At 43.0% G+C, this 115,343-nt stretch carries 108 protein-coding genes and 1 tRNA gene (2 of these 109 running past the window's edge); 65 read left to right on the forward strand and 44 right to left on the reverse strand.

Annotation, left to right across the window (positions count from 1 at the left end; translation table 11 throughout):
- From CRO15_RS15400 to CRO15_RS15410, 3 genes are all read right to left on the reverse strand, one after another.
- Positions 1-207: the 5' portion of a M56 family metallopeptidase gene (locus CRO15_RS15400; RefSeq protein ID WP_097046752.1), read on the reverse strand. The gene continues 1,722 nt to the left of window position 1, outside the view; only the first 207 of its 1,929 coding nucleotides appear in the window; the start codon lies at positions 205-207; its stop codon lies beyond the left edge, outside the window.
- A gap of 2 nt (positions 208-209) precedes the next feature.
- Positions 210-575: a BlaI/MecI/CopY family transcriptional regulator gene (locus CRO15_RS15405; protein ID WP_097046753.1), complete on the reverse strand. Its 366-nt coding sequence runs from the start codon at positions 573-575 to the stop codon at positions 210-212.
- Between the two features lie 93 nt (positions 576-668).
- Positions 669-2,057: a dipeptidase gene (locus CRO15_RS15410; RefSeq protein WP_097046754.1), complete on the reverse strand. Its 1,389-nt coding sequence runs from the start codon at positions 2,055-2,057 to the stop codon at positions 669-671.
- 98 nt (positions 2,058-2,155) lie between these two features.
- On the opposite strand from CRO15_RS15410, the gene CRO15_RS15415 reads away from it, so the two are divergent.
- From CRO15_RS15415 to CRO15_RS15430, 4 genes are all read left to right on the forward strand, one after another.
- Positions 2,156-2,237 (forward strand) — tRNA-Leu (locus CRO15_RS15415).
- 270 nt (positions 2,238-2,507) lie between these two features.
- Positions 2,508-2,777: a helix-turn-helix domain-containing protein gene (locus CRO15_RS15420; RefSeq protein ID WP_097046755.1), complete on the forward strand. Its 270-nt coding sequence runs from the start codon at positions 2,508-2,510 to the stop codon at positions 2,775-2,777.
- A gap of 3 nt (positions 2,778-2,780) precedes the next feature.
- Positions 2,781-3,059 carry a hypothetical protein gene (locus CRO15_RS15425; RefSeq protein ID WP_097046756.1) on the forward strand — a complete coding sequence of 93 codons (279 nt, stop codon included), beginning with the start codon at positions 2,781-2,783 and terminating at the stop codon, positions 3,057-3,059.
- 299 nt (positions 3,060-3,358) lie between these two features.
- On the forward strand, positions 3,359-3,847 hold the full coding sequence (locus CRO15_RS15430; RefSeq protein WP_097046757.1) for a hypothetical protein: 489 nt from the start codon (positions 3,359-3,361) through the stop codon (positions 3,845-3,847).
- A gap of 44 nt (positions 3,848-3,891) precedes the next feature.
- On the opposite strand, the gene CRO15_RS15435 is transcribed toward CRO15_RS15430, so the two are convergent.
- The 12 genes from CRO15_RS15435 to CRO15_RS15490 form a co-directional block, all read right to left on the reverse strand.
- Positions 3,892-6,930, reverse strand: a complete 3,039-nt coding sequence (locus CRO15_RS15435; protein WP_097046758.1) for a TraQ conjugal transfer family protein — start codon at positions 6,928-6,930, stop codon at positions 3,892-3,894.
- 12 nt (positions 6,931-6,942) lie between these two features.
- The gene (locus tag CRO15_RS15440; protein WP_097046759.1) at positions 6,943-7,491 is read right to left on the reverse strand and encodes a conjugal transfer protein TraO; all 549 of its coding nucleotides are present in this window, start codon (positions 7,489-7,491) and stop codon (positions 6,943-6,945) included.
- 2 nt (positions 7,492-7,493) lie between these two features.
- Positions 7,494-8,471, reverse strand: coding sequence for a DUF4138 domain-containing protein (locus CRO15_RS15445; protein ID WP_097046760.1), 978 nt, complete (start codon positions 8,469-8,471; stop codon positions 7,494-7,496).
- A 6-nt stretch (positions 8,472-8,477) separates the two neighbouring features.
- Positions 8,478-9,371, reverse strand: a complete 894-nt coding sequence (gene traM / locus CRO15_RS15450) for a conjugative transposon protein TraM (protein ID WP_165769971.1) — start codon at positions 9,369-9,371, stop codon at positions 8,478-8,480.
- A 125-nt stretch (positions 9,372-9,496) separates the two neighbouring features.
- A complete protein-coding gene (locus tag CRO15_RS15455; RefSeq protein WP_097046762.1) occupies positions 9,497-10,114 on the reverse strand; it encodes a hypothetical protein in 618 nt (205 codons plus the stop codon).
- Between the two features lie 47 nt (positions 10,115-10,161).
- The gene (locus CRO15_RS15460; RefSeq protein WP_097046763.1) at positions 10,162-11,073 is read right to left on the reverse strand and encodes a TraJ family protein; all 912 of its coding nucleotides are present in this window, start codon (positions 11,071-11,073) and stop codon (positions 10,162-10,164) included.
- 11 nt (positions 11,074-11,084) lie between these two features.
- On the reverse strand, positions 11,085-11,702 hold the full coding sequence (locus CRO15_RS15465) for a hypothetical protein (RefSeq protein WP_097046764.1): 618 nt from the start codon (positions 11,700-11,702) through the stop codon (positions 11,085-11,087).
- Positions 11,699-14,260 carry a TraG family conjugative transposon ATPase gene (locus tag CRO15_RS15470; protein ID WP_097046765.1) on the reverse strand — a complete coding sequence of 854 codons (2,562 nt, stop codon included), beginning with the start codon at positions 14,258-14,260 and terminating at the stop codon, positions 11,699-11,701. The genes CRO15_RS15465 and CRO15_RS15470 overlap by 4 nt, the downstream gene beginning before the upstream one ends.
- Positions 14,245-14,568 carry a DUF4133 domain-containing protein gene (locus CRO15_RS15475; RefSeq protein WP_097046766.1) on the reverse strand — a complete coding sequence of 108 codons (324 nt, stop codon included), beginning with the start codon at positions 14,566-14,568 and terminating at the stop codon, positions 14,245-14,247. The genes CRO15_RS15470 and CRO15_RS15475 overlap by 16 nt, the downstream gene beginning before the upstream one ends.
- 11 nt (positions 14,569-14,579) lie before the next feature.
- Positions 14,580-14,909, reverse strand: a complete 330-nt coding sequence (locus CRO15_RS15480; RefSeq protein ID WP_165769972.1) for a hypothetical protein — start codon at positions 14,907-14,909, stop codon at positions 14,580-14,582.
- A complete protein-coding gene (locus tag CRO15_RS15485) occupies positions 14,869-15,102 on the reverse strand; it encodes a hypothetical protein (RefSeq protein ID WP_133067258.1) in 234 nt (77 codons plus the stop codon). Before CRO15_RS15485 ends, CRO15_RS15480 begins: the two co-directional genes overlap by 41 nt.
- Positions 15,103-15,316: 214 nt before the next feature.
- A complete protein-coding gene (locus tag CRO15_RS15490; protein WP_097046769.1) occupies positions 15,317-16,057 on the reverse strand; it encodes a hypothetical protein in 741 nt (246 codons plus the stop codon).
- A 206-nt stretch (positions 16,058-16,263) separates the two neighbouring features.
- On the opposite strand from CRO15_RS15490, the gene mobC reads away from it, so the two are divergent.
- Both mobC and CRO15_RS15500 read left to right on the forward strand, forming a co-directional pair.
- The gene (gene mobC / locus CRO15_RS15495) at positions 16,264-16,650 is read left to right on the forward strand and encodes a plasmid mobilization relaxosome protein MobC (RefSeq protein ID WP_165769973.1); all 387 of its coding nucleotides are present in this window, start codon (positions 16,264-16,266) and stop codon (positions 16,648-16,650) included.
- Entirely contained in the window at positions 16,651-18,945 is a 2,295-nt protein-coding gene (locus tag CRO15_RS15500; protein WP_097046771.1) for a relaxase/mobilization nuclease domain-containing protein, read from the forward strand. It begins immediately after the preceding gene.
- 509 nt (positions 18,946-19,454) lie between these two features.
- On the opposite strand, the gene CRO15_RS15505 is transcribed toward CRO15_RS15500, so the two are convergent.
- From CRO15_RS15505 to CRO15_RS15600, 22 genes are all read right to left on the reverse strand, one after another.
- The gene (locus tag CRO15_RS15505; protein WP_097046772.1) at positions 19,455-20,228 is read right to left on the reverse strand and encodes a M90 family metallopeptidase; all 774 of its coding nucleotides are present in this window, start codon (positions 20,226-20,228) and stop codon (positions 19,455-19,457) included.
- 29 nt (positions 20,229-20,257) lie between these two features.
- The gene (locus CRO15_RS15510; RefSeq protein WP_097046773.1) at positions 20,258-20,476 is read right to left on the reverse strand and encodes a heavy-metal-associated domain-containing protein; all 219 of its coding nucleotides are present in this window, start codon (positions 20,474-20,476) and stop codon (positions 20,258-20,260) included.
- Positions 20,477-20,492: 16 nt separating this feature from the next.
- Complete coding sequence (locus CRO15_RS15515) at positions 20,493-20,834, reverse strand: hypothetical protein (protein WP_133067259.1); 342 nt, start codon at positions 20,832-20,834, stop codon at positions 20,493-20,495.
- A gap of 9 nt (positions 20,835-20,843) precedes the next feature.
- Positions 20,844-23,105, reverse strand: a complete 2,262-nt coding sequence (locus CRO15_RS15520) for a heavy metal translocating P-type ATPase (protein WP_097046775.1) — start codon at positions 23,103-23,105, stop codon at positions 20,844-20,846.
- 355 nt (positions 23,106-23,460) lie between these two features.
- Complete coding sequence (locus CRO15_RS15525; protein ID WP_097046776.1) at positions 23,461-24,027, reverse strand: helix-turn-helix domain-containing protein; 567 nt, start codon at positions 24,025-24,027, stop codon at positions 23,461-23,463.
- 9 nt (positions 24,028-24,036) lie between these two features.
- Complete coding sequence (locus tag CRO15_RS19660) at positions 24,037-24,231, reverse strand: hypothetical protein (protein ID WP_133067260.1); 195 nt, start codon at positions 24,229-24,231, stop codon at positions 24,037-24,039.
- Between the two features lie 362 nt (positions 24,232-24,593).
- A complete protein-coding gene (locus CRO15_RS15530; protein ID WP_417935221.1) occupies positions 24,594-25,307 on the reverse strand; it encodes a PepSY domain-containing protein in 714 nt (237 codons plus the stop codon).
- Positions 25,307-25,678 (reverse strand): nuclear transport factor 2 family protein, encoded by a 372-nt coding sequence (locus CRO15_RS15535; RefSeq protein ID WP_243396989.1) that lies wholly within the window; start codon positions 25,676-25,678, stop codon positions 25,307-25,309. The genes CRO15_RS15530 and CRO15_RS15535 overlap by 1 nt, the downstream gene beginning before the upstream one ends.
- Before the next feature lie 229 nt (positions 25,679-25,907).
- Positions 25,908-26,570, reverse strand: coding sequence for a class I SAM-dependent methyltransferase (locus tag CRO15_RS15540; protein ID WP_097046778.1), 663 nt, complete (start codon positions 26,568-26,570; stop codon positions 25,908-25,910).
- A 492-nt stretch (positions 26,571-27,062) separates the two neighbouring features.
- Entirely contained in the window at positions 27,063-27,581 is a 519-nt protein-coding gene (locus CRO15_RS15545) for a DUF3347 domain-containing protein (RefSeq protein WP_097046779.1), read from the reverse strand.
- A 24-nt stretch (positions 27,582-27,605) separates the two neighbouring features.
- A complete protein-coding gene (locus CRO15_RS15550; RefSeq protein WP_097046780.1) occupies positions 27,606-28,058 on the reverse strand; it encodes a heme-binding domain-containing protein in 453 nt (150 codons plus the stop codon).
- On the reverse strand, positions 28,059-28,694 hold the full coding sequence (locus CRO15_RS15555) for a DUF3347 domain-containing protein (protein ID WP_097046781.1): 636 nt from the start codon (positions 28,692-28,694) through the stop codon (positions 28,059-28,061).
- Between the two features lie 63 nt (positions 28,695-28,757).
- A complete protein-coding gene (locus tag CRO15_RS15560) occupies positions 28,758-29,144 on the reverse strand; it encodes a DUF302 domain-containing protein (RefSeq protein ID WP_097046782.1) in 387 nt (128 codons plus the stop codon).
- 32 nt (positions 29,145-29,176) lie between these two features.
- Positions 29,177-29,344: a hypothetical protein gene (locus tag CRO15_RS19790; RefSeq protein WP_165769975.1), complete on the reverse strand. Its 168-nt coding sequence runs from the start codon at positions 29,342-29,344 to the stop codon at positions 29,177-29,179.
- Complete coding sequence (locus CRO15_RS15565; RefSeq protein ID WP_097046783.1) at positions 29,341-29,538, reverse strand: hypothetical protein; 198 nt, start codon at positions 29,536-29,538, stop codon at positions 29,341-29,343. Before CRO15_RS15565 ends, CRO15_RS19790 begins: the two co-directional genes overlap by 4 nt.
- Positions 29,539-29,543: 5 nt before the next feature.
- Complete coding sequence (locus tag CRO15_RS15570; RefSeq protein ID WP_133067261.1) at positions 29,544-29,975, reverse strand: hypothetical protein; 432 nt, start codon at positions 29,973-29,975, stop codon at positions 29,544-29,546.
- A gap of 3 nt (positions 29,976-29,978) precedes the next feature.
- The gene (locus tag CRO15_RS15575; protein WP_097046785.1) at positions 29,979-30,326 is read right to left on the reverse strand and encodes a P-II family nitrogen regulator; all 348 of its coding nucleotides are present in this window, start codon (positions 30,324-30,326) and stop codon (positions 29,979-29,981) included.
- Positions 30,327-30,375: 49 nt separating this feature from the next.
- Positions 30,376-32,253 carry an efflux RND transporter periplasmic adaptor subunit gene (locus CRO15_RS15580; RefSeq protein WP_097046786.1) on the reverse strand — a complete coding sequence of 626 codons (1,878 nt, stop codon included), beginning with the start codon at positions 32,251-32,253 and terminating at the stop codon, positions 30,376-30,378.
- 17 nt (positions 32,254-32,270) lie between these two features.
- Positions 32,271-33,536, reverse strand: a complete 1,266-nt coding sequence (locus CRO15_RS15585; RefSeq protein ID WP_097046787.1) for a TolC family protein — start codon at positions 33,534-33,536, stop codon at positions 32,271-32,273.
- Complete coding sequence (locus tag CRO15_RS15590; protein ID WP_097046909.1) at positions 33,529-37,368, reverse strand: efflux RND transporter permease subunit; 3,840 nt, start codon at positions 37,366-37,368, stop codon at positions 33,529-33,531. The genes CRO15_RS15585 and CRO15_RS15590 overlap by 8 nt, the downstream gene beginning before the upstream one ends.
- Positions 37,369-37,525: 157 nt before the next feature.
- Positions 37,526-37,942, reverse strand: a complete 417-nt coding sequence (locus CRO15_RS15595; RefSeq protein ID WP_097046788.1) for an HYC_CC_PP family protein — start codon at positions 37,940-37,942, stop codon at positions 37,526-37,528.
- Positions 37,943-38,017: 75 nt separating this feature from the next.
- On the reverse strand, positions 38,018-38,461 hold the full coding sequence (locus CRO15_RS15600; RefSeq protein ID WP_097046789.1) for a hypothetical protein: 444 nt from the start codon (positions 38,459-38,461) through the stop codon (positions 38,018-38,020).
- Between the two features lie 191 nt (positions 38,462-38,652).
- Here CRO15_RS15600 and CRO15_RS15605 point away from each other — a divergent pair, with 191 nt between their 5' ends.
- Positions 38,653-40,887, forward strand: coding sequence for a TonB-dependent receptor family protein (locus CRO15_RS15605; RefSeq protein ID WP_097046790.1), 2,235 nt, complete (start codon positions 38,653-38,655; stop codon positions 40,885-40,887).
- 55 nt (positions 40,888-40,942) lie between these two features.
- On the opposite strand, the gene CRO15_RS15610 is transcribed toward CRO15_RS15605, so the two are convergent.
- Complete coding sequence (locus tag CRO15_RS15610; RefSeq protein ID WP_097046791.1) at positions 40,943-41,527, reverse strand: RNA polymerase sigma factor; 585 nt, start codon at positions 41,525-41,527, stop codon at positions 40,943-40,945.
- A gap of 113 nt (positions 41,528-41,640) precedes the next feature.
- Here CRO15_RS15610 and CRO15_RS15615 point away from each other — a divergent pair, with 113 nt between their 5' ends.
- From CRO15_RS15615 to CRO15_RS15630, 4 genes are all read left to right on the forward strand, one after another.
- Positions 41,641-42,795 carry a FecR family protein gene (locus tag CRO15_RS15615; RefSeq protein ID WP_097046792.1) on the forward strand — a complete coding sequence of 385 codons (1,155 nt, stop codon included), beginning with the start codon at positions 41,641-41,643 and terminating at the stop codon, positions 42,793-42,795.
- A gap of 108 nt (positions 42,796-42,903) precedes the next feature.
- Positions 42,904-46,170: a SusC/RagA family TonB-linked outer membrane protein gene (locus CRO15_RS15620; protein WP_097046793.1), complete on the forward strand. Its 3,267-nt coding sequence runs from the start codon at positions 42,904-42,906 to the stop codon at positions 46,168-46,170.
- 20 nt (positions 46,171-46,190) lie between these two features.
- Complete coding sequence (locus CRO15_RS15625; protein WP_097046794.1) at positions 46,191-47,528, forward strand: RagB/SusD family nutrient uptake outer membrane protein; 1,338 nt, start codon at positions 46,191-46,193, stop codon at positions 47,526-47,528.
- Positions 47,529-47,624: 96 nt separating this feature from the next.
- Complete coding sequence (locus CRO15_RS15630) at positions 47,625-50,156, forward strand: fused MFS/spermidine synthase (RefSeq protein WP_097046795.1); 2,532 nt, start codon at positions 47,625-47,627, stop codon at positions 50,154-50,156.
- A 50-nt stretch (positions 50,157-50,206) separates the two neighbouring features.
- Here the strand turns inward: CRO15_RS15630 and CRO15_RS15635 are convergent, their stop codons facing one another.
- The gene (locus CRO15_RS15635; RefSeq protein ID WP_165769976.1) at positions 50,207-50,752 is read right to left on the reverse strand and encodes an RNA polymerase sigma factor; all 546 of its coding nucleotides are present in this window, start codon (positions 50,750-50,752) and stop codon (positions 50,207-50,209) included.
- Positions 50,753-50,870: 118 nt separating this feature from the next.
- Between CRO15_RS15635 and CRO15_RS15640 the strand changes: the two genes are divergently transcribed.
- The 10 genes from CRO15_RS15640 to CRO15_RS15685 all read left to right on the forward strand — a co-directional run bounded on the left by CRO15_RS15640 (position 50,871) and on the right by CRO15_RS15685 (position 67,290).
- Positions 50,871-52,040: a FecR family protein gene (locus tag CRO15_RS15640; RefSeq protein WP_097046797.1), complete on the forward strand. Its 1,170-nt coding sequence runs from the start codon at positions 50,871-50,873 to the stop codon at positions 52,038-52,040.
- A gap of 159 nt (positions 52,041-52,199) precedes the next feature.
- Positions 52,200-55,709: a SusC/RagA family TonB-linked outer membrane protein gene (locus CRO15_RS15645; RefSeq protein ID WP_097046798.1), complete on the forward strand. Its 3,510-nt coding sequence runs from the start codon at positions 52,200-52,202 to the stop codon at positions 55,707-55,709.
- Between the two features lie 26 nt (positions 55,710-55,735).
- The gene (locus tag CRO15_RS15650) at positions 55,736-57,139 is read left to right on the forward strand and encodes a SusD/RagB family nutrient-binding outer membrane lipoprotein (RefSeq protein WP_097046799.1); all 1,404 of its coding nucleotides are present in this window, start codon (positions 55,736-55,738) and stop codon (positions 57,137-57,139) included.
- 29 nt (positions 57,140-57,168) lie between these two features.
- Positions 57,169-57,810 carry a heavy-metal-associated domain-containing protein gene (locus CRO15_RS19885; protein ID WP_207763923.1) on the forward strand — a complete coding sequence of 214 codons (642 nt, stop codon included), beginning with the start codon at positions 57,169-57,171 and terminating at the stop codon, positions 57,808-57,810.
- Between the two features lie 148 nt (positions 57,811-57,958).
- Positions 57,959-59,440, forward strand: coding sequence for an aminotransferase class V-fold PLP-dependent enzyme (locus tag CRO15_RS15660; RefSeq protein WP_097046800.1), 1,482 nt, complete (start codon positions 57,959-57,961; stop codon positions 59,438-59,440).
- Positions 59,376-62,501, forward strand: coding sequence for an amidohydrolase family protein (locus CRO15_RS15665; protein WP_165769977.1), 3,126 nt, complete (start codon positions 59,376-59,378; stop codon positions 62,499-62,501). The genes CRO15_RS15660 and CRO15_RS15665 overlap by 65 nt, the downstream gene beginning before the upstream one ends.
- 10 nt (positions 62,502-62,511) lie before the next feature.
- Complete coding sequence (locus tag CRO15_RS15670; protein WP_097046802.1) at positions 62,512-63,834, forward strand: amidohydrolase family protein; 1,323 nt, start codon at positions 62,512-62,514, stop codon at positions 63,832-63,834.
- Entirely contained in the window at positions 63,824-65,209 is a 1,386-nt protein-coding gene (locus CRO15_RS15675) for an alanine/glycine:cation symporter family protein (RefSeq protein WP_207763925.1), read from the forward strand. Before CRO15_RS15670 ends, CRO15_RS15675 begins: the two co-directional genes overlap by 11 nt.
- 10 nt (positions 65,210-65,219) lie before the next feature.
- Complete coding sequence (locus tag CRO15_RS15680; protein ID WP_097046803.1) at positions 65,220-66,488, forward strand: M14 family metallopeptidase; 1,269 nt, start codon at positions 65,220-65,222, stop codon at positions 66,486-66,488.
- A 4-nt stretch (positions 66,489-66,492) separates the two neighbouring features.
- Entirely contained in the window at positions 66,493-67,290 is a 798-nt protein-coding gene (locus tag CRO15_RS15685) for a DUF6503 family protein (protein ID WP_097046804.1), read from the forward strand.
- Between the two features lie 69 nt (positions 67,291-67,359).
- On the opposite strand, the gene CRO15_RS15690 is transcribed toward CRO15_RS15685, so the two are convergent.
- From CRO15_RS15690 to CRO15_RS15715, 5 genes are all read right to left on the reverse strand, one after another.
- Positions 67,360-67,857, reverse strand: coding sequence for a QcrA and Rieske domain-containing protein (locus tag CRO15_RS15690; protein WP_243396990.1), 498 nt, complete (start codon positions 67,855-67,857; stop codon positions 67,360-67,362).
- 241 nt (positions 67,858-68,098) lie between these two features.
- Entirely contained in the window at positions 68,099-68,740 is a 642-nt protein-coding gene (locus tag CRO15_RS15695) for a hypothetical protein (RefSeq protein ID WP_097046805.1), read from the reverse strand.
- Between the two features lie 123 nt (positions 68,741-68,863).
- Positions 68,864-69,838: an alpha/beta hydrolase family protein gene (locus CRO15_RS15700; RefSeq protein WP_097046806.1), complete on the reverse strand. Its 975-nt coding sequence runs from the start codon at positions 69,836-69,838 to the stop codon at positions 68,864-68,866.
- Positions 69,839-70,218: 380 nt separating this feature from the next.
- On the reverse strand, positions 70,219-70,971 hold the full coding sequence (locus CRO15_RS15705; RefSeq protein WP_097046807.1) for a type 1 glutamine amidotransferase domain-containing protein: 753 nt from the start codon (positions 70,969-70,971) through the stop codon (positions 70,219-70,221).
- A 1,023-nt stretch (positions 70,972-71,994) separates the two neighbouring features.
- Positions 71,995-72,642 carry a DinB family protein gene (locus CRO15_RS15715; protein WP_097046809.1) on the reverse strand — a complete coding sequence of 216 codons (648 nt, stop codon included), beginning with the start codon at positions 72,640-72,642 and terminating at the stop codon, positions 71,995-71,997.
- Positions 72,643-73,356: 714 nt separating this feature from the next.
- On the opposite strand from CRO15_RS15715, the gene CRO15_RS15720 reads away from it, so the two are divergent.
- The 44 genes from CRO15_RS15720 to CRO15_RS15935 form a co-directional block, all read left to right on the forward strand.
- Positions 73,357-73,776: an HYC_CC_PP family protein gene (locus CRO15_RS15720; protein WP_097046810.1), complete on the forward strand. Its 420-nt coding sequence runs from the start codon at positions 73,357-73,359 to the stop codon at positions 73,774-73,776.
- 175 nt (positions 73,777-73,951) lie between these two features.
- Positions 73,952-74,533, forward strand: a complete 582-nt coding sequence (locus CRO15_RS15725; protein WP_097046811.1) for a helix-turn-helix domain-containing protein — start codon at positions 73,952-73,954, stop codon at positions 74,531-74,533.
- Positions 74,534-74,609: 76 nt separating this feature from the next.
- On the forward strand, positions 74,610-75,017 hold the full coding sequence (locus CRO15_RS15730) for a c-type cytochrome (protein ID WP_097046812.1): 408 nt from the start codon (positions 74,610-74,612) through the stop codon (positions 75,015-75,017).
- Positions 75,014-76,174: a hypothetical protein gene (locus CRO15_RS15735; protein WP_097046813.1), complete on the forward strand. Its 1,161-nt coding sequence runs from the start codon at positions 75,014-75,016 to the stop codon at positions 76,172-76,174. The genes CRO15_RS15730 and CRO15_RS15735 overlap by 4 nt, the downstream gene beginning before the upstream one ends.
- Positions 76,175-76,197: 23 nt before the next feature.
- Positions 76,198-76,518, forward strand: a complete 321-nt coding sequence (locus tag CRO15_RS15740; protein WP_097046814.1) for a hypothetical protein — start codon at positions 76,198-76,200, stop codon at positions 76,516-76,518.
- A gap of 124 nt (positions 76,519-76,642) precedes the next feature.
- Positions 76,643-77,113 carry a hypothetical protein gene (locus CRO15_RS15745; protein WP_097046815.1) on the forward strand — a complete coding sequence of 157 codons (471 nt, stop codon included), beginning with the start codon at positions 76,643-76,645 and terminating at the stop codon, positions 77,111-77,113.
- Positions 77,114-77,147: 34 nt separating this feature from the next.
- Entirely contained in the window at positions 77,148-77,402 is a 255-nt protein-coding gene (locus CRO15_RS15750; protein WP_243396991.1) for a hypothetical protein, read from the forward strand.
- A 13-nt stretch (positions 77,403-77,415) separates the two neighbouring features.
- Positions 77,416-77,631, forward strand: coding sequence for a heavy-metal-associated domain-containing protein (locus CRO15_RS15755; protein ID WP_097046817.1), 216 nt, complete (start codon positions 77,416-77,418; stop codon positions 77,629-77,631).
- Between the two features lie 23 nt (positions 77,632-77,654).
- Positions 77,655-77,876, forward strand: coding sequence for an SHOCT domain-containing protein (locus CRO15_RS15760; protein ID WP_097046818.1), 222 nt, complete (start codon positions 77,655-77,657; stop codon positions 77,874-77,876).
- Between the two features lie 40 nt (positions 77,877-77,916).
- Entirely contained in the window at positions 77,917-78,129 is a 213-nt protein-coding gene (locus tag CRO15_RS15765; RefSeq protein ID WP_097046819.1) for an SHOCT domain-containing protein, read from the forward strand.
- A gap of 42 nt (positions 78,130-78,171) precedes the next feature.
- Positions 78,172-78,618 (forward strand): hypothetical protein, encoded by a 447-nt coding sequence (locus tag CRO15_RS15770; RefSeq protein WP_097046820.1) that lies wholly within the window; start codon positions 78,172-78,174, stop codon positions 78,616-78,618.
- Positions 78,619-78,694: 76 nt separating this feature from the next.
- Positions 78,695-78,967: a DUF5676 family membrane protein gene (locus tag CRO15_RS15775; RefSeq protein WP_097046821.1), complete on the forward strand. Its 273-nt coding sequence runs from the start codon at positions 78,695-78,697 to the stop codon at positions 78,965-78,967.
- Between the two features lie 14 nt (positions 78,968-78,981).
- The gene (locus CRO15_RS15780) at positions 78,982-80,265 is read left to right on the forward strand and encodes a multicopper oxidase family protein (protein WP_097046822.1); all 1,284 of its coding nucleotides are present in this window, start codon (positions 78,982-78,984) and stop codon (positions 80,263-80,265) included.
- A gap of 28 nt (positions 80,266-80,293) precedes the next feature.
- A complete protein-coding gene (locus tag CRO15_RS15785; RefSeq protein WP_097046823.1) occupies positions 80,294-81,448 on the forward strand; it encodes a hypothetical protein in 1,155 nt (384 codons plus the stop codon).
- Positions 81,449-81,472: 24 nt separating this feature from the next.
- The gene (locus CRO15_RS15790) at positions 81,473-82,261 is read left to right on the forward strand and encodes an AlbA family DNA-binding domain-containing protein (RefSeq protein ID WP_097046824.1); all 789 of its coding nucleotides are present in this window, start codon (positions 81,473-81,475) and stop codon (positions 82,259-82,261) included.
- Between the two features lie 2 nt (positions 82,262-82,263).
- Entirely contained in the window at positions 82,264-82,968 is a 705-nt protein-coding gene (locus tag CRO15_RS15795) for a lycopene cyclase domain-containing protein (RefSeq protein WP_097046825.1), read from the forward strand.
- 45 nt (positions 82,969-83,013) lie between these two features.
- Positions 83,014-83,469 carry a universal stress protein gene (locus CRO15_RS15800; protein WP_097046826.1) on the forward strand — a complete coding sequence of 152 codons (456 nt, stop codon included), beginning with the start codon at positions 83,014-83,016 and terminating at the stop codon, positions 83,467-83,469.
- A gap of 74 nt (positions 83,470-83,543) precedes the next feature.
- Positions 83,544-84,944 carry an NAD(P)/FAD-dependent oxidoreductase gene (locus tag CRO15_RS15805; RefSeq protein ID WP_097046912.1) on the forward strand — a complete coding sequence of 467 codons (1,401 nt, stop codon included), beginning with the start codon at positions 83,544-83,546 and terminating at the stop codon, positions 84,942-84,944.
- Entirely contained in the window at positions 84,937-86,277 is a 1,341-nt protein-coding gene (nhaA, locus tag CRO15_RS15810; protein ID WP_207763927.1) for a Na+/H+ antiporter NhaA, read from the forward strand. The genes CRO15_RS15805 and nhaA overlap by 8 nt, the downstream gene beginning before the upstream one ends.
- Positions 86,274-87,287, forward strand: a complete 1,014-nt coding sequence (locus tag CRO15_RS15815) for a type II glyceraldehyde-3-phosphate dehydrogenase (RefSeq protein ID WP_097046827.1) — start codon at positions 86,274-86,276, stop codon at positions 87,285-87,287. Before nhaA ends, CRO15_RS15815 begins: the two co-directional genes overlap by 4 nt.
- A 10-nt stretch (positions 87,288-87,297) precedes the next feature.
- Positions 87,298-88,359, forward strand: a complete 1,062-nt coding sequence (locus CRO15_RS15820) for a class I fructose-bisphosphate aldolase (RefSeq protein WP_097046828.1) — start codon at positions 87,298-87,300, stop codon at positions 88,357-88,359.
- 13 nt (positions 88,360-88,372) lie between these two features.
- Positions 88,373-89,737: a dicarboxylate/amino acid:cation symporter gene (locus CRO15_RS15825; protein WP_097046829.1), complete on the forward strand. Its 1,365-nt coding sequence runs from the start codon at positions 88,373-88,375 to the stop codon at positions 89,735-89,737.
- 4 nt (positions 89,738-89,741) lie between these two features.
- Positions 89,742-91,430: an alpha-amylase family glycosyl hydrolase gene (locus CRO15_RS15830; RefSeq protein WP_097046914.1), complete on the forward strand. Its 1,689-nt coding sequence runs from the start codon at positions 89,742-89,744 to the stop codon at positions 91,428-91,430.
- 69 nt (positions 91,431-91,499) lie between these two features.
- Positions 91,500-92,420 (forward strand): alpha/beta fold hydrolase, encoded by a 921-nt coding sequence (locus CRO15_RS15835; protein WP_097046830.1) that lies wholly within the window; start codon positions 91,500-91,502, stop codon positions 92,418-92,420.
- Between the two features lie 5 nt (positions 92,421-92,425).
- Positions 92,426-94,966, forward strand: a complete 2,541-nt coding sequence (gene glgP, locus CRO15_RS15840) for an alpha-glucan family phosphorylase (RefSeq protein ID WP_097046831.1) — start codon at positions 92,426-92,428, stop codon at positions 94,964-94,966.
- A gap of 28 nt (positions 94,967-94,994) precedes the next feature.
- Positions 94,995-95,213 (forward strand): hypothetical protein, encoded by a 219-nt coding sequence (locus tag CRO15_RS15845; RefSeq protein WP_133067263.1) that lies wholly within the window; start codon positions 94,995-94,997, stop codon positions 95,211-95,213.
- 16 nt (positions 95,214-95,229) lie between these two features.
- Positions 95,230-96,522 carry an acetate/propionate family kinase gene (locus CRO15_RS15850; RefSeq protein WP_097046833.1) on the forward strand — a complete coding sequence of 431 codons (1,293 nt, stop codon included), beginning with the start codon at positions 95,230-95,232 and terminating at the stop codon, positions 96,520-96,522.
- 129 nt (positions 96,523-96,651) lie between these two features.
- Positions 96,652-97,626 carry an ATP-dependent 6-phosphofructokinase gene (locus tag CRO15_RS15855; protein WP_097046834.1) on the forward strand — a complete coding sequence of 325 codons (975 nt, stop codon included), beginning with the start codon at positions 96,652-96,654 and terminating at the stop codon, positions 97,624-97,626.
- A gap of 1 nt (position 97,627) precedes the next feature.
- Positions 97,628-99,985 carry a hypothetical protein gene (locus CRO15_RS15860; protein ID WP_097046835.1) on the forward strand — a complete coding sequence of 786 codons (2,358 nt, stop codon included), beginning with the start codon at positions 97,628-97,630 and terminating at the stop codon, positions 99,983-99,985.
- Complete coding sequence (locus CRO15_RS15865) at positions 99,982-101,094, forward strand: site-2 protease family protein (protein ID WP_097046836.1); 1,113 nt, start codon at positions 99,982-99,984, stop codon at positions 101,092-101,094. Before CRO15_RS15860 ends, CRO15_RS15865 begins: the two co-directional genes overlap by 4 nt.
- A gap of 60 nt (positions 101,095-101,154) precedes the next feature.
- On the forward strand, positions 101,155-102,435 hold the full coding sequence (locus CRO15_RS15870; RefSeq protein ID WP_097046837.1) for an MgtC/SapB family protein: 1,281 nt from the start codon (positions 101,155-101,157) through the stop codon (positions 102,433-102,435).
- 20 nt (positions 102,436-102,455) lie between these two features.
- Positions 102,456-103,451 (forward strand): 2-hydroxyacid dehydrogenase, encoded by a 996-nt coding sequence (locus CRO15_RS15875; protein WP_097046838.1) that lies wholly within the window; start codon positions 102,456-102,458, stop codon positions 103,449-103,451.
- Positions 103,452-103,480: 29 nt separating this feature from the next.
- Positions 103,481-104,311, forward strand: a complete 831-nt coding sequence (locus CRO15_RS15880) for a universal stress protein (RefSeq protein WP_097046839.1) — start codon at positions 103,481-103,483, stop codon at positions 104,309-104,311.
- A gap of 15 nt (positions 104,312-104,326) precedes the next feature.
- A complete protein-coding gene (locus CRO15_RS15885) occupies positions 104,327-104,881 on the forward strand; it encodes an ion channel (protein WP_097046840.1) in 555 nt (184 codons plus the stop codon).
- On the forward strand, positions 104,874-105,713 hold the full coding sequence (locus CRO15_RS15890; RefSeq protein WP_097046841.1) for an ATP cone domain-containing protein: 840 nt from the start codon (positions 104,874-104,876) through the stop codon (positions 105,711-105,713). The genes CRO15_RS15885 and CRO15_RS15890 overlap by 8 nt, the downstream gene beginning before the upstream one ends.
- A gap of 17 nt (positions 105,714-105,730) precedes the next feature.
- On the forward strand, positions 105,731-107,110 hold the full coding sequence (locus CRO15_RS15895) for an MBL fold metallo-hydrolase RNA specificity domain-containing protein (RefSeq protein WP_097046842.1): 1,380 nt from the start codon (positions 105,731-105,733) through the stop codon (positions 107,108-107,110).
- Positions 107,111-107,119: 9 nt separating this feature from the next.
- On the forward strand, positions 107,120-107,572 hold the full coding sequence (locus CRO15_RS15900) for a hypothetical protein (protein WP_097046843.1): 453 nt from the start codon (positions 107,120-107,122) through the stop codon (positions 107,570-107,572).
- Between the two features lie 2 nt (positions 107,573-107,574).
- Positions 107,575-109,077, forward strand: coding sequence for a thymidine phosphorylase family protein (locus tag CRO15_RS15905; protein WP_097046844.1), 1,503 nt, complete (start codon positions 107,575-107,577; stop codon positions 109,075-109,077).
- A gap of 3 nt (positions 109,078-109,080) precedes the next feature.
- On the forward strand, positions 109,081-110,220 hold the full coding sequence (locus CRO15_RS15910; protein WP_097046845.1) for a saccharopine dehydrogenase family protein: 1,140 nt from the start codon (positions 109,081-109,083) through the stop codon (positions 110,218-110,220).
- Entirely contained in the window at positions 110,162-111,052 is an 891-nt protein-coding gene (locus CRO15_RS15915) for a ribose-phosphate pyrophosphokinase (RefSeq protein WP_097046846.1), read from the forward strand. Before CRO15_RS15910 ends, CRO15_RS15915 begins: the two co-directional genes overlap by 59 nt.
- A gap of 5 nt (positions 111,053-111,057) precedes the next feature.
- Positions 111,058-111,705, forward strand: coding sequence for a hypothetical protein (locus tag CRO15_RS15920; RefSeq protein WP_097046915.1), 648 nt, complete (start codon positions 111,058-111,060; stop codon positions 111,703-111,705).
- A gap of 8 nt (positions 111,706-111,713) precedes the next feature.
- Positions 111,714-112,007 carry a phosphoribosylpyrophosphate synthetase gene (locus CRO15_RS15925; RefSeq protein ID WP_097046916.1) on the forward strand — a complete coding sequence of 98 codons (294 nt, stop codon included), beginning with the start codon at positions 111,714-111,716 and terminating at the stop codon, positions 112,005-112,007.
- Positions 112,008-112,029: 22 nt separating this feature from the next.
- A complete protein-coding gene (locus CRO15_RS15930) occupies positions 112,030-114,147 on the forward strand; it encodes a copper-translocating P-type ATPase (RefSeq protein ID WP_097046847.1) in 2,118 nt (705 codons plus the stop codon).
- Positions 114,147-115,343: the 5' portion of an MFS transporter gene (locus CRO15_RS15935; RefSeq protein ID WP_097046848.1), read on the forward strand. Its footprint extends 30 nt past the window's final position; the window shows 1,197 of its 1,227 coding nt (coding positions 1-1,197); the start codon lies at positions 114,147-114,149; its stop codon lies off the right edge, out of view. The genes CRO15_RS15930 and CRO15_RS15935 overlap by 1 nt, the downstream gene beginning before the upstream one ends.

Below are 115,343 nucleotides of genomic sequence, written 5' to 3' on the forward strand. Positions count from 1 at the left end.
TAATGCATTTTGAGTATTTACTTCCTGCTGAAAGGTTACCGTTATAGATTCAACAAAAACCAATAATGGAATTATTAGTGATACGATGAGAGAACCGATCAAATAGAATCTTTTAAACCGGTGCATTCGCTCTCTTTCTAAAAACACCTTGTAAAACAGCAATAGAATGGCCAAGCAGGCGGCGGATTTTAAAATATAGGTTAACATGACTACTTTCTTTTTATTTGGTCATCTATAAGTGTTCTTAAGGACTCAAGTTCTTCCTTACTCAGATTGGTTTCCTTGGTGAAAAAGGAAGCAAACTGGCTTGGGCTGTCCTCAAAAAAATTCTTGATAAGACCTTTTACATGTTTGGAAAAATAATCTTGTTTTTTAACCAATGGGTAATACTCCCTGGATCTACCAAAACTTTTGTAGGCCACATAACCTTTATCAATCATCCTTTTTAAAAGGGTTGCGACCGTTGTGGTGGCTGGTTTGGGCTCTGGATATGCATCAAGAAGATCCTTCATGAAAGCTTTTCGCTGTTTCCAGATGATATTCATGAGCTCTTCTTCGGATTTTGACAAGGACATGTTCTATAGAGTTAGAATTAACTCTACAAACATAGAATAATAATTTAAATTCTACAAGTGTAGAGTTTAAATTATTTGGAAAAATCTCAGGATTTAACTAGTCATTTCGGTGTAATACTTATAGAAATAAGGGATGGTCTCAATACCTTTTAGGTAGTTCCAAACCCCAAAATGTTCGTTGGGAGAGTGGATGGCATCACTATCCAGTCCAAAGCCCATTAAAATTGTTTTACTTTCCAAAACCTGTTCAAAAAGGGCAACTATTGGGATGCTTCCTCCTGTGCGTTCCGGTATGGGAGTTTTTCCGAAGGTGGCTTGGTAAGCCTTTGCCGCAGCTTTGTACCCAACACTATCTGTTTTGGTTACGTAAGGCAATCCACCATGGTGCGGGGTTACTTTTATCTTGACGCTTTTTGGAGCTATGGATTCGAAATGCTTTGTGAATAACTCAGTGATTTCCTCAGGATCTTGATCAGGAACTAAACGCATAGATATTTTTGCATAAGCTTTACTGGCAATTACGGTTTTTGCACCTTCTCCCGTATATCCTCCCCAAATACCATTAACATCCAAAGTTGGGCGAATGGAATACCGTTCAGCAGTAGTGTATCCTTTTTCGCCCTGTACATCGGCAATGTCTAACGCCTTTTTATAGGCATCCAGACTAAAAGGAGCTTTTGCCATTTCTGCTCTTTCCTCATCTGATACCTTTTCCACTTTATCATAAAAACCAGGAATGGTGATATGGTTGTTCTCATCATGCAACGAGGCAATCATTTTATTTAAAACATTGATGGGGTTGGGCACTGCACCTCCATAGATTCCCGAATGAAGGTCACGATTTGGTCCGGTCACTTCTACTTCTACATAACTTAACCCTCTTAACCCAGTTGTTATGGATGGGACATCATTTGCCATCATACCGGTATCGGAAATCAAAATAATGTCATTGGATAGTTTTTCTTTGTGATCTTCTAGAAAATCCGCCAAACTATCACTACCTACCTCTTCTTCGCCTTCAATCATGAATTTGACATTGCAGGGCAACTGGTCATTTTTGATCATGAACTCCACTGCTTTCACATGCATGAACATCTGACCTTTGTCGTCACAGGCCCCACGGGCAAAGATCGCCCCATCCGGATGCAACTCCGTTTTTTTGATAACAGGTTCAAAAGGAGGCGATTCCCAAAGTTCCATAGGGTCTGGTGGTTGTACATCGTAATGGCCATATACCAGTATAGTGGGAAGATCGGGGTCTATTATTTTATCTCCATAAACTACAGGATATCCTTTGGTTTCACAAATTTCGGTGTTTTCACAGCCGGCATCAATAAGTGATTTTTCAACGGCTTTGGCTGTTTCCAAGACATCTTGGGAAAAAGCAGTATCCGCACTTATGGATGGTATTTTTAGAAGTTCTACCAATTCGGAAAGGAATCGGTCTTTGTGAGTGGCAATGTAGTCTTTTATTTGTTCCATGTAATTAGTTAAAAACGACACTAAAAGTACAAAAAACAAGTTTTTAAATGTAAGGTATTTATGAATCGGAAAATTGATTTATATTTGCACACCTTTTTGCGGGTGTGGTGGAATTGGTAGACACGCTAGACTTAGGATCTAGTGCCGAAAGGTGTGAGAGTTCGAGTCTCTCCGCCCGCACAACAAGGGAAGAGCTGACTTTTAGGAGTCGGCTTTTTTATTTTGGTCAAACAATGGTCAAACATTTGCTTATTATCTTAAATCCATTGAAAATGTAGCGAAATAGAGCATCTGGGGCATTTTTAGTCACTAAAAATATCCTGTGTAGTTCAAAACAATTTTTTGCAAATTCCTATTTACATGTTAAGCTTAGGTTTTGATTTTCCATTTATAGTATTTGAATTTCCTTGCAACCAATTTTTCACGATATTTGAAATGTAATTAGTTATTATGGAAGTCGTTTGTTTACAGGAGGAAGCTTTTTATGCGTTATTTGATAAGGTTATTGAGTATGTAGATGCAAAAAGATTGGATATGCCTGACAAATGGATTGATGGGGAAGAGGCCAAACGAATTCTTAGAATTAAATCTGCAAGTACTCTTCAGAAACTAAGGGATGAAGGAAAAATTAGATTTACTCAACCACAGAAAAAAATTGTTTTATATGACAGGGATTCAATTGATGAATTTCTTGAAAAAAACGCCCATGAAACTTTTTAATTTATGGATGATTCAGATAAAGTTAGTGTAGATTTTAAGAAAGGATTTAACTTGGGTTATGAACTAGCTAAAGAGTTAGATTTAAAAGTACCTATGTTCAAAAACCAAAATAACCAAAGGGCTTCATCTAATGCCATACAAGCTGGAATGATACAGTATATTGGTGAACTTGATCTAACGCTAAATAAAAACATTGATAGGTCGGCAAAGCAAAGAAAAATATCTATGGATAAGAAGAATAGGGGCAAAGGCAAAAATACCGGTAAGGGATTAGTGCCATGAACCAAAGACTTAACATTTAATAAAGTAATAAGGATTGCGCATTATTTTTAATCCAACTTTTTTAGTGATTATTTCAATTCAACTATTAGCGATTTTTTTTTGCATTAAACCATTTTTCCTGCGGAAGTTAAAAACCCTACAGTTCCAAGCCTTCCCTTTATCTTGCCATCGCGCAATTTATTTCACATATTGTTGTTTTTAATTATAGTTGCCCTAATTTGGAAAACCGCTTTAGTAATGTTTCTCAAAAGCAATAGTGATTTTAATATTATTTATTGAAAATTTTGAAACTGTTCACAATGAAAATCAACCACCTATTCTTTTTAATTATCCCAACGCTGTTATTCCTTTCGTGTAAAAGCGATGATGATTCCGTTCCAAAGTCTAGTAGAGATCAAGCCTTACTGGGACAATGGGACTATGAAGCTATAGTGTCGGATAGGGCGGTAGATTTGAACGGGGATAATATTTCCAATATTGACTTATTGGGCACTCAGGAAATTCGCCAATGCGAAAAGGATAATATTACTACATTTACCGATAGCGGACCGTCGAACAAGCCAGAATACAATGTTACCGAAAGCAATTTGGCCTGTGATGACAACGGTCCCTTTTCGTTTGTAGAAGAAGATTTTTGGTCCCTAACTAGTAATAACACAGTTATTGGTTTTGAAAACCGATCTCCTTTTAGAATAATCGAATTATCGAAGAATAAACTGATTGTTGAAACTGACGACGAATTTGAAGGTTTGGAGTACGTGATTACTATAACGTATAAAAAAAGGTAACTAAGCCAAAAGGCATGGGAGCAAATTTGCTCCCATGCTTATATTCAGACTCTTTGAATCGTTCCCCTTTCTGTTTGGCTCCATTGACCGTTACTATCCTGAACCCTGACCTCGTACCTTTGGTCTAGGTATCTTAATCTACTTTCCCTAGGTTCTTCTTCCAATTTGAAATACCGATCTACACCGCTGCCCAGTGCATCGTTGTAATTGAATAAGTATGTATCAAATTTTCTGTCATGTCTGTTCCAAATCCGTATCTCGACCTGTTGCAGGGAAGCACCATTATAAGCTTCCGAACAACTCACATCCCAACACGTATAGATCAAGACCTCATAATCACACCCGTTTAAACCACCACAGTTGATATTGCGTTTTTCACCTTTCACAGATGCGACTGGTTTTTTCAACATGGTGACTGATTCACTAACGCTCCTCGAAATTCCAGTGGAATTCTCCACCCTGAAATTAATAGTGAAATTTTCATCCGTTTGCGGGTAGAATTGCATGGGGGTCGAGCCATAATCCAGTGGAATGGTTTCACCTTCCCTATAGATTATACCTTTATAAATAATATAGCCTGCTGTGGCACCCGTAAAATTAAAGGTCATTTCATAGGTCACATCCGGCTCATGTCTAGAAGTTGCGTTAGTTACAACGGTCATGGAAAATGGTTGGTCCTCATACTTGTCCTGGGAGGATTGGCTTACATTGAAGTCAAAGAATTCCTCGTACTTTGCGTAGTTGATATTTATACTGGCATTTTTCTCTACCTCCGAAGAGGACCTTACGGTAAATTGCACACTGTGATTGGACTCGGAAAGGCCAGTATAAATTCCTTGGAAGGGATCCACGGGGATACTAAAACTCTCACCTGCAGCATACGTATTCCCGTTATATTCAAAGCTTCCATTACTACTTCCCGTAGAGTAATACATGGTATAGGTATCACCTCCAATACCAATTTCGCTAATGTTGAAATTAATGGTTACAGGGTCTCCGGTAAAAGCATTGGATGCCGTACTATTTGCGGTAAAAGTATAGTCTTTGGCCTCAACATTAATGGATATTGTAACCGTCTTTTCAAGGCCTGTATCGTTTTGAGCATAAAAGGTCATACTAATCGAACCTGCAGTAGTTCCCTCCAGGCTCCAATTAAAGTTTCCTTTTGGAACATCATAAATGTTTCCTGGACTAACATCGACTCCATTAGTATCCTTGATCAGGGCATTACCGTTGATGGAATACCTCATTGTAAAATCGGAAGTACCAACAGTTTCCGTAATATTAAAATTGAGCGAGGTAAGCTCTCCTACACTTATATCCGACTTCTGGCTTCCGCCCGTAAAAGAGAAATCCACTTCGTTATAGTTGATCGAGGTGCTGGCCGTATGGGTTACATTTACGCTAGATTCAACACTTAATGCGATATCGTGTTGTCCGGGTTCGGTTCCAGTGTATACCACATTATTGATATCAGCCGATAAGGGGAATTTTTCACCAGGGCCATATTCCACACCATTGGTCCGAATGGAACCATTCCTTCCCGATGAATAAAATGCCTCATAACCATCGTTCGTCCCATCAGGGATTTCATCAATATTTATGATAACATTTACGGGAATATTGGCGAACTCACTTGTCTTCGAAGGCGTTATGGAAACATTGAAATCATTTTGTTTGGTTTCCAAATCTATCAATACGGGACCTACTTCTTGACCGTAGTTATCGGTGACGGTGAATGCAATTTGATGGGAACCAACGGTCTCGGGGATATAGAACAATGAAAAGTTGCCCAGATCAACAGGGTAATCCGTAGAGTTCTGCAATGTATTGCCGTTAATGCCTCGAACCATTCCATTTCCCTCCAAAATCTCATACGCTATATTGTATTCGATATTGTCCGTATTCCCGTTGGACTTGATATTAAAATTCAACTGAGTAGTCTCGTTTATAAAAACGGAATTACTTTCTGCATTTCCAGAAAATGTGAAAGGAATATTGGCCACCTCTATCTCGACACTATCACGTTTTATCTGGCCGTTCGAATCCCTAACGTCAAAATAGATTTTCCGTTTACCCAATTCCGTACTGGTAAAAGTATAGTTGTATGAGTTTGGTAATATGCCCCGATATTGTCCTGGGTCCATCACACCACCATTCTGATCCCTAACTGTTCCTGCACCTTCGCTTTCAGTGGCGAAAGAATGCGTAATTTCATAGGTGACATCAGATTCCTCATCTAGTGTCTTCAAATCCATATTTATGGCCAAATTGGTATCAAGCTCAACTTGGGTAGAGGATGCCGTTGAATTTATGGTAAAATCAAGATTGAGTACAATCAATATCAGTTCTTGCGCAATGGTCGCACCATCTGGAGCGGTAGCGCTTACAATTAGCTTGTGTTCACCTAAGGTGTCGGGAAGATATCCCAGTTCTGTTACTCCTTTTGGAAGCGAATATGGCTCGCCCTGTTCGAATTCGGTATCACCATCATAGAGTTCACCTGTACCATCTTCAATCTGATATGTGATTTGAAATGCATTGTTTCCCTCTGCAGTGTTTGTTTCCTTATCCCTCAATAAGGTTACGTTGACCGGGTTCTTGGAGTTAACAATAAATTCGTTGACCCCCTTGTTGAGTTGAAAACTGAAACTGGAGAATTCAGTATCGTACAATAGCTCCAGTTCTTTTTGATTGGCATTACTATCCCATGCCATAACATTTACCTTATGGAGACCTGTGTCCAAAGCCATATAATTATAGATCCAATTTGGTCTGGAGACCTCCAAGGTGTCGTTTGAACTTATTGTATCCCCTTCCATTCCAAGAAAAAACCCATTCCCTTTCGAGATATTATATTTCATAAAATATTTGGTAGTGGTAATTTCTTTTTCGGGTATTAAAGAAAAAGTAGTCCGTGTGGTTTCAAAAACAAAACCTGCCCTAGCATGTTCTTCGCTAAAACTGAAATCGAAATTATCGAGGATAACATCTTCAAAGTCTTTGGTACATGCTATAATTATGAATGATAACAACATTAAAAACCCGAATAGGATGCTGAAAGGAGTGTAGTTCTTTTTCATTTTCGTTCTTTTTTAAAAGAGGAAATACCGTAACCCTATCCCAGCATAAGGATAAAAATGACCGATATCACTGTTGATATGATAGTATTCATTTGCCTTTATCAGTATTGAAAAATTGTTTCCCAAAATTATTTCGCCCTCAACTCCCACATATACACCAAACAAGAACTGACTCTTTGCATCGATGATCGCTCCAGTTTCCAGGGTATTGTTCCCATTATTTATTACCTCATAACCGATTACTCCACCACCTCCGATATTGAGGGCATATTTTTTAAAGTTCCGCTGTTCCCAAACCTTTATGAAGTATCCAGGCTGAACGGTAAAAATGTTATAGGGTATATCGAAAGTGCCCCTGTCCTCTGCAATTGCTGCAAAAATGCTCAATTGGGCATATGAGTCCCGGTTCAAATGATAGTTATATGTGGCCATGACGCCAAAGCCATCTTCAACATAACCACCGCTTATCCCAACCGAGGATGCATAATTGCCTCCACTTTGGCCCACGGCCATGAAAGTTTGCATAACCATAAAAATTGTAACTCCGATCAATCTCTTCATAATTAAAATCGCTTGGGATTATTTATAGTTTCATGTCCTACGCGCAAGGTCAAATTGCGATTTCCAGACTCTTCGTCCATTTCGAACAACAACTCTTTCTTATCATCAAGGGTGAACTTCTTGAATACGACCACAAAATGATTTTCGGTATTGCCCTTAACTGTTTTTGGCACCTTATATTCATATAGCAACCCACTGTTTTTCGTTATGGGGATTTTTTGTTTGGTTGTGTTTTTATAGGAACTGGCGATAAAATATTTAAGGAAGTTTATGTCCAGGTCGAGGCCTTCCTTGTTCTCGATTCTTAGCTGAACATATATTTCATTTTCGTTGTAGTACACCCCTTTGAGCCATAGGAAAACATTATCTTTCCTGGCGAAGTAACGAGGTATCTTTGCTTTGTCAAACTGCATATAGTAACACCGTAACCGGTAGTATTCCTCGGGGTCTTTTTCATAAAGATCACGGGTGGCAATCTGTGCCACGGAATCTCTTGGTGGTTCTCTTAACTCTTTATGTTCTTTCTTGTTCGAAGTTGCCGAAAGGCCATTGATGGATGGTTTATTATCGGAACTTTGAACTGTTTGCGGAAAAGTTATTTTTCCACTATCTATATTCGTTATGGCCATCTGTGGTTTGACATACCAGGTCAACTTTTTTGGGCGGTCCACCAAGCGTAAAATGAAGTCGTACACGTTCCCCGATTGCGTTATTACCGTATGGTTGGTAATATCCATAGTGTTTTTTGCCAAATCGTCATAGTAAAGCTTTAGTATCCGTCCATTGAATTTGCTTCCATTGGTTTTGGGCAGATCGACAGTGAAACCCATCTCGTTGCCAATAACACTTTCCGCAATATCATCTGGGAAGATCACAATGGTTTTGAACCTCTTGGAGACTTCGACGGTATCCCTTATCGCTTGGCTACATAGGATATTGGTGATTGAAAGAAAAAGTATGTGTACAAATGTTTTCTTCATCTAATTTTATTTTGACACTAGGTACACCTTGTGGCCGTTGATCAATAATATTTTATCCCTTTGCTTGTATTTTTTCTTTTTGAAGAAATTCCCAAAGGCCCTTATGGCATTTTTTGCAAGAGGTATATCCGTGTTGTTGGACAACTCCCCAGAAATATCGTCTACACCTCCAGTTTGGATATCCGAAGAGAACTCCATCCATAATTCCCCTGCTCTCTTATTGTGCATTCCGATTCCGCCGTCCTCTTCGTCCCGTGCGGTCAAGTCAATTTTTACATGATCGATATTATCGATATCCAGTAGTATTCTGGATTGCTGGATGTTGGCAGTGGCATACACGAAAGTGTTTTTTGGAAACTTTGTCCCTTTCAAAACAACATCTTCCCTTAATATTAGGGTTACCCGATCGCCGGGCAATACAAATTGATCTCGGTATACCGCAGCGTTTATATTTATTTCCAAAATTGGGACCTTGGAGTTTGAATTGGTAGAGGCGGGCGCTGAGTAATCCTGACTTTGTGCCCTTCGTTCCTTCCGGGCTTTCAATAGCATATTACGATATTCCAGTTGCTGTTGTGCCTCGGACTTTTGATCCACGTACTTGGAACGCTCTTTTTTTGGAGATAATACCGTTGCATTGCCGCTATCTTCAGAATCGGAACTATTCCCATCCAACGAAAAGTTGTTGAGTTCTTCTAAAATCCGTTCCAGGGAATCATTTTCTTTTTTAGCACCGACAATGTTGTTAATGTGTCCTTTGCTTCGCAATCGGTCCAAGGAATCCCTTTGCGATTTTTTATAGTATACATTTGGTTCCTGTACCTTCAATTCATTTTCCTGATCAGGAAGGAAATTGTTATACCCATCTTCATTCACAGAGGTATTACCCCTTGCATTCATGGAACTTATAGTCGTTGCAATAAAGAATATAAGCAGTAGGACGACTATGGGGACCGACAGCGCAAATAATTTATGCCGTCTTACCCACAAATTGAATTTTTCAACATTTCCTTTCATACATATTCCTATAAATCATTGTTGTCCAAAACATTGAACCTAATAATCTTAAGCCCGTTCAGATTGTTCGGAGTCGACTTGGTCTCGACCAAATTACCCGTCGTGATCAGGCTCCTATATTCAGCATTTCCATCCTTAATGATTTTCTGCTTGCCCATAAATCGAAATCGAAATGGGTAAGAAGAATAATCTATACGTATGGAATCTTGTTCCACTTCAATTGAATAGCCACTTTTAGCCACATCCTCATAGTAGTTCTGGTCCACTAATCGGTTGTAAAGGCGTTGCACCGAATGGTCGCCCATATAAAGGGCCTTTCCCTCGATGTTCCTTTTGATCAACTCTAAATCAGGTTCCAACGCAAAGAACAATTCATGAAAATTGCCCAAGTGACCCTCACAAATAATGTCAATGGCCCTTTTGTGATCCTTGATACGGACCGCGGCCAATTTTTGCCCATTGTCCAAAAGATAAAAATTCTGCTTTGCATTTTCATTAACCCTATAGGCAAAGTAGATATTGAACAACGAACAAAAGAACGTAAGAATTAAAGATACATACAGCACCCTATTTCCATGGGTATGAATCTTGCTTAAATCGTTGAAAACCTTATATTTGCCGTCCATTTGTTTTTTTGAATTCGGTCAAGTGCCAAATACACCGACCATCTGTATTATTGTATTAGAGTTCTTACCCCTTTTGTAACCCCGCCACTTTTTACGTCCATCGCCGTTTGGGCGGTTTTCTTTGCGTAATGCTTTGTTTTGTCCTTCAATTGACTTGCACTTACGTTCATCCCCTGTACTATAAAATTGGAAAGAACCGGAGCCTTCAAATAGACAAAGACATTCATGATCATTAACAAAGCACTTGTAAGAACCAGCCCCAAATCGGCCTCTCCCTCATAAAGCAAGGTTTCTATGAGCTTACTCATTATATGGAGCATAAAATTATCTATGAGGTACAGCATGGGAATCCAAAGGCACACACTCATAAACTTTTGCAACCATGCCTTCCACATGCCAGAGAGTGCGGGAATAAAGGACAATCCGATATTCAATGGACCAAGTATGATTAGTACAAATAAATACACCACCGACATGGCTTTGATGCCTATAAAGACCACAACCGAAATTACGGACGCAATAGCCGTGAGTCCAGAGGTCATGCCGCTCATCGCAAGGGATTCCAAAGCCGCTGCATCCAATGATAATAGACTCCATGAACTGCCTACGGCCTCCATTGCCTGTATTTGAGCTGCAAAGATTTTAATCTGCAATATATCCCACGAAATATCATTGGCTTTTAAGGAAGACCCTATGACCTGGTAGAAATTGAAAATCGACAAGGTAAATACCTTGTAGTTCAGAAGTATCATTGCCAAAGGAACCCAGCGCAAGTATTCGAATATATCCGCTCTTTTTTGTTCATTGATAAATACGCGTAATGCAATTATTGCAATGCCTATATAGGCAAACTGTTGTCCAATTTCTATAATGGGATCGACCGCTTCAAAGGCATCCAATATGTATTGGTCAAAAAGTTCATTGACCGTTTCCCGTATTCCTTTATCCGTAATTGCCATACAAGCTTGTTTTAATCCTTATTCATATTGATCAATGTCCTTCTTGCCTTTCTAAATGCGTTCAATTTGGAAAGTCTATCGTTGTAGGCAATCAAATCATCTAAAATCTCGTTCAATTTTATATTAATGCCATCCACTTTCTTTAAGCGCTCTTCGGGCAAGATGATGGATTTGGTCTTCAGGATATCGTTACACTGTTTAAATAATTTATTTGTCTCCAAAATGGCCTGCGACGCATAGCCGACGAATTCTTGGGTCTCGCCCCGCTCCAGATACTCCAGTTCCTGAACTGTATTACTTGAGGTTCGGTATGCCTTTAGAATTTTGTCCTTTAAGCTTATGGTCATGTTCACATCCGTTGATTTGATTACATAGTCAGGAGCCTTCTTTTTGGCATCCAACTCTTCCTTTAAAATCTCTTTGGATTTTCGATTGTTGTTGTTGTTTTTCTCCATGAGGTTTATCAATCTTGACAGGTTCTTGTTCACGGCTTTTAACTGTAAATTGATGCTGGTCAATTGACTGTTCACCATGCCAACACTTGCATTTGTGGCCGCATCGGTTACCGGTATCTGTGCTGTCACCAGGATAGGGGAGAGCAGTACGAGAATTAGTAGTCTTGTTTTCATGATTTCTTGTTTTTAAGAGAGCTTTCGTAAGCATATCCCTTGGCCGTCAGTTCCCAGTTGTTTTGATTCTTTTTATATAGTTTTTGTATTCTTGAACTCTCCGTTGGATTGGTCTCATAGATACATTTTTCAGCCAAGGACGTTTCAACCCCATATACCTTGATTTTATCCATCCAGCAAAAGGCAACTTCCCTAAATTTTCTGTTCTCCGGAAGGTCTTTGTTGATGGAAAGGATGAGTTGTTTCTGCTTTTCTCCCAGTCCCATTATCTCCTGTATCTTGTCAAAAGATTTAGCGAAGTCCCGCATATCCAGAAAAACCTTTATGTGTGAGTTGACCACTATGGCATTTTTGATGATTTCGGATGCTATGAAGTCATCTACTTTTTGAGAAATAAATATGGGTTGCCCGCCAAGTTTACGTGCCATCCTGGACTGACTGTTGAAGTACCCGGCCAATTCCGGTCTGTCCAACGCCTTCCATGCTTCATCAACAGCCAGTATCTTATTAATTGTCAATTTCGATGGGTCGTGTATTTTCTTGTTGAAGATCTCCATGATCATCAATGCCGTTATCGGAAACAACAATTCATTGTCGATCAGTTTCCCCAATTTGAAATACACTATCTTCTCTTCGCTCAATCGTGTAATCCGCTTGTCTTCCTTGTTCAGAAGGTTGCCCCTTGGCCCTTCGGAATGATATTTCTCCAATAGAAACAAGAAAACATTCGAATCGAATACATCCCTCATTATTTTATGCTTTTCCATTAAGGCATTGAGATGGGTCTTGCAGAATTCAAAAAAGGTATCGAACTTGAAATCTTGATTTTCATGGCCCCACATTTGCTCATAGTAGCCGGTCACCAGAATCTCGAACAAAGTCTTTTCGACCTCATGTGCATTCGATTTGGGGGATGTATTATCTTGATCCCCCGTAATGAGTTTGAGCAAAGTGACCAGATACAACAACTTGCTTTCCGATAATGACTTTTCCCCGAGTTCGGTCTTAATGATATCATAGGTATCCAATAGGAAGGGATTGAAGGTAAATGGATGTTCATTGTCATGCTGAAGGATTACCCCACCGAATACCTCTGTAATTTTGTCATAGGAGTTGCCATCTTCCATGATAACGGCCTCGCCGCCTTGCCGGAGTTCAGAGGCTATGTAGTGGTTCGTCAAATAGGACTTGCCTCCGCCCGAACCAGAGGCCACTAGCATCCCCCGGTTAAATATCCAGTTTTTTTCTTCCGGTTCCCTATATACACTGACCGATAGCGGTTTCCCTGAAATTCTATCTACCAAGCGCAATCCCTCTACCGATTTGGTAGCATCTTTATAGGCACCCTCAAAATATAAGAGGGACGCGGCCATATCGCTCGACATGGGCATGTACATATCCGAGGAAATCCCAATGGCATTTCCAGGAACCCCTCCGAAGAAAAGATTCTTTCGGTCGATGGTGTTCTCTTTTACATTGATCTTTAATTTCTTGAATGCCGAGGATATGTTATTGCATAAATGCCTATGCTCTACAGAACGGTCGGCAAACCCAAGCACGTTCAAATGGTAGAAAACAGATTCCTTATGGTTTTCCAATATATCCCTGTTGTATTCATAAATCTGATCGGCATATATAGCATTGCTATCATCTTTTTTCCCGCTACTGAACTGAACAAACCGTTTTGCTTTTTTACGTAATTGTTTCAATGCTTTTTCTTGATCGGGGATATAGATATATTGATTGACTATATGTTCATAGGGAATCTTGAACCCGAGGGAAAACAAATTCCCTATTGGAAAAAGGTTATATCTGGTAGTAAACTTTCCGTAAAATTCATTTGGTGCAACATGGTCCTTTGTAAACTGTTCCAGGTTTTCCAGAGTGAAAAACTGGGCTTGCTTATCACCGGCCCAAATAGAGTTGTTGTCAAAATCAACATCGGGCAGTCCGGGATTCGCATGGGAGAGCGAAAAGTATTTAGAGTATAGACCGTTTTGGGAAAACAGATTTTTATAATCCATAATTTTGGATTGTATCAATCCCGAACTATTGATCAGACTGTTGACACTTTCTACCTTGCTTTCAAAATCCATCAAAAGATCACTGTTCACAAATTCTTTGGGAACGGTATGGTTGAGATAAAAATCACGGCTCTTGCTCAAAAATGAATTTGCCCGACGAGAGCTGTATTTGATATAGTCTTTTGGGACGATACTGATATAGAGATAGTGAAAGCCGTTGAGAATGGCACGCCCCTCAAAATGTTGTTCATTGGAACGCTCTAAAAAATCTCCCTCTAACCGTTCCCTTAATAGAGCATAGTTTTCCTGGAGGAAAAAATCCTGTTTATGGAGCAGTGTATTCGGCCCCAGAATATTGATCACGTTGAAGAAAAGTTCCTGTAACGCTTCATATTCAACTGTCTCCAATGTAAAAACTTCTGGAAGTTGCAGTTCCAAGGGAATGGTAAGGAATCCTTTTTCCTTTGAAATCAATGACCTCCTTTCATATCCGTAAATAGGGAACGCATCCCAAAGTGCTATCTGTTTTTCCATAACAATAGATTTTCATATGAATTGGAAATTTTGATAGCTTTGGGCTTATGGCTATCCGCCAGTTTTTTGACAAAACCATTGGCGCCATAGGTTCTGGAATAGAACAATAAGATCAAGAATATTATGGCAATAAGAACGGTGGTGCATATTAGGGCCAAGACCATAGGTACCAGTGTAGATAGCACCAGACCCATAATGATAGCGGCAAAACCAAAATATAGGCTGTAATTGATGTATTTGGCCTTTAGGCCCTTATACAATACATCTTTCTGTAATCCCTTTCGGATTAGACTAAATGAACCTTCCATAATGAACGGGTTTATAAAGATGCTATCCCTTCACCTACGGCAATGAGCGCAAAGAAAATTGCGATTCCGATAATCGCCTTGCCCAGTTTGTTTGTAAGGTCACTTTGTTGATCCCTAAAGTATAGGTAGGTGAGTCCACTGATAGCAATGGCCACTCCGGCAATGATTTTGATAATGCCTATAATTTCAGTGGAGAGCGTTTCGGAATCATTTTTGAACTCTTGCGTTTCCCGAATGAGTTCTTCTATCTGGCCAAAAGACCATAATGGAACCAAAATAAAAAAGAGAAGAAAGGTTGTTTTAAGAATCGGCGTCGGTCTCGTTTTTATCGACCGCACCATCGTCGCGAATGATTTTGAGTTTTTCATGCTTTTTGTGAGTTAAGGAATTAGAATCATCTTCATTCGATGAACCCTTTTTAAAAGCATCCAAGAGTTTCGAGTTGTTTTCCGCCTCGTCTACCTGGTTGAGTATTGCCTCCAAATCAGTTTGTTCATTAAACGAATTATTTGCTAAATTAGTATTTATTTGCAAATTATCAAGTTTTTCTGATTCTTTTTTTGTTTCCTTACTTTTTTTGGATAGCAGGACCCAAAAAACATACCCATAATAGAGTACGACCAAACCAATCAATATTTTCCAGTAAATATTCAAACTTATATTCCTTAACTATAGTTTGCATGCATAATGCATATACAACGTATTATTGTTGAGTTTCTTATTTGTTACAGCTCTTGAATGAATCGTTTTATTTCTTCCTTTCTTTCTTTTGTAACCTAAGGAGAAGAATATTTTGCAATACATATACAAATTCTTTCAAACGCTTTTTTCTTGTGTACAGTTTGTCGAAATACATTCTTCTGAACATATAAATCCATATGAAACTAAAAGCCCCATAAAAAAGTACCATGCCTATGGCCATCCTAACAACAAGTTTGAGCCCTTTATCGGTAAATTCTTTGTTCAGATTAAAAACCAAAAGTGCGATGAATATCCCGATCAGGGTTTTTCCAAAATATTCCATGAACTTTTCCAAGGAAACAAATGGATTTTTTATTGGGGCGTTGATCAGGTCTTTGCCAATCTCAATATTAGTTTTAAGTACTGCCATTGAGTAAACTTTATACTCGGTGTACGCAAACTTGGTTTTAATGTCCCGCAATTCCTCCGACTCCCATTTCAACCAATTTTTCGGTCTTGGATATCCATTTCGTTTTAGCTCTTTTCTGGCCCTGATGTTTTGGAAAATGAAAATATAGATGAGTAAAGGAAGAGTAGAAACACACATAATATACAATCCTGCATCATTCCATATTTTGAGAATATAGAGCAAATCGCCCAACATGAAAAGTAGCATGGTAATAACGAATAGGATTAAAGTAAACCTGGTCCGCTTATCTGAAAAGGTCTCCGGAAAAAAAATAATCGTATCGGAAAATGTCCTACGGAATTCGTTGAAAAAATCATTAAAAGTCTTTTTGTTCTTCATGTCTATATTTTTTTTGTCAATATAACAATGAATGGTTAAACCGCTGGATCAAACCATATAACACTGAACCAATCTTTCCATTTCGATTCTTTTTCGATTTGTTATATTTGTATTCGGAGAATACAGCAAGTTATGTTTTAAGACCCTTAAAACTTTCTACTTCTTCGAAGTGCTTGATGTACACCATCATAAATTCTGATGTTATCATGAAAAAAAATAAGGGAGGAAGGAAGCCGTTAGGAGAGGATAAAAGGATTCATGGGTTCAAACTTTGGTTCAGTTCCTCGGAATTGGAGCAGGTGAAAACCATTATTGAATCGTACAATTTGGACTTTAAAAAGCGAGGTGTGGTAGGGCCATTTTTGAGACGTTTGATTTTAAATAAGGAAACCGTTCAAGAAGATAAATTGCCCGATTCATTTTCCAATCTCATATACCAAATCCATAAAATAGGAGTCAATATCAACCAGCTTACCAAAGTTGCCAACTATAAAAATATGAGGAGTCCTTCTTCCAATCTTGAACAGGAAATAAAAAGATCAAACGAGCTAATGTCAAAAATTTTGGAGGCTCTTGATATGGAAAATATTTAGATGATAGCTAGAATCCTTTATCGCGAAAGTGTCCATGGCATACTCAATTATGTCCTGCATAAAGAGGGTGCGAAAATACTTGGATTCTCGAATACATCCCCTGAAATGGAAAGTCATCCAGAACTGCTCAAGCATGCCTTGCATTTTATGGGCAACCGGCACGGGACCAAAAAGAGGTACACGCACATTACGATCAACCTCCCGCACGGGGAATTTCTAAGCGATGGAAACTTCCATAAATTGGCCACCGAATATATGGACCATATGGGTTATGGCGAACAACCCTTTGTTGTGGTCAGACATGATGATACCAAACATGAACATGTTCATATTGTAACGACTACCGTCAAGGATGATAATACCTTGGTCAATCTTTCACATGATTATAACCGGAACATCGCGACCCAAAAACACCTGGAAAAGGAGTACGGTCTCCAACCTTCTCCCGAAACCATGGAGCAAAGGGAACTAGCGGTCCATAGACTGCCCGAGATACAGCCCTTGCCCGATGATTCGAACGGGGTCAAATTCTACATCCAGGATATCCTGAATACGGTTTTACAACGATACAAGGTTCGTAGTTTTGAAGAGCTTTCCCAATTGGTAAAACCGTATCATATCCTGATCAGCCATAAAACAAATGAGAATGGGCGGGTAGGGGTATCCTATGGTATTGAAGTTGATAATGGCTATAGATCCAGATTTATCAATGGCTATGTTGTACACCCTAAATTTAGTGGTCCAAAAATGGACTCCCTCTTTAAGAGGAACTCAAAATCCAAGTTGGTGCCAATGCACAAAAAACGTTTGGAAAAACAATTGCTGACCACCAAAAAGCTCTTTAAAAATATTTCCCCCGAAGATATGCCATCGGTGCTAAGGGAATATCAAAAAATGGATTTTCAAATACTGTACAACAAAAAAGAGGGTATAGAAGGTTTTATGATCCATGATAAATCAGGTTATGTATTTCAAGGTTCGGAAATAAGTCCGGATACGGAATCCGAACTTGTTCTTGCCAAAAATTCCAATGGCCCTACCAAAATCGATTTGGACAGTGATCAGTTCACCTTGGAGATAAGGAAAATGATCAAGGAGGCCCTCTATAAACAATATTTGAATTCGTACAAAAAGAATGTTCTTCTTTCTGAATATGTTCTGAAGAAGAACGGTACTGAAGTTTGGCCTGAAATCCAGAGCACAGAGGGTTTTACTTTTCTTTCCAACTATATGCCCGAAAACTCCAATGCCATATTATCCAGAGCTGTACAAAGAGAATTTGAATTCACACGAAATGCAATACATGCCACAGAAACCAAAAAAGAACTCAATGTATTGGAGGACAAAGTGGAATTGATAAAAAAAGTGCTTGATACTTCGGTTTTCGATCTAACGGAAAGGGATGGTATTCTTTTTGAGCTGGTTCAAAGTGTTGGTGCAAAATATGCCAACCAGAATTTATCCTATATCAACTCAAACTTGTATGCTGTTCCTTTGGCACTTGATCGGATGCGGTTACCCAATGAAACTACCCCTTATATTTCCACAGGCTTTATCAACGAAAACGAAAAGATGCTGAAGTGTTTGTTGGATGTCGAAGAGGATGGTGAGAAAACCATAAGGGCGAATGCGCTATTTCTTCCTTTGATCTTTCCGAAATTGTATGAGGCTATGATTCCCCGATACAGACAAAAATTCGAAGAATTGTCCCTGGGTGCGTATTTGAAAACAGCACAAAGGTTCCATGTCCCTTTCGAAAAATCCGCATTGGATTATATCAAACTCTTCAATGCCAAAGGTTTTTATTTTGAAAGTAGGGAAGGGGAAATACACCTATTTTCTATATATGACAAGTTTAATAAAGGACTTTTGCTTTCAAAAAACACCCAAGCTTACCTAAAGTCCATAAAGAACTTAACAGATGTGTTTCAAAACCAATACGAAAAAATCAACGCTCTAAAACAACAGGGTCGGGACAGACTCCAAAATCTTTGGGTCTCATATTTAATAGAGAAACAACTGTATGACAAGGCCGCTTTTATGATAGTTTATGATGGTATCCGACCATACCTTTCTTTGGATGTAATGGAGTACCATATGAATAACGGATTGAAAAGCAAGATTCTAGACCTTTCCAAGCGAAAGATTAACGCCCAACACCTCTCTCTTTTGAGAAAAAGTGTTTATGCATTTAGTGCACTAATGGGTAAAAGTTCTGTCAAGGACGAAGAGGTCTTCAATGGATTTAAGGATGAGCTAACCGATTATTCGAGATATAAGAATGTGTTTATCTAAACTTTAATAGTTCTATTTTCCCTTTTTTTGTTATTAGATAGACCCTGATGTTTAGGATAATCAGCCATATAAAAAAATGGACACCCGCCATATTTTACTCATCAAACAGGTTTTGTCAATTAGCGCAGAGAGCATAAAACTCAAAAGTTAAATTTTGAATTTTAGGGTGATAGGTTTTCTATAAAAAATAACCTTCCCTTTTTTATTGCCTTACACGAGGTTATAGGGTTAAATAACTTATTCATTTCGGAACACCTTTAAAGGGTTTCAGTGTCGCAGCATTAAAGCTTTCCCAACCAATTGTTCCGAGAGTAATTACTGTAATAACTATAGCCCCAACAGCGAATTGCCACGAATATATCTTTATGCGATAAGCACTTCCTTGTAGCCATTAAATAACACCCTTGTATTGTAGACATCTTTCTTCAAAACAGCTTTAAAGAAGTATTGCAATTATTCCAAATCGTCCTCAAGGCAGAAATAGTTGGTAGTCCTAAAACATACCTATTTCATATACCCGGTTCCTGTTTGAAACATTGTGCCAACATTTTATAGAGTTCAGGATGTTTTTTCTCGAGTAGATCGGGGCGTTCAAAAAAATATTCCGAAGCCACGGCAAAGAATTCCGCCTCGTTTATCCCCCCGTATTTACGGATATCGGAACGGTTTTTGTTTATTGCCTCCATTTCCCTATGGATCAATTTCAGCCAGGGAATCGTATATTGTTGTTGCAGGAGCCTTTCGGGGATACCGTCCGTAAAATCGTCGATCTTGTCGATAAGGTGCACGAATTCATGAATGGCGGTATTGCTTTTATCACTGGAATTCATAAAGCCGTGGTACAGTGCTTTCCGCGATAGGATCATTTGTTTTTCAAATCTCCCAGTCCCCACTAAACCGGCAATGTTCCGTGATTTTCCTTTCTTGTCAAATTCCAGGTCCCCATTGAAATGGTCGGGGTATAGCAAAACCCCACTTAAATTGGTATAATACCATTCCTCGAATCCGAAGACAGGTATAACCGCGCTGGCCGCGATCAATATTTTATCAAGTTCCCTCAGCTCCAATTGTACTCCATCAATATAGACCTCGCTTAAAAATTGCATCATTCTCTTTTGAAAAACCTCCTGTCTCTCCTTGGAAAGGTTCCGGTAGAAGAGCACTCTTTCCAATAGTAAAGGATGCCATTGCTGGGGGAAGGGCGCTACCTTTTTCTTTCCTATTCTTGATATGGAATAAAAGATAAGAAGAAGAATCAGCCCAAAAATTACGAGATAGAGCATATTTATTCAAGAAGGTTGATGAATGTCCTTTAGTATGAATTTACATGTTCCCCTTTAAATCCAATTTTTTGCAAAGTAGTTTTAACATCCTCTTCGGAGGCACCATTGCTTTTTATGGTAAGGATCTTGTCAGGATCGTTCGTGTCCACTTCCCAGGTATCGATTCCTTCAAGTTTGTCGAGAAATGGAGTTACTTTGGAGATGCACCCACCACAGTTGATATTCGTCTTTAATTTGATTGTTTCCATTCTATTTTGATTTATATTAATGTGCCGTTCCCAGTATCCTGTGAACATTTGTATGAATTTCATTAAGTTGCTTGAACAACTGTTGATATAAAGGCTCTTTTCTTTCCGTACAGCAAGAAACATAGAGTTTTCCTATTTGGCTTCCACATTCCTCAATTTCAACGATACAGTTTGAAATGGATTCTTTATTGGCCGTTCGCAATTGACTCCCCAGATTGTTCAGACTGTCAAAGGTGTCCTCCATTTTTTTACTTCTGACCGGCAAACAACAAGTGGCGGATAATTTTTCCAGTGTTGTTTCACATGTTGCGATCCTTTCCAAGGACATATTTATATAGTTGTTCTGGTTTGCGTCCATTTTTTTCACTTAGTTAATTGAATAATTCCTTAATCTTAAACTATTGGCCACGACGGATACACTGCTGAATGCCATTGCTGCACCCGCGATCATTGGATCCAATAAAAATCCGTTGATCGGATATAGTACTCCTGCCGCTATTGGAATTCCGATAATATTGTAGATAAAGGCCCAAAACAGGTTTTGACGAATTCCCAATACCGTTCTCTTTGAAAGTTTCAAGGCTTTTGGTATTGATTGCAGATCTGAGGTTATAAGGGTAATTTTTGCTACATCCATGGCTATATCGGAACCTTTGCCCATGGCAATGCTAACATCGGCTTGTGCCAGGGCATGTGAATCGTTTATGCCATCCCCCACCATGGCCACTATTTTCCCTTGGGATTGTAGTTCTTCAACAAATGCCGCCTTATCGGATGGCAGTACTTCGCCCTTATAGGTTGTTATGCCAACTTGTTCGGCCACTGCAGCTGCCGTTTTATTGTTGTCGCCGGTTAACATAAAAACCTCGATATTCTTTTCACCAAGGGCCTGTATGGCCTTCTTGGAGGTTGCCTTAATTTTATCGGCAATTGCCATGACCAATAGCACTTGCCTGCTATCGGCAAAGAAAATCACCGTCTTTGCCTTCCTTTCCAGACGCTCTGCCTCTCGGTTCAAGGAAGGGTCAATTAGAATCCCATTATCGGACAAGAGCTTATGGTTTCCCACAAAGAACCTTAACCCCTTTGAAGTTTCTCCTCGGACGCCCTTGCCGGTGATACTCTGAAAGTTTGAAACCTCCATGGGGGTGTTGTTCCCCAACTTTAAATACGATACTACGGCTTCTGCCAAGGGATGTTCCGATTGGGCCTCAAGAGCAAGTAGTATTTGTTTGTAATGGTCCTTTTCGACCACATGGTAGCTCCATAGGATGTCTGTTACCATTGGCTTGCCCTCGGTTATGGTCCCTGTTTTATCCAGGATTACCGCGTTTACCCTATGGCCCAGCTCCAGGCTTTCCGCATCCTTGATAAGAATGTTGTTTTCCGCACCCTTGCCGATACCAACCATAATTGCGGTGGGTGTGGCCAAACCTAGGGCACAGGGACAGGCAATGACCAATACGGCAACAGAGGTCAACAATGCCTGGGAAAAGCCGTTATCACCACCTATGGACAGCCAAACAATAAAGGTTAGGATAGAAATCATCATGACCACCGGAACAAATATGCCGGCTATTTTGTCGACCAATTTTTGTACAGGTGCTTTGCTCCCCTGAGCTTCCTGGACCATTTTTATGATTTGGGAAAGCAGGGTTTCCCCACCTACTTTTTCGGCAACAAACCGGAAACTCCCTTTTTGGTTCACGGTTCCCGAAAAAACCTTTTCTCCTTTTATTTTTTCCACGGGAACGGGTTCCCCGGAGATCATACTTTCGTCCACATACGAGTTCCCCTTGGATACCTCGCCGTCCACGGGAATCTTTTCCCCTGGACGGACCAAAATGGTTTGACCGATGCGGACGGTCGAAATTGGAATCTCCCTTTCGATTCCATTTTCAATCACCCTTAGCGTTTTGGGTTGTAGCCCCATTAGTTTTTTAATCGCTGAAGATGTGTTTGATTTGGCTTTTTCCTCCAACAATTTCCCCAAGGAAATAAACGTAATTATTACGGTGGCTGCCTCATAATAGACATGTGGGGTAATTCCCCGGTTCAACCAGAACTCGGGAAAAAAGGTATTGAAAACACTGAACAGAAAGGCGATCCCGGTACTGAGGGCCACCAAAGTGTCCATGTTGGCCTTGCCATACTTGGCCTGTTTGAATGCATTGATAAAAAAACTCCTTCCAAGCCAGAACAGAATAGGGATGGAAAGTACCAGGGAAATCCATTTTCCCGGGATCCAATCCATAAAGAACATGCCAAGGACAAAGACGGGCAGCGTAAGTATGGCCGACCAAATGGTGCGCGTCCTTATATCTTCATAATGTTTGATCTGAAGCTCTTGCTGGACTTCTGAAGCATTTTCGGCATTTACAATGAGGTCATAACCGACCGCCCGTAGGGCGTTTTGAAGGTCGTTGGGGCTTAATGCTTTATCATATTCCACCTGGACGGTACTACTGGCAAAATTGACACTGGCACCATGGACCCCGTCCGTATGGGTGAGAATGGATTCCACGCTGGAGGCACAGGCCGCACAGGTCATACCCGTGACCGGAAAGGATTTTTTTATTCCCTCGCTACTTGCATTGGATTTGGTTTCAAGTATATTTGTTTGCACCATTATCTATCTCAATTTTGTTACACAAAGTTCGGAATAGGATATGGGCAGGTTGTTACGATATTCGCTGAAAGTGTTATAGAATTCACCTTTATAACAGACTCTTATTTGATTTAGTGCATTGATAAGCCCTTGGTTTTGATTTCCAGAATATTGTTGTATTTCTGTTTTGAGAACATAGTATGCGCGGCTTCAGTATAGAAATGATGCTCATTCAGAAATTTAATATTGATATTTAGCCACTCTTCATCAGTAAATATTATTCCTGAAAATTTTGACTATTCTTCACGCAAAAACTTATTTGGGTTAAAAGGGTCTTTTCTCCTAGATGGCTTAAATCTGCATCACAAATAATTTATTAAACATCGTCCAAGGACTTCCTGTTTTTGACCACGCTCTTCCTAAACTGTGTTGGTGTCATCCCGGTTACTTTTTTAAATTGACTGCTCAAATAGGCAACACTACTATAATTGAGTTGATACGCTATTTCAGTTAATGTCAACTCATCATAAACAAGCAGTTCTTTACTTCGTTCAATTTTTTGGTTTATGACATATTGCTCAAAAGTGATGCTTTCAACCGAGGAAAAAAGTGAACTTAAATATTTGAAATCCAGTTTTAGTTCATTGCTTATGAGGTCTGCCCAAACTATATCTTTTCCTTCGTTGGAATGATGGACGTTGGCAATGACCAGGTTTTTCATCTGCTCTATGAGTTGACCCTTGCGGTCGTTGATAATTGTAAATCCAAACTTTTCAAGCCTGTCGTTTAAATCTTCCCTTATTTCGCCCATAAGCTCCTCTTTTAGGACTATTTCACCCAGGTTGACGGTTGTGTACGAAATCCCCATTTTATCCAAAATTCCTTGGACAGCCATAATACACCTTGGGCAAACCATGTTTTTTATGTATAACACTGATTTCATAACATTAAATTAGGTTCCATATGTAGCTCTGAATTCCCACCATGCTTTTAGGAAAATGGCAACTACCGCTATAACAAAAAACAACACTAGCGCTAAAATGCCATATATTTTTATCCTTTTATCCTTCTTTTCTTTCTCTAGATTCGATTCAAATTTCATTGAACCCCTTTCTTCCATTCTTCTTCTCCTGCGATTCTCGCTCATCATTAAACATTTTTAGCAACTATATCTGATCTATACCACTTACATTGGATCTGAATTGGAGCAATGCATTTTTCAGCCCATATCGATTCAAGCGTTTCTACGGCTCCAATAGGGCATACAGAAGAAGCGTAATCAAAATGTGTATTCCGAACAGTATTAATATTGAAATTAAAATGTATAGGCCTTCCTTTTGCCAAGAAACGCTCTCCGAATTTTGCAATTTCCTTTCTTTTTCTTCAATACCTTCATCCATAATCAATACATTTTGTCAATTTTGATTAGGCCAAACATTATCGTACCGTTCCTTTTTAAGGGCCTAAAACTCCTTTTTGCAACCACCTTTTTCAGGGTATTTACTTTGTCTATAGTTTGGTTCTTTTTTTTAATTTTATCATTGTCGGCGAACTGATGAACCACAATAAGAAGCCACTTAGCACAGTTATCAGGCCTAATAAGGAAAAGGCCCTTAGCACTACCGTGTTGAAGTTGTCCCTCCCTTCATAATCCATGGTATGGGTCATCCATAGAAAGTCGAACCATCGCCAATTACGGTGCCTTACAGTTTGGAAGGCACCGTTCCCAACGGCCACATAGGCTTTCAGGTCCTGGGGGGTCTCATAAGAAATCTCATATACTGGCAACGGCCTACCACGGTACTCGTGGTGGTCGCCCACTTCCTCGATAAGCTCGATCCCGGTGACCTTCAATTCCGGAAGCATATATCTGCTGGCCACTTGTCGGGCCTCTTCCCTGGTAATTTTGTCCTTCTTGTTTCCGGTTCGGGCATTGTACAGCAGCGTTCCATTGATCCAATAATAGGGGTGTCCGGCGATTTCCAGTAATTCCAGGGAACTGATGGGTTCTTTTGTTTCCAAACCGGAGGTGCCCAGTAAATCTGAAAAACGGGTTTGTTCCGGCCTTTCTTTTTTGAAATGGTCACCATGGATATCATCGATATCCGTCCAACTGAAATACATGCCGCTGATCGTCCACATCAAAAACTGGATACCCAAAAAGATGCCCAGGTAACGATGTACCTTTCTTATTTTTAATGAGGTCTGGCGTTTTACGATCATTACTTTTTGTTTCTGGAGGAGGAATGGGTCTTAATGATTTTCCAGTCCCCATCGGTCTTCCTTAGGATGGAGGTCGCGACCCCTTTTTTACGTATGGTTCTGGATTCCCCTTTTTCGTCCGGTCGAAGGACTATCGTATAGATGTATGTTTCAGTGGTGAAAGCGTAGGGCAGGTCAACCACAACATCTATCTTGTATTCAGAGAAATCAAAACTCTTGAAATGGCCCAGTTCCGGACCCAGATGGTGTTCAATATAATGTGCATAGCTACCTTCCACGCCGCCTTGTTCAAACACTTGCGAATCTTCCGAAAAAAGCGCGAACGTACCCGCTGTGGTCTTGTTTTCCAGAGCGTCCTTATAAGACTTCATTGTTTGGGCCACCATCCCCTTGTCCGAAGACGGTCCGTCTTGTTGTGCGTGGCCGGTGACGAACGTCAAAATTATCAGGACCGCAGGTATTAATCGTTTTAATGTTTTCATATGCTGTTTTTAAAGTTTCTTATTTATTTCTTTTCAAAGGCCGGTTCTCTTTGTATTATGAATACCGGGGACGGCTAAAATCATGCCCCGGGGCACGGTGAACACTTGGTTTTCCGATCTAGTTTGGCCTATTCGCCAAATAATAGCAATAACTTCCTATTTTGGTGTTTACAGAACCAGGTTCCTTTACGTTCTTGAAACCGGCCTTGATCATATAATCCGGGATAAGACCGTTTACATTGTCCGCTGTGGTTTGAAAACCATCGAGAATTTGGACGACATAAAATTGAACCCTCATCAATTTGGATTTCGGTTTCCCCCAGTCCCCGATGATCAATGTCCCATTTGGTTTTAACACCCTGTAAATTTCATTCAAACACGAAATTTTGGTTTCCCTGTCCAGCTGGTGGAACACCAACGAACTAAAGACCTTGTCGAAGGTCTTGGCCTCGTAGGGAAATAGGCTTCCATCATAGAGATCAAGTCTTATGGCGATATCATGTTTTCGGAACTTCTTTGCCGCGATATGCTTGACCTTTGGGTCGATATCCAGGCCGATGAAGTCCGTATGGGAATTTCTCTCCTTGGCCAGAACCAGATTCTGTCCCGTACCAAATCCAAATTCAAGAATTCGTTCATCGTCCTTGGGATTTAGGTGGTCCAACAACGTATTTCTAAATTTCGTCTCGGGCATCGTGATTTTGATGGCCAGGTCATAAAGGCCTGTGAGCCAGTTATAGCCTAGTGCCGGAATAAAATTTTTAGTGCTTTGTTCAACCATCTAGTACTGATTTTGTAATGGTATTTTTATCATGACCGTTCAATTCCCGCTCATCTGTAGGACTACGGTCCAGAGAACTATCGCCCCGAGGATAGCATAAAGGATGTACCTAAACCATTTTGTATGGTTTGGCCTACCGCCATTGCCCCCTTGTCCCGATTTACAACAATCTTTCATCATTTTGACTTTTGTAGTGCCTGTTAAGGGAAGAGCATCAACCACCGACCATTCTCTCTACCGCTCTTCCCATAACAGGGCTTTGCTACAATATTGGTACCTGGGCCTGGTAGGGGAATACAACTACCAACTAAATAAATAACACTAAACACCCGGCCCTGTCCCAGGATTTATCCTTACCGTAGTTAACTTTCGACCGCCTACGGACTTGTACGGCCACCGATCGACCAAAAAGCCATCGGTTACCCGAAAAGGGAAGGAATCAACCAAGCAACCAACCGATCGAAACAACCTTCCCCCTTACAGGATCTGTGATTACTGTATTACTTCTTTTACCTTTCCACAACTGAGCATTTGGGCGCCATAGTAGGGATTGCGTATGGCTTCGATGGAGGATAGCCAATAGGCGCCCCCGTTGAGGGCCATCGGGCAAAAGGCCTTATATATTTTACCAGATTTCAATTTTCCCTTCACTATTTTTTCCATGGCATTGCTCAACTCGGAAAATGCTTTTCGCTGTGCCTTTAAGTTATCGGTAGCGGCAATACTACTTGATGCCTCCAATGCAACCTCCGATCCTTCAATCTTTTTCAGGGCCTCGTTCAACATCAGCGCGCCCTTTTGGGCATCCTCGGAATTGGATCCCACCAAGTCGTTTTTGATGTGCTGGTAATGTTCGTAGGCGCTGGCCACATTGTCATCGCCGAACTCTATGGCAACCTGCTTCATTTCCATTTTGCTGTGGTCGTGGTTCAATTTTATTTTTTCCTGACCGTAGGTCATGGAGATGCCCAAAATGAAAAGGGCCATTATTCCTTTATTAATTTTTTCCATTGTTATGATTTTTTAGTTATTCGACTATAGGCCGTCTTTTAATTTCGATACCCAATCCAGCAAAGTTTTCTTTTCAGCTTCTGAAAGTTTCGCATCCCTATGGATTAGCGTATAGCTGGAAAGGGGCATGGCATCATCCTCGACCTGATTGATGATGGATTTTAACTTGCTGTTTTTTCTCCGCGACGAATATTCGCCCCATTGATTGAAGTTCAGTTCCTCTTTACCGTCTTCTATATGGTTTTCTAAAATCCACGCCATTGGTTGGATGGAATTGTACCAGGGATATTCCGTATTGTTGCTATGGCAATCGTAACAGGAGGTTTTCAATATCCCCTTTACGTTTTGCGGCACCTCATTGACCTTCATAAAATCCGTTTTGGGAACCAGATCGCTATGATTTCCAGTTGGACGGATAAACTGAATGCCCACAAGCAGCGCCAATACGGCCCATATCGTGATTTTTAGAACTTTCATTTAGTTGATCTGCTTCTCTAGCGAACCACAGCTGAGCATCTTGCTACCATAGTAGGGGTTTTTGATTTCCTTGTTTTCGCTTAACCATTGTGCGCCCTTATTGTTGTTGTACATGGGGCAAAAGTCCTGATACAAGGTCTTGTCGGTACCTGTTATCGCAATCAAATCGATTACATCCTTGCTCAATACGTCAAAGTGCTCGCGTTGATGGCCGAGAGGGCTTTTGGCAATATGCTCGGCATGTTCGGAGGCATCTTCGATAATATCCCTTAATTCCTTTTGTTGTTCCCCGGTAAATTTGCCTTGGTCGAAGTCGTTAAGCGCGCTCAGCAAATTCTCACCTTCTTCTGCGGCCCCTTCCTTGCTGTCGGCGACCAGCGCATTTTTTAATTTTATATAATGGCCTATGATCGGAGATGAGACCATAGCCTTTTCCTTGTCCATTGAGTCCATATCACCATGGTCCATTCCGGAATGGCCTTCATTCTCGCCCTCCATATGTCCGCTTTCCTCCATCTGTTGGGAATGGTGCCCGTCAGTGTTGTCGTGTTCCTTTTTGTTGTCCTTGCACGAGGTGGCCGTAAAAGTTATCATTGCGATTGCCAAAATTCCTGTTGTTGCTCTTACTTTTTTCATTTTGTTCGATTTATTGAGTTAAGTTTAATTATTGTTTTTTTTTATATGTGGAGGGTGGTCCGCTCAAAGTTTTTCAACTACGTTTTCCAGTTTTGCCGTTATTTCCTCGGCCAGTTCCTTTAATAATGGATTTTCAACGGCTTGCATGGAGGCCATAGGATTGATGGCGGCAACCTCGATGGTACCAGGCTCAATTTCCTGTACTATAACATTACAGGGAAGCATGGTGCCTATCTTGTCCTCCGCCTGTAAGGCCCTATGTGCATAAGGGGGGTTGCAGGCCCCCAAAATGCGGTACTTCTTAAAATCTATATCCAATTTGTTTTTTAAGGTTTCCCTGACGTCGATTTCCGTAAGGATCCCAAAGCCCTCATCCTTTAGGCCTAGGCCGACTTTTTCGATTACCTGATCAAAACTTCCTTCAAGGGTCTTATTAAAATAATATTTCATCGCTTCAGTTTTTTGTGATTCATCATTTGTTCTCAAGGTACCTGTTCATCATCCACTATTTCATCTTTGGCAGGCTTATCGCCCTTGCGCGATCCGGTGGGGTTTTCGGATCTTTTCGAAAGCCCCATCCTTTTCCCAACGAAATAGGAAATGCCAAGCATCAATATGGCCAATCCCAATGCATACAGATATGTTGTCATCGCCTAGTTTTTAGGTTTTGGTTCACACAAACAGTCTCGCACTTGGCCAAATACCCGGCATGGGTATTTGATGGGGTCATTGGACCTTTTAAAAAAGGATACTCGATGGCCATATGCTTGTTATCGATGATATTGAACGGGTCCAGGTCAAGGACGCGGTGGCCCAAAAAGGGTAGCACCCTGTCCTTTTCCATATTACCTATCGCTGTTTTTTGAAATTCATATAACTTTCCTTCGACTCAAAGTATGCCACTTGACCTTCTTCGTTCATAAGGACAATGTAGGCCTCGGTTTTATCTACCGGTCGCTTACTGTATAAATCGATACCTTCCCGTGCCTGTAAATGGGTATTTAAGGTTTTTACGCACATTTGGCAGCACCCATAATATGTTTTGCCGTTTACGGGCACGGGAATTTGTGCCTTGCCCATGTAGGCATCATTTACCATACATACCAAATCCTTTGGCACCTGGCTTCCAACCCTGTATTCTTGGGGGTCCATCGATGCCTTTTGATCGGCGACCGCTGTCAGGGGCCCATCGATTTCGGTTTCTATTTTCTTACTGTCGGTCTTACAGCCCATTAAACTAAAAAGGGCAAGACATCCTATAATCACTTGTTTTATCATCATATTTTATGCTTTTTGGGAAGGTGCACCGTTGCGCTCTCCCGTCTTTATTTTTATACAATGGTCCACGTGGCCAACATAGATTAGGCCATCACCACTTTCTCCCGTGCGGGCATATTTTCCAATGGTATCCGTTATCTTATCAACATCTTCTGCGGAACAGACAATTTCAACCTTGATGATCCTGGTATGCAAAAAGGGGAATTTTAAAGTGGGGAATTCTTTGACCGGATCGGTATAGTCCCCTACGCCCTCTCCCTCAAAGACCGTAAAGCAGCAGTAATGCTTTTCTTTAAGGGCCTTGGCCACAGCATTGAGTTTTTCTTTTCGTATAAATGCCTTGATTTCTTTCATTTGCCTTCTTTTTTATACTTGTCGTTCTATAGTTCCAAAAGGGCAATCGCTATTCTATGATCGTGGATTCCGTGGTCCCACAGGTTAACATTTTACCGCCCATATATGGGTTTTTTATAGTATCGTTCAAACTCAGCCAATAGGCCCCGTTATTGCCATCCGCCATTGGGCAGAATTGTTCGTATACTTTTTGGTTGACCCCGAAAAGCTTTATGGCCTTTGATAAATGAGCGGACAGATGTTTAAAATGTCCTCTTTGTTTTTCAATGTCCGCAGTTTCACTAATGGATTTTGATGCACTTTTCATTTCCTTTGAGATTGTCATCCAATGGTTATGCGCCTCATGATCGGTCAACAATTTCATATCTACCTTGGCCATAGCGTTTACAAGTTCGCCGGCCGGGTTTTTGGCCGCATCGGCGTTATCACCGACGAGCTTGTCCTTTAAGGTGATATAGTGTGAAAACACTTTTGCCAATTGGCTTTTGAAATCATCGGGAACGGTCATGCGCTTTTGCATTTTGGAGTGGTCCGAGTCATTTTGCATATTGGTATGGTCGGTTTCCCCTTCCATTTTTGAATGGTCCATGGAGTCATCTTTCATCGTGTCGTTTGCATCACCTCCCATGTCCATACCGCCATGGTTGTGGCCGGTCATGACCACTCCGCCTTCAGGGTTCATCATGCTTTTTTGTCCTACCAGCTGGGCGGACGCATCTATTCTGAAGACACCGTTGGTGGCAACGACCTCATTGGCCTCCAGACCTTCCTCGACAATGTAGAATTCGCCCATGTCCGCACCCAGCTTAATTTCCCTATAGACAAAGGAGATGGTTTTGTCATGAGGGACCTTGACGTATACCACGGCGCGTTTACCTGTCCAGAGCACGGATGATTTTGGTATGATTATAGCGTCCTCGACGTCTGACATCTCCGCTTGGATAAGGCCATTGGCATACATTTCCGGCAACAACTTGTTGTTTGGATTGTTGAGCTCGACCCTGACCTTGGCCACCCTGGTACTGGAGGACACAAATGGATCTACGTAGGTAACCTTGCCGGTAAAATCTTTCCCGGGCAGGGCCTGTATCGTAAAGCTGACCTTGTCATTGATTTTGATCCATGAAATGTCGGATTCATAGGCTTCGAACATCACCCAGACCGCACTTAGATTGGCTATTTCAAATAGCGGCTGTCCCTCCATGATGTAATTTCCCAACTCAACATTCCTCTTCATCACATAACCGGAATGATCGGATAGAATGTCTATCTGCTCCTGGACATTTCCGGACTTTTCAATGGCATCGATCTGGGCATCCGAAAGCTTCCATAACTTTAGTTTATTCCTTGATGCAACATATAACTGGGGGTATACGTCCTTGGACTTGATGGTCTCAAAGAGTTCCTTCTGTGCAGAAATCAATTCCGGGGAATAAATGCGGACGATTTTTTGTCCCCGATATACTTTTTCCCCCGTAAAGTTCACGTACAAGCGCTCTATCCTTCCTGGAATATGGGATACTTGGGAAAATAAACGTCTCTCGTCCGGTTTTACCCGGCCCAACAGGCGGATCTCTTTGGCCGCATTGGCCTCCCTGACCACGGTGGTCTGGATGTTGGCCAATTGTACGGCTTCCTCGGTCATCACAATTTCATTGGAAGCGATACTTTCTGTCGTGCTCCCCGATTCCTCCAAGGGAATCAATTCCATGCCACAGATGGGACAAGTTCCCGGTTCTTCCAGCTTTATTTGTGGGTGCATGGAGCAGGTCCACAACTGGGTCTTCGGATCTTGGACATATTCATGTTCGCCGTCCTTATGGACGGTTTCGGGACTTCCACCTGAAAATAGGGTCCCTAATAGTATACCAACGATCAAGATGCCGCCAGCGATCAAATAATTTTTATATTTCTGAATGTATTTCATGTCTTGGCTTTTTACGTTTAATTTCCTAATAAGTAATATATGAACGCCACCGCGGCATTTTTGTCCGTCAATGCTTTTTGATGGGCCAGTTCATAGCGCAACAATTGTCTTTCTATTCTCAGGACTTCCTCAAAATCCTTGGAATCCGTGGAATAGGAGGTAATGAGTATGTCCAATACCTTTTTGGCGATTTCCGACTGGCGTTTGTTCAGGGCAATCCTTCTGTCGCCGTCGTTGAAGTCTTTCGAGGTATTCTCATAGATGGTGTTAAGACTGTTTTTCTTGTCTTCCTTTCTTAAGGTCTCACCTTCCTGCAAGTATTCCGCCTCCTTGACCATGGCCTTATATTTTTTACGGTACAGGGGTATGGAAATCCCGACCGAAGGAAACAAAAAGGCATCTTCCCCGTTGTCCGTGGCCGTTGATAAGGGGTTTTCACCGACAACAGTGTAACTTAATCCAATATTGAATTTGGGCAGGCCTTCCTTTTTCGCCACTACCTCCTGGTTTACAAAGGCGTTCAACCTATGTTCAATGGCTTTCAATTGGTGGTTGGAAGCATAAATCTCTTCCATGACATCCAACTGGCCCTGGGGCAGCTCGTCCTGCCATAAGGTATCCGGCACGACTATCGGGGCCTGGCCATCGGTATTCAACAAGTTGTTGAATTTTACCTGCAAGGCATACCTTGTATCCCGAAACAATTCCAATTGGTTTTCAAGATCGTTCAATTCCAGCTCTACCCTTAGTTCATCCACGACCGAGGCGTTTCCGGCCTCTATCTTCACCAGGGACAACCGTTTGAAGATGTTGAGGATCTCCATGTTCTCCTGGGTGATCTTAATGGCCTTTTCAATGAAATAGTAGTTGTAATAGGCCGTTTTGACCTCAAAGAAGAGATTCGATTTTGTGTTTTCGAAATCCTCATATTTTGCGCTTGCCAATTCAGTGGCGACATCCTCCTTGGCGCCCAATAGGCCGAACCACGGAAAACTTTGCGCTAGGTTAAAACGCCATTCCTGGGGGCCGACCCTAGTTTCTACGGGTTGTATAAAATACCCGAACGCGACCGTGGGGTCTGGCAAGGCACCTACCTGGGGAACCTTTTCCATTGCCGCCATATAGTCGTTGAACTTTCCCTTGAGTCCGGGATTGTTCTCGGCCGCAAACGTTAGATACCCTTCAAGGTCGGTTTGACCAAAAAGCGAGGTCCCTATCGTTAATGCGAAAAGCATGAAAACAATGGCGTCCTTTTTTGAAAATATCTTTGTTGATCTAAGCATCGCTTTCTTTTAATTGTTTTTTGAAATTTTTCTCTTTCCACATGCTGTATAGAACCGGTACAACGAACATGGTCATTACCTGTAGCAACATTCCGCCGAAGGTTGGAATGGCCATGGGAATAACGACATCGGAACCCTTACCGGTAGCAGTAAGTACCGGGATCAAGGCGATAATGGCCGTGGCCGCCGTCATCATTGCAGGACGGACCCTTTTGGAACCTGCATGCAGTACGGAGGTTCTTATTTCATCTATCGTTTTGGGTTTCTCCTTTTCAAATGTCTGCATAAGATAGGTGCCCATAATAACACCATCATCGGTAGCGATACCAAAAAGTGCTATAAAACCGACCCAAACGGCCACACTCAGATTTATCGTATGAAGCTGAAACAGGTCTCGCATATCCACTCCCGCAAGGTTAAAGTTCAAGAACCAATCCTGACCGTAGAGCCAAATCATAATAAAACCACCTGCAAAAGCCACGAATATTCCCGAGAATACCATTAAAGCCGGGGTCATTGATTTAAACTGGAAATACAATATCAATAGGATGACGATCAATGAAATGGGCACTACGATCATCAGCCGTTTTGAGGCCCTGATCTGGTTTTCATAATTACCGGTAAAACGATAGGTTACCCCAGCAGGTAATTGGAACTCGCCACTTTCCAATTTTGCTTCGATCAGGGCTTGGGCATCCTCCACAACATTGGTTTCCGCATAGCCATCCTTCATATCGAATATGACATAACCGGTTAAAAAGGTGTCTTCACTTTTAATGACCTGTGGTCCACGGACGTATTCTATATCTGCCAATTCCCCCAATTCTACTTGAGGGCCCGCTGGTGTGGGAATCAATATCTTCTTCAGATCATCGGGATTGTCCCTGTACTCCCGTGCATAGCGGACCCGTACGGGGAACCGTTCCCTACCCTCTACGGTGGTGGTCAATTGTCTACCGCCTACTGCCACGGATAGCTGCATTTGCATATCCTTGATGGTCAATCCATATCTGGACATGGCCCGTCTATTCAAACGTATTTCCAGATAAGGTTTTCCAACAACCCTATCGGCAAAAACCGTAGGGGGGTTTACACTAGGGACCTCTTTTAAGATAGTCTCCAGTTCAAACCCTACCTTTTCGATTACCTCTAACGTAGGTCCAAAAACCTTTATGCCCATTGGGGCCCGCATACCCGTTGCCAGCATAATCAATCGAGTCTGGATCGGTTGCAGTTTTGGTGCCGACGTAAGCCCGGGGAATTTCGAATGCTTAACGATCTCGTTCCAGATATCGTCGGGCTTTTTTATCTTTTCCCGCCATTGCCTGAAGTTTTCGCCATCCTCATCCTCAGTGAGCTGTTCAACACCAATTCTTCTAAACTCGTCTTCACCATATTTATAGGTGGATCCGTCTTTCAACAGAAAGGCTTCATCATCGTTTACTTTAAAGCGCATACGATGGCCATCTCCATCCAAAATATATTCGGGCAGATAGTTGATGGTATTTTCGTACATAGAGGTAGGTGCCGGGTCCAATGCAGAATTTACCCGGCCCCATTTTCCTACGGCGGATGCGATTTCCGGTATGGAGTTTAAATGCTTGTCGACTGTTGCAATGACCTCCATATTTTCAGTAATACTGGAGTGTGGCATCGTGGTCGGCATCAATAGGAAAGAACCCTCGTCCAGTGCCGGCATGAACTCTTTGCCCAGTCCGGGGAACGTTTCGTCCAATTTATTCCACACCACATTGTTTTTGGCAAATTCAGGCATAAAACCAAGGACTTGTCCAAACCCCAGCCAAATATTCATCCCTAGGAAAACAACAAAAATGGGGATGAATAAAAACTTCCATTTATTATTCAAACACCAGAGTAAGATTCTTTTATAGAAATGCACTATGCCCATTAATGCCCCCAGAACCAGCCCTATGACGAATATCACGAAAATGAAGTTGACAAATGTCGAATTTGAGACTCCCAAAGGCATCCATTCGATGGTCAGGAAGTAGACCAAAATTATAATTGCGATGGCTATATTTATATAATTGGCCATTTTTTCAGAATAGGGCAATCTTATTCTTCCGTTAAAACCATTCCAGTCCGGGACCTGGGTAAGTAAATTGTTTATACCAATGGCAATCAGGGAGATTGAAATAACACTTCCGTACCCTATGAGGAAGACCAAACCGAAACCGATCAAGATGGCATTAAATATTCGGCTCGTTCTCTTTGTATCTATTTTAATGGAAAACATAACTCTTGCCATGGCAGGAATAAACATAATACCAATGAACAGTGCCGAAATCAAGGCGAATGTTTTGGTCCATGCCAAGGGCCTGAACAATTTTCCCTCGGCGGCCTGCATGGCAAATACAGGCAAAAAACTTACGACCGTGGTCGCAAGGGCAGTAATTACAGCCGAGGCCACCTCCACTGTGGCCACATATATGACCTGCACCAATTTTTTGCCCCTGGCACCATGGTTTTCGGGCATTTCCAAATGCCTGACTATATTTTCGGTAAAAACAATCCCTACATCGATCATTACACCGATGGCAATGGCTATACCAGATAGGGCCACAATGTTGGCGTCCACATTGAAATATTTCATGAGTATGAACGTCATCAATACCCCGACGGGCAATATGCTTGAGATCAATACCGAGGCCCTGAGATTCAGTACCAATACGATCACGACTAAAATGCTTATCAATATTTCATGGGATAGTGCCAACTCCAGAGTCCCCAAGGTTTCTTGGATAAGACCGGACCGATCATAAAATGGAACTATGGTTATTTTTGAAACGGTTCCGTCGGCCAGGGTTTTGGATGGTAAGCCTGGGGCGACTTCCTCGATTTTATCCTTCAGGTTATGGATTACCTCCTGGGGGTTTGCACCATATCTGGCCACAACCACCCCTCCAACGGCCTCGATGCCGCTTTTATCGAGTCCGCCCCTACGTCCTGCAGGACCAAATTGTATTTTGGCAACATCTTTTAGACGTATGGGTACGTTGTCCCTGACCGTAACCACGCTTTCTTCAAGATCGGATAAGTTTTTAAGGTACCCCAGGCCCCTGACCAAGTATTCGGCCCTATTGAACTCCAAGGTCCTTGCACCTATATCGAGGTTACTGTTCTTGACGGCATTCATTATCAGCCCTACATCGACATTATTGGCCTTCATGGCATCGGGATCGATTTCCACTTGATACTCCTTTAAAAAACCACCGATGGAGGCGACCTCGGAAACCCCGCTGGCCGCGGTGAGATAATAGCGTACATAGAAGTCCTGGATGGTCCGAAGTTCCTGTGGGTCCCAACCACCGGTGGGTTTTCCGGTTTTGGGATCTCTGCCCTCCAGTGTATACCAGTAAACCTGGCCCAGAGCGGTAGCGTCAGGGCCAAGGGCCGGGGTAACTTCATTTGGGACGGTGCCCGGTGGCAGGGAATTCAGTTTTTCCAAAATCCGTGTTCGGCTCCAGTAAAAATCAACATCGTCATTAAAGATGATATAAATACTGGATAGCCCGAAAATGGAATTACTTCGAATTGTCTTTACCCCTGGAATACCCAAGAGTGCGGTGGTCAATGGATAGGTAATCTGGTCCTCGATGTCCTGAGGTGACTGCCCCATCCATTCGGTAAAAACGATTTGTTGGTTTTCACCGATATCGGGAATGGCATCCACGGGGACAGGACTTCTGTCCATCCACGAAAGTTCCCAATTGAATGGAGCGGTTACAATGCCCCCCGCGATGAACGCAAAGAGCAACATGAATGTTATCAACTTGTTCTCAAGAAAATAACGGATGGTTTTATCTAACATTTTAATTTGTTTTGATTTTTGGCTTATGCTTGGATCCAAGCGGACGGAAAGAGCGGTCCTACTTTTGGCCAGGAGCAATGAAACGTTGATTAATCTTAGGGATTAGTACGTTTAAAGTGACCGTATGCATAGGAGCTACACGATCTGCATGCAAAAATCAAATAAGGAAGGTCTGGTCCAGGATAAGAATATCCTTGACCAAAAGAGGTGGTGGGTAGCCCCTGAAGGGAACTACATTTTCCTGTAGCCCGTCAAAGCTGTTTAAAGCGGTCAGAATATAGGCCGCAATAAACTGTTGCTGTTCAAAAGAGAGCTTTTCAAATGAAATTTTCAGGTCGTCTTGACCATCGAAAAGGATGGTCTCGTCACTACAACACTTCTTTTTTGCCAAACCGCAGTCAAGGGAACTGGATTCTTTTTGAACTTCCATCCCACAGGAATCGGCTGCTCCAAAAAAGGAGGAATCGACCAAAACATCCCCACAATAATGGTTGTCAAGCGTAAAAGAAAACGTTGACAGTAGCACAATCAGTGCCATTGAGAAAGATGTTATTTTATGAAAAAAGGTTTTCATTCGTTTGTAAAACTACAAAAATTTTAACACGAATACTGTGTTTAACATAATTTTAGAAGCAGAAGGAAGGTCATATCACTGCTTTTTTTGTGCAGGTCCACTGATGTTCAATATATATTCCACAAGATCCCTGATTTCCTCCGGAGGGTTTCCATGGTCAAATCCGGACGATTCATAGGCCCGCTTTTTTATGGAGATTTTCAGTTTTGCATGGGCGGCGGCATCAGCCAATCTTTTATCTGATGGAGCCTTTAAATAGGGTAGCCCTTTAAAAGATAAACCCTCCAGTAATTTAACCAGTCTTGCCCTTTGTTCATCCTTGATCTCCAAACTGTCTGTGGTCTTGCTGTTTCGTGTGCTGTGATAGATGAATATTTTTTCCTTGACCACTATCCTTTCGGACATCCCTCTGGTAATGGTCCGGTATTCTATGATATAATCATCAAGTCCCTCCTGTGAGGACAGGGGGAAATTTAAAAAGAACATCAGAAAAAGGGCTGCGCCAATTTTGGGAATCATTATGTGTTTTTGATTTTCAAAGGTAACTATACGGGAACCACGGGAATTATGACTTTGGTCATAGTGGGAAGGTATCGGAATAGGGAAAGATAATCCGAAATATTATTTAGAATCCTTCTTAATTATTTTGCCGCTTAGGAAAACATGTCTAGGTTTGCACTCTGTTTTTATCAAATCTAAATAAATATTACATGAGAAATTTCTTGTTCTCGACCTTTGCGGCATTGCTGGTAACTTATACCGGCCTTTCCCAAGAGAATGAAATGGAAAAGGATTCGGCAACGGCAAAAATTGAAGTGCTCAATGAGGTGGTGGTCAGTGGGAGCGTAATCTTGGGGAGTGAGTTCGAGGCAAGGAACAGGACCGGATCGGCGCAATTTATTTCGGAAAAGGAGCTGAAAAGATTTGGTTACACCGATATCAATCGAACGTTGAAAAGAGTTCCCGGGGTCAACATATATGAGGAGGATGGCTTCGGTCTACGGCCCAATATCAGCCTAAGGGGCACTTCCCCGGAAAGGAGCGCAAAAATTAACCTTATGGAAGATGGGGTCCTGATCGCCCCTGCGCCGTATAGCGCCCCTGCGGCCTACTACTTTCCTACTTTGGGGAGAATGCAGGCCGTGGAAATTTTAAAGGGAAGCAGCCAGATCCAATACGGCCCGAATACAACGGGTGGAGCGATCAATATGATCTCTGCACGGATTCCCGATCAATTTGGGGGCAAGGTCTCCCTATCGGCCGGTAATTATAATTCAAGGAACGCCCAGGTTATTGTCGGCAATGATTTCGGAAATTTTGGATTCGTAAGCGAGTACTACAATTATAATTCCGATGGTTTCAAAAATCTGGATGGGGGAGGCAATACAGGTTTTGATAAATCCGACTATTTGGCGAAATTCAGAATAAATACGGATGAAGATGCCAAAATCTACCAAGCGCTTCTATTTAAAATTCAATTTTCAGAGGAAAAGGCCAATGAAACGTATTTGGGTCTGACGGACACCGATTTTAACGAGGACCCATATCGAAGATATAGGGCCTCGTCAGAGGACGTTATGGATACGGAGCACCGGCAGTACCAGTTGACCCATTTTCTTAAATTTTCGCCCGCACTCAGTATCAGCACCACTGGATACCTGAACAAGTTTAAACGTAATTGGTACAAACTGGACGATGTCAACCTAGGGGAGCGCGTTGGAATAAATAAGGTACTCTCGGACCCTGGCACATATGACATGGAATACAGTGCATTGCTGGGAAATACGGATACGGCAGAGGACGTGTTTGGAATAAAGGCCAATAACAGAACATACAGTTCCAAGGGCATTCAGTCCATTGCCCGGCTGCGCTGGGGCACGGATTGGCTACAAAGCCTGGAGTTGGGGGCTAGGTACCACACCGACGAGGAAGATAGGTTCCAATGGGTGGACAGATATGCCTTCTCCAATAACGAACTCATACGTACGACAGTGGGGGTCAAGGGAGCCAACGCGAATCGAATCAGTAATGCCAAAGCATTTTCGGCCCATACGTTGTACAAACTGAATATTGGGAGGTTCACCTTAACCCCTGGGCTTCGGTACGAGAACATAGCCATGGGGAGAATGGATTATGGAACAAATGATACCACGAGATCGGGCACGGAGCTTTCCGAGCGATCCAACAGGGTGGATGTTTGGATTCCGGGAGTGGGGGCAAACTATACCTTTACCAACAACCTATCGGTTTTCGGAGGGGTACACAAAGGGTTTTCTCCCCCCGGGAACATCGATGGCCAGGATGCCGAAAAAAGCATAAATTACGAATTGGGAACTCGTTTTAACCATAAGGGAATTCGCGGCGAGGTCGTTCTGTATTACAATGATTACCAAAACCTATTGGGCAGCGACCTTGCCGCTAGTGGGGGCACGGGCAGTCTGGATCAGTTTAACGCCGGAGCTGTAAGGGTCAGTGGAGCGGAACTGCTATTGAGTTACGATCCCCTGAAGAATACTTCTGAAAAATTCGGCCTACCCATATCCTTTACCTATACCTTGACGGATACCGAATTTCTAAGCTCATTTGAAAGTGATAATGACATCTTTGGAGCGGTCACGGCAGGGGATGAAATACCCTATATAGCCAAAAACCAATTCAATTTGAACCTGGGGCTGGAACATGAGAAGTTTGCCCTTGATGTAGGGGCACGTTACACAGATGCTTTCAGGACGCTGGCCGGAACAGGTGCGATCGCGCCAAACCTAAAGGTGGAATCGAATTTTGTCATCGATATGTCGGCACGATATTTTTACAACGAACACTTTGTATTTTCCGCTAATGTCATAAACCTATTGGATGAAGTTTATGCGGTGTCAAGAGTTCCTGCAGGCTTAAGGCCGGGGCATCCCTTTGGGGTCAATTTTTCAATGGCCTACGGGTTTTGAAATATGGGAAGTCCTTGGGCGGGATAATAAGGGCGAGCCCATAGTTTACTTTGTCTTAGCACAGGCGTCCGAGGGCCAAAAACAGAACTTGGATTTTTTCCTTTAATTTATCCCTTAATATTCTTAGGGCTTTGGTAAGGTGGCCCTCTACCGTTTTTACGGAGATACCCAAGTGTCTGGCAATTTCTACATTGGTCAAGCCTTCTTTCTTGCTCAAGCTAAATACTTGGTTGCACCTGGAGGGCAGTAGATCGATCTCTTTTTCTACAATCCTTATTTTTCGCTGTATTTCTTCCTGATGGACTTTTGAAACAACATCGTCCAAAGTATCAGCAAAGGCTGTTTCCAGTAAATGGGTTTCTTTTTTATACTTTTTTATATGGTCCAAGAACTTGTTGCGAACTGTTTTGTACAACCACCCTTTAATTAATACACCTTCCTTTAGTTTTTTCCTTTTTTTCCAAAATTTAAAGAATGCTTCTTGGGTCAGGTCTTTTGCCAAAGCTTCGTTACGGCATAAACTTCGGGCGTAGCCAAAAACCTCATTATAATAGCATTTTATGATAATTTCAAAACCTTTATCGTCTATGGCAGAAGCTGTTACTGCTTTGAAATTCGCTTTTTGAAACACAATATCCATAAGCAATTTTAACAAAAAAAAATGTCATTTACGTTTTTTAGGATAAAAAACGAGGGTTTTATAGTATTCGGTCGTTTAAAGGGTATGTATTGGATTTTCTGTAAAATACTCATATGAAAAAAAGGGAAATGAAGATTATCATCCATAAGTTTTTGAACCATACGGCAACGGAGGAGGAGATAGGATTATTGACCGATTGGGCCAAAGAAAACAGATCGGCCTTTCGTAAAGAAGTAGAACTCCACCACTTCATAACGGGGGCTACCGAAAAGGAAAGGGCGGAACATTTGAAAAAAGAACTGTTAGCGAATTTCGATCAAGTGAACATGGTCAAAAGACGGCGTGGGAAGAACGGATTATTGAAATACGCGGCCGTCTTTGTCGGTCTCATAACGTTTGGTGTATATTCCTATTTTATATTGATCGATTCAAAAACGGCAATCCCAACACAAGAAGTAACGATTACTTTGGAGGATGGTTCCACAAGGGAAACCTTGAATGAGGAAACTTCCGGTATAGTTTCTAAATCAAGCACTTACATCGTAGAACAAGAAGGTACTAGAATTTCCTATAAAAAAGTGGCATCCGATCAAAACAGCGGGGGGCCATTAATATACAATACCTTGGAGGTGCCATACGGGAAAAAGTTTCAGTTGGAACTGTCCGATGGAACGGAGGTCTATCTGAATTCCGGATCATCCTTGACTTACCCTGTGGTCTTTAATGAAAGAGGACCCAGAAATGTAGTATTGCGGGGAGAAGCATATTTTACCGTTACCTCCGATTCGTTAAGACCATTTTCGGTAAGTACCGGATTTCTGGATGCCAACGTTTTGGGAACCGAATTTAACGTTTCAAATTATGCTGATGACAACCATGTAAAAATAGTTTTGGTCGAAGGAAGCCTTTCTGTCGATCAAAATAACGTTACAGATGGCCAAGCCCTGTTATTGAAACCAAATCAATTGGCTTCATATTCCGATTCCGATAAGAAACTGGTCGTCGAGAATATCGATGTTAGCAGTTATATTGCATGGAAAGAAGGCGTGCTATTGTTCAAAAACGAAGATTTCCACAACATCACAAAGAAACTTGAAAGACATTTTGATATCGAGATTGAAATCAATGATTTGGGAGTGGGCAAGGAAAGATATACCGGGAGGTTCAAAACTGAAACTATCGAGGAAGTTTTACGGGCATTTCAACGGATAAAGGACTTTGACTATACTGTCAATGAAAAGAAGATAACAATAAACCCTAAAAAATGAACATATGAAATGAATGAATCAAAAAAGAATCAGGGATTGCGCTAACAATCCCATGATTCCAAACAAAGTTAAAAACTGATTGACCAATTTTTAAACTATCTCAAAAGTATGAAAAACACACTATGTAAAAACTATTTTACGCTTAAAATAGACCTGAAAATGAAGATTACCGCGCTGTTTTTATTTGTTGCACTGTTCCAATTACATGCAAACAACGCGTATTCGCAAAAATCTAAAATTTCAATGAATATGGAGGATGCCACGATTGCATCCATATTTGATGAAATAGAAAAAAATACGGATTATAATATCCTGTACAAAAATTCTGTTTTGGACTTTGATAAAAGGATTACGGTAAATGTCGACAAGGTAAAAATCGATACGCTTATGGACCTAATCCTAAAGGATACCAAGGTGTCCTTTGAGGTTAGGCGCAAACTGATCGTATTAGTTGAAATCAACGAGAAACCTGTTTTTGAACCATCGCCACGCTTACTTTCAAATAGCCCAAGACCTTCACAACAAACTATTACCGTGACCGGCTTGGTTACCGACCAGGGAAATGTTCCGTTGGGCGGCGTAAGCGTTGTTGTCAAGGGTACCACCAAAGGTGTTTCCACCAACTTTGACGGGGAGTACGAGATTCAAGCCTCAGAGGGGGATATACTAGTGTTCTCCTATATCGGTTTTGCCAAACATGAAGTGGAAGTAACCCAAAAAACGGCCATCAACGTGACCATGAAGCCCGATTTGATGGATTTGAACGAGGTGGTGGTCACGGCGACCGGTATACGTCGTAAGGTGGAAATGGGAAACTCAATTGCCAATCTCAATGTCAGCGATGATGTGAAGCAACGACCGATCAGTAATGTTTCCGATTTGCTCCAAGGTCAGGCCGCAGGTGTCCAAATTTCAAGTAGTGGCGGTTCGACCGGTTTTGGCTCTCGTATCAGGATCAGAGGTTCCAATAGTGCATCGTTATCCAATGAGCCCGTAATTTATGTTGATGGCGTATTGATCAATAACGAGGCCAATTCCATCTCCTTCGAAACCGGAGGGCAATCTCCCTCTCGTTTGAACGATATCAACCCTGAAGATATTGAGTCCATTGAAATCATCAAGGGGCCATCGGCTGCAACATTGTACGGATCGATCGCGGCTAACGGGGTTATCAGGATCACAACAAAAAAAGGAAAGCAAGGGGAGCCACGATGGTCGGCATTTCTTGAGAGCGGGATAGTCGAAGACGTAACTACATATCCGAAAAACTACCAAGCCTTGGACGCCCAAGGCAATCCTGGCTTCAATTTTGAGGCGGCTGAAGGGACCTTTGTACCAAGTACGGTCAATTCATTTCAGCCCCTGAACGACTCGCGAACCTCTCCTTTTCGCACAGGACAGTCATACGGTGCCGGATTGAGCGTATCGGGAGGATCCGAGGTGCTTACCTATTTTCTTTCCGGTAGTCTCACGGATGGCAAAGGTGTCTTGCCGGTCAATAACATACAAAGAATGAATTTCAGGGGAAATTTCGGCGCGCAGGTTACAGATCGCCTAAAGGTGAACTTTACCACGGGTTATACCAATAGCGATTTAGAACTTCCCTTAAACGATAATTTTGCATTGGCACTCATGAGCCAAGGCTTAAATGGCACATCATCAATTGATATCAACAACGGTTGGGGCGAATTTACGCCCGATGAACTGTTCACCATTGATACACGCCAAAGAATCAATCGTTTTACAAGCGGTCTGGAAGTGCTATGGCAACCCTCGCAGAAATTGAATATTAGGGTTGCCGGCGGGCTTGACCTTACATCGCGTTGGGACAGTCAGTTCTTCCCTACGGGCGAAGCACCCGATTTTCTCAATTACGACGAGGGCGCTCGGTTCTCCAACAGGTTCAATGATTTTGTCTATACCTTGGATGCAGTTGGCTCTTACAAGACCGATATCACCGAGAACATAAACTCCCGCACTTCGCTTGGGTTCCAATTTTTACAGAATTTGTCCGAAGGTACCTTTGCAACTGGTCTGCAGTTGGTGGCCGGAAGCAACTCCATTGCAGGAGCCGCAGTGACACAGAGCAACGAGGAAACCATCGAAACACGAACTGTTGGTGTGTTTTTGGAAGAACAGATCGGATTTAAGGATAAATTGTTCGTGACCGGTGCCGTTCGGGCCGACCGGGGCAGTTCTTTTGGGGCATCGTTCAATTCGGTGTTTTACCCAAAAGTCAGTGCTTCATGGTTAATTTCGGAAGAAGATTTTTTCAACAAGGAAACGAAGTACGGCTTGAGCTCATTGCGCCTAAGAGGCGCATGGGGAGCATCAGGTGTGCAGCCGGGCACCAACGATGCATTACGGTTTTTCAACCCTATCGCCGCGACCCTGGATGGGCAGAGTGTAACGGGGGTCTCAATTGGAAGCGTGGGTAACGCTGATTTGAGCCCAGAGCAGTCAACAGAGCTTGAATTTGGCTTCGATGCCAAGCTGCTGTCCGATAAGATCGGCCTTGAAATGACCTATTTTAACAAACGTACCGAAGATGCCCTTATTTTCAGACAATTGCCGTTGTCCCTTGGGGTCGGTGAAGGACGATTTGAAAATTTGGGCTCCGTAAAGAACTCCGGTATCGAAATAGGGCTGAATACCAGGATCGTCGAGACCGATAAGTTTTTCTTTGGACTGGACATCGTTGGTTCGTTCATCGATAACGAGCTGATAGAACTGGGCGAAGGCATACAACCGGTCATATTCGAACAGCAACGCCATGTCGAAGGTTACCCGCTCGGCGGTTACTGGGACGAAACATATACGTTTAACGACGCCAATGGTGATGGGTTTATAGGGCAAAATGAGGTACAGATTGGCGAAATATCATATTTGGGCACCCCTTTTGCAACGACCGACATCTCCTTTACCCCCATATTGAGCTTTTTTGAAAATCAATTCGTACTGAAAGGGCTTTTGAACTTTCGGGGTGGTCAAAAGCTATACAACAATACTGGCGCATGGAGAAACGGAAACAGTAATAACCGCGAGTTGAACGATCCAAATGCCTCTCTGTCCGATCAGGCAAGGGCGGTGGCATCCAAGTTCCTGGGAACAAATGCCGGGTATATCGAAGATGCTTCGTTTTGGAGACTTCGCGAAATTTCATTGACCTACAATGCCCCTGGTAGCTTTTCGGACAAATTGGGTTTTGACCGGATCAGCCTAACACTTTCCGGTCAGAATCTAGGGGTTTGGACAGATTATACGGGACTAGATCCTGAAATTAGTTCTGAGGGCCAGGCTAATTTCACGACCGAGGAATTTCTTAGTCAACCCCCAGTTCGCTCTTGGAAAGCGAGACTTAATCTAACATTTTAAGAAAATCTAAAACAAGTATTATGAAAAAGCTGTTTAAAATAAAGGCAAAACATGTAAGATGGGTGTTGGGTACTTTTATCTTAATTATATATACTTCAATGAACGTTTCGTGCGATTCGGTCGTAGAAGTGACCGATCCGGATATAGTAACGCCGGAATCGCTGAACAACGAAGCGGGATTACAGACCCTACGCGCAGGTTCCTTGGGCGATTTAGCTGTTGCCATGAGCGGATCGGCGGCGGGGCATGGCGCCACTACGGGGCTTATTGTAATGAGCGGACTTATGGCCGATGAATATGATTATTCTGGCACCTTCCCCACAAGACGTGAAGCCGATACACGAAATCTTCAAAATATCAACACTGATATGAACACGATTTACGGAAACCTCCATTTGGCGAGGGCAGGAGCTGAAACCACTATAGACCTTCTTGCAAATTACGGCGAGGACCCTGAGATTGAAAGTGAGATGCAAAGTATCATTGGCTTTTCGTATGTAATGTTCGCAGAAACATTCTGTGGCGGAGTTTCTTTCAGTAAAGCACCGGCCAATGGTGGCGATTTAATCTTTGGCGAACCCCTTACTACCGAACAAATGTTCACTGCCGCGGTCAGTTGGTTCGATCAAGCACAGACCAGTGCAGGCAGCAGCGAAAAACTGATCAACTTGGCCCGTTTGGGCAAAGCCCGCTCTCTTTTGGGTTTGGGCCAAATAGAAGCATCGGCTGCTGAAGTAGCAAGCGTTCCCACGGGTTTCACATACAATATCGAACAATCCGATAACAGCCGAAGACAAGAGAACGGAATTTACATTATGACTACCGTACGGCGCCAATTTTCCATTGCTGATGGTAAGGGCGACAACGGTTTGATGTACCGTTCCGCGATGGATCCAAGAGTGCCTTGGGACGGTGGAACGGAATTTGGCCAGGATGACATTACCCTCTATTACAACCAACTCAAATTCAACTCGGCCAGTACATCCGTTGCCCTGGCCTCGGGAATAGAGGCAAGGTTGATCGAGGCGGAGGCGGCCGCCAATGCCGATGACGCCGGTACCGTACAGGATATTCACAACGAACTTAGGGCTACAATGGGTCTATCAGATTTGGATCTTACAGGAATTAGCGGCGATGACCTATTGTTGGCCCACTTTGCCGAACGTGCCTTTTGGTTGTTCAGTACCGGACACCGACAAGGGGATCTCAGAAGACTTGTCGATGTTTACGGTATGCCCCCGTCAGAAGTTTTTCCATGGGGAGACTATTTCAAGGGAGGGCAATACAGTCCAAACCTTAAATTTCCCGTGCCACAGTCCGAATCGAACAATCCCAACTATGTCGGTTGTTTAGATTAGGGACATTTTTTGGCAATACCTATAAAGAGGCTTTTTTAAAAGCCTCTTTTTAATTTAATTTTATGACCACCTAAACCGAATCACGCACGTATTTTTATGAGGAAAGAAATTCGTTCTGAAGCTGCTTTGCACAATGGAAATTTTGTTCTGTTATGCATCTTGTTTTTTCTGTCTGGTACCGCTGGCCTTATTTTCCAAGTAATTTGGATGTACCGGCTGGGACTTGTGTTCGGGAATGCGGCGTATGCCACCGCTGCAACCTTGTCCGCTTTTTTTCTTGGGCTGGCACTTGGTGGCCGGTTTTTGGGTAATGCCTCCGCCCGGTTTAGACGGCCCCTTAGGGTGTACGGACTTATGGAACTGGGTGTTGCGCTGACGGCTTTGTTGTTAGTTCCGGGTCTGGAGTTCTATGAAATGCACTATGCGGAGTGCATTTCTTTTTTAGGGAATTCAAAGGGAATTCTTTTGACAATGAAATTTGTTTTCGCGGCCTTGTTGCTTATACTTCCATCTTTTCTTATGGGAGGTACTTTTCCGGTTCTGGCACAGTACATTGGTAAAAATCGTACCGATCTCTCAAGACGGGGAACCGTTTTATATGCCGTAAATACAGTAGGGGCGGCCCTAGGCGCCTTATTAACGGGATTTTACCTTATTTTGGAATATGGGGTAGGACTCACTTACTACTTTGCCGTGGCCTTGGCCTTCTCCGTAGGCGTTCTTGCCATTGTTCTTGATAGCTTGTCAACACCTACCACCATTGTGCAGAAAACAGCAAGGACCGCCATAGGTCGGGAAAAATCTGCACAAGGTCCGTCCAAACTCGGCAACCTTCAGTTTATCATAGTGGCATTTTCTTCAGGAGCGCTCGCATTATCGGTAGAAACGCTATGGACCAAAATGTTCGCCCAAGTTTTACAGAATTCGGTATATTCTTTCGCCGTAATCCTGGTAGTTTTTCTTCTGGCGTTGGGGCTGGGAGGCGTTTTATCGCATCTACTTGTAAGATCAAGAATGGGGTCAAACCGAGTTGTAGTGCTCCTTTTGAGCATAGCAGCGGTTTTGATCGGAATTTCCCCAACTATATTCAGCGCCGCTACGGATGGACTTGAGTATGTGGCAATGGGGGCCTCTTGGCACACTTATGTGTGGACCGTTTTTAAATTGGCTCTTTTGGTCGTTCTGCCACCTACGGTTGTTTTGGGCGCAGTATTTCCGTTCTTGTTGAAAGCGGCTCCGATCACCAATAGGTCGGCAGGCGACATTGTGGGCAGGCTAGTATTTTTTAATTCACTGGGTAGCTTTGTCGGTCCTGTAATTGCAGGTTTTATCTTGCTCGATATCCTGGGGCTATGGAACAGTGTAAAAGTTATTGCCGTTTTCTACGGGGTTCTGGCCGTTTGGGTGTTTTTTTCTTTTTATGGTGAAAAGAAAATTGTTCGGTTGCTACTGCCCATTTTGGTCATTCCGGGAATACTATTCTTGAAAAATCCCCCATTGGTGCGCTTGGAGAACGATGAAAAACTACTGGATTCTTGGCAATCGAGCGATGGGGTCGTGTCCATTGTACGGGAATCCAAAAATATTCAGATGCGCTTGGACAACTTTTATGTACTGGGAGATTCGGAGTCGTTTTTGGTCGAACAAATGCAGGCCCATATTCCGCTCATGATACATCCCGCACCGAAAAGAGTGGCTTTCTTGGGCATGGGCACGGGTATTACCGCCGGGGCAGCACTTTACCATGATGTGGAAAAGGTCGTTGCCGTAGAATTGGTATCCAATGTCATTCCCGCGGCACAACGTTATTTTTCGCCTTGGGCCAACGGGCTTTTCCAAGATGAGCGGGCAAGCTTAGTGGCCGACGATGCCAGAAACTTTCTTTTGGGCACCAATGAGCAGTTCGATGTTATTGTGGGCGACCTTTTTACCCCTTGGCATGCCGGCACGGGAAGCCTTTATACCCTTGAGCATTTCAAGCAAGCAAAAAAGCGGTTGGGCCCTGGCGGGGTTTTTGCACAATGGTTGCCCTTATATCAGCTTACCCCTGAAAACTTCTATACCATTGCCGCCACCTTTGCGGCCGTTTTTCCACGGGTAACACTCTGGAGAGCGGATTTTTCCCCTACCCGGGCCAGTATTGTGCTAATGGGCCAAGAAGCTGGGGCACAGTTGGACGAGAATACGCTGCGCCGCAATATTGTTCATGTAATAGGGGGGCAGGGCGATCCGGGCAAAAATCATATGGGGGGGTTATTTTATTTGGGCAACCTGAACAACATTCGAGATCGCTTATCGAATGTTGAACTGAACACCGATGATAGAAGATCCATTGAATTTAAAGCCCCCATATTAGCACAGCAAGCCAATGCTGGGCGCGCTACTTACATTGTGGGCAAGGAGTTGGAAAACCTGTTTGATGAGATGTCAGATAACTTTTCCCGTGATGACCCATATCTTTCGGGCCTGCCGTCCGACGAAATTAAATTTGTGGAAGTAGGGGCGCTATACTATCGCTATCTTCAACATGTCGGTGAGGGGAAAGACGAGAAGGCAAAAAAAATACGTGACCAAATACGGTCATTGGCACCCGGTTTTTTAAAGGAAGAGAACAAAAACAGTGAATAAACAGGCGCCAAGAAACTTGACAAAACAAAACTAACGCTTAAAAAAACAGTTCAGGGTTTTTTCAAATGTTCCTTTAGCGTTTTAAAGGCATTGGAGATATGCCCTTCTACTGTCTTTACCGAAATCTTCAAATATTGTGAGATTTCTTGGTTGGTCAAGCCCTCTTTTTTGCTCAAAATAAAAACCTCTTTACACTTTTTCGGAAGAATTTCTATTTCCTTTTTCATTTTTTCAATAGCTGATTCCAATTGCGTGGTATCTTCTTGAAAAAAGGCATCTAAAGTATTTGTGGAAAGGGTGTCCAAATAATTCATTTCCTTCGCCTTTATCCTATGCTGATTGATAAATTCATGATAAATGGATTTGTATAAAAAGCTTTTTAATGAGGTATTTATATTAAGAATGCCTTTTCTGGCCCATAAGTTAAGGAACACTTCTTGCAATATATCTTCAGAAACAGATTTTTCCCTGGTAAGATTAAGCGCATATAGGTATAGAATATTATAATATTTATCGACCAAAACTTCAAAGGCCCGCCGATCCCCCTTATTAAGGCCAAAAATCAAGTCATAATCGTCTCCATACTTTAAATTCATATACTCAATTAACAGAGTTTTTACAATATCATAAATATTTATTAAAAAAAACAAGGGTACAAAACTATTTACCCGTCTTAGCATTAGATCTTATCTTTTAAGCATTAAAATCTGGAAAATGATCAATAAAAAAATCGAATCATTGATTTTTAAATATTTGAACGACACGGCCGACAAGGACGAACTTCGAATACTTAGCGACTGGGCCAAGGAAAACGAAGACGAGTTTGCCGAATATGTTCGTATGAACACTTTGATAAGAGGCTCTTTTGAGTTGGGTGACGTGAAAAAGGGGAAAGATGCCCTAATTGCCGCAGTCAAAAGAAAGAGTACTGAATCCTATAGGAAACGAACAACGTTCTTCTTGCGGTATGCGGCATTGTTCATAGCCATTTTTGGTCTGTTGTTTTTATATAAAAACTCTGTTTCAGAAATAGGCCCATCCGTCCGGACGATCTCAAACAGTACCGACGATAGCATCACACTAAAGTTGGGCAATGGAGAGGTAAAGGTCATTTCAGCTCAATCAAATGGGGAGATCCTCACGCAAAGCGGAAAAGTTATCGGAATGCAAAATGGCAATAAGCTTCTTTATGAAGATACCCAGGCGCCAAAAAAACTTGATTATAACGAATTGACGGTGCCCTACGGAAAAATGTTCGAATTGGTTCTCTCCGACAAAACCAAGGTCTACCTGAATGCAGGAAGTACATTTCGGTATCCGGTCACATTCATGGAACAGGGCCCTAGAGAGGTATTTTTAACCGGAGAGGCCTATTTTTCGGTCACCAAAGACGAAAAAAAGCCTTTTGTCGTAAATGCGGGCCAAATAGACATAGAGGTATTGGGTACGGAATTTAATGTATCAATTTACCCAGAGGATACGGCCATCAATACGGTTTTGGTCGAGGGTGCCGTAAAGGTATCGCGATCTGGTGATACGGGCCCATCACATCTACTTAACCCGAATCAGATGGCCGCCTATAACAAGGAAAAGCACATCATGAATGTGAGTGAGGTCGATACCGATATTTATACGGCCTGGAAGGACGGCATTCTACTTTTCAGGGGTACCCCATTCTCCAATATCAAAAAGAAGTTAGAGCGTCATTTCAATGTTTCCATAATAAATAATTATGATTTTTTGGACACTCAAGTGTACACGGCCTCTTTTTATCGGGAAGAGAACATAGAACAAATTTTAAAAGTCTTTCAGGAGGACACGCCGTTTGAATATCAGATCGATAACAATATGATAGTCATCAGTAAACCTCTTTTTGTTAATTAAAATAATGGTAGAACCTAAAACATAAAGGCCAATGAAATGAAGCATTCTTATTAAGTATTTCGAATCGTCGCATAAAAAAATCGGAAAATGCGCGAACATTTCCCGATTGTAAGATGATTCAAATAAAATTATTGAACCATAAATAAACTAATCAAAATTATGAAAAAATTAGTGCTAGGTGCGCTTTTTGCACTAAAAAGAGCGCATAAATTTGACTTGAAAATGAAGATTACAACTTTTCTATTGGTAATATCATTGTTTGAAATTCATGCGAACACATACTCCCAGAACACAAAAATAAGCTTAAAACAAGAAAACGTATCACTTGAAAAGGTACTTGATGAAATCGAATCCCTATCGGAGTTCAAATTTACTTATAACCACAGAAAAGTCGATGTCAACAGAAAAGTATCCATAAATGTCGATAACCAAACCATTTCCGATATTTTAAAAAAGGTATTCTCGGGAACCGATGTTGATTATGTGGTCAGAAGAAAATATATCATCTTAAAAATTAAGAAGGACGTAGAAGTCCAGCCGCGAAAAAAGTCAATTGAACAGCAAATAAAACAGTTATCGGGTACGGTTACCGACAAACAGGGGGTTCCCCTGGCTGGGGTAAATATTGTCATCAAAGGCACGACCAAGGGCGTATCCACCAACTTTGACGGGAAATACAAAATATCGGCATCCACAGGCGATGTCCTGATGTTCTCCTACATTGGTTTTCAGACCACTGAGGTGACCGTTGGTCAGGACGATGTCATCGACCTTTTGATGATGCCGAGCGCCAATCAATTGAACGAGGTAATCCTAACGGCCATCGGGACGAGGCAGCTCAAGGATGAGACCGGGTCCACCAGTTCCTCGGTTCAACCCGAACAAATAGTAAAAGCGGGGGAAGCCGGAGTGATCAATGCCCTTTCGGGAAAGGTTTCCGGGCTTCGTATTGCCAGGCAAAATGGTGACCCGGGCGCAGGCTCAAATATCCAGATCAGGGGAATTAATTCCATTGAGGGGGATAGCAATCCCCTTATTATTATAGATGGTATCCCGGTGAGCAACGATTCTTTTGATGATGACGGTGTCGGGGGAAGTACGTCCGTCACGCAGCAATCAAGATTAAATGACATTAATCAAAACAACATTAAGAACGTACAAGTGCTTAAGGGTGCCTCGGCGGCAGCCCTTTGGGGCTCACGGGCTGCCAATGGGGTGATATTGATCACCACCAAAGGGGGGTCGTTCAATAGGGCACCCACCTTTACCTATAGCTCCACCTATTCGATTGACGATATATCGGTAAGGGTTCCCTTACAGGATAAATTTGGACAGGGACGAGGGGGCGTAAGGGCCATCAATAGAACCGAATCCTGGGGGGACCGGATTGCGGATAGACCGGGGGGTGCCGATGAACTGGATACTGCCGGAGAGTATTTTGTCACTGACTCGGGAAATTTATACTATCCGATCGTCAGCAAGAATTCAAGGGAAACCTTTATTGACAAGAATTTCGATGCGGTTTTCAGAACAGGGACATTTCTACAGCACGATTTTTCCGTGGGTGGGGGCGGGCAAAAAGCCTCTTATTTTTTTAGCTATGGGATACTGGAACAAGACGGTATTGTGAAAAATGCGGATTATAACCGCCAGAACATTAGGTTGAACACCAAGGTAAATTTGACCGACTGGCTCGACGTAAGGAACAATGTGGCCTATACCTTTTCAAAATCCAATAGGATACGCGGGGGCGGAAGCATCACGGGACTATATATTGGCTTGTTGCGAAACCCTGCCGACTTTGATATTGGCGACCATATAGGCACCTATGTGGATGGGGATGGGGACGTTTTTCAGAACAGACAGCGGTCATATCGCAACCAGATCGGGGCATCGAGCAATGCAGGCTATAACAATCCGCTATGGACCATTTATGAGCAACGTAACGAAAGTAGGGTCAATCGATTATTGATGACCCCTGAGATAAATATCAGGGCACTGAACTGGCTTGACTTTACCCTACGGGGGGGCTTGGACTATTACTCGGATGAAAGGTTACAGTTTCTCCCCATAAATACCTCGGGAGGCGCAAGATTCGGGGATTTGAGGTCGACGGTCGCCGTAAGCAAGGAATATAATTTTGACCTGCTTATGAAAACAAAGCACAACCTTACGACCGACATTAAGGTGAACACCACCCTGGGATTTAACTTCAATAATAGAAAAAGAGCCACGACAACCACAAGGTTGACCCCTTTTGTTGTCGATTCAAGACAACCGATCGACGATTTGAACCCGGACGACGCGGCCACAAGCTGGAATAGGTTTTTGAGACAAATACGGACCAACAGGGGCTATGCGCTCGTTAATTTTGGACTGTTCGACCAATTGTTCATCAATGCTTCCGCCTCTCTCGAGGCGTCTTCCACCATAGAGGGGTCCTTCTTTTATCCATCGGTGGATTTGGCATGGCAGTTTACCGACCTTTTTGAAAATGATGAACAGTTTTTTGGAAAATTTCGCGCATCATGGGGAAAGGTAGGGATACAACCGGGGCCTTACCGATTCGAGACACTGGCAACGACCAACTTCGCCGATTTCGGTGGTGTCTTTGAAGTTTCCGATGTTCGCGGAAACCGCAACCTAAGGCCAGAGATCAAAACGGAATATGAAATTGGAGCCGATCTACGGTTTTTTAAAAACAGGTTGAACCTCGGGGTGACCTACTATGAGAACGAAATAGACGATATCCTGTTCGAGGTCAAGACCAATCCGAGTTCGGGCTTCAACAATAGCTACCGGAACGCGGGAATTATTGAGAACAAAGGCTGGGAAATCGACCTTACCGCAAAACTCATCGAAAAAGAGGACTTTTCACTTTCCTTTAATGCAAATTTTAACAACAACGAAAATTTGGTGGTCGATATATTCGGGGCGGAGACCGTGGATATTGGAGGAACCTCCAAGGCGGTCAAAGGGTTCCCGATGAGTTCATTTTGGCTTCCCGGTTCTGTTCTCAATGAGGAGGGTACCCGTGCCCTTGACGAAAACGGGTTTCCTGAAGTTGACACCGAAAGGCGTGTCATTGGGGATCCAAACCCTGATTGGAGGGGTGGCGCAGGCATGCAGCTGAACTTCAGGGGATTCGATTTTAGTTTCCTGTTTGAACATTCACAAGGCGGGGATTTTATCAATCGCGGAAGGATTGTCATGTACGGCTTCGGTACCCATGCCGATGTGGGCAATGAAATTACGCTAAGCGAAGATTTGGTGAATGTCAATGGCGATGTTTTCACCACTGGAACCACGGTTAGGGGGAATGTCACTGATTTTGGAGCGGGCAATGTCCTGCTCGATGAATCATATTACCGGACCAGGGGAGGCGGACTTGGTTTCAACAAATTGAACGACCTCTATATAGAGGACGCCACTTGGACGAAACTTAGGAACGTAACCTTGGGTTATACCTTCGATAGAAATAGATATAAAAACCTGCCTTTAAAAAGTTTAAGAGTGGCCATAACAGGAAGGGACCTTATTTTATGGACGGATATCATCGGTTCAGACCCGGAAACCAGTTATTATGGTATCAGCAATGCCTCCGGTCTCGACTATTTCACCAATCCATCGACCCGATCTGTGCTATTCAATTTGACAGCTACATTTTAAACTACGAACACTAAAATATTATAGAAATGAAAACAGTATATAAAACCCATATTATCCCCCTACTATTGTTCAGCTTCCTTTTTATTGGATGCGATGAACTGGTAGACGGTATTAATGAAAATCCCAATAATTTCACCTTGGAAGAGTTGGACCCTGGCCTATTTTTGAACGGTGCCGAATTGAACCTTATCGATATCCTATTGGATGACTACAATAGAATGGCGGGGTACTGGTCGGGACAGCTTATCGGTTTTGACCAAACGGAATTGGAACGCTATAGTTACAATGTAACGTTCACGGACTTTGATTGGGACGGGTACCAAGAAGTTTTGACCCCGGTAAGGGAGATCAGGGAGCGGACACCGGACAATAATCGCTATCAGGGCATTACAAGGGTGCTTGAAGCACAACTAGTTGGAAATTATGCCTCCATGTACGGGAACATTCCCTACTCAAACGCGTTATTGGAAATTTCCAACCCGGAATTCGATGGCCAGGCCGATGTTTTCGAATCCTTGCAGGCCCTCTTGGACGTTGCCGTGAGCAGCCTGTCCAATGTTACCCCACAGGATGTGGTGTTGGAGGATTTCCTTTTCAATGGCGATGCCAACAAGTGGCTGCAATCCGCATGGACCTTAAAAGCCAGATTTTATATGCTTACCCGGCAATATGACCTGGCCTACGCAGCGGCACAAAACGGGATATCCTCGCAGGAAAATAGCATGACATTCATCCCCTTGGACCTGGAAGATGTAACGAGCACTAAAAATAAATTTTGGATTTTGCTCAATAACACGCCCAGCGTAGGAACGGGAAACAGCTACCTGATCCAATTATTGGATCCCAGTAGTGGCATTTCCAGGAATAATAGCAAGACGGAGGAAACCGCCAGATTGCAGTACTATACGATCAATGAGGCGGACCCGGACGGTAATCTGGGCATTGCCAATGAACTGGAGCCCCAACCGCTGATCACCTATCAAGAGAACCTTTTGATTCTTGCCGAGGCCGGTGCCCGTAGCCAAGGCTTCAACGTTGGTCTGGACCATTTAAATACCTGGCGGGCCCAATTGGCCACAGGCGATTTTTTCAATGCCAGTGTGGAGGGCCAACCTATCCTATATGATGCCTATACGACCACGGATTTTGGCCCTGGTGGCATCGAGAACGCTGATAATATCGATTCGGATACTGCACTATTGCGTGAAATTGTAGAGGAGCGGTATATCACGGGCTTTACGACTTTTATGCCGTTCGACGATGCGCGGCGGCTAAGGACGGAGGGCGAAATTGGCATTCCTTTTCCAAACAATACATCTACGGTACCGGGAAGGGTAGAACGGTTTCTATATCCCGAGGACGAGGTATTGGCCAACACAAGCGTTCCCGAGGAACCGGGTCTTTTCGTTCCAAATCCCATTAATCAATAATTAATATCAATTTTTTAAAATTTAAATCGATGAAAAAGCAAATGAGAAATTTTATGCTATTAGTGCTGGCCTTTGGTGCCGTAACCTTTGTGAACGCCCAAGAGAAATCCTCGGAGTTCGAAGTATTGGGCAATTGCAACGGCTGCAAAAAACGGATCGAAAAAGCGGCCAATGCGGTTGCGGGCGTTTCCAAGGCAACCTGGAACAAGGATACAAAAATCATTGACGTAGCCTATAATTCGGATGAAACCTCGCTGGAAGACATATCCAAGGCCATAAACAAAGTGGGCCATGATACCAAGTTCGGCAAAGCTAGCGACAGCGCCTATGATGCCCTGCCCGGGTGTTGTCAATACGATCGGGAAGCACCTGACAATAGTGAGGCTTCCAAAGAAGATACCGTGGCCTCCTTTAGCTTTTTGGTTTCGGGAAATTGTGGCATGTGTAAAAAAAGAATCGAGAAAGCGGCCAAAACTGTCCCGGGCGTTGTCAATGCCATATGGGACAAGGAGAGCAAAATCATCAGTGTCGATGTCTCGGATAAGGCCGTTGCGAAAAATGTAGTTTCCAAGGCCATTGCCGGAGTCGGTCACGATACGGAGTTCGATAAAGCGGAGGCATCGGTTTATGGCGATTTACCGGGCTGCTGCCAATACGATAGAGTACAATAAATCTTCGGACCTTGGACTGTCCGCTTAATTGAAGATCCCATATCATGGGTTTAAGAGCAAGAACTTTCATTGGTTTTGATTATTTGAGTTAGTCTGTTAGTCAACGTTGGAGTTCAATTAAGTAAGGACAGTCCTTCTTTTAGCAAAAATGATAACTAAACAAAAAGAAACACTGGAATCCTATTTTAAGGATTTTAGAAGGAATACCATTGGGGTAGATACCCGGATAGATACTCCGTTGGGAAGAAAACCTTTGGTCTATGCCGACTGGATAGCCAGTGGCAGATTATATGGGCCTATAGAAGATATCATGCGCGGGAGAATAGGGCCGATGGTCGGGAACACCCATTCGGAGACCAGCTATACCGGTAAATTGATGACAGGTCTATACGAAACGGCCAAAACCGAGATCAAGAAACATGTGAACGCCTCCGAGGAAGATGCCATCATTACCACGGATACGGGGATGACGGGCGTCCTGTGCAAATTTCAGCGTATTCTTGGATTAAAGGTTCCGGAAAGGCTGGAAAAAGCATTTGAAATCCCGGAAAGCGAACGGCCGGTCATTTTTTTGACCCATATGGAGCACCACTCCAATCAGACCACTTGGCTGGAGACCATTGCCGATGTTGTCGTTTTAGAACCTTCGGAAAACCTTTTCGTGGATGCCAATGTACTCAAGGAAGAGTTAAAAAAATATAAGGACAGAAAGCTAAAAATAGGTTCTTTCACGGCATGTTCGAACGTAACGGGAGTGAGTGCACCCTACTATGAACTGGCCGAAATCATGCATGAACACGGCGGTTTTTGTTTTGTGGATTTTGCGGCTTCTGCACCTTATGTGGAAATCGATATGCATCCCGAAAAAGAATCACGACGATTGGATGCCATCTTCTTTTCGCCCCATAAATTCTTGGGCGGGCCTGGAAGCTCGGGGGTATTGGTATTCAATAAAAAACTGTACAAAAACCGTATTCCCGATAATCCGGGCGGCGGCACGGTCACTTGGACGGACCCTTGGGGCGGCCATAATTTCTTTGAGAGCGTAGAGGCCCGTGAAGATGGGGGTACCCCAGGATTTTTACAGACGATCAGAACCGCATTGGCGATTCGGCTAAAGGAGAAGATGGACGTCGAAAAAATACGGCGACGTGAAAACGAATTGGTACGCAGGTGCTTTGAAGAACTGCCCAAGATCAAAGGGCTACGGGTATTGGCCAAAGAGGTGCGGTACCGTCTCGGTGTTTTTTCTTTTTACGTAGAGCATCTTCACTACAATTTGGTGGTAAAATTGTTGAACGACCATTTTGGCATACAGGTACGGGGCGGCTGTTCGTGTGCCGGAACTTACGGTCATCTGCTGTTGGAAGTTTCCAAGGAGCAGTCCCGAAATATTACAAACCGAATAGATCAGGGCGACCTTACCGAAAAACCGGGGTGGGTACGTCTCTCGCTTCACCCTACCATGACAGATTCGGAACTTGACTATATACTGGGCGCCATTAAAGAAGTTGCGGACAATGGAAAAGAAATGAGCACGCAATATGTGTACAAAACAGAGAACAATGCCTTTTATCACCATTCCGAAAAACTGGACAAAGAGGAACTTGGCCATTGGTTCAATATCTAAAACCTATCATATTTCAAAAATCTACATCCATATGAACCCATTAAAAAAAATAAAGTTTACGATCTGTTTCTTTGCCATTTTTCCGCTTTACACGGTTTGTGCGCAGGAAACTTTTCCAAAAAACGATGTTGCGGACGAAAGAGTAAACGCGGTGGCCCTGACCCATGCCACCATAACCATAGACCCGTTCACTATACTTGAGGATGCCACATTATTGCTGCACGATGGCAGGGTCGAGTCCGTTTCAAAGAACTCTGATGTTCCGAAGGGCTATAGGGAAATGGACCTGGCAGGGCATTATATCTATCCTTCATTTATTGAGATGTTCAGTAATTATGGACAACCGAAGGTGACAAAACCGCCAAGGGGCAATCCATATGTGAAGAGGGAGCAGGTACAATCGAAAACCAAAGGGGCCTATAACCCCAATGAGGCGATCAAGTCATTTTACAATAGTGCGGACTATTTTTTTATCGATGACAAGGAAGCTGCTAAAATGAGAGGCCAGGGATTTGGAACGGCTTCCATCTTTAGGCCCGACGGTATTGCCAGGGGCACGGCCGCCTTGGTCACATTGGGCAAGGGTACCGAAAACAATATGGTCATAAGTCCGGTGGTGGCGTCCCATTATTCCTTTGACAAAGGCAGTTCCACTCAAGATTATCCGATATCCCCCATGGGTTCCATAGCGCTATTACGGCAAACATTTTATGATAGCCAGTGGTACGCCCTTCAAACCAAAAGACCCTTTACAGACCTATCCTTGAACGCTTTGATTGCCAATAGGGAATTGCCCCAAATATTTGAGGCCGACGGATGGTTGACCGCCCTTAGAGCGGATAGGATGGGCAAAGAAATTGGGCTGGATTTCATTATCAAGGGCGGAGGGGATGAATATCAGCGAATCCAAGAAATCAAACAAATGAATGCCCCATTGATCGTACCGCTGAATTTCCCTCTCCCGTTTGACGTTTCAGATCCCTTTATCACGCAAAAAATTGCGCTGGATGACCTAAAACACTGGGAATTGGCACCCACCAACCCAGCCCAACTGGAACAAAATGGCATCACATTCGCGATCACCTCCCATCCGGCGGATAATCTTGGTGGGTTTCTTGCTAATTTAAGAAAGTCCGTAACCTACGGTCTGAGCAAGGAACAGGCCCTATCCAGTCTAACATCGGTACCGGCCAAGTTATTAGGGATAGATGACATCGTGGGGACTTTGAAAAAGGGGCAGCTGGCAAATTTCCTTGTTGCCGACGGTGATATATTCCATGAGAATACCATACTGTTGGAAAATTGGGTCAAGGGCGAGCGGCATATCGTCAACAAACCTCCCGCTACGGCAATTTTAGGGGCATATCACCTGGAAGTTGGAAATATAACCGCCGAGCTGGAAATCAAAATCAAAAATTCCAAGCAAGTAGCTTCCGTCCTATTGCCCAATGGAAACGAACATAAAGTCTCCGTTAAATTGAACGGAGATATGATATTTCTTGAATTTGAGACGGACAATGAAAACAAGTATACTTTGGCGGGGTGGACCGATCCCAGTGCAGCTGATTTTACCATTAAAGGTGAGGGGACCATCGATTTTAAAGATAGCGTGTTTTGGAAGGCGGTTCGGGAAAAAGAGAGCGATTCCAAGGGCAGCGCGGTCAAAAAAAGACCTTCCGGTAAGTTGACGGCCACTTTAGGGGAAACAATATTTCCTTTTATGGCCTACGGAACCACGGACAAGATACGTCCACAATCCGTACTGATCACAAATGCGACGGTTTGGACCAACGAAGAAGAGGGCATTCTTGAAAACACCGATGTGTTGATACAGGACGGGAAGATCGTTCGTATTGGAAAGAACATAGAGGCCGGAAACGCGAGGATAATCGAAGGTGCTGGAAAGCATCTTACGCCCGGAATTATTGATGAGCATTCCCATATCGCGATTAGCGCAGTCAATGAGATCGCCGCCAATTCCAGTATGGTAAGAATGGGGGATGTCATCAATTCCGAAGACATAAGCATATATAGGGCCTTGGCCGGAGGCGTTGTTGCCGCGCATATTTTACACGGCTCTTCCGACCCTATAGGGGGACAGTCCGCGCTGATCAAACTCAAATGGGGAGAAGACCCGGAAACACTTAAGATCGAAGGGGCCGCACCTTTTATAAAATTTGCGCTGGGCGAAAATCCAAAACGTTCAAAAAGTGCACCTTCGATACGTTTTCCAAGGAGCCTTATGGGCCTTGAGCAATTTTACACCAATGCATTCTCTGAGGCCCTGGACTACAAGAAAGGCTGGGACGGCTACAATCAGCTGGACAAGAGGAAAAGAAAGAGCACTCCAATGCCGAGGACGGATCTGGTCAAACAGGCCATGCTGGAGATTGTTGAGGGCAGGCGCTATATTTCCTGCCATTCCTACCAGGAAAAGGAAATGTTGATGTTAATGGACGTTGCCAAGCGTTTTGGTTTTACCATAAATACATTTACGCATGCCCTGGAAGGGTATCGCATAGCGGACAAGCTGGTCGAACATGGGATTGGAGGAAGTACTTTTTCCGATAAATGGAACTTTAAATGGGAAACTCGAAATGCCATTCCCTACAATGCGACCATAATGAACAATGAAGGGGTTGTCACTGCGATCAATTCGGACAGTAGGGAAACTATCAGGCACCTGAACCATGAGGCGGCAAAATCCATTAAGTATGGGAATATGGCCCCTGAGGAAGCTCTCAAGCTCATTACACTGAACCCGGCCAAACTATTACGGTTGGACGAAACCATGGGGAGTATCAAAGTTGGCAAATCCGCTGATGTGGTATTATGGTCAGCTCCCCCTATGTCGATTTATGCAAAACCGGAAAAAACCATTATTGAAGGGGCCATTTATTTTGATCTGGAACGGGACAAAATTCTTAGGGAAGAAAATGTCAGGGAAAGAGCCCGAATTATCCAATTGATGCAAGGTGACAAAACCAGGAAAACAGCGGAACGTAAAATATCACCCATAAAACCCGAATTCCATTGCGAATCTTTGGGTATGGAGCAATAAAATATCTACTATGAGAAAAGTCAATACTATAAGTCTTAGCCTTTGTGCAATTTTTTTGTTCTATGTTCCCGGCGTACTATGGGGCCAGCTATCACCTAAACCGGCCGGTTTGCAATCAGAACCTATTCTGTTGTCCGGCGGGACCATTCATACCGGCACGGGCGAGGTAATCACGAAAGGTTTGTTGGGTTTTAAGGAAGGTAGGATCACCTATCTAGGGAATATGGAAGCAAAGGGGTCGGACTTTGATGAATATCGGATTATCGATATCACCGGCCAACATATTTATCCCGGCCTTATTTTACCGAACTCATTGATTGGGATCGAGGAAATCAGTGCAGTGCCACATTCCAATGACAAACTGGAGCAGGGAGATATCAATCCTAGTATAAAAACGGTCTTTGCCTTCGACACAGGTTCTTCACATATCCCCACATTGAGGTTCAATGGGATTCTAATGGTAGAGTCCATACGCTCTGGCGGAACTATCTCAGGGACGTCCACGGTGATGGAGTTGGACGGATGGAACTGGATGGAAGCGGTCCATAAAAATGAAGCTGCGATCCATTTACGTTGGCCCTCCGCATTTTCAAGCTCCTACGATACGGCCACCAAGACCTCACGAATAAAGAAAAGCACATCCTATGATTCCAAAACACGGGAGTTGGAAGACCTTTTTGTGGCAGCCCGTACCTATAACATAGGGTATAAACAACCGACAAACTTGAAACTGGCGTCCCTGCAGGGACTTTTTGATGGAAGTAAAACCTTGGTGGTCCATGCGAGCGAACCCAAGGAAATAATAGAAAGCATTTTATTCGCGCAAACCCATAAGGTTGATCGGATAGCACTTGTTACTTCCTATTCAGCTTTTATGGTGAGGGATTTTATAAGGGAGAATAATATTCCGGTAATCCTACCGCCTACCTATGCCTACCCCAGAAGGGCGGACATGGCGTACGATGCCCATTACAAGTTACCTTTTTTGCTCACCAAAGAGGGCATTACAGTAGCCTTGAGCCATACCGGCATGTTATCTACTTCCAGAAATTTGCCATTCTATGCGGGTATGGCGGCCGCTTTCGGTCTGGAAAAAGAGGAGGCCCTTAAATTGGTAACGCTGAATCCTGCGAAAATTCTTGGTATCGATGCACGGGTCGGTTCCCTTATGGTTGGCAAGGACGCGACTTTGTTCGTATCAAGGGGCGATGCATTGGATGTACAGACCAATTCCCTCTCCCTGGCATTCATACGGGGAAAAAACATCATATTGGACGGACCACATCAGGAGAACTTCAAACGCTATTCGGAAAAGTTCGGACATGGTGAATGACCCGTTTCAGAGAATTGAGCAGGCGATCATTGATTTTAGTAACTGGATATGGGACCTGCCTTTATTGATCTTATTGGTAGGGGGTGGCTTGTACTTTTTGATATACTCCAGATTATTGCCGTTCAAACATTTCTTGCACGCCGTTTCGGTTGTCCGGGGGAAATACGACAATAAGTCGAATATCGGTCAAATCAGCGCTTTTAGGGCACTATCCACAGCATTGTCCTCTACCCTGGGGATGGGCAATATATCCGGGGTGGCCATCGCAATTTCCATGGGAGGGCCAGGTGCGCTGTTTTGGATGTGGATGAGCGCGTTGATCGGCATGGCGACCAAATATTATACATGTTCTTTGTCCATAATGTATCGGGGCAGTGATGATTCCGGTATTGCGCAGGGAGGTCCGATGTATGTAATCATGGAGGGCTTGGGAAAAAGGTGGAAACCCCTCGCGGTCTTTTTTTCCATTGCCGGTCTTTTCGGTTCGTTGCCCATTTTTACAGCTAATCAGCTTACCCAAGTCCTGAACGATGTTCTATTGCCAAGTTTGAGCTACCGGGCATCCACAAAATCTTCGGTAATAATCGGAGCGGTAATTAGTGTCCTTGTTTCAATCGTTGTGTTCGGAGGCATCCGGCGAATAGCAAACTACGCCAGTAAACTGGTTCCTTTTATGGTGTGTTTATATTTTTTGGCGGTATCTTATATTTTGGTGGTACACCACGTCAATATCATTCCGGCATTTGAACAGGTCATATCGGATGCAATGACCGGCAATGCCGTTTTAGGAGGAAGTCTGGGAGCGATTATCATTGTTGGTGTGCGAAGAGCGGCATTTTCCAATGAGGCGGGCATTGGTACGGCTCCCATGGCCCATGGCGCATCTAGAAACATGGAACCGGTCAGGGAAGGGCTTGTGGCAATGCTAGGCCCTTTTATCGATACTATTGTAGTTTGTACCTTGACGGCAATTGCAATTTTGGTGACCAATAGTTGGCAAGATCCGAATATTGGTGGGGTAACGGTCACCTTAAATGCATTTGTCAAGACCATGCCTGGATACGGAGCATTCTTGTTGGTGTTCATCGTGGCCATTTTTGCATTGACCTCCCTGTTTACTTACTCATATTACGGGACCAAGTGCATAGGCTTTCTTTTCGGTACGCGATACAAGAAAATCTATAATTACATTTATATCATAAGTATAATCATAGCGGCAATTTCCTCCATGTCCGGAATTGTTGGCCTTATCGATATAAGCTTTGCCTTAATGTCAATACCTACCATGGTATCCGCCATTATCCTATCTCCAAAGGTGAACAGGGCTACGCACGACTATTTCAATAAACTATCAATAAAAACCACTGCTGTTTAAAACGATTACCATGAAAAAGACCATACTTCTTTTGTATCTAATGACCCTCGCTCCCATTACCGCCCAAAATGAAAAATTTCAGGGACAGCCACCCATTGAAATTGTGCCCACAACCTCAAAACCCGTACAGAAACAATGGAAGGGGAGCTTTACGTACGATAGTGCCAACATTACTTTTTCCAATAATTTCGAAGGAGCTAGACTTAACGGTATTATAAAGAACAACGACAGTACCTATACCGCCTTGATAACTTCTGAAAATACACCGATAAATACCAGTCCCTGGTATGCCTTTAAGATATGGGCCAAAGAAAAAAGAACGATCAACGTCATATTGACCTATCAAGCATCGGCGAAACACCGGTATTATCCCAAATTAAGTTTCGATGGCCTAAGGTGGTCGCCACTTGACTCCATCCAATATACGGAGTTTGAAAAAGGGGACAAAAACTTTGGGCCAGGTTCACTCCCTGTAAAAATAAGCATGAAATTAGAGGTGGGCAGGGACACGTTATGGATTGCCGGACAGGAACTGCACACTTCAAGCCATGTTGGTCGTTGGATGGATAGCCTATCACAAAAGCCCTTTGTTTCAAGAAAAAGCATGGGCAAAAGTCGGGAAGGCAGGCTTCTGGATTTACTCACCATAGGAAATCCAAAATCAAAAAATATGCTCATGGTCATTTCTAGGCAACATCCTCCAGAGGTTACAGGCTACCTTGCCATGAAATCATTTATCGAAACAATGGCATCGGATGCTAAATTGGCTCGTAGGTTTAGAAAAAAGTTTACTACTTATGTGGTGCCCTTAATGAATCCGGACGGGGTTGATAACGGACATTGGAGACATAATGCCGGGGGAGTGGATTTAAACAGGGACTGGGCAAATTTTAACCACCCGGAAACTCGGGCGGTAAAAAAATTCATGGAGGAAAAGGTGGTGCGGACCAATGGAAAATTTTATTTTGGTATCGACTTTCATTCCACATGGGACGATATCTATTATACCGTTGATCCTAAATTAAAAGGAAATATGCCAGATCTGGTGCCCACATGGCTCGATGCCATCAAGGAAGAAGTCGATGGCTACGACCCCAATGTTAGGCCCAGTGATAGGATGCATCCTACCACGGTTTCACGCAATTACTTTTTCGTGGAACATGGGGCCGAGGCCCTGGTTTTTGAAATCGGGGACAACACCCCAAGAGAGTTTCTTAGGGAAAAAGGGCGGATAAGTGCCAATGTATTGATGGAATTAATGCTTGAACGTTTAAAGTAACCCTATGGAAAAATCTCTTCAAAATTCAAACACCACCTTATCTATACAATTACCCAGGTATAGGACATTCTTTCAGATTGGTATCCTTCTGGTATCGTTTTTTTCGTCAAACACGGTAGTGGCACAACAAGAAATTGTAGCTAAGGCCATCGAAGTTTCCGGGACCGCGAAATTAAAAAATGCAGAAGCCTCCTTTTCCTTTCGTGACCACAATTACAAATACAGAAAAAACAACGGACGGTTTGAATACACGAGAACCGGCAAGAAGTTGGACGGCACCGAGATAAGGGATATCTATACCAATGCAGGCTTGAACCGTTATGTGGCGGATACCTTGGTGAACCTAACGGAAAAGAGAAAAAACGCCTATACCAATTCGGTCAATTCGGTAATTTATTTTGCGTTTCTACCACTATGGCTCAATGACCCAGCGGTCATCATTGAGAATATGGGAAGATCGAGTATCAAGAACAAAGAATACCATAAGATTCGGGTTACTTTCAGGCAAGAAGGGGGCGGGGACGATTTTGAGGACGTTTTCCTGTACTGGTTCGATGTCTCAGATTACAGCATGGACTACCTCGCCTATAAGTACTTTACGGGCAAGGGGGGAATGCGGTTCCGCGAAGCCTATAACCAACGCATGATCAATGGGGTCCTCATTCAGGACTATCGAAATCTAAAACCTAGAATCAAGGGAAGCTTTCCCTTCGAGGAAATTGAGAAAGCATATGAAAAAGATGAACTCGAAAAACTTTCCACTATTGAACTAAAAAACGTGAAAATAGAATTTATACCCTAAAATAAATTGCCGTCCAAGTTGGGCTGGGTCATTGACCGGAATGTATTTCTTACTAAAAAACAACGGGTTCTACTCAAAGACACGAAGTAGGTCCCCAGTCAATTCGGTCTGGAATATTTTCAAGGGATTACTTGTAATGCTGTTCAATGGTTTACCGCTTTGGTCAAAACGTGCTCCGTGTGTGGAACAATTATAGATTCCCCCATCTTGTGCCACAAAACGGACTTCCTCGGTCTGTTGGTGACTGCACACCTGACTGGCGGCCACAAAGTTTCCTTCCAAATTTTTCACCACGACCACATATTCCTTAAGAATAAAATCGCCATTGTTTTCCAAACCGGTACCTTCAGCCGAACTTAGGTCTATTGTAAAATCCACTCCGGTAGGTATGGGCCTCATGTCCTCTGGAGCTACATCTCCGTTGCCATCTTTTGAACAACCATGAACGCATGGGAAGACGATAGCGAATGCTGCCCCTGCCCCTAAACTCCTCAAAAATTCTTTTCTTTTCACAACAAAGATATCTGCATACTTCCAACGGATTTTTCTTGAAAATCGTATACGCATAATAAATATTGGCGTTCGCCCAACGAAATGGCATAGCAGTAAATGGTAAATTAAAACATACAATTTTAGTCAATCTATTGGCCCGAAACTTTGCCCTACAAAGCGTTCTTTTTATGGGACATATTACTATCGATCGACTTGTTTAGAATTAACATTATATAAATTTGGCAGACTTCGTTTAAATGGAAAGCTAAAGATTTAGCTCTAATTCCGTATTGTTTTTATACTTTGTTGGCTAGTGTCATTTGTTATCTTTAAAATTAAGTTGATATGAATAATTCTCTTTCCAACTTTTAATATTTTCAAAGCTCTCCAGTTCCCACATATTGGAATAAGATAGTTTTATTTCTTTGTCATAATCTGCGTCCAAAGTATTGCTCGAACAGTTAAACATAGATAAATTTCCAATTAATTCATTGTTGCTTAACTTTCCAGAAAATGAAAAAACATAAGTATCAGATTGTTGCCAATCTTTATATGCTTTGCTTCCTTTTGTCCAAATCTCAATATTCAAGATGTCATTAGATCGTTTCCCGTTAACTATGGCACCACTTCTAGTTGGCTCCGCACCTCCTTCATAAAGGTTGAAAAACCCCAGTATTTGTCCGTTTAATTCCCAGAGACTTAATGTATAACCATAAGTGCTATCTCCTGTATTATTAAGGTTTTCATAGAGGCCGATCAATTCTACACGAGATTTATTAGAACTATTACTACCTAGTGTTTCTAAAGAAAACTTACAGGTTGTATTTTCAGATTTAGTCGTTTTTTGTTCTTTTTGAACAAAGCTTTTCTTAGTTTCTTTGTTGTCAGTATTTGATTTGCACTGATTTGATGTCAGTAATGAAATTATAGATAAGAGAAATAATAATATATTTTTCATAGTTTTTAGTGATAGCTAACTGTCTTGGTCAAAATTTCCTTGTGGAATCATCCGTTAATAAATGCTTTTATCTTGGTGTGACACTAAATAACAACGAATTATAGCCATAGTTGGGTAGCGTTTTTATTTCTTTTTTATTCCTTTAATCGTATCTGTAATAAATTCATCTGGCAAATAATGTCCAGATTCATAAAATTTCAATGTCTTGTCTTTTATAGTTATTTTATCAAAAAAATCTTGAGCTTCTCCTTTAGTATACCAACCATCTTTTGTTCCCATAAGTAGGGTAATAGGTGCTTTTTGTAGCATCGCATAATTTTTTGGTGATAGTAACTCCAAGCTTTTTGCACTATCTTCATTCATTCCTATCCTTTTGGATCCTTTTTGAGTATCCAAAGGTGCAACACAGACAACTACACGATTCAATCTTTCATCAACCGAATTCAAGAGAATAGCCATCTGTCCGCCCATACTATACCCTATGACATCAAAAATTTGTGGTTTTGAGGTTGATTTGCTTTCTATATAGTCAATTATGATTCGAATATCTTTGACAGATGATGTATATAAATTATATACTTTTTGAAGATCTTGTAATGAAAAAAATGTTAGAGGCGAAGCAAAATTTCCTTGATAGCTTCTTTCTCCGTGGTATTTAGCATCCGGGATTATTACTGAATATCCTAATGTTAATAGTGAATCTTTGAGTTTTACATATTTTTCGGACAGACTGGTTGTAGGATTAACCCAATTGTCTTTGTTCCCAGTTATACCGTGAAGAAGTATAACATATTTACCCTCCTTTTGTTCTTTTGGTTTTATGTTGTAAAATGGAATTTTGGAATCGAATCCATCTATTACTATTTTTTCGAAAGTATTACCATTATCATCGGTATTACTTCCAACAATTTTGTCATTGAATTCTAGGTTTGGGAAATAACCTAAATCAGCGGTTATTTCTTGGGCTGAAATAATAGTACTGATGAGAATTAGCGCAAATGCTATTATTAATGGTCTAAATTTTCTCATTTTTATGCCAAAAAAACCGACTCCTCCTAAAACCAGTATCATTACTAGAATCTTTTTTCTTGTTTTCATTTTATTTATTTTTAGTCGTTTTTTTATTTTTTGCTAATGGACTTTGTGTATGGCGAGTGGGGCATCGCCCCACGGGAGCCATCATATCGCCCCATTCGTTATGGACTTGGTCGGTGGCTGTACTTTTGCTGCCATGACTTTGTTAAAGATAGAAAAACCTGAGATAGCGCTGCGATGATGTTGCATATCCCTTGGTGCGTGAATCGAAGTACGAGGTGTAGCAACTAGGGTCGCCATAGGCGAATGCAACATCATCGTATTTGTATAAGATTAGTTGCGTGCTTAAGGACCTAATTTAACAAATACAAACCGAATAAAAAATCCGCGAGAATTTTCGTAAATAGGCTTGTACTAACAATTAATTTTATAAGTTGTTGGCATTAGTTTTCTATTAAATTAATCATCTCTTTAGCCACTAAAGCTGAGGATGGTAAAAACATTGTTGACACTATTCTGTTGTCTATTATCACATCATGTTTATCATTCAAATCATTTTTATTTTGATAAATAGCACCATTTTCTCTTAATTGGGTTTCCAAAAAGAATGGTAATAAAGTTCCCTCTTTTGCCCAAGTTTTAGTTATCTCGGTTGAATTTGGAAAACCTGTTACTTTTTTCCCATTAACCATATATTTATCATTACTTAATTTAACATTGGCGAAAGCACCCGGCCCATGTCCACAACCGCCTACTATGCCATCATTTTCATATATTTTTGCTATAATCGATAGTAGTTCTTTGTTTTCGGCCACGTCAAATAATGGGCCATAACCACCTCCAATAAAAACAGCCTTATACTTTTTAAAATCGACTTGCTCAGGAGTAAGTGAATTTTCGGCTTTCTCCATGAAATTTTCATATTTTATTGTGTAACTACTTATTCCAAGTGGATCCATTGAGAAAGGAACTTTTTCGCCAGTTGGTGATACAAAATCTACTTCATAGCCGTGAGAAATAAAAATATGATATGGCGGAGCAACTTCCCAAAGATTGTTACCAGCAAAGTGTTTTTCGGGATCATTCATATCCTCAGTATTTGAGACAATAATTAATATTCTTCCCTTTCCAATTGTTTCATTTTTACAGGAAATAAAAATTACTAATGTCAGTAATGTTAAAAGTGTGTTTTTCATTTTTTGATTAATTGAATTTTTTATAAGACAATAATTAGTGAAGAATGTTACAGTCATCCAATTAATGCCAATGGGCTTTGTTTATGGCGTGTGAGAGGTGCCTCACGTGAGCCATCATTACGCCCCATCCGTTATAAGTGTAGTCGATTGCTGTGCCTTTTGCCACAGGTCTTATAAAAATGGAAAAACTACAGTAGGATATGAGGTGTGATGTACAAAGCCCATCGATGGGTCTTATATATGGCTCCTAGCGTGCAAAATAGCAATTACTTTTCGGTTGAGTACGAGCCGAATTTTATAATTTTCTTATTACCTTTTTTATCAATAAGCCAAATTGAAAAATTTGGCGGGCTTGCAAATATGCCTTAACTGCGATTAAGCAACTAATTAGCTATGAGTTACATACGTTGTTGTAAAACGCTTTTCTTTCACTTTATTATTTAAATTTCGTATTTTGAGTTAATTCCGATTTGGAACATTTTTGCTTTATTTCAAGTCTTCAATTGCAAACATTCCATCAGCAGGCGCGTTTTCCCCTTGATAAAAAAAACTTACTTTTAACGAATCACCTTTTTTTGTCCACGTTCCAGTATAGGTTTTTTTCCGCAAGAGAGTAGTCGAAAATTGACATATATTTTTTTCAAGAAACAACCATTCACTATCGTAAACTTTGTGATTCTGCTTTTTATAATAAATTGTGTCTAAAGTTCGTATTTCCGATTTCGATAAATTTAGATTCAACATTCTTGAGCAAGAGCTCAATACAGTTAATATTATTGAAATCAGAAGTATTTTTATTATAGAATTCACTTTTCTCAAATGTTTTACAATGACGCAGCCGCCTGCACGTTCGAGTCCATGTGGAGCGTAACGGAACATTGACTCGAACGGTCTTGTGTATGATTTCGTTGCGTGTTTCAGCAACTGATTGAGCAAATACAAACCGAATAGAAAATCCGCGAGGATTTTCGTAAGTAGGCTAGTACTAGCAATGAATTATACACGGCTTAGACACTTTTGTTTTCAGGATGGCAATCTTTTTGCAATAAACTTCATTTGCCCTCGATGATTAGACTCATGCTCGCAGACATGAAACCATTTACAGTAATTATTGGTGGGACCCCATGGCCAATCCTGATCAATTTCCATAAGCCACTTATCTCCTCTTTTGGCAAATTCCTTTTTTGTATACTCTCTTACTTCTTTAAGTTTTTCTAGGTAGTAGCCAACTTCATTTCCAATTATTTGTTCTCTTCCAAGCTTCCCAAGTCCTGAGGGAATATCCCATTCAGCCTTAATGTCCTCACTCCATGTTCCCCATTCAAGACCATCAAAAGTATGTAGTTGATAATACTTCTCTGTTGCAGCTAAATGTAATAACATTGCTCCAATAGAATTTGATTGTTCATCGATTTGAAAGTCAAGTTGCTCAACTGTTAAATTTTTCACACTGTTTATAACCCAAGCTCTCATCATGTTCATAGTGGAAAGTAGGGTTCCAACTTGTGGGTCATACCCGTCCATTGGCCCAATAATATATAGACTATCTTCGGTTTGACTGGGTAATTCATTGGCAATTCCAGCGAATGGAATAGAAACTAATCCGCAAGTTAAAAGTGCAGAGCTTTTCAAGAAATTTCTTCTGTTATTGTTTTCTGATTGATTCTTCATATTAGTATTTAGTTTAGGTTGTATTAATTGTGTCTAATGGGCTTTGTATATGGCGTCGTGTGGCGTGCCTCACGGGGCGGCCATGATCACGCCTCATGTGCTATATACTGAGTTGATGGCTGTGCCTTTTGCTCGTTGCGAGGTATAAATATAGGGAAAATGTAATTTTGGGTGAGGCTTGATCTACAAAGCCCATTGACGGGGATGAGCAAAAGGGGAGCGCAAGGATTGCGTGGTTTTGCGGGCCCAAGGGGACATTGCCGTCAACTACTTGGATATATGGAAGATTCCATATAACCTTATTGATTTCCTATAAAAATAATACTTTTTGAGTATAAATTAATATATACACGGTATTATGTCAGTTCCTGATTTTGTGAGAATATTAGAGGTTAAAAGGTATAGTTAAAATACTATTGATGGTTATGCGTCTATTATCAAATTGGCTAGACTTTTTTTCAAAAATCCCTGAACAACATAGATGAAACAGAACTTAAAAAGTATTTTCTACATGTCGCATACCAAAAACGTATCATAATTCTTACATTAAAAGTAAATATGACAATTGTCATGCTTTTGTTTGATCATTTGTTTTACTTTTGGACCGTTGGCCAGTTCTATGGTTTATAAACCACTGTAATTAAAGCATTTACAGGGTTTAAAAAATTAACGGCCGAGTGTCAGACTTAAACAATTTTTTGCTAACTTTTAGGGATGAAGGTTTTTTTTCACAAAATAGTGTCCTATATTTTGACTTTTGCGGTTCTTTTCGCCACTTCTTCTTTTAGTGCGGATATGCACTTCTGTTGCGATAAATTGGTGGATATGGCAGTCTTCGGAAAGGCAAAACCATGTGATGAAAAAGTTAAAAAGACCGAAAGGCCCTCAAAGGAATGTTCCCTTGGGCAAAAGGACTGTTGCAACAATGTAAAGTTCTCAAAAACCGGAGTGGACGATATCAAGAAAGTGACCTCCGAGCTGACCTCAGAGAATTACATTTTCCTACATACCTTCTTTTATACCTATATCAATGGCTTTGAAGGGCTTGAAAAGAATGTCGTTCCCTTTTTGCACTACGATCCTCCTTTGATATCGAAGGATATACAGGTACTTCACGAGACATTTTTGATTTGAATTCCTCTTCTGCAGGATATATCCTTTATCCTGTACCCATTTTGGCCAATAACCCAACATTGGCTAAAAATTGTCGTGCTCCTTTCTAAGCACTGCTCAGTTACATGATCTATAAAATTGTGGGTCATGCATGATCAACGGGTTTAAGTAACTCCAACATAAATTTCATAGCTATATGAAACCACAGAAAGTATTCTGGATAAAGAATATGGTCTGCAAGCGCTGTTTGAAAGTCATCAAGCAGGAGCTTGAGGAAATCCATGTCGATATCCTTTCCCTGGAACTGGGAAAGTTAACGGTACATTTTGACACCGATTCAGGTAAGGAAATCGATAAGAAAATAACGGAAATTCTGCACACCAACGGATTCGAGATCACCAAGAGTGAGGACGAAATGCTGGTGGAAAGAATAAAACTCATTTTGATAGAGCTCATAATGGAGCTGCCAATGGATATAAGGATAAATACATCCGATCATTTGGCGGCCCTTCTACATCGAGATTATAAGTATTTGAGCAGGGTTTTCTCCAAGAATGAGGATACGACCATAGAAAAGTACTTTATCAAATTAAAGGTGGAAAAAGCCAAGGAGCTGATACAGTTACAGCAGCACACTTTTTCGGATATCGCCTACTTATTGGATTATAGCAGTGTGAACCATTTGTCAAGACAGTTTAAGAACATAACGGGTCTTAGTATGACTGATTATAAAAACAGTCAGATATGGGAAAGGAATTTCCTTGACGAAATTATATAGATAACAAAGAAAATTGTGCAGATAGGAGCAAAATGGAACAAATACTTTTAACATAAACACCTAATTCATCAATAAAATGAAAATAAATAGAAAATTATCGGGAATCAAACTATTAGGGCTGATATGCTTTCTAATGGTCGGCTTCAATGGCCACGCTCAGGAGAAATGGAAAGCTCCCGCAAGTGCGGATAAAATCATGAACCCATTAAAAAGCGATGCGAACGCCGCTGCCAAGGGAAAAAGGACCTACAAAATGCTATGTGTGATTTGCCATGGCGCCAAGGGCAAAGGCGATGGCATGGGTGGTTCCGGGTTGACCCCGAAACCTACCGATTTGACCAATTCGGATATTCAGGCACAGACCGATGGAGCCCTTTTCTGGAAATTAACAGAGGGACGCGCCCCAATGGCTTCCTATAAGACCGCATTGCCAGAAAATAAAAGATGGGAACTTATTAATTACATCAGAACTCTAAAAAAATGAAAAAACTACTAGTATTTACGACCTTATTAGTGTTAGGTAGTTCCATTTATGGCCAGACCTATAACACATTTGAACCGAGCAAGACCCAATTTATGCTCCGGGGTTACGGACATACGGGGTTTGAGTATATGGACTCGGGAGACGAAACAGAATCTACATTCTTAGGTTCCGCCTTTGCCCCAATCTTTCTGTACAAACATTCGGATAGACTCATGTTCGAAGCTGAACTGGAATTTGTACTGGAGAGCAATGAACTGGAAATAGGCCTCGAATATGCCGATGTCATGTACGTGCTCAATAAGAATATGACCGTTAGGGCAGGAAAATTTCTTTTGCCCTTTGGCACTTTTATGGAAAGGCTGCATCCCGCATGGATCAACCGTTTGCCGAACGCCCCTTTAGGCTACGGACATGACGGGATCGCACCTTCTTCCGGAATTGGAGTGGAATTGAGGGGAGCCTTTGATTTGGGCGGGCCCAAGCTTAACTATTCAGTGTATTCTACCAATGGGCCACGTATCAAAGACGGTAGCGAAGAACCCGAGGAAGCGGGCATTTTGCAGTTTGCGAACTACGAGGATACCAATTTGGCCAAGGCCTACGGAGGTCGGATCGGGTTGTTGCCCTTTTCCGATTCCTCTACGGAAATAGGATTTTCCGCTTACTCTACCAGCGGCACGGGAGAAGAGGATTCAGAATTCGAGGATATCGGTGCATTCTTATACGCCCTGGATTTTTCTTTGGTGAAACAAATACCGGGATTGAGCGGCATAGTGGATGTAAAGGCGCAATACAACAGTTCCAACGTGGATACCGCCACATTTATCGAGATGCACGAAGATGGTGATGAAGAAGAATACTCTTTTGACAATCAAAGCAATTCGTTTTACGCTCAATTGAGCTATAGACCGACCATGGCCAACAGTGACTTTGTGAAAAAATTGGAGTTTGTTGGAAGGTATTCGGATTTCAATGCACCTGAAGGAGCTGAGTGGGAAGAGAAATCAACCCAATATGCCTTTGGTCTTAACTACTGGCTGAGCTGGCGCTCGGTGGTCAAGCTCAGTTATCAGACCACGGAAACCGAAGGGGGTCACGATGGTGACGGAATTACAAATACCGATGGACTATTTCTGCATTGGGCCATAGGATTTTAGTTAAATCATAAAATACTTGAGATATGAAAACAGTATACAAATTAATAATCGCCTTGGTCATATTGGCCACGACAGGTTTAACGGTAGTGGCTTGTTCTTCTACCAAAGGAACCTATTCGGATGTACCGGCAACTGCGGATGCGGTGGCCGAGGAGGAGTTTAAAATGGAAAAATCAGGAGCTCAGCTTTGGGGAGAGACCTGTAACCGTTGTCATATAGCCCCTTCGCCGGCGGATTATAACGACACCGATTGGGAGACCATTAGCCTTCACATGAGGGTCAGGGCAAACCTGACCGAAAAAGAAAGCATGAAAATCGAAGAGTTTCTCAAATCGGCAAACTAGGACATTCAGAAACGGCCCCCATGGCTGTTCGTCGAATTTGCTAATGGGGGCAAGAGTGAATGGACCGGGCAATACTATAATGTATGATGAAATTTCCTATTAAACGAACATTTAAAATAATACCATGAAAACAACACTATTGGTTTTTTCGATTATTGCGGTTACGGTTTTGGGCGCTTGTGCCCAAAACACCGATACCAAAGCACTGCTTGAAAATCCCGAATCCAGAAATGAAATCATGTCGACTATCGCCGGCAACCATCATTACATGACACAGTTTATGGTTGCCATGCAGCAAAGCGACCATGCCATGCAGATGATGCAGGGTAACGAAAAGATTAGAGGGCATATGATGAAAGATGGTGGCATGCAAATGATAATGAAGGATAGTACGATGATGATGAATATGATGCAGGGCATGATGAAAGATGGAAAAATGATGGGCAACATGATGAAAATGATGCATGAAAAGGGAATGATGAGCGAAGATTGCGTGGAATCTTGCAAGAAAATGATAGAAGAAAATGAATTAAAAACGATCGAACAAGGCGAACTCGAATTGAGCAAAAGCCAAAGCCACGGAGATCATCATTAGGGACTAAAACATTTAACGCTAAAAACTAGAAATAATGAAAGGACATTGGATTTGGATGGTCATCGGTTGTGGTCTCCCCTTACTACTGATATTTTTTGCTCCAGCCTTGGGCATCACGGGATATAATGGGCTTTTTGCCTTTATAATCGTAATGTTCCTAGTTCATCTGTTCATACCGCACGGCGGGCATGGCCATAGCGGGCATGGTAAATCCGGTAAACATGAACATGGCAATGAAGAACGAGCCGACAAGAACCAAGAAGAGCATAAAGGCCACCGGCACCATTAATATCAGTACGAAGATGAAACGTAGATATCAAATAAACGGCATTAGTTGCGGTGGTTGTGTTGCCAGGGTAAAAAAAACCTTGGAAGGGCACCCCGACATTGAGAAGACCGAAATTTTCTTGGCCCCAAAAGGTGCCACGATCATCACTATGAAAGAGAAACTTTCGATAGAGAATATTCAAAAGCAACTCAATGAACTTGAGGGCTATACAATAACGGAAATTATTTAGAATAATAATTAAAGAGTAACACTATGTTTTTAAGAGATGGAATTTTTTGGGGCATGCACCTTATCTGGTGGGCAATTTGGCTGGTGGCCTTAGGCTGGATCTTCTTCGCCCCGTCGAACTGGCCGTTACGAGAAGAGGAAGAAGAAAATGATGCGCTTACTGTTCTTAAGATACGGTTTGCCAAGGGTGAAATCACAAAGGAGGAATACAGGAACCAAAAAAAAGTTTTGGAACTGGACGCGTAATGAATAAACAACAAATTAATAATCCTTAAAACTACAGACTATGCATTTTTTCGATGGACATTGGGGCGGTATGCACTTTATCTGGTGGATCGTATGGTTCATTCTATTAATCTGGATTTTTTTTGTTCCCTACGATATCCCATATCAAAGAGCAAAAAAAGATGATCCCTTCAGAATTCTAAAAAAGCGGTTCGCCAATGGCGAAATCTCTAAGGAGGAATATGAGGAATCAAAGAAGATCTTGAAATCGTAATAACGGTTTTAGGTCAAATATTAATCATTAAAAAAAGTCAAAATGAAGATAACAGCTTACAAGATAGCCGCGATGGTATTTGCTGCTTTGCTGATTTCGGCCTGCTCACAAAAGCAGGGTAGTTCAGTAAAAGATATGCTCAAGGACCACTCCCAGCAAGAAGCGGTATTGACCACACTTGCCGAGAATCATGAGCTGGGCAAAAAATATATTCAAAAAATGATGGATAACGACCATGCAACGGGCATGATGGTCGATGAACTGGTCAGAGCGGCATCAAAAGATACCATACTTGCCAATAAAATAAGTGGCATGATCACTAAATATCCGGATTTGATGTTGCTTACAACGCACCATTTTATGCCTGTCATTGCTTCGGACAGCCTCATGAGCGATACCTTTTGCGATCACACCTTAGAGCATGAGGAACTAGCCAAGGCCATGCACAATAAGATGGAGTATAAAAAGAGCCTTGAACGAAACCATTGATACAAAATTTGGTTTTAACGTGAAGCATTTACAAAACGAATGAATTATAACAACTATTAACATTAAAACAAGAATCATGAATCGTATGAACGTCAAAAAATTCGGATTTGCCATTGGATTTACCGGTGCACTGGTGTATGCCGGGTGTATGATAGTACTTGCCACGGTGAGCAAGGAAGCAGGTATTTCCTTCTTCAACAGCCTCTTGCACGGTCTCGACACTACAAGCATTATTAGAATGGATGTTCCCCTGTTGGAAGCATTCTTTGGAATTGTGCAAACGTTCATTTTAGGATGGCTTATAGGCGCTTGTATCGCCGCATTCTACAATGTTCAAATCAGAAAATAACGAAAATAACAGCTATGGACAGAAGAGATTTTTTGGGTACCGGTGCCGCGTCAACGGCCGGAATGTTGTTTTTCCCGGGCAATTTGTTGTCGAAAGACGCCAAGGATGAAAACATCGACCGTTTGGTCAAACCGCTGCCCTATAAGATGGATGGTGAGTGGAAAGAATTCGAACTTTACATCGATATCCATACACATGAACCGGCACCCGGTTTTAAGTACCATACCCTTGCCTTCAACAATATGGTTCCAGGACCTGAAATAAGGGTGGACGCCGGCGATAAGGTAAGGGTGAAGTTCACCAACAGGACGGACCTGAACCATACGATCCACTGGCACGGACTGTATGTGCCCTGGCGCATGGACGGTGTTCCCTTTGTAACCCAACTTCCGGTTATGCCAAAAAATGAATTCATCTATGAATTTGTGGCGGAACCTGAGGGGACGCATTTCTACCACTGTCACTGGGGAACCCTCATGCACATGCAGGCTGGGATGTTCGGTAGCGTAATCGTTGTGAATCCTGACGATCCCATTAAAAGAAAATTTCCGTACGAAAGGGAGTATACCCTGGTGTATTCCGCACATGACACCAACTACATCCGGGAAGAGATGAACGGAATGTTGGAACGGATGAAGCAGCGAAGTTTTCTCATGAAGGAGGGAAGGTTTACCAGCGATCAATGGGCGGTTTTTGATAGTAAGGAGGAGTTGTTGGACAGCATGGAGAACGGTTACCAACCACCCTATCTTAACAATAGAAGGTCAATTTCGGAATTGCCCCAGGCACAATGGTTCACGGTAAACGGAAAGTCATACCCCTCTACCCCTTATCTATTTATCAAGTCAGGGGAGAATATACGAATTCGTTTGATCAATGCGGGAGCGGAAACACATCATCTGCACCTGCATGGCCATGATTTTTGGATGGTGGCCGACGACGGCGTGCCCATTGCGAACCCATGGAAAAGAAATACGGTGCCGTTGACCCCAGGAAAGACCTTTGATATCATAGTAGAGGGTAAGAACCGGGGCATTTGGACCTTTCACGACCATGACACCCGCAAGGTCACCAACAATGGCCTATACCCCGGAGGAAATTTATTGGCACTTGTCTATGAGGATCTACCGGAGGATGAATTGATCATTTCCAAATATTCGGGAAATCCAATGTACAATCCCAATGCAGGTAGGACCGACATGAAAGAAATGCCGGATATGAAAAAGGAAAATATGAACGGAATGAACAAGATGATGTTCGGACAGGATAAACTGCCGAAAATTGCCTTGGACGAATAACTTAACAATAACAAAGCGAACACTAAAAATGAATAAACTCATATTGATTGCCTTATTCTTTACCGGACTGGCATGCGCGCAGATTACACCGGAATTTGAAATTGGGGCGAAGGGGGTTTTCTCCGGGAACCTAAATCTCAATTCGGATGAATCCAGTGCCGTATCCGATTTTTCAGACACGCAGTTGCTGATGGGCCTTCGCCAAAAGCTTTACAACGATTGGAGGGCCCAATTTGTGCTGGGCCTACAATTCCCCGATGCAAACTCGAATCTAGGAGAGGTTTTTTACAATAATATTTTTATCCAATTGGAGGACAGGACCAATATCGTAAAGGTGGGTCGAACCTTGGCCCAGACCAACTTGAATGAGTTCCCCACCCTTAGGGATGACGATGCACAGCGCTTTACCTATGCCTTGAACCCCTTTTCGGACGGGGTCAATACGGAACGGGACCAATATGCAAATGTGCTGGAATATACTCGGATTTTCAAACAGCGCTTCTTTGTTTCGGTGCACGGGGAAAATTTTTACGACAGTATAGAACCTGATGACTTTCGGTTGAATTCTATGGGGCTGACCCTTATGTACCGTGTTCCCGAAAGCCAACAATGGAACAGGAACGTGGTGCAGGAAGTAGGGCTCAGTTACAATAATTATTTCACGGATAGGCCTGGATATACCGATGATTTCGATGCCTCCGTAAAGAATCTGTTGTTCAGTACCACGATCAACCTGAAACCTGATCCTATAAACTTTATCGACTTTCGGTTCCAGGCCATCCAAAATTTTGGATGGGATGAAGTGTCCGTCCTGAACGACTATTTCGATTATACCCGCACGGAATCGACCGCACTGTTCGGAACATTCCGTTATTTAAGACAAAAATTGGAGCGGCCCCATTTTCAGTTGGCCTTTGGTGGTGGCTACAAAGCGCTGCCCAATTTGGCGATCGATTCGGATCAGCTGTTGTTCATAGCCAATGGGTTTTATCGACTTGGAGAAAACTTTGATGTTGGGTTGCAGTACAGGTATGCCGATAACAAAGGTTTTACGGAGGACCTTTTTGGAAAAAGTGAACACAGGGTGCAATTGGCCATTGTATACTCTTTCAGCAGAATATTCAACAAACAGTTTGGGGACAGGGAAGACCTGTTGAACCTGGAACACAATTATATCAGATAACTTAAATCCACCAATTGATCGAGAATGGCAAAAAGGCTTAAAATCATATCTACCCATGTACTGGTCGGCATATCTGTCTTCTATTTTATAGTGCATCCGATTACCATGGTCGTGTATTGGTTTGAATTTAGCGGGACACCCTTTACATGGGGCCTATTTCAGCAAGTCCTTAAAGAACGCCTGTTAAATTCCTTTAGCTTCGACATGGTTGGAATGATGAGCGTTTTTACGGTTCTGGGAGCTGTCCTAGGGGTCTTATCGGGCTTTTTTTGGATTTCTTTCAACCGAAAAAACAACTTGTTGGAAAAGCATGATCACCTTTTAAAACGGGACGTTAGCCAGATCATAGCCGATGGGGAGACCGAAAGGGTAGAGTTCAAGTCATCGCTACGCTATGATTACCTAAATAAAAACACCAATCGGAATCTAGAAGTTGTCATTGCAAAGACGATAGCGGGATTCATGAATTCGAAAGGGGGGAAATTATTGATCGGACTTGACGATGAGGGAGGCCTGCTTGGACTTCAGAATGATTTTGCCACCCTTAAGCACAAAAACCGGGATGGCTTCGAACGTGAGGTTTTTAGAATTATTAAACAGTATCTCGGGCGCGAAGCCTGTTACAAGAACAGGGTGTTCTTCTACCAATTGGAAAGCAAGGACATATGCCTTGTAGATGTGGAAATTTCATCCATCCCGATTTACGTCGACAGTACCAAAGGCACAACCTTTTATGTTAGAACGGGCAATGCAACCTATCCGCTTTCGGTAAAGGAGACCGTGGAATATCTAAAAATTCAAAAACAACAATAGAGATGCAATATGTATGGTTCATATGGTCCCTTATAATTCTAGCCCTCTGGGGCGTGGTCTATCTATTGAAGAAAGATTCTCGAAGAGAAATGCTGAAGATGAGCTGGATAACCATGCCCTTTGGGCTTACCGAGCCCTTGTTCGTTCCCGAATATTGGCATCCGCCATCGCTTTTTGATTTGGCGATAAAAACGGGCTTTGATATTGAAAGTATCATCTTTTCCTTTGCCATCGGGGGCATAGGCACCGTATTATATAACCTGTTGTTCAAACGAAGGTACGTTGAAATGCCCCATACTGAGCGTAAACACGCTAGGCACGGACTTCATATATACATTCTTTTTGTCCCGGTTCTTGTGTTTTTGGGGCTGAGCCTGTTCACGCCGCTGAACCATATTTATTGCGGAATTGTGGCCATGTTTCTTGGCGGAATGGCCACGCTGTATTGTCGTCCGGATCTAAAAACCAAAATCTGGATCGGTGGATTTCTGTTCACGGCCCTGTACTTTGTGTATTTCGGCAGTATCCTCCCTTTCTATCCCAACTATGTGGAACTGTTCTGGAATCTGGAAAACCTAAGTGATGTTCTCGTGGCCGGAGTCCCGATCGAAGAGCTTTTGTTTGCCTTCACTTTTGGGATGTACTGGTCCGGGCTGTACGAGCATTTGTATTGGCGGAAATTAATGAAACCCATACCAATAAATTGACCTTGTTACGAACAAAAAAGCAATGTATCACCTAAAAATTAACTTATGAAAATAGTTTTAGCAATTGACGGTTCGGATTTCAGCAAAGTGGCCATTGACCAACTTGCCGGGATGCCTTTGCCGCCCAATACGGAAATACACATTATAAATATTTTGGAGAACCCCATGCTGGCAACACCGGGGATGGTCCCATTAGGGGGCTCTCTCGGGAGCCATTATGAGGAAGCACTGTCCGGCGCACGAAGATCGGCTGAGGGTTTTGTCGCGGATGCGGCCAGAGCATTAAAGGAGACCAATGGAAAATTATCGCTTACGACAGCTGTGGTCAACGGTCTTCCCAAAAGTACGATCCTTGAAGAGGCCGAAACCTTTGGTGCCGATCTAATTGTAATCGGATCACAGGGCCATGGGGCATTTTCTCGCTTTCTTCTAGGTTCTGTCTCCCAGTCCGTGGCAATACATGCCACCTGCTCGGTCTTGATTGCAAGGAAAAAAGAGTAAATAAAATGTTCCATCATGACGGTGAGCCCACGTTGGGGCCTGCCGACCTGAAGAACCATAAAACCCGTTTTTACATGAATACTGATCACATATCCGACAAAACCATGGAAGCCAACTGTAAGGTCAATGATGAAATCTGTTTGCCAGATTCGTTTTCCCCCCGAGTTGTTATCATTGGTGGCGGTTTTGCGGGATTGGCCCTGGTCGAAGGATTGAAAATGAAAGATGTTCAAGTAGTCCTTATCGACCGCAATAATTTTCACCAGTTCCAGCCCTTGTTCTATCAAGTTGCGACCAGTGGTCTGGAACCTGACAGTATTGTTTTTCCATTCAGAAAACAGATCAAGGGATACAAAAATGTAAGTTTTAGACTGGCGGAAGTCGAAGAAATTAAATGTGCGTCCAATATCGTTATCACGGATAAGGGAAGTTTAAGTTATGATTATCTCGTTCTGGCCACGGGAACAAAGACCAACTTTTTTGGAATGGAACATGTGGAAAGGAATGGCCTGGGCATGAAAAGCATCCGGGACTCGCTCAACATCAGGCACATGATGTTGCAGAACCTAGAGCAAGCGACCATTACATGTGATGATGAGGAAAGGGATGCATTGACCAATTTTGTTATCGTGGGCGGTGGCCCTGCAGGGGTTGAAATGGCGGGAGCACTGGCGGAGTTTTGCAAATATATACTTCCCAAGGACTATCCTGAATATCCCCACACCATTATGAACATCTATCTGGTCGAGGCCTCTGGAGAGTTGCTGGCCACCATGTCCGACAAGGCTTCTGCAAAAACCCTAAAATATTTGAAAGACCTCAATGTACAGGTTTTAATGAAGGAATCTGTCAGCGATTATAATGGTTCTGTGGTAAGGACCAATACCGGAAGGACCATTCTGGCTAAAAACTTGATATGGACGGCTGGGGTAACGGGACAATTGCCAAAAGGGATAAATAAGGAGAGTATTATAAGGGGGAATCGACTTACGACGGATCAGTATCTTAAGGTAAAGGGATACAACAATGTCTATGCTATCGGGGACATAGCCGGAATAATTGCGAAAGATTCACCGCAAGGGCACCCTCAGGTGGCGCAGGTGGCCATACAGCAGGGAAGCCATCTGTCGAAAATCCTCCTGAACACCATGGCAGGGAAACCCTCAAAGCATTTTGAATATAAGGATAAAGGGGCGTTGGCCACCGTAGGTAAGAGAAGGGCAGTGGCGGATCTGGGCAAACTGAAATTCGCCGGGTATTTTGCTTGGTTGCTATGGTCCATCGTACACCTGATGTCGATCAGTGGTTTCCGCAACAAAATTTTGGTGGGCCTCAACTGGGCCGTAAGCTACTTTTCCTATGAAAAAAGCAATCGGGTAATCATTAGGAATTTTAAACCAGGACGTTTTGCCAACATGCCGAGCAAGAGTACCGATATAAAAGAAACAAGTTCTAAACCAAAGATCAATGCCTAAAACCATGCCCAATACTACCATCAAAAGTTTCCTAGGTACCGCTGCCGATGGGTTGAGCAATAGCGGTATCGTTCTATTTATTGCCGTGGTCATTGCTATGGTCTGGGCAAATTCTCCTTGGCAGGAACTTTATCAAGGCTTGTTGCAGACCGAAATTGCTTTTACGATAGGGAGCTATGAATTGGCCGAACCCTTATTGCTATGGATCAATGATGGTTTGATGGCACTCTTCTTTCTGCAGATCGGGCTGGAATTGAAAAGGGAGATTTTGGGGGGCAAGCTTTCTTCCCCTGCCAATGCGGTGCTACCCATAGGGGCGGCTATCGGAGGAATGGTTTTTCCCGCGTTGATCTATTTATTCTTTAACGCATCGGGCGGAGCTTCCCAAGGATGGGGAATCCCTATGGCAACGGACATCGCCTTTTCCCTGGGGGTTCTTGCCTTGGTAGGAAAAACATTGCCTGTGGGCCTTAGGGTATTTCTTGTAACCCTGGCGGTTGTCGATGATCTGGGAGGGGTACTGGTCATAGCACTGTTTTATACCTCGGGCATATCAACTATGAACCTATTGCACGCCTTTCTTTTTTTTGGCCTTCTGATCATTGGAAATTATTCAGGTGTGCGAAGTACGTGGTTTTATGCAATTATTGGAATAGCAGGGGTATGGTTGGCCTTTTTCTTCTCAGGGGTACACCCGACCATAGCGGGAATTCTTACCGCGATTGCAATTCCCGGAAGGGTAAAAATAAAGGAAAGTACATTTTTAGAGCGTTTGGAAAACCTCCAAATAAGATTCCTAAAAACCAAACCGGTAAAGAGCACCCTTATTTCCAATGAGCAGCTGGACATTTTGGAGAACATTAAAACCATCAGTTCAGAGGCCGAAACGCCACTCCAAAAATTGGAACGGGGGCTACATCCCTTGGTAAGCTTCCTTGTCCTGCCACTATTTGCCCTTGCCAACGCCGGGATACATCTTCATGGAGATTTATTGAAAGTGTTGTTGAATCCTGTAAGTCTGGGCATAGGACTGGGGCTTGTCGTTGGAAAATTTATAGGTATAGTGGGCATTTCAAAACTATTGGTGGCCTTAAAGGTCGCTAAACTCCCCGATAGGGTCAATTGGCAGCAAATATATGGTGTGGCCTTCCTTGGAGGAATCGGGTTTACCATGTCGCTTTTCATTAACGAACTGGCCTTTTCGGATGCCGCCTTTATTTATACGTCGAAAGTCAGTATTCTTTTTTCCTCGTTGCTGGCCGGTATCCTCGGTTCGATACTGTTGATCATGAATAACAAAAAAACAATAACGTTAAAAAACAATAACAAATGAAAAATATTGCACTAGTAGGATATGGGGTCATCGGTAAAAGGGTCGCCGATGCCATTAACAGACAAGATGATATGATACTCTCCGGCGTCTGCGACATCATTAGCGATTGGCGGATTCAAAATGCCGCGCAAAAAGACTATGGTATATATGCGGCGACACCGAATGCCGAGAAGGAGATGGTAGCCAACGGTATTGCCGTAAAAGGCTCCCTAAAGGAGCTTTTGGAAAAAGCGGACCTGGTAGTGGACTGTACCCCTAAAAACATTGCCGCAAGGAATATTGAGATCTACAAAAAACAGGGAATTAAGTTTATTGTACAGGGAGGGGAAAAGCACGGGACAACCGGCCATTCCTTTAGTGCAGAAACAAATTATGCAACGGCGCTGAACTTAAATGCGACCCGAGTGGTCTCCTGTAATACCACATCGATTTTGAGAACACTTGGGGCCTTGAAAAGAGCAGGCCTGTTGGATTATGCCAGGGGGACATTGTTAAGGAGGGCCACTGACCCTTGGGAAAGCCATCTGGGGGGTATTATGAACACCATGGTCCCGGAAAAAGACATTCCCAGTCATCAAGGACCGGACGCCCAAAGTGTGGATCCGGACCTTGATGTAATCACTTCAGCGGTAAAAGTGCCAGAAACGCTGAGCCACATGCACTATTGGAACGTAAAGCTAAGCAAAGCTGCCACCAAAGAAGAGGTCTTGGATGCGTTGAAAACCTCTAACCGAATCCATTTGATCCGATATGAGCAAGGATTGGTTTCCAACAATACCATTAAGGAAATGTATCTGGATATGGGTCGTCCGTGGGGCGATATGTACGAAGTTGCCCTTTGGGAAGATATGCTGAAAGTGGTTGGGGACGAACTTTTTTATGCCTATGTGGTGGACAACCAAGCCATAGTGATCCCCGAGACCATTGATGCGATCAGGGCACTTACGGGCCTAGAGGCCGACGGGCAAAAATCCATTGATAAGACCAATAAGAGTTTGGGAATAAACTAAAAAAAATGCTATGAGATCATTTGAACATATTGTGGAGCAGTTAGGGGATAAGGCGCCCTACTATTTGGACCACATCAGTGAGAAAATAACCAAGGATGAACTTCAAGCACCGGGATCGGATACCCTGGATAAGGTATTTGTGCACAGCAATCGGAATTCCCAGGTGATAAGAAGCCTTTCCCAATTGTACAATCACGGTAATCTTGCCGGAACGGGATACGTCAGCATACTGCCCGTTGATCAAGGAATCGAACACAGTGCCGCGTTTTCATTTTATAAGAACCCTGATTACTTCGACCCGGAAAACATTATTAAACTTGCCCTTGAGGCGGGATGTAACGGGGTCGCTTCCACTTTTGGGGGCTTGGGGCTTTATGCCAGAAAGTATGCCCATAAATTGCCGTTTATAGTTAAAATAAACCACAATGAGCTACTTACATATCCCGCTGCATTTGACCAAACGCTCTACGGAAGGGTTAGGGACGCCTGGAATATGGGAGCAGTGGCCATTGGTGCGACCGTTTACTTCGGTTCCCCTGAAAGCAAAAGACAACTGAGCGAAATAGCGGAAGCCTTTGCAGAGGCCCACAGCCTTGGTATGGCAACGATTCTGTGGTGCTATACCCGTAACAAGGCCTTTGCCCCACAAGGATGGGACTACCATGCCGCTGCCGATTTGACCGGGCAGGCCAACCATCTTGGGGTAACCATTCAAGCAGACATTATTAAACAGAAACTACCTACCACCAATTTTGGTTTTAAAAATTTGGAACATGGCAAATACGACGAAGCCATGTATTCCACCCTTGCCACAGAGCACCCCATTGATCTGTGCAGGTTACAGGTGGCCAACTGCTATATGGGCAAAATAGGACTGATCAATTCCGGAGGCGGTTCCAAAGGGGAATCCGATTTAAAGGACGCAATTACCACTGCGGTAATCAATAAGCGTGCGGGAGGTTCGGGACTGATCCTGGGGAGAAAGGCCTTTCAAAGGTCTTTTGGCGACGGTATAAAACTGTTGAATGCCGTACAGCGAGTATATCTGGAAAAGAAAATAACAATAGCATAAAGCATTACAAAAAATGTTCGATACGGAAATAAAATCCCTTAAATCCCTAAACCATTACTTGTTGAAGCTAGTGGAGAGCAGGTTATGGCTCAAAGTCATTATTGCCCTGTTCCTAGGTGTTGGCTTCGGGCTTTTGCTAAGTCCCCAAAACGGTTGGATAAGCAAAAGTACCGCTGATGTTCTTGGCAATTGGTTGGCCTTGCCGGGGATGCTATTTCTGAAATTGGTACAGATGATCATGATTCCCTTGATCGTGGCTTCCATTATTACGGGAATTGCCAGTAATGACAAGGAAAGTTTAAGAAAACTAGGTGGTGGCGTACTACTGTACTTTGTATGCACTACCATTATTTCGGTAACCATTGGCACCTTGTTGTCCATCATCTTTAAACCCGGAAATTATTTACATGGTCAGGCGCTAGCTGAACATGAACAAGTACTGGCCAATGCAGAGCAAGGAACGGATTTGTCATTCGGCATTAATGACATCCCAAATGCCATAACCGACCTTTTACCAGAAAATCCATTGGCTTCTATGGTCAGTGGGGAAATGCTCAGTATTGTCATTTTCACAATAATCATCGGTGTTGCCGTATTGTCGCTAACCGACGATTTGCTCAAACCGGTAAAATTGCTGTTGGGCGCCATTCAGGAAATCTGTATGACGGTAGTCAAATGGGCCATGTTGTTGGTGCCTGTAGCTGTATTTGGTCTAATGGCACAACTTACTTCCAGCGTCGGTCTAAACTCCCTTTCAGGTTTAGGCTTTTATGTGCTCGTTGTACTGATAGGATTGCTCATGTTGGTCGGCGTTTACCTTTTGATGGTAAGCGTACTTGGACGTACCAATCCCTTTAAATTTTTACGCAGGATAACAGATGTCCAGCTATTGGCCTTCTCTACAACGAGCTCTGCCGCAGTAATGCCCTTGTCCCTGAAAACAGCAGAGGAAGAACTAAAGGTGGACAGTGCCATCAGTAATTTCATTATACCCATTGGGGCAACGGTAAATATGGACGGGACAGCACTGTACCAAACCATTACCACTTTATTCATAGCGCAGGCATACGGATTGGAAATGAGCCTTTTAAATATTATTGTGGTCATCGTTACCATTGTGGCCGCTTCCATTGGGACACCTGCCATACCCGGTGGTGGAGTCGTGATATTGGCTTCGGTACTTTCCAGTGCCGGAATACCCACGGAAGGAATCATCATTATTATAGGGGTCGAAAGACTGTTGGGTATGTTCCGAACGGCAGTAAATGTTACGGGCGACCTTACCGCTTGTATGGTGTTTGATCGGTTTTACGGCGATAGAACTGTCCCGGTCGGTGATAATTTATCAATAAAGACAGTGCAAAATTCAAATGGATAAGAAAATGACATCAATTGACCACATAGATTTTTCGCCAAAACCCGGTAAAGAGTATTGGGTAAATTGCCATCGCGAATGGCGGGAAGAGTTCATTTACTTTCTTCTTGTCGATAGATTTCACGACAGTACAAAAAGAAATTCCTTAAATTTTAAAAATAGGCATCCGGGCTTTGGGGACAAAGAGCAGCTGGAACGAACTTTTGGTGGCACAATCATGGGGGTCATCGATAATTTGGATTATATCAAAAACCTGGGCTGCACGGCAATTTGGCTCAGCCCCGTATTTGAAAACAATCCGGAATCCTATCACGGGTATTCCATTCAAAACTATCTGGATGTGGACAGCCGGTGGGGCACCAAAGATGAACTTGAAGATTTGGTGGACCGCGCCCATAAACTTGATATGCGGGTTTTCTTGGATGTTGTTTTGCACCATTCCGGAGATAATTGGTCATACCCCTACGATTATGACTACTATTATTTTAACGGACTGCAGTTTCCGTTCGGGGAATGGAGAGAGAAGGACAAACCACTTCCCATAGAATTGAAAGATCCCGATGTCTATAACCGAAAAGGTCAGATCGTCAATTTTGATGTGTATCCCGAAACTAGGGAAGGTGATTTTTTCACCTTGAAAACATTCAGGAACGATGGATCACCGGCGAGCAAAAGAATACAGGAAATATTGGTCGCCATTCATTGCTATTGGATTCGTGAATTGGATGTTGACGGGTTTCGCCTTGATGCCGTAAAGCACATGCACGGCCCTGCCATAAGCAAATTTTGTTCGCTAATAAGAGAGTACGCCCATTCATTGGGAAAGCGAAACTTCTTTCTGTTCGGGGAAATCATTGGTAACGATGAAATGGGCAACCCGTACATAGGCCCTAAAATACTACGGTCATCGTACGACCAGAACGTATACTACGGCCTTGATTCGGTCTTGGACCACCCTTTACACAGTGTTCTGGCAGATGTCATGAAGGGCACTTCCTCGCCCAGCAAATTGATCGAGCGTTACGATGCCCTGCAAAGAAATGCACTTAACCGGGGCGAATACGGTGACTTTTTAGTGACCTATATCGACGACCATGACCAAGTGGGTATGGATTATAAACAGCGCTTTGGTCACCAAACCGCACCCGAACAGATCGTGGCAGGTATGGGATTTCTTCTTTGTGCCCTTGGCACACCGTGCATGTACTATGGAACCGAGCAGGGCTTTACCGGAAATGGTCCCGATGATAGATACATCAGGGAAGGGATGTTCGATCCTGGTGATAAATCATCCAACGTTCTCAACCAAGAATCGTGGATCTATTCACAAATCTCGGTTTTGGCGCATCTACGCCAAAAAGAAAGGGCCCTGAAATTTGGCCGAATGTATTTCAGGCAAACCTCTACCAATGGCATTGATTTTCATTATCCCGATTGTGCGGAATGTCTATTGGCTTTTTCGCGAATACTTTTTAAAGATGAACTAACCGTGGTATACAACTCATCCCCAACCAATACCAAAGAAGAATACGTGCTGATCGACAACATGATCAACGCAAAAGGGAAGTACATGAAATATCTGTTCGGGCGAAAAGGAAGAGTAAAAATACGGGGACATGCGCCCTCTAATGATGGGCCATTGTTTTTTAAGGTGACCCTAAAACCTATGGAGTTCTTGATTTTGAAGAATTACTGAGAAAACCACTGTTTTAGAACTAGTGGCAAAATGAAAGATAACTAATAAAAAAAATAGAAGAGAGGTCAAGTGAAAAGAGCCATAAAAAAAAATATCAAAATAATATCCATTGCGGTACTATCCGTATTGGGACTACTTTTCTTGGTCGCAGGCTATGAGTACGCAAAAGTGGTCTTGGCCCCGACGTACGACCCCGAAACGATGCCCTTGAACTATGAGGTAATCGGTTCCGGGAAAAAAAATATCCTTCTGATCCATGGCTTGGCCGGTTCAAAAAATTATTGGAAAATGGGGTTGAAAGAAGTCAAGGCAACACACAGACTTCTGTTGGTGGATCTATTGGGCTTTGGCGATTCACCAAAACCCCAAAGCGATTATTCCCTAAAAACCCAGTTGGAAGCACTTGAACAGGTTATTATAAAGGAAGGAATGGATAATGGCAGCACCATTGTTGTAGGGCACTCAATGGGCGCTACCATATCCCTGGCCCTTTTTGCAGAACACCCCAATTGGTTTGACGGGGCGACCGTAATCGGCCTTCCCATTTTTAAGAGCAGAGACCAATTTGTAAGTAATATGTCAAAAGCTTCTGTTTTTGACCGTATTGCCATAGGCTCCTCTGGAAAGGTATTCTGTTTGCTTCATCCGATTTATCTTTCAAAATGGTTCAAACCGAAAAATCTGACCGACGATGTGTTCTCCGATTCAAGAAAGCATACATGGCAGAGCTATCACCATTCGTTGAACGAAATAATCTTGGGCAACAATCTATACAGTACCACAAAAAACATACGGGCTAAAGAGATACTCTTCATTCATGGTGCCGAAGACAGGGCTGCACCCCTTAGCAATGTAAAGGAATTTGCAAAAACATTTACAAACTCAAAATTAAAAACAATGGAAGAAGGCGATCACCATCTTTTCCTTAAGATGCCGAAAAAGGTATGGAAAATAACAATGGCGTTCTTTGACAACGACACTAAAATATAAGCGAAATGAATCTACAATTAGCAAACACAGATGAATTATACGGTCTGATCCCAAAAGATATCGAGGGTATGGATTCCCTTGTTGAACTGGCCTTCAATATCCGCTGGTCATGGAACCATGCCTCGGACAAATTATGGCAACAGCTAGACCCGGAACTCTGGAAACTTACCCAAAACCCATGGGTGATCTTGCAGACCGTTTCACGGGACCGGCTACAGCGGCATTTGGAAGACCCGGAATTCCGGTCGACGATCAAAACTCTTTTGGACGACAACAAAAAAGCACTCTCGTCCCCAAACTGGTTTCAACAAAACCATCCCAAGACCCAACTTAAGGGTGTTGCCTATTTCAGTATGGAGTATATGTTGAGCGAGGCACTGCCCATCTACGCGGGAGGGCTTGGCAACGTGGCCGGAGACCAGTTGAAATCGGCAAGCGACCTGGGGGTTCCCGTCACCGCAGTGGGCCTGCTTTACGCACAAGGATATTTTCGACAGGAAATTGACAAGAACGGCATTCAAAATGCACTGTTTCCCTACAATGATCCAGGACAACTGCCCATCAGGCCGCTACGCCTTCCCAACGGGGAATGGCTTCGAATAAAGGTTCCGTTTCCGGGCCATCCGCTATGGCTGCGTGCTTGGCAGGTTCAGGTAGGAAGATTGAAATTATATCTCTTGGACAGCAATGATGCCAGCAACCTCCCAGAATTCCGCGGCATAACCGACGAATTGTACGGCGGTGGCCCAGAACAACGCATAAAGCAGGAAATTGCACTGGGTATCGGGGGCTATAAGTTGCTTCGGGCCTTGGACCTTAAACCGGAGGTATGCCATATGAACGAGGGGCATGCTGCTTTTCTCGTCTTGGAAAGGGCCAATGATTTTATGAAACAAACCGGAAGATCGTTCAAAGAGGCATTGGCCGTCACCCGGGCAGGAAACCTATTTACCACCCATACCGCCGTCCCGGCCGGGTTCGACCATTTCAGCTACGCTCTGATGGAAAAGTTTTTTCAAGCGTACGCGGAAGAGGAGCTCGATATCGATTTTACCGAGCTCATGGAAATGGGTCAAGAAGAAGGCAAGAATCCATTTTCCCATTTTAACATGGCCTACCTCGCTACCCGTGGCAGTGGCGCGGTGAACGGAGTAAGTCAGTTGCACGGCAAGGTTAGCAGAAACCTGTTCAGAAACCTGTTTCCCCGCTGGCCCGTAAACGAAATTCCCATTGGCCATGTAACCAACGGGGTGCACATGCCGTCTTGGGATTCTGAACATGCAGATGCACTATGGACCGAGGCCTGTGGCAAAGACCGTTGGCGTGGCGAGTTGGACGACCACGCGGCACATATTTCCAATTTAGGCGATGAAAAGCTTTGGAAATTCAGGAACCTTTCCAGGGAAAGGCTCGTGGGCTTTATACAGGAAAGGTTTGAAAGACAGTCGCTGGTTTCAGGGCTATCGCCCGATATTGTTCGAACGGCCCTTCAGATTTTTGACCCTAACACCCTTACTTTGGGCTTCGCGAGACGTTTTGTGACCTACAAACGGCCCGATCTTCTTTTGCACGACCCCCAAAGGTTCATCCGTATTCTTAAAAATCCTGAACGACCGGTACAACTGGTCATGGCCGGAAAAGCCCCACCTACGGACGAGTCTGGAAAGGCCCTAATTCGAAAATGGATAGAATTTATACAAAAACATGAGTTGTACGAACATGTAGCGTTTTTAAGCGACTATGACATGATGCTGACCGAACATTTGGTGCGAGGGGTCGATGTTTGGCTCAACACCCCAAGACGACCTTGGGAGGCCAGTGGTACCAGCGGGATGAAGGTATTGGTCAATGGAGGTATTAATTTATCGGTACTGGACGGTTGGTGGGCCGAGGCCTATACACCTGAGGTGGGCTGGGCCTTGGGCGACGGCCATGAACATGGAAATGGACCGGCCCACGATGCCCAAGAGGCAGAAGCATTGTACCGTTTGCTGGAAAATGAGGTGGTCCCTGAATTTTATGATCGTAATAAAAAAAAGGTGCCAGAGCGGTGGGTAGAACGGATACGAAAAAGCATGGCAGACCTTACCTCTCACTTTTCGGCCAATAGGACCGTTCGGGAATATACCGAACACTATTACCTGCCAGCAGCCAAGAGCTATAAAAAAAGAGCGGCAAGGAAAGGGCTCATAGGAAAAAGGATCGTAGAGGCCAATAATGGTCTAAACACAAAATGGCACGGTGTCAAATTCGGCAAAGCAACGATTAAAAGTAATCGCAATACCCATGAATTTGAAGTGCCTATATGGCTGAACGGTATGGATCCCGAACATATTTTGGTAGAACTTTTTGCGGAAGGCCTTGATGGTGAACCGGCCGAGCGGATAAAAATGAAAATGGATTGGATGAAAGAACAGGGCGAGCATAACTATCATGCAAAAATAGTTACCTCAAGGCCCACGGATCATTACACCGTTCGCATCTTACCAAAATATGCCGGGGTAACCGTGCCTTTAGAGGACAATCTGATCCTATGGCAACATTAAAATGGATTTTAAACTGAAAAAATTAAAAATGGAAATATTGGAATATCACGAAAAAATATTAAAAAAAGTCAGTTTCAACGAGGAACTGTTGAAGCTTGAACTGAAAAAGGCGGTCCGTAGTACCACCTGTTCCGAACAACCGGCTTTATTGGAATGGTGCGGTGAGCACCTTGGCGAGGAATACAGAAAATTAGCCGCCAGTTATATGGAAAACAAGAGCTGTGCTTTTGACGAAATAGATAATTAAAAAATCCCAAGGGAAAATGTATCCACAAAATTCAAACATTCTAACGATCAATGCTGGTTCATCGAGCATTAAGTTCGCTATGTACGAAGTGGCGGAAAACCCCACGGCAAAATTCTATGGGTACATTGACCGTATCGGTTCCGGCAATGAGGCTTTTACGGTAACCTATGTTGAAGGCAATGAAAAGAATAAATCAACGATATATGCCCCCGGCTTTTACCAAGCCACTATTTTTTTGATCGAATGGCTCAAAAACAAGCCCGATTTTAATCGTATCAAGTGTATTGGGCACAGGATCACAAATGGATTGAACCATCTCGGGCCAAAGGTAATCGATACCGCCCTATTGGCCGAACTGAAAGAGAGTACGGACTATATCCCCGAACGTGTTCCAACGGAGATCGAAATCGTAGAAACGTTCAAAATAAGGTATCCGAGCTTAAAGCAGGTGGCATGTTTCGATACCAGCTTTCATGTAAACCTTCCCCGTATTGCGAAGATACTTCCTATTCCAAGACGTTTTGAGCGGGCCGGCATCCATCGGTATGGCTTTCACGGCCTGTCGTTTTCCCATCTCATGATGGAACTCAAAAAAAGGATAGGTGTTAAAAAAGCCAATGGAAAGGTCATTCTTGCACATCTTGGAGATGGGGCGTGTTTAGCCGCTGTCAAAGAAGGGAAGAGCATTGATACCAGCATGGGATTTACGCCAACGGGCGGATTGGTCATGGGGTCAAGAAGCGGCGATTTGGATCCAGGGGTTGTCTGCTATTTGCTGAACAAAGAAAGGATGGGGGCAAAACAGATGGACCATTTGACCAATTATGAAAGTGGTTTGCTCGGTATCTCAGAGACAAGTGCGGATATGCATGATTTACTATTGAAAGAAGATATGGACGTAAGGGCCGCGGAGGCTGTGGCCTTGTTCTGTTATCAAGTAAGAAAATGGATCGGAGCGTTTACGACCGCCCTGGGCGGGCTCGATGTGCTGGTTTTCTCGGGCGGTATTGGCGAAAATGCACCGATCATACGGTCAAGAATCTGCCAGAAACTTGATTTTTTGGGTATTGAGCTGGATGAAGACCAAAACAGGAAAAATTCATCGCAAATTTCTGCAGTGAACAATACCGTGCTGGTCAAGGTAATTCACACCGACGAGGGGTCCATTATAGCAAAGAGTGTGGCCCAAGAGTATTTTAAGGATGACAAACCCGATCAAACGGTCCCATACAAAAAGAGAGAACGGCAAAAAGTAACAAGAGCTTCCGTCCGAAGAAATTTAGATAAATCCAACGTATGGGACGGGTGAACGGAACATTATGGTTTCATTCGGATACGGGCACAAAATATCCGCTCGTTGAAACGAAGTATTACAAATCTAAGCTGGTTGAGCTTCAAGGAAGATTGCCGGCAAAAAGATTATAAAAAAATAAGATGTATGAAGAATATTGAACACATAGCTGTATTTACATCAGGGGGCGATTCCCCGGGGATGAACGCCGCTTTGCACGGGGTAGCCAAAACGGCCGAGATAAACAACATAAGACTGAGTGGCTTTAGAAAGGGCTACGAAGGCCTCATTGACGGCGATATGGTGCAATTGGATTCCAATGAACTAAAAAAGTGGGTGCACAGGGGGGGTACATTGTTGAAAACCGCCCGTAGCAAAGGTTTTTTAACGCTGGAAGGAAGACAACAAGCTTTGGCAAACCTTCAAAAAAACAAGGTCGATGCCCTTGTTGCCATAGGCGGCGATGGCACCTTCAAAGGGCTATTGGCCTTTTCGGAAATCTGTGACCTACCGTTTATAGGTGTTCCCGGTACCATAGACAATGATCTGGCCGGTACCGATTTTACGCTCGGTTTCGATTCTGCCGTAAATACCGCAATTGAAAATATAGATAAGATCAGGGATACGGCGGAGTCGCATAACAGGATATTTTTGATCGAGGTCATGGGCAGGGACTGTGGGTATATCGCCATCCATTCGGGATTGGGTACAGGTGCAGATGCCATTTTGATTCCAGAGAGTGCCCAAGATTTTCTCCAATTGCTTGAAAACGCGGAGAGTTACGACCGTGAAGATGCCTTTATTGCAATCGTTTCAGAAGGAGATGAACTGGGGGCCGAGTTAGCGGCTTCAAAAATCAAGGAAATAAATCCTGATGTAGACTTGCGCATTACCAAACTGGGCCATGTGCAACGCGGCGGAAACCCTTCTGCTTTTGATAGAATGTTGGGCATACGCCTGGGTGTAACCGCTGTAGAGGCCCTTTTGCTCGGAAGACGGAACGCCATGGCCGGAATCTTGAACAACGAATTGTGCCTGACCCCATTTGACCAAGTGGTAAAAGAGCATCAAGTGAACGATGAACTACAGAATCTTTTAAAAATTTTCGGTAGCAAAAATTAAAATGAAACGATCGGCGACCAACATAACGCTTATTTTCCTGCTGACCGCGGCGACCATTATCTTTGAGATAAGCCTTTCAAGGCTCTTCTCCTACTTGCTTAGTTTTCATTTCGTGCTTATTATCATCGCCTTTTCCATATTGGGGCTGGGCATTGGCCAGATGGCATACGCCAAGTATGCCGCGAAGATCGACAATGCCTTGCTTGCATATCTGGCACTGCCGCCCGGCTCAATGTTTCTAAGTTCGGTCCTTTTGATCGGTCTTTCAAAATTGGGGATTGCATCATCCGTTGATTTTGGGCTGCCCGCTTTTATTGTCTTGTCGATTGTTCCGTTCGTCGCCATTGGAATTGCCTATGCTTGTATTTTTGAGGCGGATAAACGGCACGTATCTACCTTATACGCCATGGACCTGATAGGTGCGGCCGCTGGTGCGCTCGCCTCCGTTTTTCTGCTCAACACATTTGATTTGGTACAAGTAATGGCAATAGCAATAGGGCTACTGCTACTAGTTCCGGTAGTGCATTTGATAGCGAGCAAGAACCGCCACCCGAAAATACTTCTTCCCCTGTCGCTGGTCCTTATTCTTTTATTGGGATTTGCGGCGACCGTGCCCTACTTTGAAATACCCGTTGCCAAAGACCTCTCAAAAGACATGTACCGCCTGATGTCAAACCCTGCCATACAAAGTGAAAAACTGGAAAGCCGTTGGAGCGCTTTTGGCAAGACCGATTTGGTAGAGTTCACCTATCCCGACGGCACAATATCAAAGGTGATGTTCATCGATGGTGCGGCAGGAACCGATGTCGTCGATATCGACGATCTGGCGAATGACACCATAAAGTTGAGAAAAGTGTTGTCCGGTTTTCCGGCGGTATTCGCCTTGAATTTTTTAAAGGAAAAAGAAAAAGATTCCGCCCTGATAATAGGGCCGGGAGGAGGAATAGACATTGCCACTGCGTATTTCATGGGCTACAAGCATGTCGACGCGGTAGAAGTCAACCCTTCTTTTGTAGGGTTAATGCAAAAGTACAACCCTTCTACCTTTCTTGACAGAGAACATGTAGAGGTGCACGTGAACGAGGGCAGGAACTTCATGATAAAAAAGAAAGGGAAATACGATGCCATTATGTTGACCATTCCCGTAACCAAAAGCTCCAGAGGTGCCGATTTCTATGGGCTTACAGAGAACTATCTGTTCACCATGGAGGCACTTGCAGATTACCTAAACGGCTTGACCGAGGATGGGGCCGTCTATTTTACCATGCACGCAAGGCAAGAAGTGTACAAGATGTTGGCCAACTTTTTAGAACTTCAAAAACAGATGGGGATAGGCCAAATCGAGGCATTGAAAAAGGTTTATATATTCTCTAACGGGATGAACCCTGTCCTGGTCATTAAAAACCGACCTTTTGAACAGAAAATAATAGAAGAAGTGCACCTTGAGGCACATTATGCCGAACTGGACAGGGAGTTGTTCTATTTTCCGTATATCAGGCAAGAAAGTCTTGACACGATCGTACAAAACGTCAACTACAAGTGGTACATGTTCGATGACCTACTGTATGATGTCGCAACCGGCTCCTATAACTATGACGAGCTTTGGAAAGCGGCATCCATAAATTTAAAGCCCGTAACCGACGATTCACCCTATTTCTTTAACTACGACAATGGCATACCGGATGCGATGACCGCCCCGTTATGGCTCGGCCTGTTCATCATCGGGTGGTTCATATACCAACATATCACCGGATGGAAGTCTGTTTCCTTTTCAGGGAACACTTCCATGTACTTTCGCAAAAAGTTTAGGGTCTGGGCATTTATATCCTTTTTGCTGGGGTTCTCGTATATCCTTATCCAAGGATACCTTTTTCAGATACTCAACTTAAAGCTCTCCAATCCTTCACAGTCTTTTTCACTATTGCTCTTTACATTTTTGCTGGGCAATGGCATGGGCAGTTTTATGACGGGAACATTCAAAAAAAATCTCTCCCGCAAACTCATCGCATACACGTCTTTGGTCGTATTGGTCAGTATGTTTACCGTCTATGTTCTATTGCCCATTTGGTATGACCGACTATCGGAATTCTGGATAGCGGTTTTTTTATTGCTTCCTTCTTTCTTTATAGGGATTCCTTTTCCGGTATTGCTAAAAATGGCCGCCCCCCTTAAGGAAAGGAAAAGCCTATCCTATTTGTTGGGCATATCAAGTGTGGCCGGTGTGGCCGCCTCGGTTTTCGCCATTGTCATATCCATTCTGTACGGATACAGGTTTGTGTTCCTGATCGGCTTGTTCGGATACGGTTTGGTAATAGTGCTGTCGTACAGATTAAAAACCCTTAAAATCACGCAAACATGAAAAAATGGTCACTGTTCATTGGAAGTTATTCGGGCATCAAGGTATTTGTCCACTGGACCTTTTGGATCATCGTTGGATGGATATTCATGATGCACTTTCAGATGGGGCATGGATGGAAGGAAGCAATGATAGGCGCCCTATTCATCATCATTTTGTTCGGCTGTGTCGTGCTACATGAGTTCGGCCATGCATTGACGGCAAAAAAATACAACATACCGACCCGCGATATCACACTTTACCCGATCGGGGGTGTCGCCAGCTTGGAAAGAATGCCCGAAAAGCCGGCCCAAGAGTTGGCCGTAGCTTTGGCCGGCCCGGCGGTAAACCTGGTTATCGCGGGAATCCTTTATATTTTTCTCTATGCCAACAATCAACTATTGTCCATCTCGGAAATAGATCATATGGGAGGAAAGAATTTCTTGTTCAACCTTATGGCCGCCAATTTAATCTTGGCGGTATTTAATTTGATACCGGCCTTTCCCATGGATGGTGGTAGGGTATTGCGGGCATCGTTGGCATTTAGGATGGATAAATTGAAGGCCACCAACATCGCTACAAGAGTGGGGCAAGTTCTTGCAATCGTCTTTGTGTTTCTAGGCTTCTTCAGCAACTTTTGGCTTGTACTCATCGGTATCTTTATCTTTTGGGGGGCAGGTGCGGAAGCTGCAGTGGAAAATGCCAAGTCCGTACTTGTCGGACATAGAGTTCGCGACATTATGATAAATCAATATAGCAGTCTTCCGCCCGAAGAAAAACTAGAAAATGCAGTAGGCCTATTGCAGAATACCCAGGAACAGGGGATTGTTGTGGAGGAAAACAACAAGGTATTGGGTATACTGACACGAAAAGAACTGGTCAAGGGACTGTCAGAATACGGAGCGCACTACCCCATATCCAAAATAATGCGTGAAAACTATCCTAGACTTTCTCCCGAAACGCCCTTGACCGAAGTCTATCAATATTTTGCGGTCGGTAAGCTCACGCTTGCCCCTGTGTTGGAAAATGAACAAGTTATCGGTATTGTGGATATACAAGGCATAAATGAATTGATTTCAATAGAAAATTCACGGCCTAAAAGGCTCATAAAAAGTATGGAGCGTAAAAACTAGTCACAAACTAGTCACGTGGGAAAATTTGAAAGGTGGTTATTTAAAAGAACTATTATAAAAATGCAAGCACATCAAAACATAAGTGAACTATTGAGTCCCTACATTCTAGGAGTACTTTTAAGTACAGGGATAGGCCTTATCCTTGGATTGGAAAGGGAATATGATAAGATAAAGGATGAGCAGGGGTTTGCTGGTATTCGAACCTTTCCGATTGTCGCCATAATCGGTTTTATGTTGGGGAGCTTGTACGAAACTTATACCCCATGGTTGGTCATTGTAAGTCTGGCGACCATTATTTTGTTCCTTGGGATAAGTCATTTGTCCATCGTGCAGAAACATTCCATGACCGGTATAACGACCAATTTGGCATTGATCGCTACGTTTATCCTCGGTATCATGGTTTCGGGCCATTTGTACAAAGAGTCCATTGCCACGGCTGTAATTGTGGTTACATTGCTATCGCTCAAGACCACTTTTCGTTCGTTCATTAAGAACATAACGCCCGAAGAGCTGTTCGCCTTTATCAAATTCTCGATCATTGCCCTGTTGATATTACCGTTTCTGCCCGATAAGGATTATGGGCCGGAAGGTCTATTGAATCCTTTTGAGATCGGGGCCATTGTAGTAATTGTTTCCTTTCTGAATTTCATCGGATATTTTTTGGTCAAATATGTTGGGTCAAAAAAAGGAATTCTGTTGACTGCTATTCTGGGCGGTTTAATATCGAGTACGGCAGTAGCGTGGATCTATGCCTCCAGAAGCAGGGAATCTCCGGAACTTTCAAAAAAATATGCGGCAGGTATCATCATTGCTTCGGCAATCATGTTCCCTAGGCTTGCGGTTCTCGCCTATATATTTAACAGCGCAGTCCTGAGCTATTTGGCAATCCCCTTTGCCCTGCTTACTGTGGTCTGTCTGGCAGCTTCGTTGCTTTTGATACGGAGAGATACCGAACAGCCCAACACAGATATCAATTTGGGAAATCCGCTGAACATTTGGAATGCGATTGGATTTGGCGGCATCTATGTGGCCATCCTATTTGCTGTTTTTTACGGGAATAAATTCTTTGGCGAAAGTGGTCTTTATTATTCGGCCCTGATTGCAGGTCTGGCAGATACAGATGCCATAACCATAAGCATGGCAAAATTTGCTTTGCTGGATGAAAAACTGAGTCTGGCATCCAACGTTGTCATTGCAGCGACCCTGAGCAATATGACCGTGAAATTGGGGATTGCCTTTTTTAAGGGCTCCAAAAAAACAGGAAGGCTTGTAGGATATTCCTTTGGGGCGGTGGTTCTTCTTGGTATCCTATATATTTTGCTTAATTCTTGGATAAATTGAATTTTAAAACTATACCGAAAATGAAAATTACCGTATTCAGCACCTATAAATTTGACAGACCTTATCTGGAAGCCGCCAATGGTGGAAAACATACGTTGAATTTTCTCGAACCCAGATTGTCAGAAAACACCGTTTCATTGGCCCAAGATGCCAAAGCAATAGCCTTGTTCACCGGTGACGATGCATCGTCACCGGTGCTCGAAGGACTTCATGCCCTAGGCGTTAAATATGTCGTGCTTCGTTCTGCCGGATATAATCATGTCGATATAAAAAAGGCGACTGAACTCGGAATCAAAGTTTCACGTGTTCCTGCATACTCGCCCTACGCCGTTGCAGAGCATACCATCTCCCTAATACTCGCATTGAACAGAAAACTGGTAAGGGCCCATAACAGAATACGGGAACAAAATTTTTCATTGAACGGACTTACCGGTTTTGACATGAACGGAAAGACCGTTGGAGTTATGGGTACCGGTAAAATCGGAAAAATACTAATCAAGATCCTTCATGGTTTTGGTTGTAAAATACTGGCCTATGATGTGAAGGAGGATAAGGAGCTAGGCGAAAAATTTGGAGTTCGCTTCACTGACTGCAAAACATTGTGTAGTGAAGCTGATATCATAAGCCTTCACGTTCCCCTCACTCCAGAAACAAAGCACCTGATCGATACCGAGCAAATTTCTCACATGAAAAAAGGGGTCATGATCATTAATACAAGCAGGGGCGGTTTGGTGGATACCAAAGCGGTTATCGAAGGGTTAAAGACCGGACATATCGGGTATTTTGGAATGGACGTCTATGAAGAAGAGGAAGGCCTGTTTTTTAAAGACCACTCCGATGAAATTTTACAGGATGACGTAATCGCACGTTTGATGACATTCAACAATGTTTTGATAACAAGCCACCAAGCATTTTTGACGAAAACAGCCTTGAAGAATATCGCTGAAACCACCATTTATAATTTGGATTGTTTTGAAAAACAAATTGAATCTGGAAACGAAGTGATCGAAAATTAAAACAACATGAACATTAAAACTAAATAGCAATGAAAAATATACTCGTACCCACGGACTTTTCCGAAAACTGTGCAAAAGCCGCGGATATGGCGATTGAAATTGCCAGACTTTATAAGGCGGAAATCCATTTCTTCCATTTGATGCAAACCCCTGTGGATTGGGTAAAGTTGGACAAGCAAAAAGAAAAACGATATCCCGAGACCTTAAAAAAAATCGGAACGGCCAGATCGGCCTTGCGGGAATTGGAAAAAAAGGCCGAGTTGGAAAATCTCAAGTGTAGGACCTTCCTTGAATATCACACGGGGGAAATACACATCTTGAAACACTCCGGCCATTTTAATCATGATTTTATTATTACAGGAAGTAGCGGCACTAAAGGTACTGTCAGGGAAGTATTTGGTAGCAACGTTGAAAAAATAGTACGAAAATCCGATGTCCCTGTAATCGTGGTCAAAGAAGATGATATAAACTTCCCATTTAAGAATATTGTTTTTGTCTCGGATTTTATTGAGGACACCAGCAACACTTTTAAACACGTGGTCTCGATAGCAGAAAAATGTGATGCGAAAATTCACCTTTTGCGTATCAATACAGAATCGGACAGTAACAGTATTGGTCTTGGTTTAGAACCAATAAGAAAGTTTTTGGAAAAATTCCCGGAGCTAAAGAACTTCACGATGAACGTGTACAATGAAATGACCGTAGAGACGGGCATAAATAGTTATCTAAAGAATAACAGTGGCGACCTTATAGCCATGTGTACCCACGGCAGTACCGGTTTTTTGAGTTTGTTTTCCAAAAGTATTGCCGAAGGGGTAGCAAATCATTCGTCCCTACCGGTAATGACCATTAAAATTTAATAAAAACATATTCCGATGTCCGATAGCTCAAGTCAGATACAAGAAAAGCCTTTTTACAAACTATTGTTGGGAAGGACGGTCTTGCCACTTGTTACCATTTTAGCAATTGGCATCTTGTATGTTGTTCTAATGACAACCATCGATCACCCTTCCCTGCCATTCCACATTATCATTGTAACAGCAGCATTGGGCAAGACCATAGTGATTACAATGACCACCTTGAAGCGGTTGTCAAAATTGATAAAGATCTGTCATTCCTTGGAGCGTTTGCTATGGGTTTTTGGATTGATAATCATCATAAGTATTTTTTCCTTTGCGACCGATTATACCTGTCTTTACCAATTCAGCCATACGGCATTTGAGGGCTTACCGGCCTATTCGAATTCTTACATATATAATTTATACCACTTTTTTTACTTCAGCGTAATTACCTTTTCAACGGTAGGGTATGGAGATATCGTGCCCGTTTCGGATGTAGCCCGATTCGTAGTCATGCTCGAAATATTCTTAAGTTTTTTCCTTATTGTTTTTGCACTGGCCAACATCAAAAAAATACATATCAATGAATAGGATATACATCATAAAGGCAAACGGAGAGCGGGCACCTTTTCAAATAGAAAAATTGAAGAACTCCTTGGAAAGGGCGGGAGCGGACAAAAAGACAGTCGATCAGATAGTTGAGTATGTTGAAGGGACGATCTATGATGGGATAACGACCAAACAGATCTATAGAATGGCCTTTAGAATGCTGAAGGGAAAAACTAGGGTGGGCGCCTCTAGGTACAAGCTAAAAAAAGCAATAATGGAGCTGGGACCCTCCGGGTTCCCGTTTGAGAGATTTGTCGGTAAGATCCTCGGACAAGAAGGTTTCCGGACAGAGGTGGGTGTGATGGTCCAGGGAAGTTGCGTAGTCCACGAAGTGGATGTAATAGCCCAAAAAGACAATGATCACTTCATGATCGAATGCAAATTCCATGGAGACCAAGGGAGGTTCTGCAATGTAAAAATACCATTGTACATACAATCAAGGTTTCAGGATGTTGAACAGCAATGGAGAAAGCAAACAGGTCATCGCAGCAAGTTCCACCAGGGGTGGGTATATACCAACACAAGATTTACAACGGATGCAATCGAGTATGGTAAATGCTCCGGATTGGGACTGGTTAGCTGGGACTACCCCAAAGATAACAGCCTTAAGGACAGGATCGATAGATCGGGCCTGCACCCGCTGACCTCATTGACCACCCTGACCAAGGCCGAAAAGACCGGATTGCTGAAAAAGGATATCGTACTCTGCAAGGAGTTGTCGGACAACCCCCAGCTCTTGCAAGAGGCCGGGATTTCTAAAATAAGACAGAAAAAAATATTAACGGATTCACAAGAGTTGTGCAATCTACATTAAAAAAGAAATCAAATACAATGAAGGAAAATGTTGTTAAAATCCATTTCCTGGGGGCAGCCGGTACGGTAACCGGCTCCAAATACCTCTTGGACACGGGTGATAGAAAAATTCTGATCGACTGTGGCCTGTTCCAAGGGCTCAAAGAATTGCGCAATCTCAATTGGGAATACCCACCCATTGATGTTTCCAGCATTGATATGATATTGTTGACCCATGGGCATATGGATCATACGGGCCATTTGCCCAGATTGGTCAGACAGGGATTTAACGGCCCTATCTATGGAACCTATCCTACCTTGGACATTGCAAAAATAATATTGAGCGATAGCGCGAGGATTCAAGAACAGGAGGCCGAAAGAGCCAATAAGGAAGGATATTCCAAACATAGCCCTGCCGAACCTTTATACAACCTGAAGGACGTCGAAGAGACAATACCTCATTTTAGAGGGGTTCCCCCCTCACAATGGCTTCCCTTGGCAAAAGATATTAAAGCAAGATTCCAGTATAATGGACATATTATCGGTGCCACCTCCATCGAGTTGGATATCAAGGGCAAGCGTTTTGTTTTTTCCGGAGATATAGGCCGCACCAATGACCTATTGTTGTTCCCTCCCATTAGACCAAAAAGAGCGGACGTTCTGTTTATGGAATCCACTTATGGAGGGCGATTTCATCCGGAGGAAGAGGAAGCGATTCCCTTGATCGAAAATTTGGTTAATGATACGATCCAAAGGGGCGGTAGCTTATTTATTCCAAGTTTTTCGGTAGAAAGAGCCCAACTGATGATGCTTATTTTTTGGAGGTTGTTAAAGGAGAACAAGATCCCGAAAATCCCTATGATAATGGATAGCCCAATGGGTGCAAGCGTTCTGGAACTATTTCATCGAACAAGGGACTGGCATAAGTTGGAAAAGCACGAATGTGATGAAATGTGCTCCTACTTTAAAGTGGTGAGCAGTTATCGGGAAACCATGGAATTGAGAACTGACCATACGCCCAAGATTGTCATTGCCGGCAGTGGTATGCTTACCGGGGGGCGAATGCTAAACTACTTGGAAACCCAGGCCCAGAATCCGGCAAACACCTTGCTATTCGTGGGATATCAGGCGGAAGGGACCCGCGGCCGAAAATTACTGGAAGGCCATAAGCGGTTAAAGGTATATGGTAAAGAAGTATCGTTTGACATGCAAGTTGAGGAAATTGAAGGCCTTTCCGCCCATGGAGACCATGCGGAATTACTGGATTGGTTAAGCGAAATACAGAACAGGCCCGAACAGACCTTTATAGTACATGGCGAGCAAGAAGGAGCATTGGCACTTAAAAGCGGAATAGAGGAAAGATTTTCTTGGGATTGTGCCATACCGGAGCTCTACGCCATAAAGGAAATCACCATATAATCCAGTACAATGGAACAAGAGCTCACATACAAAGATTATTTACGGCCCTTAAAGCTGGCCATCTTTTTTTCAGTTTTGGGCGAAGCCGCCATTTTCTTGATTTGGGGTATGTTGTTATTTCCGGAAGGCAACCTTATACATAAATTTTTATGGACGGTCATATTCTGTGGATTGGGAATGGGCGCCACCGTTGGCGCCATAATCGCTTTGTTCGTCGTAGGGAGGTGGAAGGGGTTGCAGGCCATCGTTCTTTGTGCCGAACTGTCCGGAATCGTCCTAGGGCTATTTTGCAACTATCTATGTTATAACCTGGATATGCACTTTGGATATTTTGGCGGAAAGGAAGTCCCGCTGTTATTTGTGATCAATGGCATGGTCTTGGCCATTCTGGGCGGGTCACTTGTAGGCTGGTTTTGCTTTTCGGAAAAGGGTAAAAGGATACTAAACAAATACAATATATAGAAATGGAAGAAAAATCGAACACGTTAAAATATAAGCATCTAGGTATTTACACACAGAACGAAAATGTGGTGTATATGAGGAAAGATTGCCATGTATGCATTTCCGAGGGCTTTGAAGCATTGACCAGGATCCGTGTGTCCAACTTCAAAACCTCGATCGTAGCGAGTCTCAACGTTATAACCTCCGAAGTGCTGTTGCCAGGTGAGATAGGGCTATCACAGGCGTCGGCAAAAAAATTAGGGGTCTCCGTTAACGACACCTTGAGAGTGTCCCATTTGGAACCATTGGATTCATTGAGCTACGTAAGGGCCAAAATCTACAATCAAAGACTGGACTATAATGCTTACGAGGCTATTATTACAGATATCATTGAAGGGGATTATTCCAATATACATTTATCGGCCTTCATCACGGCCTGTGCGGGTGACCGGATGGATACTGATGAAATATCGGATTTGACCAAGACAATGATAGCATCAGGAAAACGATTGAATTGGAATAAGGAAATTGTTGTAGATAAACATTGTATTGGCGGACTGCCCGGAAACAGGACAACGCCTATTGTAGTGGCCATTGTTGCCGCTCATGGACTAACCATGCCGAAAACTTCATCCCGGGCAATTACATCGCCAGCTGGAACGGCGGATACCATGGAAGTACTGACCAACGTTACCCTTTCGGCAGGAGAGATCAAGGAAGTAGTGGAAAAGGAGGGTGGCTGCCTTGTGTGGGGCGGAACGACCCAGCTTAGTCCGGCAGATGACATTCTCATAAAAGTGGAAAAGGCACTGGACATAGACAGCGAGGGACAACTTATCGCCTCTGTACTTTCCAAAAAAGCGGCCGCAGGTTCTACCCACGTTGTTATTGACATTCCCGTTGGTGAAACGGCAAAGGTACGAAGCACTGAAATGGCCGAAAAGCTCAAGGAACATATGGAAACCGTGGGTAAGGCCGTAGGATTGCATGTTAAAGTAGTCCTTACGGAAGGAACACAACCGGTAGGTAGGGGAATAGGCCCCAATTTGGAGGCAATTGATGTTTTGGGTGTACTGAAAAATGAAAAAAATGCTCCCCAAGATTTAAAGGAAAGGGCACTTATGTTGGCGGGAACCTTATTGGAACTTTCAGGTAAAGTTGAGGAACAAAAAGGGCAGGAAATAGCGAAACACGTGTTGGAATCGGGCCAGGCCTATAAAAAATTTGAAGCCATCTGCACGGCGCAGGGCAGGTTTTCAAAAACGTTTGTTGCCCCCTATCAATTTGAGATGCATGCCCCCAAGTGTGGGACCATCAGAAAAATAAACAACCGCAAAATTGCCAAGCTGGCCAAGTTATCTGGTGCCCCACAATCGAGCACTGCTGGAATTCTAATGAATGCTCGTTTGGGGGAGGAAATTGAAAAGGGCCAATTGCTGTACACACTTCATGCGGAATCGAATGGAGAGCTCAATTACGCCCTTGAGTATTACGAAAATCATGATGACATCATTGTAATCGATTAGCCAATGAAATCAAGGGATAAAATATTGATTATTGGAGGATATGGGACTGTTGGGTCGATAGTGTCGCGGCAATTGGCAATGCGCTACCCATCAAAGGTTATCATAGCCGGACGAAATAAAGATAAGGCAGTGCATTTCATAAGGGAGCACGGCTTATCCGCATCTGCCATATATATGGACATCGAAATGGGCGATTTCCAAGAGGTCAGATTTGATATGATCCACACCGTGGTCAATTGTTTGGAAACCATGGACATGTCCTTTCTTTTGGAGTGTATCAATCTGAATATAAACTACACCGAGGTAGGTGCATCCTTTGAGACGCACAAACGATTTTTTGAACTGTCCGAATATATCGACAACGGACAGGGCCTTGTTATACCAAGTGTGGGATTGATACCGGGATTGTCCAATATACTGGCATATAACGGTGCCAAGGAATTTACTGAAGTAAGGGAGATACACAGCTATGTCATGCTAGGCCTTGGTGAATCCCATGGGATTGATTCTATCCGTTGGATGTTGAAAAAGACGAACAGTGCGTTTAAGATCAAAACCAAAAAGGGCAAGGTATCGGTCCGCGGGTTTACCAACCCGAAATCGACCAGATTGCTGAACGAGAAGAGAGGACGGGCCTTCTATCTTTTTGATTTTTCGGACCACCATATTATACCGCTTTTCGTAGATGTCGAGGCAGTCGATACCCGAATCGCTTTTGACTCCCGGCTAGTGACCAAGCTCTTTCACCTTTTTCAAAAAACCGGGATCCTTAAATGGTACGAGCGGTTGAATCCAAAACAGTTTAAAAGGGTGTTGGACTTCCTGCCTATAGGTTCTGAACGTTTTGCTTTACAGGTAGAGATCATGGGTTGCGATAGCTTGAGAATGAGCCAAAAAGCTGTGTATATCGTGACCGGGGATAACGAAGCTTTGGCCACTGCCACGGTAACTTCCTTTGCAGCCGAGCTGTTATACAAAAACACAGAACTGAAAGGATTAAAGCACATAGAAGAAATACTTGATTTTCGAGAATTAGTGAAATATCTGGAAAAACATAACATAACAATAAAAAACGAAAGAGGATATGAAAACAATACTGTTCAGCCTTCCGGGAAACCAAGAGATTACGGAGTTATTGGCTAAAAAAATGAAAGGGGAAATCGGTGAGGCCCAATTAAGAAAATTCCCGGACGGGGAATCCTATACACGCATACTCTCCGATGTTAAGGACAAATGCGTGGTCCTGGTCTGCACCCTGAACCAACCGGATGAAAAACTATTGCCGCTATATTTCTTGAGCCATACGGCCAAGTCGCTCGGTGCCATGTGTACATGTTTGGTGGCACCTTATTTGGCCTATATGCGACAAGACAAAGTGTTTAAGGTAGGAGAGGGAATTACATCGACCTATTTTAGTAAATTGATTTCAGGATTTGCGGACAGTATTACCACCATTGACCCCCACCTGCACAGAATAAGCTCCCTAGGTGAGGTATACGATATTCCAAATAGGGTGATCCATGCTGCGGACGACATTGCAAAATGGATAAAGGAAAATATTCACAACCCTGTTTTAATAGGTCCTGATTCCGAAAGTGAACAATGGGTATCAGAAGTGGCAATAAAAGCGGGCGCACCATTTACGGTACTGCAAAAAGTTAGGCACGGTGATCGGGATGTAGAGGTTTCCGTGCCCGATGTGGATAAATACAAAGAAGCGACCCCGGTATTGGTGGATGATATTATCTCTACTGCACATACCATGATAGAAACCTTGGAGCATTTAAAAAAAGCGAAAATGAAACCTCCCATATGTATTGGTATCCATGCCGTGTTTTCTGGTAGTGCCTATCAGGACCTGTACGACGCCGGTGCAGATGATGTTATAACCTGTAACACGATTCCACACATGTCCAACAAAATTGACCTAAGTAGTGTCATTGCCAAGGAAGTAATGGAATTAATGCACCATTGATGCCCATGAGATATGCCATCATCATCATTTTGTCAATGCATGTTTTGAATATTTGTGCCCAAGATAATATGTTCATTGGGCAACTGTCCAAGAGGATGGTCGTGCGCGAAAATTATGATGAAAATGGAGTTTTTCTAAATAAGCAAAAATTTGAGTCAGGAGAGGTAGAGAACATGGATGGATATTATGAAATAGAGGTGGTAACCGAACTTTATGACGAAGAAGAGAAGTTGACCGATACCTACACGACAACCTACCGATGCAGGCCCAAGGAGTCGAGCATCATGGTCATGGCCTTCCCCTTTGCGGAACCAAAGTCAAAGAAAACCGAGATCAATTCGAATTCCAAAAATTTTAAGGAGTTATATGATCTGGGTAATTTAGAGGAAATCGAATTGGAGATATCATTTGACTCAGGGCTTTTGGATTTCTTTGGCTCCAAAAGCAAAATAAGGATTTTTGATAGGGTTCTGGAGTCCGATGAAAATGCAAGGGAAATTAAATCGAAAATCAATATAAGGACCTATGCCCTGGGTATACGGATAAAGAGTTTCAATTACGAGGTTCTGGAAAAATTGACCGAGAAGGACCTATTATCGTTTCAGAAATTTACTGAGGAAGATGGCAGTTATTTTACGATGACCTATAAATGATTAGAAGTATGCGGAATTATGATACACTTTCAGAAGCTATTAACGGTCTACAACAAAGGGGGTATACCCATGATTTTAATTTAAGGCCACATTGTTTGGAATGCGCAGGGCTAAAACTGGAAATACACCCGGAGGATTTTAAAGTCGACGAAATATATCGTTTTGAAGGGATGAGCAGCACCGATGATAATAGCATTCTATATGCCATATCCTCCAAGAATGATATCAAAGGAATTTTGGTGGATGCCTATGGAGTCTATGCAGAACAGATTTCAGAAGAAATGAGAAAAAAATTACGATAACACTTAATTAAATATATATACTATGGAAAAACATGAACATCATAAGCACGAAAACATGGATCATTCTAAAATGGACCATGACAAAGAAGACCACTCAAAAATGGACCACACGAAGCACGACCACTCTAAAATGGACCATGGAAAGGGGGGGCATTCTGGCCATAACCCCGGGCATGGGCAAATGGGACACGACCATCATAAAATGATGATAGCGGATTTCAGAAAACGGTTTTGGGTTACATTGATACTCACCATACCGATTCTGTTTCTCTCACCAATGATTCAGGAATTTTTCGGGTACGACTTGTTGCTGCCCGGCAATCCCTACATTCTCTTTGCGCTTTCCAGTATCGTCTATTTCTATGGGGGCTGGCCTTTTCTAAAAGGATTTTGGTCCGAAGTAAAAAAAGGCGCACCGGGAATGATGACCTTGATATCAATGGCCATCAGTGTTGCCTACTTTTATAGTACGGCTACCGTTTTCGGTTTAAGGGGCGAGGATTTCTTCTGGGAGCTCTCCACATTGATAGCCATTATGTTATTGGGGCATTGGATAGAAATGAAAAGTGTCCTTGGCGCCTCAAAAGCACTGCAACTTTTGGTGAGTATGATGCCGGCCGAAGCCCATCGGGTAAAAGGGGACATCGTAGAGGATATCAAGCTGGAAGAGTTGTTGAAGGATGATATCATTCTGGTCAAGCCCGGAGAAAAAGTACCGGCCGATGGAATTATAACGGAAGGCACGAGCTATCTGAACGAATCCATGCTCACCGGGGAATCAAAACCCGTAAAGAAAGAATTGAACGACAAAGTAATCGGAGGGTCGGTAAATGGCAATAGCACCTTAAAGGTAAAAGTGGAGCATACGGGAAAGGACAGTTATCTCAACAAAGTGATTACGATGGTCGAGGAAGCGCAGAAGACCAAATCCAAAATGCAAAACCTTTCGGACAGGGCCGCAAAGTGGTTGACTTACATTGCCTTGGCCATTGGTTTTGGGACCTTGGCCGTTTGGCTCATTTTAGGGTTCCCCTTTGTTTATGCTTTGGAAAGAATGGTAACCGTAATGGTTATTGCATGTCCACATGCACTGGGTCTGGCCATTCCATTGGTGGTAGCGATATCAACAGCGGTTTCGGCCCAAAACGGCCTGCTTATACGAAATAGGACAGCGTTTGAGGAATCCCGAAAAATATCAGCTTTGTTATTCGATAAGACCGGGACCCTTACTAAAGGTGATTTTGGCGTTACACGTATAGAGTCTCTCAGTAGTTCCTATGCCAAAGATGAAATTCTTAGGTTGGCCAGCGCCCTGGAACAAAGCTCAGAACACCCTATTGCCGTCGGAATCATAAAAAAAGTGAAAGAAGACGAAATAACCATCCCAAAACCTGAAAATTTCAATGCGATCACCGGTAAGGGTGTTGAGGCCAAAGTGGAGGGCAAGCAAATAAAAGTGGTGAGTCCGGGCTATTTAAGGGACGAAAAAATTACGATTCCCGAAGATGCATACAGCGATGCCGCGGAAACTGTGGTTTTTGTACTGATAGATGGGGAGTTGGTTGGATACATCGCACTTGCTGATGAAATCAGACCAGAGTCGGCAGATGCCATTCGGGTATTCAAAAAGAACAATATTAAAGTACTTATGGCGACGGGGGACAATGAAAGAACCGCCAAGGCCGTAAGCGAAAAACTTGGCTTGGACGGCTATTATGCGGAAGTTTTGCCGCATCAAAAAGTAGAAATCGTCAATGATTTGCAGGCCAAGGGAGAATTTGTTGCCATGACAGGTGACGGTGTCAACGATGCCCCCGCCTTGGCAAAGGCCGATGTCGGCGTTGCCGTTGGTTCGGGTACCGATGTAGCAGCTGAGACCGCCGATATTATTTTGGTGAACAGCAATCCGCAGGATATAGCCAATCTGATTTTGTTCGGAAAAGCGACCTATAACAAAATGATTCAAAACCTTATTTGGGCAACAGGTTATAACGTGGTCGCCATTCCGTTGGCGGCAGGTGTTCTGTATTCGTCGGGATTTGTTTTGGGCCCAGCCGTAGGTGCCGTGTTCATGAGTCTTAGTACGATAATCGTAGCCATCAATGCGCAATTATTGAAGAGAAAAATAGGGAAGAAATAATGGACAAAAAAGAGAAACTCAGTAGGATATTTTTGGTTTTATTGAGTTTGTTCGTGGTGATGCTGGGGTATGGGATTTTATTGCCCACCCTTCCCTATTACACAGAAAGACTGGCCCTAAAGGACAACCTGGACACCGATCTGGTTAATTTCCATATTGGAATGTTGACCAGCATCTATCCATTGTTCCAGTTGATTTTTGTAGTGCTGTGGGGCAGATTATCGGACAAATACGGTCGCAAGCCAATTATTATTGTAGGGTTGATGGGATTTATTGTGATGCAGCTACTAACGGGATTTGCCACTTCGTTGGCGATGCTTTATGTCGCTCGCATATTCGGAGGCATATTCACCTCTTCCGTGATTCCTGTCAGCAATGCCTATTTGAGCGATATTACTTCTGAGAAACGCAGGACGAAGATTATGGCCTGGTCCGGTGTGGCAATTAGCTCAGGAGTTATTTTCGGGCCTGTTCTTGGAGGGTTTTTATCCCAGACCAATTTTCACTACAAGTACTCCCTCGGCATTCTCCATTTAGATCGGTTTTCCGTTCCCTTTATATTGGTTTCGCTTTTGGGTTTTTTCGTATTGTTTGTTGTAATAAAATGGTTGAAAAATACCGCTATAAGTGACAAGTTTGTTTCAGAGGGGACAAAATTCAGGTGGTCCTTCAGCAGCTATTTTTTAGTGTTGTTGCTACTGTCCTTTGTAATGCAATTTGTGGTGACCCTTTTTGAAACGGTATTTTCTATCTATGGAAAGGATGAATTGTCGTTCAATAGCAATCAGGTGGGAATCGGCTTTATGCTCTGTGGATCCGTAATGGCCATATTGCAGCCCGTTTTTGCGACTTATGGCGAAAGGCTCTTGACTACAAAACAACAAATTGGTACGGGGTTGTTGATTTCTGGGATTACCCTGATCGTTTTTCCATTCTTTAAGGATGAATTCGTGATATACGGGCTAATTGTTGTGTTCGCCGCAGGAGGTGCCATGGTAACCCCCAATTTACTGTCGGCAATCTCGTTGATTTCCAAAGAAAACACCGGACAAAATATTTCCATTCAAAGTTCTACAAACAGTATTGGACAGATTTTAGGCCCTGTGTTGGGGACATGGCTGATATCGGGAGGATTTTATTATCCATTTGTAATTGCGGGATCGGTCGTTTTATTGGCTTTGGCCCTGGTTTTGCCT

Origin of the sequence: Flagellimonas pacifica (assembly GCF_900215465.1) — a bacterium.
GTDB classification, from domain to species: Bacteria; Bacteroidota; Bacteroidia; order Flavobacteriales; family Flavobacteriaceae; genus Flagellimonas; species Flagellimonas pacifica.

Coding starts and splice junctions, on each gene's coding strand:
- CRO15_RS15405 (WP_097046753.1), bottom strand. CDS start 575: ATGTCCTTGTCAAAATCCGAAGAAGAGCTCATGAATATCATCTGGAAA.
- CRO15_RS15410 (WP_097046754.1), bottom strand. CDS start 2,057: ATGGAACAAATAAAAGACTACATTGCCACTCACAAAGACCGATTCCTT.
- CRO15_RS15420 (WP_097046755.1), top strand. CDS start 2,508: ATGGAAGTCGTTTGTTTACAGGAGGAAGCTTTTTATGCGTTATTTGAT.
- CRO15_RS15425 (WP_097046756.1), top strand. CDS start 2,781: ATGGATGATTCAGATAAAGTTAGTGTAGATTTTAAGAAAGGATTTAAC.
- CRO15_RS15430 (WP_097046757.1), top strand. CDS start 3,359: ATGAAAATCAACCACCTATTCTTTTTAATTATCCCAACGCTGTTATTC.
- CRO15_RS15435 (WP_097046758.1), bottom strand. CDS start 6,930: ATGAAAAAGAACTACACTCCTTTCAGCATCCTATTCGGGTTTTTAATG.
- CRO15_RS15440 (WP_097046759.1), bottom strand. CDS start 7,491: ATGAAGAGATTGATCGGAGTTACAATTTTTATGGTTATGCAAACTTTC.
- CRO15_RS15445 (WP_097046760.1), bottom strand. CDS start 8,471: ATGAAGAAAACATTTGTACACATACTTTTTCTTTCAATCACCAATATC.
- traM (WP_165769971.1), bottom strand. CDS start 9,371: ATGAATGCAAGGGGTAATACCTCTGTGAATGAAGATGGGTATAACAAT.
- CRO15_RS15455 (WP_097046762.1), bottom strand. CDS start 10,114: ATGGACGGCAAATATAAGGTTTTCAACGATTTAAGCAAGATTCATACC.
- CRO15_RS15460 (WP_097046763.1), bottom strand. CDS start 11,073: ATGGCAATTACGGATAAAGGAATACGGGAAACGGTCAATGAACTTTTT.
- CRO15_RS15465 (WP_097046764.1), bottom strand. CDS start 11,702: ATGAAAACAAGACTACTAATTCTCGTACTGCTCTCCCCTATCCTGGTG.
- CRO15_RS15470 (WP_097046765.1), bottom strand. CDS start 14,260: ATGGAAAAACAGATAGCACTTTGGGATGCGTTCCCTATTTACGGATAT.
- CRO15_RS15475 (WP_097046766.1), bottom strand. CDS start 14,568: ATGGAAGGTTCATTTAGTCTAATCCGAAAGGGATTACAGAAAGATGTA.
- CRO15_RS15480 (WP_165769972.1), bottom strand. CDS start 14,909: ATGGTGCGGTCGATAAAAACGAGACCGACGCCGATTCTTAAAACAACC.
- CRO15_RS15490 (WP_097046769.1), bottom strand. CDS start 16,057: ATGAAGAACAAAAAGACTTTTAATGATTTTTTCAACGAATTCCGTAGG.
- mobC (WP_165769973.1), top strand. CDS start 16,264: ATGAAAAAAAATAAGGGAGGAAGGAAGCCGTTAGGAGAGGATAAAAGG.
- CRO15_RS15500 (WP_097046771.1), top strand. CDS start 16,651: ATGATAGCTAGAATCCTTTATCGCGAAAGTGTCCATGGCATACTCAAT.
- CRO15_RS15505 (WP_097046772.1), bottom strand. CDS start 20,228: ATGCTCTATCTCGTAATTTTTGGGCTGATTCTTCTTCTTATCTTTTAT.
- CRO15_RS15510 (WP_097046773.1), bottom strand. CDS start 20,476: ATGGAAACAATCAAATTAAAGACGAATATCAACTGTGGTGGGTGCATC.
- CRO15_RS15515 (WP_133067259.1), bottom strand. CDS start 20,834: ATGGACGCAAACCAGAACAACTATATAAATATGTCCTTGGAAAGGATC.
- CRO15_RS15520 (WP_097046775.1), bottom strand. CDS start 23,105: ATGGTGCAAACAAATATACTTGAAACCAAATCCAATGCAAGTAGCGAG.
- CRO15_RS15525 (WP_097046776.1), bottom strand. CDS start 24,027: ATGAAATCAGTGTTATACATAAAAAACATGGTTTGCCCAAGGTGTATT.
- CRO15_RS19660 (WP_133067260.1), bottom strand. CDS start 24,231: ATGAGCGAGAATCGCAGGAGAAGAAGAATGGAAGAAAGGGGTTCAATG.
- CRO15_RS15530 (WP_417935221.1), bottom strand. CDS start 25,307: ATGATCGTAAAACGCCAGACCTCATTAAAAATAAGAAAGGTACATCGT.
- CRO15_RS15535 (WP_243396989.1), bottom strand. CDS start 25,678: ATGAAGTCTTATAAGGACGCTCTGGAAAACAAGACCACAGCGGGTACG.
- CRO15_RS15540 (WP_097046778.1), bottom strand. CDS start 26,570: ATGGTTGAACAAAGCACTAAAAATTTTATTCCGGCACTAGGCTATAAC.
- CRO15_RS15545 (WP_097046779.1), bottom strand. CDS start 27,581: ATGGAAAAAATTAATAAAGGAATAATGGCCCTTTTCATTTTGGGCATC.
- CRO15_RS15550 (WP_097046780.1), bottom strand. CDS start 28,058: ATGAAAGTTCTAAAAATCACGATATGGGCCGTATTGGCGCTGCTTGTG.
- CRO15_RS15555 (WP_097046781.1), bottom strand. CDS start 28,694: ATGAAAAAAGTAAGAGCAACAACAGGAATTTTGGCAATCGCAATGATA.
- CRO15_RS15560 (WP_097046782.1), bottom strand. CDS start 29,144: ATGAAATATTATTTTAATAAGACCCTTGAAGGAAGTTTTGATCAGGTA.
- CRO15_RS19790 (WP_165769975.1), bottom strand. CDS start 29,344: ATGACAACATATCTGTATGCATTGGGATTGGCCATATTGATGCTTGGC.
- CRO15_RS15565 (WP_097046783.1), bottom strand. CDS start 29,538: ATGGAAAAGGACAGGGTGCTACCCTTTTTGGGCCACCGCGTCCTTGAC.
- CRO15_RS15570 (WP_133067261.1), bottom strand. CDS start 29,975: ATGATGATAAAACAAGTGATTATAGGATGTCTTGCCCTTTTTAGTTTA.
- CRO15_RS15575 (WP_097046785.1), bottom strand. CDS start 30,326: ATGAAAGAAATCAAGGCATTTATACGAAAAGAAAAACTCAATGCTGTG.
- CRO15_RS15580 (WP_097046786.1), bottom strand. CDS start 32,253: ATGAAATACATTCAGAAATATAAAAATTATTTGATCGCTGGCGGCATC.
- CRO15_RS15585 (WP_097046787.1), bottom strand. CDS start 33,536: ATGCTTAGATCAACAAAGATATTTTCAAAAAAGGACGCCATTGTTTTC.
- CRO15_RS15590 (WP_097046909.1), bottom strand. CDS start 37,368: ATGTTAGATAAAACCATCCGTTATTTTCTTGAGAACAAGTTGATAACA.
- CRO15_RS15595 (WP_097046788.1), bottom strand. CDS start 37,942: ATGAAAACCTTTTTTCATAAAATAACATCTTTCTCAATGGCACTGATT.
- CRO15_RS15600 (WP_097046789.1), bottom strand. CDS start 38,461: ATGATTCCCAAAATTGGCGCAGCCCTTTTTCTGATGTTCTTTTTAAAT.
- CRO15_RS15605 (WP_097046790.1), top strand. CDS start 38,653: ATGAGAAATTTCTTGTTCTCGACCTTTGCGGCATTGCTGGTAACTTAT.
- CRO15_RS15610 (WP_097046791.1), bottom strand. CDS start 41,527: ATGGATATTGTGTTTCAAAAAGCGAATTTCAAAGCAGTAACAGCTTCT.
- CRO15_RS15615 (WP_097046792.1), top strand. CDS start 41,641: ATGAAAAAAAGGGAAATGAAGATTATCATCCATAAGTTTTTGAACCAT.
- CRO15_RS15620 (WP_097046793.1), top strand. CDS start 42,904: ATGAAAAACACACTATGTAAAAACTATTTTACGCTTAAAATAGACCTG.
- CRO15_RS15625 (WP_097046794.1), top strand. CDS start 46,191: ATGAAAAAGCTGTTTAAAATAAAGGCAAAACATGTAAGATGGGTGTTG.
- CRO15_RS15630 (WP_097046795.1), top strand. CDS start 47,625: ATGAGGAAAGAAATTCGTTCTGAAGCTGCTTTGCACAATGGAAATTTT.
- CRO15_RS15635 (WP_165769976.1), bottom strand. CDS start 50,752: ATGAATTTAAAGTATGGAGACGATTATGACTTGATTTTTGGCCTTAAT.
- CRO15_RS15640 (WP_097046797.1), top strand. CDS start 50,871: ATGATCAATAAAAAAATCGAATCATTGATTTTTAAATATTTGAACGAC.
- CRO15_RS15645 (WP_097046798.1), top strand. CDS start 52,200: ATGAAAAAATTAGTGCTAGGTGCGCTTTTTGCACTAAAAAGAGCGCAT.
- CRO15_RS15650 (WP_097046799.1), top strand. CDS start 55,736: ATGAAAACAGTATATAAAACCCATATTATCCCCCTACTATTGTTCAGC.
- CRO15_RS19885 (WP_207763923.1), top strand. CDS start 57,169: ATGAAAAAGCAAATGAGAAATTTTATGCTATTAGTGCTGGCCTTTGGT.
- CRO15_RS15660 (WP_097046800.1), top strand. CDS start 57,959: ATGATAACTAAACAAAAAGAAACACTGGAATCCTATTTTAAGGATTTT.
- CRO15_RS15665 (WP_165769977.1), top strand. CDS start 59,376: ATGCCTTTTATCACCATTCCGAAAAACTGGACAAAGAGGAACTTGGCC.
- CRO15_RS15670 (WP_097046802.1), top strand. CDS start 62,512: ATGAGAAAAGTCAATACTATAAGTCTTAGCCTTTGTGCAATTTTTTTG.
- CRO15_RS15675 (WP_207763925.1), top strand. CDS start 63,824: ATGGTGAATGACCCGTTTCAGAGAATTGAGCAGGCGATCATTGATTTT.
- CRO15_RS15680 (WP_097046803.1), top strand. CDS start 65,220: ATGAAAAAGACCATACTTCTTTTGTATCTAATGACCCTCGCTCCCATT.
- CRO15_RS15685 (WP_097046804.1), top strand. CDS start 66,493: ATGGAAAAATCTCTTCAAAATTCAAACACCACCTTATCTATACAATTA.
- CRO15_RS15690 (WP_243396990.1), bottom strand. CDS start 67,857: ATGCGTATACGATTTTCAAGAAAAATCCGTTGGAAGTATGCAGATATC.
- CRO15_RS15695 (WP_097046805.1), bottom strand. CDS start 68,740: ATGAAAAATATATTATTATTTCTCTTATCTATAATTTCATTACTGACA.
- CRO15_RS15700 (WP_097046806.1), bottom strand. CDS start 69,838: ATGAAAACAAGAAAAAAGATTCTAGTAATGATACTGGTTTTAGGAGGA.
- CRO15_RS15705 (WP_097046807.1), bottom strand. CDS start 70,971: ATGAAAAACACACTTTTAACATTACTGACATTAGTAATTTTTATTTCC.
- CRO15_RS15715 (WP_097046809.1), bottom strand. CDS start 72,642: ATGAAGAATCAATCAGAAAACAATAACAGAAGAAATTTCTTGAAAAGC.
- CRO15_RS15720 (WP_097046810.1), top strand. CDS start 73,357: ATGAAGGTTTTTTTTCACAAAATAGTGTCCTATATTTTGACTTTTGCG.
- CRO15_RS15725 (WP_097046811.1), top strand. CDS start 73,952: ATGAAACCACAGAAAGTATTCTGGATAAAGAATATGGTCTGCAAGCGC.
- CRO15_RS15730 (WP_097046812.1), top strand. CDS start 74,610: ATGAAAATAAATAGAAAATTATCGGGAATCAAACTATTAGGGCTGATA.
- CRO15_RS15735 (WP_097046813.1), top strand. CDS start 75,014: ATGAAAAAACTACTAGTATTTACGACCTTATTAGTGTTAGGTAGTTCC.
- CRO15_RS15740 (WP_097046814.1), top strand. CDS start 76,198: ATGAAAACAGTATACAAATTAATAATCGCCTTGGTCATATTGGCCACG.
- CRO15_RS15745 (WP_097046815.1), top strand. CDS start 76,643: ATGAAAACAACACTATTGGTTTTTTCGATTATTGCGGTTACGGTTTTG.
- CRO15_RS15750 (WP_243396991.1), top strand. CDS start 77,148: ATGAAAGGACATTGGATTTGGATGGTCATCGGTTGTGGTCTCCCCTTA.
- CRO15_RS15755 (WP_097046817.1), top strand. CDS start 77,416: ATGAAACGTAGATATCAAATAAACGGCATTAGTTGCGGTGGTTGTGTT.
- CRO15_RS15760 (WP_097046818.1), top strand. CDS start 77,655: ATGTTTTTAAGAGATGGAATTTTTTGGGGCATGCACCTTATCTGGTGG.
- CRO15_RS15765 (WP_097046819.1), top strand. CDS start 77,917: ATGCATTTTTTCGATGGACATTGGGGCGGTATGCACTTTATCTGGTGG.
- CRO15_RS15770 (WP_097046820.1), top strand. CDS start 78,172: ATGAAGATAACAGCTTACAAGATAGCCGCGATGGTATTTGCTGCTTTG.
- CRO15_RS15775 (WP_097046821.1), top strand. CDS start 78,695: ATGAATCGTATGAACGTCAAAAAATTCGGATTTGCCATTGGATTTACC.
- CRO15_RS15780 (WP_097046822.1), top strand. CDS start 78,982: ATGGACAGAAGAGATTTTTTGGGTACCGGTGCCGCGTCAACGGCCGGA.
- CRO15_RS15785 (WP_097046823.1), top strand. CDS start 80,294: ATGAATAAACTCATATTGATTGCCTTATTCTTTACCGGACTGGCATGC.
- CRO15_RS15790 (WP_097046824.1), top strand. CDS start 81,473: ATGGCAAAAAGGCTTAAAATCATATCTACCCATGTACTGGTCGGCATA.
- CRO15_RS15795 (WP_097046825.1), top strand. CDS start 82,264: ATGCAATATGTATGGTTCATATGGTCCCTTATAATTCTAGCCCTCTGG.
- CRO15_RS15800 (WP_097046826.1), top strand. CDS start 83,014: ATGAAAATAGTTTTAGCAATTGACGGTTCGGATTTCAGCAAAGTGGCC.
- CRO15_RS15805 (WP_097046912.1), top strand. CDS start 83,544: ATGAATACTGATCACATATCCGACAAAACCATGGAAGCCAACTGTAAG.
- nhaA (WP_207763927.1), top strand. CDS start 84,937: ATGCCTAAAACCATGCCCAATACTACCATCAAAAGTTTCCTAGGTACC.
- CRO15_RS15815 (WP_097046827.1), top strand. CDS start 86,274: ATGAAAAATATTGCACTAGTAGGATATGGGGTCATCGGTAAAAGGGTC.
- CRO15_RS15820 (WP_097046828.1), top strand. CDS start 87,298: ATGAGATCATTTGAACATATTGTGGAGCAGTTAGGGGATAAGGCGCCC.
- CRO15_RS15825 (WP_097046829.1), top strand. CDS start 88,373: ATGTTCGATACGGAAATAAAATCCCTTAAATCCCTAAACCATTACTTG.
- CRO15_RS15830 (WP_097046914.1), top strand. CDS start 89,742: ATGACATCAATTGACCACATAGATTTTTCGCCAAAACCCGGTAAAGAG.
- glgP (WP_097046831.1), top strand. CDS start 92,426: ATGAATCTACAATTAGCAAACACAGATGAATTATACGGTCTGATCCCA.
- CRO15_RS15845 (WP_133067263.1), top strand. CDS start 94,995: ATGGAAATATTGGAATATCACGAAAAAATATTAAAAAAAGTCAGTTTC.
- CRO15_RS15850 (WP_097046833.1), top strand. CDS start 95,230: ATGTATCCACAAAATTCAAACATTCTAACGATCAATGCTGGTTCATCG.
- CRO15_RS15855 (WP_097046834.1), top strand. CDS start 96,652: ATGAAGAATATTGAACACATAGCTGTATTTACATCAGGGGGCGATTCC.
- CRO15_RS15860 (WP_097046835.1), top strand. CDS start 97,628: ATGAAACGATCGGCGACCAACATAACGCTTATTTTCCTGCTGACCGCG.
- CRO15_RS15865 (WP_097046836.1), top strand. CDS start 99,982: ATGAAAAAATGGTCACTGTTCATTGGAAGTTATTCGGGCATCAAGGTA.
- CRO15_RS15870 (WP_097046837.1), top strand. CDS start 101,155: ATGCAAGCACATCAAAACATAAGTGAACTATTGAGTCCCTACATTCTA.
- CRO15_RS15875 (WP_097046838.1), top strand. CDS start 102,456: ATGAAAATTACCGTATTCAGCACCTATAAATTTGACAGACCTTATCTG.
- CRO15_RS15880 (WP_097046839.1), top strand. CDS start 103,481: ATGAAAAATATACTCGTACCCACGGACTTTTCCGAAAACTGTGCAAAA.
- CRO15_RS15885 (WP_097046840.1), top strand. CDS start 104,327: ATGTCCGATAGCTCAAGTCAGATACAAGAAAAGCCTTTTTACAAACTA.
- CRO15_RS15890 (WP_097046841.1), top strand. CDS start 104,874: ATGAATAGGATATACATCATAAAGGCAAACGGAGAGCGGGCACCTTTT.
- CRO15_RS15895 (WP_097046842.1), top strand. CDS start 105,731: ATGAAGGAAAATGTTGTTAAAATCCATTTCCTGGGGGCAGCCGGTACG.
- CRO15_RS15900 (WP_097046843.1), top strand. CDS start 107,120: ATGGAACAAGAGCTCACATACAAAGATTATTTACGGCCCTTAAAGCTG.
- CRO15_RS15905 (WP_097046844.1), top strand. CDS start 107,575: ATGGAAGAAAAATCGAACACGTTAAAATATAAGCATCTAGGTATTTAC.
- CRO15_RS15910 (WP_097046845.1), top strand. CDS start 109,081: ATGAAATCAAGGGATAAAATATTGATTATTGGAGGATATGGGACTGTT.
- CRO15_RS15915 (WP_097046846.1), top strand. CDS start 110,162: ATGAAAACAATACTGTTCAGCCTTCCGGGAAACCAAGAGATTACGGAG.
- CRO15_RS15920 (WP_097046915.1), top strand. CDS start 111,058: ATGAGATATGCCATCATCATCATTTTGTCAATGCATGTTTTGAATATT.
- CRO15_RS15925 (WP_097046916.1), top strand. CDS start 111,714: ATGCGGAATTATGATACACTTTCAGAAGCTATTAACGGTCTACAACAA.
- CRO15_RS15930 (WP_097046847.1), top strand. CDS start 112,030: ATGGAAAAACATGAACATCATAAGCACGAAAACATGGATCATTCTAAA.